93 protein-coding genes, 1 tRNA gene and 1 riboswitch (1 of these 95 running past the window's edge) are annotated in these 115,343 nt (G+C 43.9%); of the genes, 38 read left to right on the top strand and 56 right to left on the bottom strand.

From position 1 onward, the window contains the following. From GJV22_RS19385 to GJV22_RS19370, 4 genes are all read right to left on the bottom strand, one after another. Positions 1-155, bottom strand: partial view of a hypothetical protein gene (locus GJV22_RS19385; RefSeq protein WP_163717723.1) — the beginning only. 397 nt of this gene lie to the left of the window's left edge; only the first 155 of its 552 coding nucleotides appear in the window; its start codon is at positions 153-155; the stop codon falls past the left edge of the window. Positions 156-166: 11 nt separating this feature from the next. Beyond that, positions 167-721, bottom strand: coding sequence for a hypothetical protein (locus tag GJV22_RS19380; RefSeq protein WP_163717721.1), 555 nt, complete (start codon positions 719-721; stop codon positions 167-169). Positions 722-779: 58 nt separating this feature from the next. Next, a complete protein-coding gene (locus tag GJV22_RS19375; RefSeq protein WP_163717719.1) occupies positions 780-1,841 on the bottom strand; it encodes a hypothetical protein in 1,062 nt (353 codons plus the stop codon). A gap of 212 nt (positions 1,842-2,053) precedes the next feature. Further along, positions 2,054-2,278 carry a hypothetical protein gene (locus tag GJV22_RS19370; protein ID WP_163717717.1) on the bottom strand — a complete coding sequence of 75 codons (225 nt, stop codon included), beginning with the start codon at positions 2,276-2,278 and terminating at the stop codon, positions 2,054-2,056. Positions 2,279-2,436: 158 nt separating this feature from the next. Here GJV22_RS19370 and GJV22_RS19365 point away from each other — a divergent pair, with 158 nt between their 5' ends. Then, the gene (locus GJV22_RS19365; RefSeq protein ID WP_163717714.1) at positions 2,437-2,802 is read left to right on the top strand and encodes a hypothetical protein; all 366 of its coding nucleotides are present in this window, start codon (positions 2,437-2,439) and stop codon (positions 2,800-2,802) included. 118 nt (positions 2,803-2,920) lie between these two features. On the opposite strand, the gene GJV22_RS19360 is transcribed toward GJV22_RS19365, so the two are convergent. The 10 genes from GJV22_RS19360 to GJV22_RS19315 all read right to left on the bottom strand — a co-directional run bounded on the left by GJV22_RS19360 (position 2,921) and on the right by GJV22_RS19315 (position 12,647). Continuing rightward, on the bottom strand, positions 2,921-3,268 hold the full coding sequence (locus GJV22_RS19360) for a DUF3024 domain-containing protein (protein WP_163717713.1): 348 nt from the start codon (positions 3,266-3,268) through the stop codon (positions 2,921-2,923). 151 nt (positions 3,269-3,419) lie between these two features. Beyond that, on the bottom strand, positions 3,420-3,872 hold the full coding sequence (locus GJV22_RS19355; protein ID WP_163717711.1) for a hypothetical protein: 453 nt from the start codon (positions 3,870-3,872) through the stop codon (positions 3,420-3,422). A gap of 87 nt (positions 3,873-3,959) precedes the next feature. Then, on the bottom strand, positions 3,960-4,391 hold the full coding sequence (locus tag GJV22_RS19350; RefSeq protein ID WP_163717710.1) for an RDD family protein: 432 nt from the start codon (positions 4,389-4,391) through the stop codon (positions 3,960-3,962). A gap of 148 nt (positions 4,392-4,539) precedes the next feature. Continuing rightward, on the bottom strand, positions 4,540-5,148 hold the full coding sequence (locus tag GJV22_RS19345; protein ID WP_163717708.1) for an RDD family protein: 609 nt from the start codon (positions 5,146-5,148) through the stop codon (positions 4,540-4,542). Positions 5,149-5,271: 123 nt separating this feature from the next. Next, a complete protein-coding gene (locus GJV22_RS19340) occupies positions 5,272-5,733 on the bottom strand; it encodes a hypothetical protein (protein WP_163717706.1) in 462 nt (153 codons plus the stop codon). 281 nt (positions 5,734-6,014) lie between these two features. Further along, positions 6,015-8,381 carry an arylsulfatase gene (locus GJV22_RS19335; RefSeq protein ID WP_163717704.1) on the bottom strand — a complete coding sequence of 789 codons (2,367 nt, stop codon included), beginning with the start codon at positions 8,379-8,381 and terminating at the stop codon, positions 6,015-6,017. Between the two features lie 246 nt (positions 8,382-8,627). Beyond that, positions 8,628-8,984 (bottom strand): hypothetical protein, encoded by a 357-nt coding sequence (locus GJV22_RS19330; protein ID WP_163717702.1) that lies wholly within the window; start codon positions 8,982-8,984, stop codon positions 8,628-8,630. Between the two features lie 67 nt (positions 8,985-9,051). After that, positions 9,052-9,498, bottom strand: a complete 447-nt coding sequence (locus GJV22_RS19325; RefSeq protein ID WP_163717700.1) for a hypothetical protein — start codon at positions 9,496-9,498, stop codon at positions 9,052-9,054. 1,736 nt (positions 9,499-11,234) lie between these two features. Then, positions 11,235-11,654: a TOBE domain-containing protein gene (locus GJV22_RS19320; RefSeq protein ID WP_163717698.1), complete on the bottom strand. Its 420-nt coding sequence runs from the start codon at positions 11,652-11,654 to the stop codon at positions 11,235-11,237. Between the two features lie 276 nt (positions 11,655-11,930). Further along, a complete protein-coding gene (locus tag GJV22_RS19315; protein WP_163717696.1) occupies positions 11,931-12,647 on the bottom strand; it encodes a hypothetical protein in 717 nt (238 codons plus the stop codon). Between the two features lie 125 nt (positions 12,648-12,772). On the opposite strand from GJV22_RS19315, the gene GJV22_RS19310 reads away from it, so the two are divergent. Next, on the top strand, positions 12,773-13,255 hold the full coding sequence (locus GJV22_RS19310; protein ID WP_205461967.1) for a hypothetical protein: 483 nt from the start codon (positions 12,773-12,775) through the stop codon (positions 13,253-13,255). Between the two features lie 190 nt (positions 13,256-13,445). On the opposite strand, the gene GJV22_RS19305 is transcribed toward GJV22_RS19310, so the two are convergent. The 10 genes from GJV22_RS19305 to GJV22_RS19260 form a co-directional block, all read right to left on the bottom strand. After that, positions 13,446-14,774: a BNR repeat-containing protein gene (locus GJV22_RS19305; protein ID WP_163717693.1), complete on the bottom strand. Its 1,329-nt coding sequence runs from the start codon at positions 14,772-14,774 to the stop codon at positions 13,446-13,448. A 68-nt stretch (positions 14,775-14,842) separates the two neighbouring features. After that, positions 14,843-17,959 (bottom strand): glycoside hydrolase family 2 TIM barrel-domain containing protein, encoded by a 3,117-nt coding sequence (locus GJV22_RS19300; RefSeq protein ID WP_163717691.1) that lies wholly within the window; start codon positions 17,957-17,959, stop codon positions 14,843-14,845. Between the two features lie 40 nt (positions 17,960-17,999). Further along, complete coding sequence (locus GJV22_RS19295; protein ID WP_163717689.1) at positions 18,000-19,211, bottom strand: glycoside hydrolase family 88 protein; 1,212 nt, start codon at positions 19,209-19,211, stop codon at positions 18,000-18,002. A 42-nt stretch (positions 19,212-19,253) separates the two neighbouring features. Beyond that, the gene (locus GJV22_RS19290) at positions 19,254-21,134 is read right to left on the bottom strand and encodes a BNR repeat-containing protein (protein ID WP_205461966.1); all 1,881 of its coding nucleotides are present in this window, start codon (positions 21,132-21,134) and stop codon (positions 19,254-19,256) included. A 214-nt stretch (positions 21,135-21,348) separates the two neighbouring features. Continuing rightward, positions 21,349-22,221 carry a discoidin domain-containing protein gene (locus GJV22_RS19285; RefSeq protein ID WP_163717687.1) on the bottom strand — a complete coding sequence of 291 codons (873 nt, stop codon included), beginning with the start codon at positions 22,219-22,221 and terminating at the stop codon, positions 21,349-21,351. A gap of 24 nt (positions 22,222-22,245) precedes the next feature. Then, on the bottom strand, positions 22,246-23,928 hold the full coding sequence (locus GJV22_RS19280; RefSeq protein ID WP_163717685.1) for a RagB/SusD family nutrient uptake outer membrane protein: 1,683 nt from the start codon (positions 23,926-23,928) through the stop codon (positions 22,246-22,248). A gap of 30 nt (positions 23,929-23,958) precedes the next feature. Next, on the bottom strand, positions 23,959-26,961 hold the full coding sequence (locus tag GJV22_RS19275; RefSeq protein ID WP_205461965.1) for a SusC/RagA family TonB-linked outer membrane protein: 3,003 nt from the start codon (positions 26,959-26,961) through the stop codon (positions 23,959-23,961). 28 nt (positions 26,962-26,989) lie between these two features. After that, a complete protein-coding gene (locus tag GJV22_RS19270) occupies positions 26,990-28,879 on the bottom strand; it encodes a RagB/SusD family nutrient uptake outer membrane protein (RefSeq protein ID WP_163717683.1) in 1,890 nt (629 codons plus the stop codon). Between the two features lie 24 nt (positions 28,880-28,903). Further along, positions 28,904-31,990: a SusC/RagA family TonB-linked outer membrane protein gene (locus GJV22_RS19265; protein ID WP_205461964.1), complete on the bottom strand. Its 3,087-nt coding sequence runs from the start codon at positions 31,988-31,990 to the stop codon at positions 28,904-28,906. Positions 31,991-32,152: 162 nt separating this feature from the next. Next, a complete protein-coding gene (locus GJV22_RS19260) occupies positions 32,153-33,115 on the bottom strand; it encodes a glycoside hydrolase family 16 protein (protein ID WP_163717679.1) in 963 nt (320 codons plus the stop codon). A gap of 362 nt (positions 33,116-33,477) precedes the next feature. Between GJV22_RS19260 and GJV22_RS19255 the strand changes: the two genes are divergently transcribed. After that, positions 33,478-37,626 carry a two-component regulator propeller domain-containing protein gene (locus GJV22_RS19255; protein WP_163717677.1) on the top strand — a complete coding sequence of 1,383 codons (4,149 nt, stop codon included), beginning with the start codon at positions 33,478-33,480 and terminating at the stop codon, positions 37,624-37,626. Positions 37,627-37,857: 231 nt separating this feature from the next. After that, positions 37,858-39,027: a glycoside hydrolase family 43 protein gene (locus GJV22_RS19250; protein WP_163717675.1), complete on the top strand. Its 1,170-nt coding sequence runs from the start codon at positions 37,858-37,860 to the stop codon at positions 39,025-39,027. A 524-nt stretch (positions 39,028-39,551) separates the two neighbouring features. Here the strand turns inward: GJV22_RS19250 and GJV22_RS19245 are convergent. The 4 genes from GJV22_RS19245 to GJV22_RS19230 all read right to left on the bottom strand — a co-directional run bounded on the left by GJV22_RS19245 (position 39,552) and on the right by GJV22_RS19230 (position 46,497). Then, complete coding sequence (locus GJV22_RS19245; RefSeq protein WP_163717673.1) at positions 39,552-41,294, bottom strand: RagB/SusD family nutrient uptake outer membrane protein; 1,743 nt, start codon at positions 41,292-41,294, stop codon at positions 39,552-39,554. A 16-nt stretch (positions 41,295-41,310) separates the two neighbouring features. After that, on the bottom strand, positions 41,311-44,619 hold the full coding sequence (locus GJV22_RS19240) for a TonB-dependent receptor (protein WP_205461963.1): 3,309 nt from the start codon (positions 44,617-44,619) through the stop codon (positions 41,311-41,313). Between the two features lie 184 nt (positions 44,620-44,803). Then, the gene (locus GJV22_RS19235) at positions 44,804-45,820 is read right to left on the bottom strand and encodes a FecR family protein (RefSeq protein ID WP_163717671.1); all 1,017 of its coding nucleotides are present in this window, start codon (positions 45,818-45,820) and stop codon (positions 44,804-44,806) included. Positions 45,821-45,906: 86 nt separating this feature from the next. Then, a complete protein-coding gene (locus GJV22_RS19230; RefSeq protein WP_163717669.1) occupies positions 45,907-46,497 on the bottom strand; it encodes an RNA polymerase sigma-70 factor in 591 nt (196 codons plus the stop codon). Between the two features lie 243 nt (positions 46,498-46,740). On the opposite strand from GJV22_RS19230, the gene trhA reads away from it, so the two are divergent. The 3 genes from trhA to GJV22_RS19215 all read left to right on the top strand — a co-directional run bounded on the left by trhA (position 46,741) and on the right by GJV22_RS19215 (position 48,457). Beyond that, positions 46,741-47,388, top strand: coding sequence for a PAQR family membrane homeostasis protein TrhA (trhA, locus tag GJV22_RS19225; RefSeq protein WP_163717667.1), 648 nt, complete (start codon positions 46,741-46,743; stop codon positions 47,386-47,388). A gap of 133 nt (positions 47,389-47,521) precedes the next feature. Next, positions 47,522-47,890, top strand: a complete 369-nt coding sequence (locus tag GJV22_RS19220) for a methionine-R-sulfoxide reductase (protein WP_163717665.1) — start codon at positions 47,522-47,524, stop codon at positions 47,888-47,890. Between the two features lie 210 nt (positions 47,891-48,100). Further along, complete coding sequence (locus tag GJV22_RS19215; RefSeq protein WP_163717663.1) at positions 48,101-48,457, top strand: NifB/NifX family molybdenum-iron cluster-binding protein; 357 nt, start codon at positions 48,101-48,103, stop codon at positions 48,455-48,457. Here the strand turns inward: GJV22_RS19215 and GJV22_RS19210 are convergent. The 4 genes from GJV22_RS19210 to GJV22_RS19195 form a co-directional block, all read right to left on the bottom strand. Beyond that, on the bottom strand, positions 48,454-49,455 hold the full coding sequence (locus GJV22_RS19210; protein ID WP_163717661.1) for a tRNA dihydrouridine synthase: 1,002 nt from the start codon (positions 49,453-49,455) through the stop codon (positions 48,454-48,456). The genes GJV22_RS19215 and GJV22_RS19210 overlap by 4 nt on opposite strands. Beyond that, positions 49,448-50,497: an oxygen-dependent tRNA uridine(34) hydroxylase TrhO gene (gene trhO / locus GJV22_RS19205; RefSeq protein WP_163717659.1), complete on the bottom strand. Its 1,050-nt coding sequence runs from the start codon at positions 50,495-50,497 to the stop codon at positions 49,448-49,450. Before trhO ends, GJV22_RS19210 begins: the two co-directional genes overlap by 8 nt. 441 nt (positions 50,498-50,938) lie before the next feature. After that, entirely contained in the window at positions 50,939-52,279 is a 1,341-nt protein-coding gene (locus tag GJV22_RS19200; RefSeq protein WP_163717657.1) for an MATE family efflux transporter, read from the bottom strand. 90 nt (positions 52,280-52,369) lie between these two features. Beyond that, a complete protein-coding gene (locus GJV22_RS19195; protein WP_205461962.1) occupies positions 52,370-54,901 on the bottom strand; it encodes a DUF5916 domain-containing protein in 2,532 nt (843 codons plus the stop codon). Positions 54,902-55,188: 287 nt separating this feature from the next. Between GJV22_RS19195 and accC the strand changes: the two genes are divergently transcribed. From accC to GJV22_RS19175, 4 genes are all read left to right on the top strand, one after another. Continuing rightward, positions 55,189-56,703, top strand: a complete 1,515-nt coding sequence (gene accC, locus GJV22_RS19190; protein WP_163717654.1) for an acetyl-CoA carboxylase biotin carboxylase subunit — start codon at positions 55,189-55,191, stop codon at positions 56,701-56,703. Between the two features lie 11 nt (positions 56,704-56,714). Continuing rightward, complete coding sequence (locus GJV22_RS19185; protein WP_163717652.1) at positions 56,715-57,224, top strand: acetyl-CoA carboxylase biotin carboxyl carrier protein subunit; 510 nt, start codon at positions 56,715-56,717, stop codon at positions 57,222-57,224. A gap of 92 nt (positions 57,225-57,316) precedes the next feature. Beyond that, complete coding sequence (locus tag GJV22_RS19180; RefSeq protein ID WP_163717651.1) at positions 57,317-58,852, top strand: acyl-CoA carboxylase subunit beta; 1,536 nt, start codon at positions 57,317-57,319, stop codon at positions 58,850-58,852. Between the two features lie 162 nt (positions 58,853-59,014). Beyond that, positions 59,015-60,202 (top strand): serine hydrolase domain-containing protein, encoded by a 1,188-nt coding sequence (locus GJV22_RS19175; protein ID WP_163717649.1) that lies wholly within the window; start codon positions 59,015-59,017, stop codon positions 60,200-60,202. Positions 60,203-60,323: 121 nt separating this feature from the next. On the opposite strand, the gene glyA is transcribed toward GJV22_RS19175, so the two are convergent. Together glyA and GJV22_RS19165 are read right to left on the bottom strand one after the other, a co-directional pair. Beyond that, positions 60,324-61,604: a serine hydroxymethyltransferase gene (glyA, locus tag GJV22_RS19170; RefSeq protein WP_163717647.1), complete on the bottom strand. Its 1,281-nt coding sequence runs from the start codon at positions 61,602-61,604 to the stop codon at positions 60,324-60,326. A 180-nt stretch (positions 61,605-61,784) separates the two neighbouring features. After that, entirely contained in the window at positions 61,785-62,660 is an 876-nt protein-coding gene (locus GJV22_RS19165; RefSeq protein WP_163717645.1) for an AraC family transcriptional regulator, read from the bottom strand. Between the two features lie 200 nt (positions 62,661-62,860). On the opposite strand from GJV22_RS19165, the gene GJV22_RS19160 reads away from it, so the two are divergent. From GJV22_RS19160 to GJV22_RS19135, 6 genes are all read left to right on the top strand, one after another. After that, on the top strand, positions 62,861-63,754 hold the full coding sequence (locus tag GJV22_RS19160) for a dihydrodipicolinate synthase family protein (RefSeq protein ID WP_163717643.1): 894 nt from the start codon (positions 62,861-62,863) through the stop codon (positions 63,752-63,754). A gap of 32 nt (positions 63,755-63,786) precedes the next feature. Continuing rightward, on the top strand, positions 63,787-65,256 hold the full coding sequence (locus GJV22_RS19155; protein WP_163717641.1) for an aldehyde dehydrogenase (NADP(+)): 1,470 nt from the start codon (positions 63,787-63,789) through the stop codon (positions 65,254-65,256). Positions 65,257-65,353: 97 nt separating this feature from the next. After that, positions 65,354-66,370: a 4-hydroxyproline epimerase gene (locus GJV22_RS19150; protein WP_163717639.1), complete on the top strand. Its 1,017-nt coding sequence runs from the start codon at positions 65,354-65,356 to the stop codon at positions 66,368-66,370. Positions 66,371-66,375: 5 nt separating this feature from the next. Next, positions 66,376-67,629, top strand: a complete 1,254-nt coding sequence (locus tag GJV22_RS19145; RefSeq protein ID WP_163717637.1) for an NAD(P)/FAD-dependent oxidoreductase — start codon at positions 66,376-66,378, stop codon at positions 67,627-67,629. Positions 67,630-67,814: 185 nt separating this feature from the next. Continuing rightward, positions 67,815-68,288 carry an aminoacyl-tRNA deacylase gene (locus tag GJV22_RS19140; RefSeq protein ID WP_163717635.1) on the top strand — a complete coding sequence of 158 codons (474 nt, stop codon included), beginning with the start codon at positions 67,815-67,817 and terminating at the stop codon, positions 68,286-68,288. Positions 68,289-68,400: 112 nt separating this feature from the next. Next, the gene (locus GJV22_RS19135) at positions 68,401-68,796 is read left to right on the top strand and encodes a hypothetical protein (protein WP_163717634.1); all 396 of its coding nucleotides are present in this window, start codon (positions 68,401-68,403) and stop codon (positions 68,794-68,796) included. Positions 68,797-68,911: 115 nt separating this feature from the next. On the opposite strand, the gene GJV22_RS19130 is transcribed toward GJV22_RS19135, so the two are convergent. Genes GJV22_RS19130 through GJV22_RS19120 form a run of 3 tightly spaced genes read right to left on the bottom strand, consistent with a single transcriptional unit; the run spans position 68,912 to position 74,922 of the window. Continuing rightward, complete coding sequence (locus tag GJV22_RS19130) at positions 68,912-70,678, bottom strand: chloride channel protein (protein ID WP_205461961.1); 1,767 nt, start codon at positions 70,676-70,678, stop codon at positions 68,912-68,914. Between the two features lie 12 nt (positions 70,679-70,690). Further along, positions 70,691-72,469 carry a chloride channel protein gene (locus tag GJV22_RS19125; protein ID WP_163717630.1) on the bottom strand — a complete coding sequence of 593 codons (1,779 nt, stop codon included), beginning with the start codon at positions 72,467-72,469 and terminating at the stop codon, positions 70,691-70,693. Between the two features lie 44 nt (positions 72,470-72,513). Next, the gene (locus GJV22_RS19120; protein ID WP_163717628.1) at positions 72,514-74,922 is read right to left on the bottom strand and encodes a penicillin-binding protein 1A; all 2,409 of its coding nucleotides are present in this window, start codon (positions 74,920-74,922) and stop codon (positions 72,514-72,516) included. A gap of 190 nt (positions 74,923-75,112) precedes the next feature. On the opposite strand from GJV22_RS19120, the gene GJV22_RS19115 reads away from it, so the two are divergent. Next, positions 75,113-75,976 carry a TIGR01777 family oxidoreductase gene (locus GJV22_RS19115; RefSeq protein ID WP_163717627.1) on the top strand — a complete coding sequence of 288 codons (864 nt, stop codon included), beginning with the start codon at positions 75,113-75,115 and terminating at the stop codon, positions 75,974-75,976. Between the two features lie 49 nt (positions 75,977-76,025). Here the strand turns inward: GJV22_RS19115 and GJV22_RS19110 are convergent, their stop codons facing one another. Together GJV22_RS19110 and GJV22_RS19105 are read right to left on the bottom strand one after the other, a co-directional pair. Next, positions 76,026-76,235, bottom strand: coding sequence for a (2Fe-2S)-binding protein (locus GJV22_RS19110; protein ID WP_163717624.1), 210 nt, complete (start codon positions 76,233-76,235; stop codon positions 76,026-76,028). A 49-nt stretch (positions 76,236-76,284) separates the two neighbouring features. Beyond that, the gene (locus GJV22_RS19105; protein ID WP_163717622.1) at positions 76,285-77,073 is read right to left on the bottom strand and encodes an HD domain-containing protein; all 789 of its coding nucleotides are present in this window, start codon (positions 77,071-77,073) and stop codon (positions 76,285-76,287) included. Between the two features lie 162 nt (positions 77,074-77,235). Here GJV22_RS19105 and GJV22_RS19100 point away from each other — a divergent pair. Then, positions 77,236-77,307: transfer RNA gene (locus tag GJV22_RS19100), tRNA-Arg, on the top strand. 822 nt (positions 77,308-78,129) lie between these two features. On the opposite strand, the gene GJV22_RS19095 is transcribed toward GJV22_RS19100, so the two are convergent. The 14 genes from GJV22_RS19095 to GJV22_RS19030 all read right to left on the bottom strand — a co-directional run bounded on the left by GJV22_RS19095 (position 78,130) and on the right by GJV22_RS19030 (position 98,778). Beyond that, entirely contained in the window at positions 78,130-78,789 is a 660-nt protein-coding gene (locus tag GJV22_RS19095; protein ID WP_163717620.1) for a carbohydrate-binding family 9-like protein, read from the bottom strand. Positions 78,790-78,798: 9 nt separating this feature from the next. Further along, positions 78,799-79,905, bottom strand: coding sequence for a phosphotransferase enzyme family protein (locus GJV22_RS19090; RefSeq protein ID WP_163717618.1), 1,107 nt, complete (start codon positions 79,903-79,905; stop codon positions 78,799-78,801). 147 nt (positions 79,906-80,052) lie between these two features. Beyond that, positions 80,053-81,594 carry a beta-N-acetylhexosaminidase gene (locus tag GJV22_RS19085; RefSeq protein WP_163717616.1) on the bottom strand — a complete coding sequence of 514 codons (1,542 nt, stop codon included), beginning with the start codon at positions 81,592-81,594 and terminating at the stop codon, positions 80,053-80,055. 562 nt (positions 81,595-82,156) lie between these two features. Beyond that, positions 82,157-83,281 carry a glycoside hydrolase family 76 protein gene (locus tag GJV22_RS19080; RefSeq protein ID WP_163717615.1) on the bottom strand — a complete coding sequence of 375 codons (1,125 nt, stop codon included), beginning with the start codon at positions 83,279-83,281 and terminating at the stop codon, positions 82,157-82,159. Positions 83,282-83,323: 42 nt separating this feature from the next. Further along, positions 83,324-86,050 carry a glycoside hydrolase family 78 protein gene (locus GJV22_RS19075; protein WP_205461960.1) on the bottom strand — a complete coding sequence of 909 codons (2,727 nt, stop codon included), beginning with the start codon at positions 86,048-86,050 and terminating at the stop codon, positions 83,324-83,326. 151 nt (positions 86,051-86,201) lie between these two features. Next, positions 86,202-87,293 carry a glycoside hydrolase 5 family protein gene (locus tag GJV22_RS19070; RefSeq protein WP_205461959.1) on the bottom strand — a complete coding sequence of 364 codons (1,092 nt, stop codon included), beginning with the start codon at positions 87,291-87,293 and terminating at the stop codon, positions 86,202-86,204. 43 nt (positions 87,294-87,336) lie between these two features. Then, positions 87,337-89,109, bottom strand: a complete 1,773-nt coding sequence (locus GJV22_RS19065) for an exo-alpha-sialidase (protein ID WP_163717612.1) — start codon at positions 89,107-89,109, stop codon at positions 87,337-87,339. Positions 89,110-89,125: 16 nt separating this feature from the next. Next, positions 89,126-90,157 carry a glycoside hydrolase family 43 protein gene (locus GJV22_RS19060; RefSeq protein ID WP_163717610.1) on the bottom strand — a complete coding sequence of 344 codons (1,032 nt, stop codon included), beginning with the start codon at positions 90,155-90,157 and terminating at the stop codon, positions 89,126-89,128. Between the two features lie 31 nt (positions 90,158-90,188). Beyond that, positions 90,189-91,166: a glycoside hydrolase family 43 protein gene (locus tag GJV22_RS19055; protein ID WP_163717608.1), complete on the bottom strand. Its 978-nt coding sequence runs from the start codon at positions 91,164-91,166 to the stop codon at positions 90,189-90,191. Between the two features lie 209 nt (positions 91,167-91,375). After that, positions 91,376-92,926, bottom strand: a complete 1,551-nt coding sequence (locus tag GJV22_RS19050) for a RagB/SusD family nutrient uptake outer membrane protein (RefSeq protein WP_163717606.1) — start codon at positions 92,924-92,926, stop codon at positions 91,376-91,378. A gap of 12 nt (positions 92,927-92,938) precedes the next feature. After that, entirely contained in the window at positions 92,939-96,262 is a 3,324-nt protein-coding gene (locus GJV22_RS19045; RefSeq protein WP_163717604.1) for a TonB-dependent receptor, read from the bottom strand. A gap of 117 nt (positions 96,263-96,379) precedes the next feature. Continuing rightward, complete coding sequence (locus GJV22_RS19040) at positions 96,380-97,408, bottom strand: FecR family protein (RefSeq protein WP_163717602.1); 1,029 nt, start codon at positions 97,406-97,408, stop codon at positions 96,380-96,382. Positions 97,409-97,549: 141 nt separating this feature from the next. Beyond that, a complete protein-coding gene (locus GJV22_RS19035) occupies positions 97,550-98,128 on the bottom strand; it encodes an RNA polymerase sigma factor (RefSeq protein ID WP_163717601.1) in 579 nt (192 codons plus the stop codon). A gap of 395 nt (positions 98,129-98,523) precedes the next feature. Beyond that, positions 98,524-98,778 (bottom strand): hypothetical protein, encoded by a 255-nt coding sequence (locus GJV22_RS19030; protein ID WP_205461958.1) that lies wholly within the window; start codon positions 98,776-98,778, stop codon positions 98,524-98,526. A gap of 488 nt (positions 98,779-99,266) precedes the next feature. Between GJV22_RS19030 and GJV22_RS19025 the strand changes: the two genes are divergently transcribed. Further along, positions 99,267-99,434 (top strand): hypothetical protein, encoded by a 168-nt coding sequence (locus GJV22_RS19025; RefSeq protein ID WP_163717599.1) that lies wholly within the window; start codon positions 99,267-99,269, stop codon positions 99,432-99,434. A gap of 22 nt (positions 99,435-99,456) precedes the next feature. Here GJV22_RS19025 and GJV22_RS19020 read toward each other — a convergent pair whose 3' ends face one another. Both GJV22_RS19020 and GJV22_RS19015 read right to left on the bottom strand, forming a co-directional pair. After that, positions 99,457-99,945 (bottom strand): hypothetical protein, encoded by a 489-nt coding sequence (locus GJV22_RS19020; protein WP_163717598.1) that lies wholly within the window; start codon positions 99,943-99,945, stop codon positions 99,457-99,459. 11 nt (positions 99,946-99,956) lie between these two features. Further along, positions 99,957-100,115, bottom strand: a complete 159-nt coding sequence (locus GJV22_RS19015) for a hypothetical protein (protein ID WP_163717594.1) — start codon at positions 100,113-100,115, stop codon at positions 99,957-99,959. Positions 100,116-100,226: 111 nt separating this feature from the next. On the opposite strand from GJV22_RS19015, the gene GJV22_RS19010 reads away from it, so the two are divergent. The 18 genes from GJV22_RS19010 to cobA all read left to right on the top strand — a co-directional run bounded on the left by GJV22_RS19010 (position 100,227) and on the right by cobA (position 114,629). After that, a complete protein-coding gene (locus tag GJV22_RS19010; protein WP_163717592.1) occupies positions 100,227-100,607 on the top strand; it encodes a hypothetical protein in 381 nt (126 codons plus the stop codon). Between the two features lie 216 nt (positions 100,608-100,823). Next, positions 100,824-101,039: riboswitch (cobalamin riboswitch) on the top strand. 143 nt (positions 101,040-101,182) lie between these two features. Further along, complete coding sequence (locus GJV22_RS19005; RefSeq protein WP_163717590.1) at positions 101,183-101,551, top strand: sirohydrochlorin chelatase; 369 nt, start codon at positions 101,183-101,185, stop codon at positions 101,549-101,551. Next, positions 101,551-102,303, top strand: a complete 753-nt coding sequence (locus tag GJV22_RS19000; protein WP_163717588.1) for an energy-coupling factor ABC transporter permease — start codon at positions 101,551-101,553, stop codon at positions 102,301-102,303. The genes GJV22_RS19005 and GJV22_RS19000 overlap by 1 nt, the downstream gene beginning before the upstream one ends. Further along, the gene (locus tag GJV22_RS18995; RefSeq protein ID WP_163717586.1) at positions 102,272-102,547 is read left to right on the top strand and encodes an energy-coupling factor ABC transporter substrate-binding protein; all 276 of its coding nucleotides are present in this window, start codon (positions 102,272-102,274) and stop codon (positions 102,545-102,547) included. Before GJV22_RS19000 ends, GJV22_RS18995 begins: the two co-directional genes overlap by 32 nt. Then, a complete protein-coding gene (locus tag GJV22_RS18990; protein ID WP_163717585.1) occupies positions 102,547-103,317 on the top strand; it encodes an energy-coupling factor transporter transmembrane component T family protein in 771 nt (256 codons plus the stop codon). The genes GJV22_RS18995 and GJV22_RS18990 overlap by 1 nt, the downstream gene beginning before the upstream one ends. Beyond that, entirely contained in the window at positions 103,307-104,149 is an 843-nt protein-coding gene (locus GJV22_RS18985) for an energy-coupling factor ABC transporter ATP-binding protein (RefSeq protein WP_163717583.1), read from the top strand. Before GJV22_RS18990 ends, GJV22_RS18985 begins: the two co-directional genes overlap by 11 nt. Continuing rightward, on the top strand, positions 104,134-105,486 hold the full coding sequence (locus GJV22_RS18980; protein ID WP_163717582.1) for a cobyrinate a,c-diamide synthase: 1,353 nt from the start codon (positions 104,134-104,136) through the stop codon (positions 105,484-105,486). The genes GJV22_RS18985 and GJV22_RS18980 overlap by 16 nt, the downstream gene beginning before the upstream one ends. After that, complete coding sequence (locus GJV22_RS18975) at positions 105,459-106,100, top strand: precorrin-8X methylmutase (RefSeq protein WP_163717580.1); 642 nt, start codon at positions 105,459-105,461, stop codon at positions 106,098-106,100. The genes GJV22_RS18980 and GJV22_RS18975 overlap by 28 nt, the downstream gene beginning before the upstream one ends. A gap of 12 nt (positions 106,101-106,112) precedes the next feature. After that, positions 106,113-107,207: a cobalt-precorrin-5B (C(1))-methyltransferase CbiD gene (gene cbiD / locus GJV22_RS18970; RefSeq protein ID WP_163717578.1), complete on the top strand. Its 1,095-nt coding sequence runs from the start codon at positions 106,113-106,115 to the stop codon at positions 107,205-107,207. Next, entirely contained in the window at positions 107,200-107,856 is a 657-nt protein-coding gene (gene cbiE, locus GJV22_RS18965) for a precorrin-6y C5,15-methyltransferase (decarboxylating) subunit CbiE (RefSeq protein ID WP_163717577.1), read from the top strand. Before cbiD ends, cbiE begins: the two co-directional genes overlap by 8 nt. Beyond that, positions 107,853-108,419 (top strand): precorrin-6Y C5,15-methyltransferase (decarboxylating) subunit CbiT, encoded by a 567-nt coding sequence (gene cbiT / locus GJV22_RS18960; protein ID WP_163717575.1) that lies wholly within the window; start codon positions 107,853-107,855, stop codon positions 108,417-108,419. Before cbiE ends, cbiT begins: the two co-directional genes overlap by 4 nt. Then, entirely contained in the window at positions 108,416-109,129 is a 714-nt protein-coding gene (gene cobI / locus GJV22_RS18955) for a precorrin-2 C(20)-methyltransferase (protein ID WP_163717573.1), read from the top strand. The genes cbiT and cobI overlap by 4 nt, the downstream gene beginning before the upstream one ends. Further along, positions 109,117-109,890: a precorrin-4 C(11)-methyltransferase gene (cobM, locus tag GJV22_RS18950; RefSeq protein ID WP_163717571.1), complete on the top strand. Its 774-nt coding sequence runs from the start codon at positions 109,117-109,119 to the stop codon at positions 109,888-109,890. Before cobI ends, cobM begins: the two co-directional genes overlap by 13 nt. Positions 109,891-109,899: 9 nt before the next feature. After that, entirely contained in the window at positions 109,900-110,934 is a 1,035-nt protein-coding gene (cbiG, locus tag GJV22_RS18945) for a cobalt-precorrin 5A hydrolase (protein ID WP_163717569.1), read from the top strand. Further along, positions 110,919-111,653 carry a precorrin-3B C(17)-methyltransferase gene (gene cobJ, locus GJV22_RS18940; protein WP_163717567.1) on the top strand — a complete coding sequence of 245 codons (735 nt, stop codon included), beginning with the start codon at positions 110,919-110,921 and terminating at the stop codon, positions 111,651-111,653. Before cbiG ends, cobJ begins: the two co-directional genes overlap by 16 nt. Then, positions 111,650-112,408, top strand: coding sequence for a precorrin-6A reductase (gene cobK, locus GJV22_RS18935; RefSeq protein ID WP_163717566.1), 759 nt, complete (start codon positions 111,650-111,652; stop codon positions 112,406-112,408). Before cobJ ends, cobK begins: the two co-directional genes overlap by 4 nt. Beyond that, positions 112,405-113,454, top strand: a complete 1,050-nt coding sequence (locus tag GJV22_RS18930) for a threonine-phosphate decarboxylase (protein WP_163717564.1) — start codon at positions 112,405-112,407, stop codon at positions 113,452-113,454. Before cobK ends, GJV22_RS18930 begins: the two co-directional genes overlap by 4 nt. Continuing rightward, positions 113,430-114,629 (top strand): uroporphyrinogen-III C-methyltransferase, encoded by a 1,200-nt coding sequence (cobA, locus tag GJV22_RS18925; protein WP_163717562.1) that lies wholly within the window; start codon positions 113,430-113,432, stop codon positions 114,627-114,629. The genes GJV22_RS18930 and cobA overlap by 25 nt, the downstream gene beginning before the upstream one ends. A 358-nt stretch (positions 114,630-114,987) precedes the next feature. Here the strand turns inward: cobA and GJV22_RS22335 are convergent, their stop codons facing one another. Continuing rightward, a complete protein-coding gene (locus tag GJV22_RS22335) occupies positions 114,988-115,122 on the bottom strand; it encodes a hypothetical protein (RefSeq protein WP_262888230.1) in 135 nt (44 codons plus the stop codon). Positions 115,123-115,343: the final 221 nt, after the last annotated feature.

The following is a 115,343-nucleotide window of genomic DNA, read 5'->3' as shown; positions in this document are numbered from 1 at the left end:
TCTACCGAGATATCAGTTATCACTGTCACTCTTCCATAGAGCGAAGAACCAAAATAACCTGTTTTTGGATCTAACGTTTGGGGCTTTGATCTTATCAATAGACCACAGGAACCCAATAATAACGCTACGGATACGATATACATGTATTTTTTCATGAAGGCTCGAGTTACTGTTGCTTTCTTAAATAATCTAATAAACTATTGTATAACGGGAAATAGCTGTTTATTGGAGTTGGGGTTGATGGATCAAAAGGGCCCTCTCTCATTTCATTTTCAAAAATTACCTGCTCGTTAAGTGGGTCATACAAGCGAAAACCATTTCTTGAATTTAATCCAAATCCCGAGCCTACATGTTCCAATACAACAAAAGGTCTGAATAGGATAGCCGCCTGGTGTAGTCCTGTTCTGTTTCGGATCGATTTGATTTCATCAGCCAAACCCGCCTGAATAATGGCATCTTCAAATTGCTCAAAAGTCATTAGGTCATGGAAAAAATCTAAGTTCTTTGCAATTTCAAGATGCGATTCATTTGGAACTATCAGTAAATGCCTGATTGAATCGGCATGAACATCCAGATCAGTAATGACTGTTACCCGTTTTTTGTGATCATTAAAAACATTGGTATTAAAATAATTGGTTTTGGGATTCAAATTAGCACTGTATTGTGTCGCACACGAATTGAAAAGTAAAACGATTACCCCCAACAATAATTTTTTTCTCATACCTGTTCTGTTTAACGTCAAACCAATCGGGACACCTGTCCATCATTTAGACCCGGAGCTATAAACTTCTTTTGCCAAATTTATAAGCCAGGCCGAGTTGAATATCGATAGCATTGGCTTTGCCACTACCCCCTTCTTTATATTCCTGTTTCGATGAAAGGTACCCGGAACTGAAAGATCCAACCCACCGCTTCGACATATCATAGACCAAAGCCCCGGTAATATTAACAGCAAATCCACCACCGGTATAAATTTCCTCGTTGTCGGCGTACAGGCTTGCACTGGCAAAACCGATGGCAGGTGAAAAGTCAAAACGAAACTTTTCCGATAACGGCAGCGATAAAACCGGCCCGGCAGTAAAAGCATCTAAATTCCAGTACATATCTGCCTGATCATCGTCAACAGTTGCATATTGGTCAGCACGCATTGACAAACTGACACCTATTTGTTCCGTAATCCGATAACCCAGGATCGTTTTACTGCTAAATCCCGTCCGTTCCATACCTTTATAGTTGGCGAATGGAACATCGAATGCCAATTCATCCCTTGCAAACGATAATCCCGCACTAAACCCCATGTATACTTTATGTTCAAATTTGTGCCGGGCAACAATTTCTTCTTGTAAAAAGGAATAGTTCTGCAAGGGACTGCGGTATTTCTCCAGATTTTCAAAACTTCTGTTTAGCGGAAAACGATCTTTTATCGAACCTGCCACAATGCCAACAGCTCCCCCAAACACGGCAAATCCCAATCCCAAAGAAGCAGATATCGCACCCGTAAGAAGCCCGGCATCTCCGGCCAAAGCCAAACCCGTCACAACTCCGGTTCCGCCACCAATAACCGAACCAACAGCTGCTCCCCTGATGATACTTTTATCACGGCGCACCTTCAGCAAATCGATTTTACTAAAACGATATTCTCTCAGATCCGGATTCAATAGCGACCCGGCCACAAATAGTGACGAATCTCCGACTTCATAAAGGACACCTGTTACAATTTGGGAGCTATCATTCAGTTTAATCCAGGTCTTATATACTTTCGCCTTCCGATTCGCCTTTTCCTGTGCACGCACCCCATAGCCACAACAAACAAACAATCCAATTAGCATAAATATCTTCATACAATTCAATTTACCGGTATATTATTTTGAACCTATTCCAATGTTTATTAAGAATCATTCTTTCTAATAAGTTATGCATTATTCCTGATATTATACGCAAGCATGTTTCGTTTATTGAATCCGCAGAAAGGTGAAGGACTTCTGGGCTAATATCATGTACAAAGGAGATTCTAATTGGAAGTCGGAAAATGAGATCCCGGTGCAATCAAAAGCTATTTTCGAATTACCCGGATCAGGACAAAAAAGGAACCAGTGGATGAATCGTTGATCAGGGCATTAACGGACTTCAGCTCGCGAACGCTCCGCTCGTCTGCCGCAAGCTGATGGATTCCGACAGCCTGTCCCTGCACTGCCAGTAGTGCGCTTGGGGGAAGTCCCCACGCCTTTGCTTGTATCGTTACAACCGATGAACCACTTCGCCCTCGTTTCCGTTTCACTCAAACGAGGGAAAGATGGGGCTATTGATATCCAGTAAATATTGTGCTAACTTGAACAAACTTTGTTTACTGATAACCAAAGGAAGCACACACACAAAAAGGAAGCACCGGGACAGCTTGAGAGTCCTATAAAAGTAATGGATATAAACACAGAACCTATGAACCTAACAATTTTCAAAATACTGGATGGAATGCGCGGTAAAATCCAGCATCAAACATCCGATATGGCCCGATCTAAAGCCTTGCTGGATTTAGTATTGACAGAGGCACAAACAATAGAGGACAGATGCACAATACTGGGCGAGGAACCCGCGGGGCAAAAGGGAGTGCTGCAAGAATACATCGAATTAGCAGAAATTCACCAAACCTTAGCAGCTGTGGTTCACCTGCTGGATGGTTTCATACCCGTTGGAAACTGGAATTTTTCGTTGCCGGTATCTGTTACCGAAGAAGGAGGCGCATCAAATTATGCAGTGCTCAAGGAAAAACTAATGGAAATTGTTTGCTGTGAGAATGCCTGTTGATTAACTTCTACGGCAATCCAACAACCACAGCTTGAACTGAAGCTGTCGAATCGTAATAAAACGGCATAGTGTCTCCGCATGCACTCATTCGAGGGGTAGACCCGAAAGAAAATCAAGCTTATCCCCAAAAACATCCGTGCGAATCTTCATCCACAACTTTTAAAAACTCTTCAATTGTTTGTACTTCCGCCGCAGGCTGGTAGCTATGCCATTTCAAATCAGCCCGCAACCAATAGATCTTCCAGCACTGCCGGGCTTTCACCCAAGCAGCTTTAGCAATCTTGCTTTCAATCGTCACACCAGGCTTTTGCCAGTGCGGGCGCTCTTCAAACAGAATGATGCTCTGATCTTCAATCTTGTAATTCAAATCAATCTGATCCCGTAGATGCTCCGGTGGCCTGCGTTTAGCTAAAAAGTTCTCTAATGCAAGGATCGTATTGGCTGTTTTTACAATATCTAAAGCCATGTCTAATGAATGGTTAATCCACACAAAGTTACAATTTCCCCCCTTTGCCGCAATACAATAATATCGCCTGGTGGTTCCGGAGTCGCCTAAACCGAAGTTCGCTTAATCTTAATCCGTTAACTTACAACTAGCAATAGCTTATCAATTCGCCCTAAGGCGCATAGTGGCTAAACTGCTCACCGAGTATCTTCAATTGTTCTTTCGTGAGGTTATGGTCGAAGCCGACACAGTATCCTTCGGCATCCAGGTATACGTCCAGGTAGTTCGTCTGGATTTCATAATTGGCATCGTTGGGATGGTAAGTCAGCAGGCCCATAATAAAGAAAGAGGCCAGTTCTGTTCCCCTGCTATTTTCATCCAACAGAAAATTTTTTGATTCGATATCGCCGGGAAGCTCACGCACATGACTATAATATGCATAGATGAGATCTTTTTCGCCACTGGCATAAAAGATCACTTCTACCGGCACTCCCAGTCTGGCCTCGACCGTATACTCGTCTTGCCCAACCAGACCATTCCGCATGGCCTTATTGGCCAACCGCGTGGTAGTGGCACACGACATCAAACAAAGCGACAAAACAAGTAGCCACGAACAAGGTTTCACAGCTTGTTGATTTTAGGTTTTCTTACGGCCTTTTCTACGAAAAAAGAAATGGAAATGTTGGCCGGTTGGAATGAACTGTATGCGTTGTTAGCCTTCGTTTCCGCCGGTGCTCAGACGAGGTTCTGCAGCGTTAAAGCGTACCACCGAGCCAACCACCATATCGTGAATGGCTTTACCTTTTTTATTATACATGACCGTGAGTAGTGAAACCCAGCCCATGGCAACTTTTACCACGTAGCGGAGCAGTGCCAGCGGGAACAGCATATTGCGCTGCTGGTTGTTTTGCCGTTTCACCCGGATTCCGAACAGCAGGTGCCCGATGGTTCCACCGGCCAGGCTGGTCATCAACGGATCGTACAGAAACAGTGCGACAAAGGCAATCCCCCGCACATAACCGGGTGTGTTGTCGAAACTTTCGAGCAGGTAGGTGGCTGCCACAATCAGAATAACGATGACAATACTATCGCTCACGACAGCTTTTACGCGCAGCGACACACCGGGATAGTTGTTCTCTTCCATGCTTTTGGTTTTACTTTATTCAGTTATAGCTCATACGTCCACGTCGTCTCTGCCAACGCCCGGGCAAGGAGCAACCGGAGTGATCTCAAACGCTCCTACCCCTCGTCTCCACTTGCGTTCAGACGAGGGGTAGCAAGGCTGATGGCATTTAATCAATCGTAACCAGGTTATTTCGTATTGGCTCCTGGTATTTCGTTTTAATAATCACGGTCGATGCCATAAAATCATGTACCGCTCTTTTTCGCTTATTGGTTAACAGAACAATCAATTCGCCATAAACCCAGATGTTGCTCGACCAGGTATAAACCGAAAACAGGATTGGAGACAGACCTGCCAGGTATTGGGTCTTTTGAACCCAGCTCAGCGAGTCGTAATAGCCTGCGTCGCCTATGCCGATTGACCTCAAAGTGACATAAATGCTAAAGAGCGTGATTAGCGATAACACAAGATGCCTGAGGATCGCATGTTTCCAATTAACATCTTCGCCACTGGTTGTGACGATCTTAATGCCGGCGATTAGTTTGCCGGGCGTAGCTCCATACCGCTGAACCAGGTAAATGTTGTACCATAAGCCAAATAGAAAGCTTGGAATAACGGTATAGCTGTAATTATGGAGTCCTAAACTATTTACATAAACGATTATCCCCGTAAATGGGAGGATAAGCAGAAAATCCAGGAGCAGTGCTCCTAACCGTCTCCAGAATCCGGCATAAAGTGAATCCGAGATTCCTTCAATCTCTAAAGGGGTTTTAATCATTTTAGGGGTTTTAGTATCTGTATAATGGGTAATTTGGTTGTCGTTAAGGTGTATGGTTAAAAACATTTAGGCAATTAGGTCTTGTCTCTGCTGGTGCTTAGAGGATGGATAGATGGAATAAAATCAACCCTCTTTTTTGCTCGTAAGAATAACGATTAGCTGTCTGACAAAAGTTATTACGATTAATACTGCCCATCCGAAAGTTGAAAACGTGCCAATAATAGTCAGATAGGTAAAAAACGAACCTAAAGAACTATCACCAACTTCTCCGGGGTGGAAAGTCTCCACGAATGGTGCCGAGGCAATTACGACGGTAATCGGTAAAATAAGGATAGCGCTAATAATAACCGTCATACCGTTAAGTGTGGATTTACTATTTTTCCTTATAAAGTAGAGCAACAAGCCAATTATGGCCAAACTGAACGCGATGAAAAAAATAATATCTGAAGACAAAAGTTCATGGTCAAAATCTTTGAATCTGGCCCCTAAGTCTGTGTCAACAAGAGCATATTTTGTAACTATCGCGACCAGAGTAAGGATACTCGCGATTACGAAATAGATCGACTTACTAACTGCTATTTTCATTTCCTTTTTGGTATTCTATGTTTGTTTAAAAACAAACAGGATCTCATTGTTTAGTTTTCCTCCTGCCAACCAGGATGCGGTTTAGGCGACGCCTTTGTTTGTTCCAAGCTAGCACAGATTGCAAATCTGCGCTAGCAGGAGTAATCCTTACCTCTGCTACAGGCTGATAAGTCCACTTCAATTCTATCGAATTGCACACCGATTGCAAATCGGCACGAGCGAGGTTTTTAACACCACGCGAAAGGATTCGCGCGGTAGCGAGGTCTATTCGTAAATACTTTTTATTCTAAATACTTCGCCACAACCTTGTTTATTTTCCCGTTAAAAGTAAATGGAGCGCTGTCAAAATAGGCATCAGAAACCGGCGATCCTAAGTCCTGGCCGATATCAAAGCCATCGTTATAGGAAATAGTTGATGCAATGGAACGAGGTACTTTTCCTTTTGCTACCTCTTTCCCATTTACTTTTATGGTGATATTCAAAGCTGAGGCCGGCCCGTTTTCCAGCTCCGACAAAAGTTGAATATTTACTTTACCCTCAGGAAGTTTTTCACTGGCAACAATCCTGGTGCGATCCATCAGAAAAAAACAATATTCATAGTTCAGATATCCATCTTTTATAAAAAAGCTTACTCCGCCTGGATAACCACCCACAGCACACAATACCCCATTCGCGTTTTTGGGAACCGTAACATCAAAATCCATTTGGTTTGATGTGCTTCCAAATCGAGGCGAAGCAGCTTCGGGAATTCGTTTTATTGGCCCGGCGAAGTTCCATTCTGTCATTGGGCTCGCCGGAGCATCTTCTGGGTGCAAGGCTGCTGTTGACCAAAAAGTCCCGCCGATAGGCAATACATTGTTTCTGGCCGCCTCCACCAGGAAGGTACTCTTCATCTCGTCAAGTTTATCCGGGTTACTTTTTGCCAGGTCATTGGCTTGCGACCAGTCTTCTTCTAAATTGTACAATTCCCAGGGTTCTTTCATTGGATCCCACTTATCGAAGTCTGGAAGACCTTGTACCCACGGAGTTCGAACTCCAAACGCACAGGCAAACCAACCATCTTTATAGATCCCCCGACTTGTGTGGATTTCAAAATACTGGGCTCCCTTTCTACCTTCAGCAGTTGGGTCGTCAAATGTATATTTCATACTGGTCCCGTCAAGTTCCATTTGTTCTGCCCCATTTACAACTCTCGGAGGGGTGATATTGAGTATATCATATATTGTCGGAACAATATCATTGACATGGTGAAACTGAGACCGTGGTACGTTATCATGTTTAATTACCTTAGGCCATCTAACCGCCATTGGTTGACGGGTACCACCGAAGTAAGCTGCTACAAGCTTGGTTCCTTTGTAAGGAGAACTACCTCCCCATGCCCATCCTGCATGCATCATATTTTCCACTTTACTCCCTCCCAATTCATCCAAACCACCAATCTTATTGAGTGCTTCAATTTGCTGTTTTGTAGTTGTTTTTACACCATTTTGTGCCAGCAACTCTGCAAGGGTACCTTGTTGCCCTTCCGACGAGGCGCCATTGTCTCCCCATATATAGAAAACCAATGTATTGTCCTCATAGCCTAAATTGTCAAGTTCATCAATTACTTTACCTACTTGTGCATCCACATGCTCTGCATATCCTGCATACACTTCCATCAAACGCAGCTGGAATGCTCTTTCATCTTCAGGAATGTCATCCCAGGCTTGCATTGTCGACGCACGTGGAGTTAGTTTTGCGTTTTCAGGTATCCATCCCAGTTTTTTTGCCTTTTCATACACACGCTTTCTGTACTCATCCCAGCCATCATCAAATTTTCCTTTGTACTTATCAGCCCATTCTTTTGTTACGTGGTGTGGGCCGTGTACCGCACCACTCGACCAGTACATTAAAAAAGGCTTGTCGGGCTCTATTGCTTTGTGTTGACGCATCCAGTTGATAGCCTGGTCTGCCAAATCTTCACTCAGGTGATAGCCTTTTTTGTGAAAGTGTTCCTCGGGAACCAATGTTGTGTTCTCAAATAAGGTAGGTTCGTATTGCGAGGCATCGCCAGCCATGAAACCGTAGAAATATTCGAAGCCATAACCCGTAGGCCAGTGGTTGAAGGGACCGGCAGCACTTGACTCTTCAGGTGCAGTGTTGTGCCACTTCCCAAAAGCGGAGGTGGAATAGCCATAATTTTTTAGTACTTCTGCAACGGTTGCAGCACTTCTGGGAATCACTCCGGTATAACCATCCCAGTCGTTTGCGTATTCCGGAATCTGACCATTTCCTACTTTGTGGTGATTTCTCCCGGTTAGTAACGAAGCCCGGGTAGGCGAACACATAGCTGTAGAGTGAAATCGGTTGTAGGAAATTCCTTCTTCAGCAATCTTGCTTAAAGTAGGCGTGTTAAATTCGCCACCATAAGTACCGGCTTGTCCGGGACCTACATCGTCGATCAATATGATGACAATGTTGGGAGCGTCCTCGGGGAGGTGATTAACCGTTTGTCTTTTTTGGTGAGTTGACTCGGATAACGTTATTCCGGCCTTTGAAGCTGAAGGCGTTGGTGGAAATGGTAATATTTCCTGCCCATACGTTTTATTGGCAAAAGCAAGGGATATAACTACTACCAGAATAAAATAAGGAAGGTTCTTGGTTTTCATATCGTATGGTTTAAAAGACTAATTTCTATGTAAAATAGTGATTTTCCGGCACTTTATAATCATACAATACATGTTATGTGCATATTTCCCCAAGCTGGCGCGGATTTGCAATCCGTGCCATTGCCAAAGGCAATACTATTTAATAATACTATCCATTAGCTCTTTGTCGGTTATTAGTCCTATTAAAATCACAGTAAATTGCACTTTCCTGGTCTGTTTGACCAGAGCACAGATTACAAATCCGCGCTAGCGGTGTTTCATTCTAATCAATTGTCCGCTTTCATTTTTTAGTTTTATTGTGTCCTTTTCAATTGATAGAATTGTATGTTTGAAAGTCATCCCATTTGTGGTAACTATTAATTCTTGCTTATTATCACTAATTAAAAAAGTACCATTCATTTGACTTATAATTGAGTCTTGACCAGAAATCATTACCAATTTGTAAGTTCCATCTTTATTAAAGTCAACTTTATCTTTAATGTCTAAACCTGTATTGTCAATAATGTCTAAGGTTGTCCATGTGCCGTAAATATCTAACTGTTTAGTACGATTACAACTTATTAATATTGAAACAATAAAAACTATTTGAATTAAGGTTTTCATGATAATTAAAACATTTTTTCTTGTTTAGTTCTCACTGATTATAATTTGAATCCGAGGTTATTTTTAATCACTTTTTATTTGTAGTCATTTTAATTTGATTTAATAAATCTGCATTATCTTTTTCTAATGCTTCTATTTTATCATGCAGAATCCGATTGTCATCCATTAGATTATTATTTGAAATTCCTTGGTACATATTCCATGTCAATGATAATAGAGCAATTACCACAGCAATCCACTTTGCATAGTCAAATCTCGGTTTTAAAGATTTTTTGTAATCAAACCAATTTTTATAATCATTTGCAATCGTTAATCCTAAAGAAGATAACTTAACTGCATGGTCAGTGTGTTTTTCAAAAGGGGAAGACTTAAGAATTAAATATCGAATCTTTTGAAAATTATTATCATCCCAATCAAGTCCATTCATGAAGCTAAAATCCTTAAACATCAAATAAGGCTTATCACTTTTCTTAAGTTCCTGGATGGCAATATTTATTAATTCATCATTTGTCATTTTGATATATAAATTGCTCGTATTCAGTTTTTTTATAATAGTGCTAACGTCTGTCTATATGTACTGGTACATATATCCCCCTATTCTATTTTTAGTTTTCCGTTGCAAATTAATCCGGAACCAACTTCAAAACAGAATTTCCCAAGGTATGAAATACCGACCAACAAATAATTCATTTTGTAAGTCAGAATGAATCTAAAATACTGTTTAGTATCGATTCGATAGTTATCGATTTCTAAAATTATGCTCCAAAACATTAAATTAAGTACGCAACTGTACAGATGCGATTTGACTTTCGTACTTAACCGCTGTAATTTTATTTACGAATTGCACAGGACTTTGATTACCAATTTATTTCTACTCGTGAAAAACCAATCGACTGAACATACTAATACCTATTATGCCCGCAACGGAGCGAAACAAACCGGTTGCGCCGCTTGCCAAACAAAGGATGCCACCGGTCCATTCGACACCACTATCCAACCGGTTAATTACACCTTACGCCCAATGAAACGCACAACGGAACTGTACAGTTATGTCACGCAACTGTACAGTTCCGTTCCACAACAAAACAGATGCGTCATGCAAATGCACAGTTCCGTCACGCATCTGTACAAATGTGTGACATTGTTAACGCGTTCCGTCATGCAACTGGACTGTTTTGTGCCATTGCAAGCTTGTTCCGTGACGCATCTGTACTGTTTCATGACGTTGCAAGCTTGTTCCGTGACGCATCTGAACTGTTTCGTGACGTTGCAAGCTTGTTCCGTGACGCATCTGTACTGTTGCAACATGCCTAAAACAAGCAAAATAAACCCTATCGCGCTATATAACAATACTTTACACCAAATAATGAACTGCTTCGGCAAGCAACGGGCTTACCAATTGGCTGCCAAATTGGCAGTGTGCCTTGGGCTGCTTCAAAACGATGCTTATGCTTGCTTCGGCTTAGTTCCGTCAGTACAAAATTTGATAACACAAAAAAGGGGAATATGCTTTCCGGCTATCGCTATCGTCCGGATCAGCACCAACGATACAGAGCATCGCTGGCCCCTGCATTTATGAGTCCCCCAAGCTGGCGCGGATTTGCAATCCGTGCCAGTGCCAAAGGCAATACTATTTAATAATACTATCCATTAACTCTTTGTCGGTTATTAGCCATATTAAAATCACAGTAAATTGCACTTTCCAGGTCTGTTTGACCAGAGCACGGATTACAAATCCGCGCTAGCGGTGAGGGTTCGTTTTGACAAGATTTTTGGATACTTTTCATTGATTGGAAAAGTATCGGCCCGTCCGGCCTAAGGACAAAAAAGAAAATTGGTTCTACAAAACGACACCGAGATGCGGCGCATGCCAGCCAACCACACCAAACAACATGACCGGTGCGCCTGGAACAAGCCGTGCCTGTAACCCCCGGGTTGAAACCCGGGGCTACCAGGATTCCACCCCGGCGGGGTGGCCCGAGCGATGCGAACAGCAATACAAAAGCTGCAGATCGGAGTATCATCCGGCTTGAGGAGATGGCTTCGTCGGACCTCCACGCCAGGACGATACTGCGAGAATAAGAAAAGGAGAATAAGCTTTGCGGCTGTGCTGCAAAGCTTATTCTCCTTTTTTAACGTGAAAAACCGTCGTGGCTAGCCCGATTGTTCGGGCGAAGCAACCTCCGGCTCTATGCGGCGCATGCCGGCTCATGATTTCAACGACACAATCAGCCGACCTTGTAGCAGTGGCTATTCAACCCCCAGCAACACAGAGGATGCTTTAATAACGGCCGAAACTTCTTGTCCGACTGCCAATCCCAACCTGTCGGCCGATGATTTGGTTATAACAGCAGTTATTTCGCTACCACCTCCCAGGTCAAGCACCACTTTCGTATTGACAACACCATCGGTAATGGAGCTTATTTTTCCGGGCAGCACATTCCGTGCACTAACCTGAAGGTTCCCCACTCCGATCATGACATTCGACGCTTTTACAAAGGCAAAAACCTCGCCATCCCGTTCAAGTCCCAAGCTCTCAACCGCGCTATTGGTGACTACTGCAGCCATAAAGGTTCCGTTATCCAGTTCAATGTCAACTTCCGAGTTTACCATGCCTTCGGTAATGGCAGCAATAACACCGACAAACTGGTTTTGTGTACTTAATTTCATATTCTTTCTTTTAATTCGAGTGATTACCGTCCTTAATAATACGTCATCTCGCTCAATTCTTTACAATGTAATTTATATTTATAGAACAGGCTATAAAATAAGTTACCAACAGTAATAACTTAATAATTAGGATCAATGGGGATTAACGGTGCTTGATTGACACACGGAATTTAATGACTGCCAAATAGCTGTCTAACCATAGTTTTCACAGGTTAAACAGAGCAGACAATCAAAACCTGATCGGTATAATCTCAGTCATCCAACTGTCCGAATGACTTATTGCTGGATCTCAAAAACGTAACGGGTATTGGGATATTCTTTGGCCAGTTCTTTTTTGGTGAACCGTTCGATGTCTTTCAGTTGTTTCTGCAAGTCGTCGGTTGGTTTACCTCCGAAGCGACTGATATTCAAAATAAACTTGAAGTTCAGATTTTTATGATTTTGAACATTATTCAGGGTATCGAAAATAAGTCGTTGGACATCGTATACCAAACGGGGCTCATTCATATTACCAACAAAAAATACGATGCTTTTACCACCTTCTATTTGTTCGTCGGTTTCCATGGCATTTGCCGAGCTCTCTTCAAAATCAGGAGCAACATGTTTCAGGAAGATATTCTCTTCCATATTGCTGTATTGCAAGCGCCCTTTTTTAATCAGGCTTTGCTCTTCGATCGGCTGAAAATAAACCATCCCTTTCTCCAAACCCACATGATAAGCTTTGTACAACCAGTAGGTCAGTTTTTGATCTTTGACCATTGTAGCTGCCAAATCAGTCATGACAAAAGCATACGCTTCCGGATACTCCGCCAAAGTAGAAAGCACAAATTCATTGGAAAATTCCGCCATTTTTAATTCCACCAATGGCTTGTCGCTGAAAAAAAGAAACATGCTGTTTCGGTGTTCCAATACGGTGGATTCTTTTTGAGTCTGCAGGTGATTGACTTTCCGAATCAGTTGTTTTAATTCCAGGGCTGCTTTTAAGTAGTTCATTGCGATCGATCTTTGGCACGAAATTATTTAAAATTGACTTTTAGCGGTTCAATTTTAATCCCGGAAGACAAAATGAAAACCATGTTTTAACGTTGTACTATTTAGAAAAGCAAATGAGGACAACAATGCCGAGAGATAAACAGACAGAAAACTTACCGATTTTCAAGAAAGCTGAAGAGATTTATGAGTTGGTTTCCAAGATCGTAGATCTGATTCCGGAGGACAATAAAGAACTGCAGACCGTCAAAAAGGAAATTCTGAACGACGCGCTCCTGTTGATGGTGAAGGTTGCAGGAGCCGAAGCCGGAGAATTGTATGATATTAAAATGGAGGCGGCAACGATTATCCGCAAAGCCGCGCACAACCTTATTATTCAATATCACGCACTGGAGATGTTTGGCTTTGAAGAAGTGGAGTATTACAAGATCGTTCGCGATTTGGTTGAAGAATACCGCCTTCTTTTTATTGATTGGGTGAACTCGTTCGACAAGCAAAATTATGTGATCGACCGGTGGGGACTGTTTAATCCTCCCGGTGTAGGACCTTTTGATTTTGACCCGGATGATGACATCCCGTTTAACCCGGATGATTTCAATTTTGACGACTAAAAAAAGCTGATCGGAAAGTGCAATGAGTTTTACAGAAAAGTAAAACCGGATGTTGGTCAAAATCGATTTACCCCACCAAGCCTCTCCGGCAGCTGCCGGGAGGCTTTAGTCCCCTTTAGGGGATTTAGGGGTCAAAGGTTGGGAATCACGAACTGCATGTGCTAACCAACCTCTATTTTCAGAAAAGAAACTAGTTCATTTCCAGCTCGAGCACGCCAACGGGTTGCGGCGGCATAGCGACAGTTGTTTCGGCTTGCCCCTGAGCTACTTTTTGAAAGTATAAATTCAACTTATTCTGACTTTTCAATAACTCCGAGTCGTAAGAAGGTTCCCAGCGATCGACCGGGTAAGGACTAACAATTTGTGAGGTCCATTTCAACTCGTCGGCTAAGGCAGAGGTTGCCAACACAATGTTGTTGTCTTCTTCTTCATCGCGGTAAATCAACACCAGTTGCTGTTCTTCTCCCACTTTCAGTATCATCAGCTGCGGACGGCTGATTGGGATACTGCGGGAACCAACTCCACCCAGGTCAAAGTCGAGTGTGCGGCTGGTTGCTGCCGATGTTTGCCATTGCCCGTCCCGCCGGTAAATAATCTGAAACTGGGTGCATTGATCGCCTTTTCCCTTAAAATAAGTCGCAATGAAGGGGTTGCCTTCCTGATCGGTTGTCATCGACGTTTGGTTAATCAGGTTGCTCCCCTGCGGAATCGCCTGAACAACTTCGGCTGTCGATTCGGTAATTGGAATCAGGTACTTTTCGCCGGTTGATTTTTCCCAGCTTTTACCGCCGTCTTTCGAACACGCGTAAGACATATCGTGATTCGACCTGACATCAGGTGTTTCGCGCCAAACCCACGACACGTGAATCGTTCCTGCCCGGTCAACAAACAACTGCCAATACGCATTGCGTTGTCCTTCACCATCGATTAAACTGGTTTGCAAACGCGACCAGCTTTGTGTACCTAAGTCGTAACGATTCAGCACCAGGTTGCCATTGCCTGAACCACCATCGCGGTAAGCAAATAACAAGCCGCCATCGGCCATGGCATAAAACTCGGGGTAAGAAACAACCGTTTCATTTTCACCGGTCATTGGCATCATCTCGCCCAGCTCCAGGCCTTCGGGCTCCAGGCTCCGGCAATAGTGTAAGGGATTGTTATGGTGGTCCCAGCTTAAATGCAGGTATCCGTTGCCATCAACCATCAAACTAATGACATTGTGGGCATCGCGAATATTCCCGGTGTATGGTGTTTGGGAGATCTCCCATTTTTCGGATCCGTGTTTGCGACGGGCCAACACAACATGTGCCGTACTGTCGTAATAAGCCACAAATTGGTAATTGGCCGAAGAGACAACGGAGTTTTTGCGAAAGATCGTTGCATTAACACTGTTTTCAGCCCAGCCTTCACCAATGGTGACCAGCCTGGGGTTGAATACTACGTTTTCTTTTGCTGTGCGATGGCAGGATGTGAACATCAGCATCGCCAATACGATAACAAGACTTAGCTTAAATTTCATTGCGCCTATTTTTAAAACAAGAAACCGGTAATAGACTGTAAGAATATTACCGGTTTCGAAAATATCAATTATTTCACTGGTTTCAGAATGAAGCTGTACGAATACGCTTTTTCTTCGAGTCGGTATTGTTTGTGTGTCCAGGCTCCCCAACTGTCGTCTCCCCCAACGCCACATTGTTCCAAATCGATGTGCAGATAGACATCCGAACGCGGATGAACGTCAGCGGCATGTCGTTGCTTCTTGGTCAGCCCTGCATCAAAGTCGGCCGATTCAAAATGAAGGGCACTTCCGCTCAACGCTTGCAGGCCTTCAACCTTTAAACCGGTTCCTTCAGCATTGGTCAGACTCATCCAACGGATGTCGGTTTTGTAACCATTCTCCTGCGGACGAATGTACGGATAGTACTGGTCGGCCACATCGCTGTTGTAAATTCCCAGGAATGCACCTGAATTCCGGTCGTTGTAGTTTTCCCATGGCCCACGGCCGTAATAGCTAAACTGGTCGTAATCGCCCGACAAGCGGACAACCATTCCGAAGCGCGGCATATCGGGCAAATCATCCGATCCGGCCTTGTAGCTCACATCAACCTGTAAACTTCCGTCGCCATTCATGGTGTAAACCAACTGGTATTCCGAGTCGATGTCTTTCAGCAACAAATCAGCCGTTACAACAACAGTGTTTCCGGTTTCTTTAAACTGAATGTTTTTCAATGTCCGGTTAACTCCTGCGGTACGGTAAACATTGGTCCGCGATGGCATACCGTTCCCGAAATCATTGTCGGTTGGTGCACGCCAGAAGTCCGGCGTCAGTTCCGAACCGATCAACCATTTGCCGTCAGCAACCAATCGTCCCAACAAACCGGAACGTTTGCTGATGGCTGCCTGAACACCATTGGCTTCAATGGTAATTTGACGATCATCTTCTTTCACCGTCGGTTTTGAGCTTGATGCTACCGGAGCAACAAAATAATCATTGCTGTCGAACGCGATTTCATTGCCCGCCACTTCATGACCGGCAGGAACCAGGTTCGCTGCTTCTTTGGTATAAGCGCGAACATTCACGATATATTCAACCCCTTTTTCAGCGGTCAGCTCAGGCAATTCAATTTTCACCTGTTGCGTTTCACCAGGCTTGGCATTGCTGCTGAATGTTCCTTCAGCGGCTTTCTCACCGTTTTTTAGCAACACCCATTTAAAGTCGAATTGATCGAGGCTGATGAAAGAATATTCGTTGTAAACAGCCAGCTCTCCTTTGGAAAGATCGGCAGCGCTAACATGAATGCTTTGATATTGGTGTTTCACTTCCATTAAACCCGGGTGTGCTGTCCGATCAGGATTCACGAGTCCGTTGAGACAGAAGTTCTCATCGTTTGTGTATTTGTAACCACCAATATCGCCACCGTAGGCCCAAAAGTCAAGTCCCGATGAATTGGTAGCCGATAAGCCCTGATCAACCCAGTCCCAGATAAAGCCACCTTGCATGTGTGGTGTCGAGCGGATCAGATCCCAGTATTCTTTAAAGTTACCGTTACTGTTCCCCATGGCATGCGAGTATTCACACATGATAAACGGACGGCCGGGATTTTCTTTGGCAGCATATTCGTGCATGCTTTGCATGCGGGGATACATCGGGCAAACCACATCGGTGTTTTCGTTTTGTCCGGCTTGTTCAAACTGAACCAGGCGGGTATTGTCGCGCTCCTTGATCCATTTGTAAGCATCGTGAAAAACAGGACCGTTTCCACACTCATTCCCCAAACTCCACAAAATAACTGAAGGATGGTTTTTATCGCGTTCCACCAACCGATGAATACGGTCCATATGTGCGGCATGCCACGCAGGCAAATAGGCCGGATGTTTCGATTTGTCGAACCAACCTTGCCACTCTGCTCCCATCGCGTGGGTTTCAATATTGGCTTCATCAACCAGGTACAAACCGTATTGATCGCAAAGTGCAATCCACATCGGGCTGTGCGGATAGTGTGACGTGCGAACCGCATTGACGTTGTGCGCCTTCATCACTTCAATATCTTTCAGCATGGTCGCTTTATCGACATAATGACCTGTTTTCTCATTGTGTTCGTGCAGGTTGACCCCTTTCACCAACACTGCTTTTCCGTTCACCAAAAGCTGGCTGTTTTTCAATTCAACGGTACGGAAACCGATTTTTTGCGACGTCGATTCGATCAGGTTGCCATCAGCATCGTAAAGTGAAAGCAGCAGTTGGTAAAGGTTAGGCGTTTCGGCGCTCCATTGTTTGGCTTTTTTCACATATGTTGAAGCCGAAACCGTTGTTGTTGCTTCGGCACCGGCTTTCCAACTCTTTTTGGTTTTATAAACCGGCTTGCCTTCCGCATCCAGAATTTGCACGTGCAAAGAACCGGAAGCAGCTTCAGCTTTGTAATTCTTCACGGTCAAATCCAACGAGAAAGTGCCGTTTTTGTAAGCTTTATCCAGCCCGGCTTTTGCAAAGAAGTCGTCAACACGAACCTGATCGGTACTGGTCAGGTAAACATCGCGGTCGATACCGGAAAGACGCCAGAAATCCTGATCTTCCAAATACGAACCATCGCTCCAGCGGTACACTTCAACCGCCAAATCGTTGCTTCCTTTTTGCACATAGTCAGTAATGTCGAACTCAACCGGGCTTTTGGTTACCTGGCTGTAGCCCACTTTTTCACCATTCACCCAAACATACATGGCCGATGTTCCGGCATCGAAATGCAACACAACACGCCGGCCATCCCAGCTTGACGGAAGATCAAACGCGCGTTTATAAGAACCGACCGGATTGTGTTTGTGATCGATAAAAGGTGGATTCTTCGGAAACGGATAGGCAACATTGGTGTAGATCGGAGTTCCGTATCCTTTGAGTTCCCAGTTCGATGGAACGTCAATGTTGTCCCAGGCACTCACATCGTAGTTTTCCTTGTAGAAATCAACGGGACGCTCATCGGGGGTATACACCCAATTGAATTTCCAGGTACCGTTCAAATCCAGCACATAAGCCGATTGACTCTTGTCGTTTTTCAGAGCCGAGGCTTCATCCGCATAGGGAATGAAGTAGGCTCTCGGAGCTTCTTTGTTAATCCCGAAAACGGCCGGGTTCTCCCAGTCGTTGGTTGTTTGCGCACGCAAGTTCGCCGCAAACAGAACTAAAAAAAGATAGACTAAACTTTTCTTCATCGTTTTCTAAATCCTGTTAATTTGTTGTTCACTAATTGTTTTATTCTGTTTCCAGCAATTTTTTCATGCGCGTCAGCGCTTCCACATAGTAATAGTCGGCATAGCTTAGCGGTACATCAACCTCCGTACCGTTTGGCATGTGGCCCACACTGTGCTTGAGAATGAAGTTGCCGTTCTCACCCAAGCCCGCCCGATAAGCCGGCGAACTCAAACTACGCAATTGCGTTTCGGCAACGGCTAAGTATTCCTTCGATTTCTCCGCAGGCACATAACCGCTCAACTCAATCAGTGCCGAGCAAATCAATGCCCCCGCTGATGCGTCACGCTTGGCATTTGGAATATTCGGTGCGTCGAAGTCCCAGTATGGAATTTTGTCTTCCGGCAGGTTGGGATGATTGATGATGAAACCGGCGATACCTTCGGCTTGTTCCAGGTAAGCTTTGTTACCGGTTGCGCGGTACATCATGGTGTAACCATACAAGGCCCAGCCCTGACCACGCGCCCAGGCTGAATCGTCGGAATACCCCTGAGCGGTATTTTTCTTCTCTACCTGACCGGTTATCGTATCATACGAAATGACATGATAGCTGCTGAAATCGTCACGGAAATGATTCTTCATCGTTGTGTTGGCATGACTTTCGGCAATATGGCTGTACACCGTATCATCGAAGGCTTTGGATGACCATTCAAGCATTTCCAGGTTCATCATGTTGTCGATGATCACCGGGTATTGCCACTGTGCACTCCATGAGGCATAATCCCATGAACGAATGCAACCAATCGTTGGGTTGAAGCGGGTGATCAACGAGTTGGAAGCGGTATGAATGACTTCTTTATAGGCAGAATCACCGGTTAACCGATAGGCATTTCCAAAGCTGCAAAAGATCATGAAACCAACATCGTGGTTATCGGTGGTGTATTGCTGATCTTCCACGCGCAAGGTGTAATTGATCGCCCAATCTTTCAGGGAATCGGTTGGCGTATTTTCATACAGATACCAAAGTACGCCGGGAAAGAAACCACTCACCCACCAGGAGGAACCACAGGTAACCAGCTTACCTTCTTTATCAATTGTTTGGGGAAGCCTGTCGGGTTGATCTTTCAAAGACGCAGCCATCAACAAGCTTTGTTGGGTCGCAAAATCGAGCGACTCGTTGATAACCTGCCCAAGGGGCTTTTCTTTTTTCTCAGGTGCTGTGCAGCCAAAAACGATGGCTAGCACCAACAAAAAGGGGATAATTTGTTTATGCATGATTTAATTTTAGTTGTACTATCTGTTCGTTTAATATTGACCTTACTCTCCGGCCAACAGGCTGATTTCTGTATAATTCAATGGACGGTTGTAGATTTTGCAAAGCGTCATCTCCCGGGCCAAAGCGCCCAGTTCAAATTCGGGCGATTTGAAGTCCTTCAAAGACACCACCTGGTCGACAAGACCGTTCACGTAAGTGGTTAACTCGCCGTTGTGATATACAACCGTCAATAGCACCGAAGTATATTTCACGGGAGCATACCAGGCACCATTGGTCGAACGCGGTTCTTCTTGCCAACGATCGGAATTGCCAAGCACATTGTTGCTTTTGTAGGTCTGGTCACCCAACTGAATGTATGGTTTCAGGGTTTCAGCATCGACACCATAGGTCAGATTAGCCAATGAGAGCAACACACCACCGGAAGCCACCGTATCCAATTCCAAATCCAAAAAGATGGAAAACTCATTGGGTTCGGGCAGGTAAAATCGCCTGTTCTTGATTCCCTTTACCGGGTTGGCTTCTTCATGAGTTAATCCCGCGTCCAGATCGGCAACTTCACGTTTCAACTTATAATCGGTGTAGATTGCCGTACTGAATCCCATTGGGCGTTCTTTGCTTACAATCCAGTCGTAGTAGTTGCCATACATCCAGGTCAGCTTTAACGGCGATTTTTTCCGGTTAGGGACAATATACGGGCGCACATTATTCAGTTCCGAATCTTTTGTCAGCGTATCCGTGCGACTAAGTTCTCCCTGTTCATCCATCGTATATTTGACAAGCTCGTAAACCGTGCCATATTTCCCGGAAACCGGAACCGAACAATAAACTTCGTTGGTATTTTGATCGTCGACAGCCATTCCGGCACTGTAACATTTCTCGATATCGGCTGACTGGTGGAAATGCCCTCCTGCATTGGTCAGAAAGGTCTTTTGCCACCCGGAACCGGTCCAACGGGCGTAATAGTAATCGTGCGAGCTCTTATCCTCGTTGATGCGCACCATAGCAATGACCGGCTTTTCATTGCGATCGATAGCCACCTGCCACAGCCAGTCACGCAACCCGGTATCATCAACCACAGCGTTCGCATGATGCTGTTTATATTCCTGCGTAGCCGCAACATGATGCAGCTCCTCTCCGACCTTCGAGATTACTTCGCCTGTTACATCTTTCAACTCCATCGAATGAATATCAATGTAATTCAAATATAAATAATTGGGCATGGTCGGATCGGGATGGCCGGTTGTATAAGCCATGTAAATTTTGTCCTTGCCATTGCTGGCATATTTGGCGTAAGGCCTTGATGCAGTCGATTGCACAATTTGGTTGGGTCCCCATACCATTTCAACTTTCCCTTCTTCGTCAGGTAACGACAGTTTGGCGATCGTCGGATGCCAGCTGATTCCCCGCCAGCACAAATAGAAATGGTCGGGATCGTCCGACAAAATAAAAGGGGAAGGATAGGTTGTATTCCGTTGCGTCGGTATTTTGAACTCCGGCCCCAAATCTTTGATGTCTCCGGGCTTTTCCGAAACCCGGTAATAAAAACACGGCTCATCCGTGTGTCGCGAATACAAAATCATGACCCGTTCATCGGGCAGAACCAGGAAGGTGGGATTGTCATGATCATCGGGCTGAAACCAGGACCGGACCATAACCTCCTGTGTTTCCCCTGTTTTAAAATCATATTGGCTGGCCTTTATATTTCCATGAGTGTCGATGTAGCCAATGTACGTTTTGTTGATTGTTCCTTTCCTGTTTTCGTAGTGAATCGCCCGGGGATCGGCAAACCAGCACCAGGCACCTTCTTTGGCAAGCTCGTAACGCGCTGTCAGTTGACTCTCGTCCTTATCTTTGGTTCCGGTACAACTTATTAAGCCCAAAATACAGACGAACAAGCCCAAAATGTTTTTAGTCATTTTCATGATTAATTATTTATAAGAATAGACAAAGCCATTGGGTCCACAATTATACTGGCCATTTGATTAGTTTGAGTTTATTAAAACCGTTTACTTAATGACGTGTAAAAGGTTGTTTTCCCCCAAAAGCAAACCATATTTTCAGAAAATGGCTTAAAAAGAAATGGGAGAATGGCCAATGCGGTCTTCTCCCATTCTTTTAAAAGCGATCTAAATTGTCCTATAATTCCGGATCATATGTATCAATTGTTACGTCATATAAACTAAACTCCGCCATGTTGAAATAATTCCTGCTTCCGTAGGTTTGAACCACATTGTATCGGAAATGCGTAAATGTGTGATCCATGCGGAAAATTTGTGATGTATAATCAGCGTAACCAGCAGATGGCAATCCGGCACTAATTGTTTGAACGGTTTCCCAGGTTTCGCCATCATTGCTAACCTGAACTTCAACAATCTCAGCCCCAACCTGTGACCAGGCGCGGTTCACAAAGTAAAACTGAAAATCATCGATCGGCTCATTCAAATCAATCTGAATATACTGAGGCATCGGAATCTGGGGAGAGCTCCAACGCGTATGGAAGAAGCTGTAAATATCGCCATCAAGCAAGTTGGCAATCGGTCCTTCAGAAGGTTCCTGGTTGTTTGTGCTAAGCTGATCGGCCGTTAAAGCAATCTTAGTCGTTGTAATGGTTTCGGTTGCCGGAGCAATACCAGACTTCGCTTTGATTGTTGTGGCTGCACTTGCTTCATTATTGCGGTTAAACGTCTGGAAAGTAAATTCATACTCACCGAATTTGGCACGTGTTTCATCAATCAACAACGAGTCTTCGTAAACCGAAGCGACTTTATAAACTTCCGTTTCCGCCAGGTAATCGTAATAATTGATTTTTAAAAGGTAGTAATTGGAATCGACCGGTACCTCCCAATGCAATACAATCTGGCCTGGTAACGAATCAGCCGTAATTGATTCAACCGGCGAGGGCGTTCCGGCAGTCATGCCGGAATCCTCGATCACTTCAAAGTTTTCGTCGCAACTTACAGCGGCAATTGTTACTATTGCCACGGCTGCATATATCAATAAACGTTTCATAAATTCAATTTTTAAGTTTACCAATTACCATCCTGTATTTTGAGTCAGGTTCGGATTTTTACGTATCTCGCTGTCCGGGATTGGGAAGAAATACATTTTATCATTCCATGATCTCGGCATCTCCACACGTGTGTAACTATAAGAATCATCACCGGTTTTCTCGATTTTCATGCTGGTGATGCTGCTAAATTTCGATCCTTCTTTCCATCGTCTGACATCCCAGAAACGGTGTCCTTCAAAGGCCAATTCCACCATCCGCTCGTTTTCGTATTTCGCAGCAAAATCCGTGTTGCTCAATCCTGTTGCCAGGGCCGGCATGCCTACGCCGGAACGTTGACGGATGACATTCACAGCTTCTGTTGCTGACATCGGGAAGTCGGCGCTTGTCGCATCGGCAGACCCCAGGTAGTTGAACACTGCTTCCGCATAGTTCAGGTAAAATTCACCCAAGCGATAGGTAATCCATGAGTGCCGTTTGGTGTTTGAAACGTTCGGACGTAAATCCACTGAAGAATCCATGTATTTTTTCAGATAGTAACCGGTTTGTGTTGCTCCTGAAAGCGGTGCACCATTCAGTCCACCAACGAAAGTTTGCAATTCATTCGTGTTGTATCCGGGCCATCCCAAGTCGCCGTTTCTGGCAATTGTCATCTCGAAACGCGGATCACGACCTTCATACGGATTAGCTGGATCATAACCGCTGCCGGTTTCGTTCCATGCCAAACCGGTTGCTTTCATTTCGTAAGCATCTACCAAGTTCTGAGTTGGACAGTTTCCTGAATTTCCACCTTCAACCCCAACCGGGAAGTTATTCGATTCCAAATAGTTCAAGTCACCTACCCGACGAACAAAAATCATTTCAGAAGCATAATAGTTCTCTGTTCCCCATAGATCGGTATACGCACCTAAGCTAATACCATATTCTGCACAGGAATCAAGCACTGCCTTGTTTGCCAAAGCTGCTTCTTTCCACAATTCACTGCTATTTGCGGTATTAAATAACGGACTCGCCTGGTACAGCAAAGTGCGGGCTTTCAATGCCAATACCGCTGCGCGATTAGCACGTCCTGTTTCGGTATAAGCTAAATCATCATAGGAAGGAGGCAAACTATTTACGATATCATCACATTCTGACACAATGAAATCAAACACTTCGTCAGCAGATGTTCTTGAGATCGTATTCGCTTCTTCTTCAGTTAATACATCGGTAGTAAACGGAACATCACCATATTGACGAACCAGGTTGAAATAGAAGTAAGCTCTTAAAAAGCGTACTTCATCCTGGTAGCGGCTAAAGCGCTCCATTTGTTCATTGTAATCTTTGTTGTATTTAAAGTCAACAAATGTTTGTCCCTGGGATGCTTCCAGGAAAAAGTTAGCAGCACGAATGCCGGCATACATACTTGACCAAAGATCCGATTTTGGATTACTGGCACTCCACGCTCCATTATAAAAGTCGTGGATACTTGACGAGGTCCACACATAATCAGCTTCATCAGTTGCCGAGGCCAACATGGCACCACCAAAATTTCCGAAATCGTAGTCCAAATAACTGTAAACATTGGTTACAAAGTTCCTTGTCCGATCAAAGCTCGAAAATACCTGCTCCTGATTGTAGCTAACAAATTCATTGTAATTCATGTCATCCTTACAAGCGGAAACCGCTAAAAGAAGAAATGAGCCTATTATTATATTCTTTATTTTCATGATTCTGTAGAAGTTAAATTTAAGAATTCATCAAAATCCAAATGCAAAACCAACATTCAGTGAGCGGGTCATTGGATATGCCACGCCGATTGATTCAGGATCGGATATATCGATATTGTCGAAGCTTAGCAAGTCAACACCTCTAACATACACTTTACCGGATTTCATTTTGATTTTCGAAAGGAAATTAACCGGCAGTTTGTAGTACACTTCGCAGTTGCGAAGCTTCAGGTATGACGCATCAGCCAACCACACTGAACTTGTTTTCGTGTTATTCGCGTTACTTTCAGTTGTCAGGCGCGGGAATCTTGAAAATGGTGTTTCCTGAGTCCAACGATTGTCGTAGTAGTATTCTGAAATGTTCGTGTTATTAATCAGTGGACGATAAATACTTTGCGTATTCAAGATAGCCGTATAGTTGCTTGCTCCCTGGAACAAAGCGCTTACGCCAAATCCCTTCCACTCCAATCCAAGGTTGAATGAGTAGTAAATTTCAGGAACAACATTGTTGTAGCCTAAGGCAATCTCATCGTACTCATTAATAATACCATCACCGTTTTGATCTTTATACTTGATATCGCCGGGTTGTACTTCGCTAAACTGTTGTGCCGGACTGTTGGCAATATCAGCTTCATCGATAAAGAAACCTAAAGCCTGGTATCCGAAAATTTGACTAACAGACTGTCCGGTGCGACGAAGATAGTCGTAAGCACGTGGCTCTTCCAGCATCTCTTCGATTTCATTTTTCGACAGGGTGAATTTACCTCCCAGAGAAATGGCTAAATCACCAATTTGTTTGTTGTAGTCCAAACCGGTTTCAAGCCCCCAGCTATTTACAATTCCGCCGTTCGCATAGGGTGAAGACGCTCCAAGAACTGCTGAGTTAGCACCTCCGGCTGACACCCAAATGTCTTTACGTTTTTCGTAATAAGTATCAACAGTGACATTCAATCCTTTAAACATCGAAGCATCAACACCGAAGTTATATTTGAATGCCTTTTCGTTAGTCGAGTTCATGCTGGCCAACTGACCTTCCATGGTTCCGCCGTACCAATCGTAGTTACCACCTAAATAGTAACCACCGCCGTCGCTAAAACTTTGTTCCCAATAGTCTTCGGCCGGAATATTATCGGAGTTGATAATACCAAATGAAGCACGGAGTTTTAAGAAATCAATGAAATTTGCAGAAGACATGAAATCTTCTTTCGACATAACCCATGCGGCTGATACCGTTGGAGAATAGTTCCATTTTTGGCCCGGAGCGAGTTTGTTCGATCCGCTGGCAACGAGTGTTAAATCAGCAATGTATTTGCTGTTGTACACATAGTGCGCATATGCAGCCACGTTTTGGCGGTAGTAGGTATTATTCTGATTGTTCAGTACATGATTTTCGTACGAGTAGATCAACGAAGTAAGCAGTTTGCTCTTTTCAAATGATGTCTCGTAATCAACACTTCCAATGAAATTCATGTGACGATCCTGCCAATCCAGCTTGTCACCATAACCCAGCTCACTGTCAGCACCGGCGCTGTAGCGGCTAATCTCCGCAGGCTCGCCATTCTCCCATGATGTAACAACATCACTGGCATAAGCATAGTCGCGATTGTGTCCTTCCCAGTAAGCAGCAATGTTATCGTAGCCCAAACGCAATGAAGCACTCAATCCTTCAGTAATAACATCCAGTTTTTGACTCAGTTTAAAGTCGGCATATAACGAACGGGTATGACCGGTTGAGTAACCTCTGGCCTGCGTTAAAGCAACAGGGTTCATATTCGCGCCCCAGGTTTCATTTCCACCCCAGATACCATCGCTGGTTTTGATTGGAAAGGCAGCTGAAGGAACGGTATATAATTTCCCCATCAAGCTATCGGACGAAAGGCCTGGTCTGGAAAACTCATTCAAAACGCCCATCAGGTTAATTTCCGCGGTTGTTGTTGAAGTCACATCAATATCCAGGTTTGTCCGGATATTGGCTTTTGAATATTTTTCCTGTGTTGAATAGCCTTCATTCATCTCCGAATTCCGAATGAATCCTTGATTGCCCTGCAGGTTAAACATGGTAAAGTAGCGCATTTTCTCACCACCACCACGGAAATTGACGTTGTAGATATTGGAAGAACCGTGATCGCGGAAAACTTCGTCAACCCAATCAACATTCGGATATAAATACGGATAATCACCGCTTTCAAATCCGTTTAGGTCATCCTGCGAATAACGGGTATCCTGACCATCGTTTGTCAACGCTTCATTGATCGCTTTCGCATAGGTAAAACCATCAACAAACTTAGGCTTGCGCGTTTGCCAGTTGATCGCGTGATCGTAACTTACATTGATTTCACTGGTTTTGTATTTCCCACGCTTGGTCGTAACCGAAAGAATTCCGTTAATCCCTTTATAACCGTACAAAGCAACTGCAGCGGCATCACGAAGAACAGACACTGAAGCAACTTCTTCGGGAACGATATACCTGATATCCCGTTCGATACCGTCAACCAAAACCAGGATACTATTACTACTTGTTGTTTGCAATCCGCGAATATACATTGTTGCAGCAGCGTCCCAAACGGCACCACTGTTTTGCAATGCGGTCAAGCCCAGAACGTTTCCAAACAACGAATTAGCCGTGCTAAAAGAAGATCGTTTGTTGACATCTTCAGACGATGTGTAGGAAATTGCACCGGTTGATTCGGATAATGGTTGATCGAAACCAAAACCCATATCACGTCTTTGAGAAGCGAAATCCATCAAAACAGTCACAGCTTCTTCCGATGAATCCAACTGAATTGTTTTCACTCCATCATCCACTGTTTCAATTTTCAGGGAATTTTCAACAGAAGTAAAAATTTGAAATGTTCCATCCGTATCGGTGTAAGCTTTCAGTTCCGGATGATCAACAACGGATACCAAAGCTCCGGAAACAGGTTCTCCTTTGTGGTTGATAACCGTTCCCTTTATCTCTTTGTTTTGAGACCAGCCACTTATGCAGAATAGCATAAACAGGGCCAAAACTGATATTTTATGTATGATATGCATAGTAATCTTTTTAAATGTTGTTAGCCTGTTACCATCCAGGATTTTGAGTTAATCCATATCCTTTGTTTACCTCAACCGGAGGAAAAGCTGACAGATACCATTTCGAATCAAAACTTGTCCACCAGGTCCTGGAGGCATTTGTCAGGTTGAAGATTTCGTAGGTAAATTCAGTTGGGCGGTCACCTCTTGTTGATGGATCCTGATCTGACCATGAACCTTCAACGCCGTCAGCACGGTAAATCCGTAAGCCATGAAGTTGTTTGTGGAAAAGATCAGCTCTTTTATTCCGAATCAAGTCGAAAAAGCGAACATCTTCCATTCCGAGTTCACAAGCACGTTCTCTCAGGATCTCTTCCATCAGCACGTCTTCATCCAACATGTTTTTATCCGGATTACTTTCAACCAATCCTGCTAAACCAACGCGAGCGCGAACCGCATCAACCTGAGCAATCGCATCGGTCATGCGTCCTGTTTTCATTAACGCTTCAGCATAAATCAGGTAAATCTCCGAAATACGCAGGTAAGGCCACAAGGTCGGCTGGTTAAGGTTTGCTGACCGATCGAGGATATATTTGTAAATTCCGTATCCTGTAGCAAACTGCCCTGATTCCAGTGCCGGGTTTTGTTGTGCTTCACGTCCGCCAACCCAAAGTTCGGCTTGACGTCCCTGGTAACTGGCATTATTCACCAAAACAGTTTCGTATAAACGAGGGTCACGATCGCTAAACATCTTGCTCACATCATCCGGATCATTCCAATCAAAGGGAGTACCATCGGCCATCGGGAACATTTCAACATATTCCTGAGTCGGTGTGAAAGCACCATTTGCAACTGACTGCGGGAAATAGTAGTCCCATTGTCCGTTGTAACTATAGGTGTAACGAACACGTGTCGAGATCAGCAGTTCTGTGTTACTACCACCACTACCCCGCGTAAAGTATGCTTTTCGGAAAGCATCGCGATAGTCGCTAACAGTTGTTCCGCTGGCCTGAACCAAACCATAAACACCATTTGAATTCAAGGCAGTGAAAAAGTCCTCACATGCTTTTAGGCATTCGTCCCAAAGCTCCGACTTGTAGCCACCGTACCAAACCTGAAGGTTTGTTACCGCTTCCTGAGGGCTGGAAGTACTGTATGGTTCACTGTCGTTAAACAGTGGGCTGGCTGCAAACAATAAGATTTTACATTTCAAACCCATGGCTGCCGCTTTTGTAAAACGTCCATCCCAGTTTGAGATATCAGCTGCACTGAGTGACCATGGTAAAGCAGCAGAAGCTTCATCCAGCAGGCCAGTCATAAATTTTACGGTAGCATCGACGGTTCCGCGTTCAGTGTAATACGCATCAGCGTCGTTACTCACTTCAAATGCATGATCAACAATTGGCACACCACCAAAGTGACGGAAAAGGTCGAAATAACGCGAAGCGATAATGACTTTTGCCTCAGCTTTCAAACGTTCCTTTTCGCTGTCATCCATATCCGGAACACGATCTACGTTTTCAACAAAAATCCATGCCTGGCGAACCGCTTCCCAAACTTCTTCTTTGGTATAGTTAAATTTGGTCGCGTCTGATGATTCCTCCGTCCCCGCGCTGTAACTACCTGAATAGTAAGAACGGTTAACACCATCCCAGCTCAAGTGGCTGTGCCAGGTGTCTGAAAGTGTTTCGAATACCCCCATGTTCATGCGGTTATCGATACTGTTCCAATAAACAGGAAGTCCGTAGTACAGCTTGCTGTAATTGTTCCATAAAAAGCGGCGGGCATAGTCAGCATTGTTGAAAATGGTATCCTGCGTTACATCTACGCCCGGCTGTTTTTCCAGAAAGTTGTCGCCAACGGCAATATCATCCACACAAGAAGTCCAAACGGCACCTCCTATTAGCAGTGATAAGATATATATTTTTAAATTTTTCATAATTAATCGATTCTTTGAATTAGATTAAAATCCCACCTTCAGTCCTAAGTTAAATACTCTGGTGAGTGGATACTGAGGACGAGAACTGGTTCTTGATTCAGGATCACCATATTTAAAGCCCGTAAACGTCAACAGGTTATATCCGCTTAAATAGACGCGACAATTTTCAACTCCAATGCTGCTGAACACAGGGAATTTCAAGTTGTAACCAACTTCGACATTCTTTAAACGCAAATAGCTGGCGTCGGCTAAGAACAAGTCAGAGGATTTATAATTGTTGGTTTTGTGAGCTAATGTTGCCCGTGGCAATGATGCAGAAGCAGCCGTTTCCGGGGTCCATCTGTCTTCGAACTGATAGAGCAACAAGCTATTGGTGTTTGTTTCTCCCATCGGTACACGGAAAGTTTCATCCAACAAGCGTGAAGTGTTCCAGGCACCGGTCCATTGCATACTAAAATCAAGATTTTTCCACGAGAAGCCCATGTTCGCACCGACAACATATTCAGGCGTGTCTGTAAAACCTAATTTCGTAATGTCGTCGTTGTCGATAACTCCGTCGTTATTCAAATCGACATAAACGACATCACCAGGCTCTAAGCCACCGGCATGTTCTGCAATATCCTGACCATACTGTGCATAGTATCTGTCGTTAGCTGTCTCGTCGTAAAAACCCCAAAAGTTATTGATGATTCTGGAACCAATCGGACGACCGGTTTCCCACATATAAGCCTCGTTTGGAGCAACCTCTCCTTTTTCGATAATCTTGTTGCGGGCAAAAGAGAAGTTTCCTTTCACCCAGTAACGAAACTGATCGTTCAATTTCTCGTTCCACTCAACGGTGAATTCATAACCATGGTTATCAACAACCCCTAAGTTAATGACGGGCAATGTTGCCCCTACAATAGCCGGAATAGTTTCCGATTGAACCAAAATGTCTTCACGATGCTCCTTGAAAACATCAACCGACACTTTGAAACGCTCTTTCAGGAAAGCAAAATCAGCACCGTAGTTTTGCTTATAGGCTTTTTCCCAGGTTACATCGGGGTTTGATTTTGCCGCTTCGTAAGCTCCGGCCTGATTTGATCCGACATTGGTACCGAAGTTATAACCGGAACCACCCAATACATAGGAGTCTGGCAAATATAAGAAACGGGAACTGCCGTATTTGTCATTACCGACAACTCCATAAGAAGCTCTCAATTTCATGTAATTAACCACATTCTTCACGCTTTCCATGAACGGCTCTTCTGAAACAATCCATCCTAAAGATCCTGCAGGAAAGAAACCATATCTTTTCCCGGGAGCAAAGTTTTCAGAACCGTTGTAACCAACGTTAAACTCGGCCATGTAACGTGTTTTGTAGTCATAAGTAACACGTCCAACCATTCCAACATAACCTGAAGGGATATCGGAATATGCTGATGGGTAATAAGTTTTTGACTGTGTATAAAGTGCTAAACCACCAATAGTATGATCGCCAAATTCGCGGCTGTAGTTAAAGCTTGCTTCAGCGTACCAGTTACGACCTTTACCATAACTTTCACCGTATCCAAGCTGGGCGTCATCACCACTTTTTTGATATTCGATGGCACCAGAGCTGGTTGCGATAGGTGTGTAATAAGGTAAAGTCGAACTTCTTGTTTTTGTATGACTATAGCTACTATTGTATGAACCTTTGACTTTGAATGACAATCCTTTGGTTACAAAATCAAGTTTTTGATTCAAAATCAGGTCAAGATTCAACACGTTGGTTGACCGGGAGTTGAAACCTTTTCCGTAATAAGGGTAAAGTCCGTCGTATCCGGGATCCGGGATGTAATCAGGGTTTGTTACAACACGTTTTCCATCAATAATACCGGCTCCACCGAATGGAGTAGCCCAGTATAACTGGCGAAACAACTGGTTTTGATCTTCATTTGAGATCGGTGTATTCTTAGCCTCGATACGGCCACCAAGATTTACCGAGAGTAAGGTTGATTTAGAGATATCAAAATCAAGATTCGAACGGTAGTTGTAACGATTATAGTTAAAGTTGAAATCGTAACCGGTATCGAAAGTTTTAAAAAGTCCTTCCTGCGTATAAGCGCCCAAAGAAACAAAATACCTGATTTTCTCAACACCTCCGGAGATGTTCACGTTGTGCTGCGTTTGCATAGCACCGTTTTTCAACAGGTAGTCCATCCAATCCATATCCGGATATAAAATCGGATCTGAATGTGTACGGAAAGCTTCTACGACATCGGGCTGGAATTTATAACTTGATGGGTCAACACCATCATTAGCCTGAGCTTCATTATAATAAGTTGCATATTGGTAGCTGTCGGCGAACTCTAACAGTTTCGTCGGCACCTGTACACCAAAAGAAGTTGAGAACGAAATTTTGGCTTGACCTTCTTTACCACGTTTGGTTGTAATCAAAATTACACCGTTCGCACCACGAACCCCAAAAACCGCAGTAGCAGAAGCATCTTTCAATACCGTGATACTTTCAATTTCGTTAGGGTCAATTTGTGTGAAGTCACGTTCAACACCATCAACCTGAATCAACGGAGCTGAATTGTTCAGTGTCGCAATACCACGGATAAACAAGTCGGCGGCATCTGCTCCCGGCTCACCGGAATACTGAACGGATGACAAACCGGTAACGGCTCCCGATAAGGCATTCGAGATAGATCCTGTCGGAGTCTTCAACAATTCGTCGCCACCAATGGATGAAATAGCTCCGGTTACGGTTACTTTTTTCTGTGCCCCATAGGCAACAGCAACAACCTCACCCAAACCAATTGATGATTCTTCAAGAACCACATTAATCACTGTCTGGCCGCTAATCGAAACTTCTTTCGTTCCTAATCCGACAAACGAAAACACCAATGTTTCCGCATCTTCCGGAACAGCAATGGTGTAATTTCCGTCGATATCGGTCACTGTTCCCATATTGGCTCCTTTAACCACGATTGTTGCTCCGGGAATTCCCATATCCGTTTGATCGGTTACCTTTCCTTTTACAACTTTTTTCTGCTGGGTTAGCGCTGATTCAGCATTTAGTGGCTGAGCCACGACTTGACTATTGGGAGAATCACCTATCGCCCAGGATGTTACCAGATTACTCATGACCAATAGGCAAAGTAAAGTCATGCGTAATAAGGACTTTGCAAAGCTTTCCGACGGAAAGCATTTCCTTGTGCATCTTTCTTTCATAAATTAGAAAAGTTTACTTGAGAGTTTACAATATTCACAGATTAAGGCCTGTAAGTAAACCACTTACGATTTCTGTTATTTAAGCTTGTTTTTGACAACTTGATACACCCGGGCATAATCGATTTCAAATGTGATGGGAAACTCGGGGTCATCCGGTATTCCGCCATTTGAACCAATCGCCAGGTTTAAGAGGAGATAAAACTTTTGCGAACCAACGAATGGGTTTCGTTCATCGGCATTTCGTGTTTTACTGAGGTCTACTTCGTTTAATAGATCGCCATCAAGGTAAAGGCGTATATAGTTATTATCCCACATCATTGACCAGGTATGAAATTTACTGGCCCAATCGGGATCTTTAGAGGTAAAATCTGTATACAATTTTTTTGTACTGTCCCAGGCTGCTTTATATTTCTGTGCTGTTCCCCAGGCTACATTTGCTAATAGGTGTGGTTCATCGTTCATTCGATAAAACTCCATCATATCAATCTCTCCATTATCCGGCCAGGATCCGTCGGTTCCTAACAACCAAATGGCTGGCCAGGCCCCTTTCGTAACATCAATGCGTGCCCGAACCTCATAGTAACCACCGGCAGGCCACTCCTGCAGCCCTCGTGTGATTAAACAAGATGATGTGTAAGCAGCCGATTCCCGGATATTCCGCCAGTCAGAGCTAACCGGACTGTAATTGGGGTTGTCAACCGTTTCGCGCTTTCCCTCAATAACCAAGACTCCATTTTTACAGATGGCATTTTGAGATTGGTACCACTGTAATTCCTGGTTGCGAACAAACCCGTATTCATAATTCCAATTGGCAGGGTCAGGTGCACCGTCCTTATTAAACTCATCACTCCAAACCAACACCATACCATCTTTCATGGCAGAATCTGTTTGGTCAGCTTTAATGCGAACAGGCTCCTCAACCGGATTGGCAGATGACGGATTCATATTAAACAAGAAAACTAAAATGAATACCGGTAAGCATACATTTACCGGGAAAGGCATTTTCGGGCAACGAAATCGATGAATGACTTTTTTCATACTACAGATGGTTTGGATAAGCAATTGAGCCGTTTCTTTTTATTTGAAAGGCACCATACAAATGTGACGGACTTAAGCCGGACGGACTTGAACAAATTCGAGCTAAACTGTTAAAAAATCAAAAGCAGTAGTACGGATTCGATATTTAGTAGTACAAAATCGATATCTAAAGATTGGCGTCGAAAAAGGAAGCCATTGAGATTCGCCACACATCATTGCAAATCAGTTAAATAAAACACCTCTAAGGTTAAAAAACTGTAAAATACAATACCTGGGCCACTAGAGGATGCATATAGAATTTCAGAAAGGATTTGTTACTTTGAAATCAGATTAGATAATCTATCCATGAAAATGTTTTAACAATGCGCCTTAAATACCTGTCTATAATTCTACTGTCCATACTCCCCTTTCTGTCACATGCACAAAATGAAATTCATTTTTCGCACCTGGGAATGGAGGAAGGTTTTACCAACAGTAAAGCGAACACAATTATACAAGACATAAAAGGCTTTATTTGGGTCGGAACGTGGAATGGGCTGAATCGGTACGATGGATACAACTGTAGTACTTTTCAACCGAATTTTCACGACTCCACCTCTATCTCTAACCGGGAGATTGTTGAGTTGATGGAAGATTCAAAAGGAAACATTTGGATTGGTACATCAAACGGTTTGAATTGTCTGAATCCGGAAACAGGACAATTGAAAAGTTATCCCTTTAAAAACCGGATTCTATCACTTTTTGAGGATCCTGACAATACGATTTGGATTGGAACGTGGAATGGGGGGCTATTCAACTTAAACCCCACGACCTGTGAAACAACACACTACCTGGCAAGCGACATCGTTAGCGATGTACATGTCGATTCACGAAACATTTTGTGGGCGGCTACTTACTACGGTCTAATGAAGTTCAACCGTGAAAATGGGACTTTCTTCCGCTATTTACCTGAATCAGAACCGAATTCGCTTAGTAATTCCACCATCACACAAATCACAGAGTCTTCTTCCGGGCAACTTTGGGTAGGCACCTGGGGTGGCGGGCTGAACAAGTTAGATGTTTCTGATGATGGGCAGAACCTGCATTTTACCCGTTACCAGTCACGGGCAGGAGAAGGTAGTATTGATGCCAATGTCATTTCAAAACTTTATTACGATCAGTTTAACAACCTATGGATTGGCACGTGGAACGATGGATTACGCTTATTGAAAGCTGACCAACAAAACATAGCTCCCAAACAGGCTCATTTCATTAAATACATGGAAGAGCCGGACAACCCGGCCAGTTTATCGGGAAATGGTGTTTCATCCATCTTTGTAGACCGAAGTGGAATTCTCTGGGTGGGAGCTGCATCCATCGACCGAACGCCGATTGTCGAAAGTGGGATTAGCCGTTACTCGCTTCCGAAAGATCAAGATGATCCGTCAAAGAAATTATATATCAAAACGTTTGCCGAATTCGGCAACCAACTATGGATTGGCGCCAACAACAAGCTTTTTCAGTATGAATTGGCGAAGGGGAAGTATGTTCTCCGGAAACAATACGGTCGCCCGGAATATAAAATGGGGGAAACTGTTTATTCGTCCAATTCCATTCTTGACTTGGCCGCTGACTCTACCGGTTTGTGGGTAGGGACAGAAGATGCCGGTCTGCTTCACTATAGTTACACCGCTGACTATCTGCTTAATCAAAATAAAAAGCTGATTTTCAACCAACAGACAACACCCTCCATTCCCGGCAACAAAGTGAGCAGCATAACAATTTCGGACAAATATCCGGGAGTCGTCTGGGTGGGAACACTGCAAAATGGTTTTGCCAAACTATTTCAAAATGCGGATGGAAGCTATGGTACGGATAGCTACAATTCAGGGAACTCTGCAGAATACAGTACCGACAACAATGTTCGTACGATTTTCGAAGACCATGCGGGCAAAGTTTGGATTGGAACACAACACGGCCTCAACTGTTTTGACCCGAAAACCAGTTTGTTCGAACACTATTTTTATTCGTCTTCAAACCCCAATTCCATTAACGACAATGTAATTAATACCATCAGTCAGGACAGCTTTGGCAATCTATGGGTGGGAACCAATTCCGGACTCAACAAAAAGGTATCGATTACAACCGAGAACGGACAACAAGCGACCGTATTTAAAGGGTATCCGGATGTTAACTATTTAAGTAATGAGATTGTTACAAACCTGCTCGAGGACGAATCCGGCCATCTATGGGTTCGGTTATACCGCGGGTTTGTAAAATTCAATATTGAAAACGATAGTATTGCCGGAGAGTATTTCACAAAAGACTACGAAAACATTCGTTTTGAGCGAAACACCGCCTTGGAATTCAACGATGGTCAATTTATCCTTGGCGACCAAACCGGATTCCTGACCTTCTATCCGGACAGCATGTTTAAAAAGTCTGTAGCCCCTCAAGTGGTGATTACCGACTTTCAGATCTTCAACGAAAGTATCGGCAATAGCCCCGATGTCCTGGCAAAGAATAACCTGACAAAAACTGTCCCCTTTTCCGATCAACTGAACTTATCTTACAAAGACAAAATGATAACCTTTGTCTTTTCGGCGATGGATTATAAAAACCCGAACAAGAATGCCTATTTCTATAAACTGGAAGGCTTTGATAACCAGTGGAACAATATCGGCGCACACAATTCGGCAACCTATACAAACATTCCTCACGGGAGCTACACCTTCAAGGTTAAAGCCCGAAATAGCGACGGTTTTTGGAGCGAAAAGGATGCACAACTCCAAATAGCCATTTCTCCGCCATGGTGGGAAACCATTTGGGCATACATTTTCTATGGACTCTTCGTTGCCGGCTTACTTTATTTCTTCAACAAGTTCTCTTTGATAAAGGCACAGGAAAAAGGTAAACTCAAATTTGAGAAAATGAAAACGGAAGAGATGATGCGCCTAAACGAACTGAAGTCATTTTTCTTCACCGACATTACTCATGAGCTAAAAACTCCGTTAACCCTCATATTAGGACCCGCCAGGGAATTATCATCGGACAAACATTTGAGCGCTTATGCCGCCAAACAAGCTGAATTAATAGAGAACAGCGCAAACAAGTTACTTCGACTGGTTAATCAACTGATGGAATTCCGGAAAATTGAAAAAGGCGTTTTGGATGAGCTTTTTGCGCAGCGCTGCAATATCAGCCAAATGTTGCAGGACACCTATCGTTTCTTTATCCCCATGTCCGAATCGCGGAAAATCGACTTCACCATTCAGCTCGATAAAGAAGCAATTATTGCTTATGTCGATCCCGACAAACTGGAAAAGGTCATTTTCAATCTCATTTCGAATGCCTTTAAATACAGCCGCGACAACAGTTTCATTGCGGTAAAGGCAAGATTGGAGAACGACGATTCCGGTAAATCGGTCATTATTGAAGTCGAAGACAGCGGAATTGGCATTGCTGATGAACACCGGGAAAAAATCTTCGAGCGCTTCTACCAAGTCAATCAGATTCGAACGCAGAGCACCGGCGGGATTGGCCTGTTTATGGCAAAAGCATTGGTTGAGCAACATGGAGGTACCATTTCTGTTGAAAGTGAAATGGGCAAAGGCAGTTGCTTTAGAATTTCGATCCCGGTGAACCCGAAGCTTGTTAAAAATCACCTGGAGATTTCACAGCCAGCAGACGCAGAAAGCCGGGTTAACGAATCAACCTCTGCAGACATCCCAACGCCGGACACCGCAACTGTTGCTGCGAATAGCAAGAAGCCTGTCATCCTGATTGTGGAGGACGATGGTGATCTCAATGATTTCCTGGTCTCGGGCCTCGACTCCGAATTTCGTGTCATACGTGCATTCAATGGAAAAGAAGCTTTAGAGCTGGCGAAAAAGGAAATACCTGATTTGATTCTGACAGATATTATGATGCCGGAAATGGATGGATTTGAATTCTGCCGCATTACCAGAAAAGACATTACAATTTCACACATTCCCGTTGTTTTCCTGACGGCAAAAACCATGCAGGAGGATGAAATAAAAGGACTGAAACTGGGTGCTGTCGATTACATCTACAAACCCTTCAACTTAGTATCGTTAAAACTGAAAATTCAGAACATACTGGCAACACAAAAGCAAATACAGGACCGTATTCGGACAGAGCATATCCTTCAACCCGAAACAATTGAGTTATCCTCGCTGGATGAGATTTTCCTGAAGAATGCGGTGGAATCGGTGCAAAACAACCTGGATAACCCTAATTTCGACGTCGAAGCATTCAGCAACGAACTCAAAATAAGCCCGAACCAGGTTTACCGGAAAATAAAAGCACTGACCGGCCAAACGGCGAAGGAATTCATTCGCAATCAGCGACTTAGAATAGCGGCCGATATGCTGGTACAACGCAAGCGATCTATTTCGGAAGTTATTTACATGGTAGGCTTTACCAGTCCTTCCTATTTTACCCGGTGCTTTAAAGAATTCTACGGTTGTACTCCCAAAGAATATATTGACAAAAACTCCGACGCGGATTAACATTTCGACACCAAAGTCAGCATCCCATAAATAAAAAGAAGTTTTTCCGGTCCGGAGAAGCTTTTTTTGTTTAACAATCGAATTTGTGCAAGCAAGTTTCAAATTTCTGCAAGACCAGGTTCCGCATTTGACGCTATGTTTGTCCTCATACAACAGGAAGAAGCAGATCGACAGAAAGGAAATCGTATGAAGCAAGACTCTTCCTTAAGTCAACCATAAAAAGCAAAAAAGATGAAGGTAAAACCGACAATAGCGTCAAAAACGTTCCCGGTACTGCTGGCCCTATTGGCCATCGTTGCCCTGATTAGTTGCAGCCCAAAAGAACAGGTTGCGAAATATAATCACAGTTTTAAACCCGGCGAGATTTGGGTTGACACAGACAGCGTCCATATCAACGCACATGGCGGAGGTATTTTATATTACAACAACACCTATTACTGGTTTGGCGAGTTTAAAACGGCCGGAAAAGGAGGCAATTCAGCCCAGGTCGGAGTGAGCTGTTATTCGTCGACCGATCTTTATAACTGGAAAAATGAAGGCATTGCCCTCCCGGTTTCAAATGAGGCAGGTTCCGACATTGAAAAAGGTGCCGTGATCGAACGTCCCAAAGTGATTTACAATGAAATGACAGGCAAATTTGTGATGTGGTTCCACCTGGAATTAAAAGGTCAGGGTTACGGTGCTGCCAGAACAGCTCTGGCCGTGAGCGATAAAGCAACCGGACCCTATACATTCGTCAAATCACTGCGTCCGAATGCGCAGGAATGGCCGGTAGATTATTCGGAAGAACTGAAAACAAAGGAGTATGACCCGGAATTGAAATGGTGGACTCCCGATTGGTACAAAGCGATCGATGAAGGCATGTTTTTGCAACGGGAATTTGAAGGTGGCCAAATGGCACGCGATATGCAGCTTTTTGTCGACGATGATGGCAAAGCATATCACATTCATGCTTCGGAAGATAACCTGACTCTGCACATCTCGGAGTTAACGGACGATTACCAGGATTTCACGGGGAAATATATTCGCATTTTTCCGGCCGGACACAACGAGGCTCCTGCCCTTTTCAAGAAGGACGGCACCTATTACCTGATGGCTTCCGGATGTACCGGTTGGGATCCGAATGCAGCCCGCCTGTTCGAAGCCAAATCAATTTGGGGACCTTGGGAGTCGATGGGCAATCCGTGTGTTGGCGAGGATGCTGACTTGACTTTCCATTCGCAAAGCACCTATATTTTACCTGTTCAGGGTAAAGAAGACGCTTTCATTTACATGGGTGACCGCTGGACACCGAAGAATCCGATTGACGGCCGTTACATTTGGCTCCCTATTCAGTTTGTAGCTGGAAAACCAACGATCAAATGGGCCGAAGACTGGGACCTGTCCGTCTTCGACAATTAAAGACTGAAAGTTTTAGTTAGATTTTTACATACATTGATGGAGAGCTCTCACATTCGCAAGAATTTGGGAGCTTCTTTTTTGACACCATTTGGTAAGCATTACCATTGGACACGCTCAAAAGCTTCAAATTGCCCCCTTCTTTTGACTGAAAGCGTGACGGGTTCAGTCAATTGCGTCATTCTTTGCGTTGAAACCAGGACGGTTTCAGCATGTTGCGTTGTTCTTTACGCTGAAAGGATGACGGTTTCAGCATGCAGCGTTGTTCTTTGCGCTGAAAGCATGACGGGTTCTGTCTAAAGCGTCGTGCTTTTGAACGCGGGAACGACGCATTCTGACCAGAAACAGGCGGAATCATGTCTATTTTTGTAGTTCAATCGACTTATTATACCCCTAACAAAACAGAAAGGCTGCCCGAATTTCTTCGAACAGCCTTTCATTTCAATGAATAAAATCGATAGTTGATCTGCAATTCCATTAATCCTTGTGAATAGAAAGAGAGCGGATCAATCTAATTTCGTTGTCTTTTACCAACCTGTATTTTGTTCCAGTTCTACATCCAGGTTCGCATCAATGGTTGATTGTGGAATTGGAAATAAGCTCCATCCACCTGGTACTGCACTGGTACCTTGGAAATAGGAACTTTCGGAACCTGCATAATACGAGTATTTTGAGATACGCTCAATGGCTACATTGTCACCCATCCTTAACAAGGTACACCATCTCCGTTCTTCGGAAAATAATTCGCGTGTACGCTCATCCAGAATAAAATCGATTGAAATATCAGCTGATGTCGCCATATACGTACATTGTGCACGAGCTCTTAACACATTGATGTCGGCTGCAGCCAGGTCACTACTTCCTTTTCTAAAATAGGCTTCAGCCCGCAACAAATAAGTTTCTGCCAAACGGCAAGCATATTCGTCGCGATACATGTTGGAGCGGTTACCTCCATCTGACAGGTCTTCGTAACCCCAATCGTCAACGGGTGCTAACTTAGTCCAGATTGGATATAAGCGTTCCAGGGTTGTCTGATCCAACATATCCAAGCTGACGGTATCTCCATAATAAGACGACGTCGGATCCATACACATGAATTCACGTCTAATATTTGTGCCGGAGTTCCGGATGTCTTCTGCAAAATCACCCTGCCAAACATCATTCACAACATATTCTGTCGGTCTGATACTGGATACACCGCGACCACCAACATAAGCGTCGATCAACGACAACCATGGACTGGCATTTTGTTCCTTATGGTCAGCGTCCCAAAAAGCATTCCGCAATACCGGTGAAAATTCACGAGGATAGGCCAGATAATTGTTTCCGCCATAGGCTAAATAAACATCGTAGTCATTCTCAAGGGTCCAAAGCGCTTCGGTATTTCCTTCTTCATAGTCCAAATTACCACGTTGGAAAAGATCAAAAAACACATCACCATCTTCGTAATAAGCTTCAACGCCATTCATCGCAGCTCCTCCGTTAGGATTTGATCTCGATCCGAAACGACTGGTCATTAAACTATGCAAATTAATCGCTTCGCTGGCATAGTAAATTGATGAATCAAGATAGGCCGTATTATCATCCAATTCGTTGGCCAATCCAAGATAGGCTTCCGACAGATAGTGACATGTTGCACCTTTAGCTACACGCCCTGCTTCACTTGGATAATCAGGCATGCCATCTAAAGCTGCCAGCAGATCGTTAATTGCAAAATGATATGTTTCCTCGCGTGAGGAACGAACAAAGTCATATTTGGGTGTTGTGTAAAACTCATCAACAAGAGGAACTCCTCCGTACAACTCGGCCAATGTCATATATGCAAAACCCCGGAAAAACTTAGATTGGGCAATAACATAGTTGTAGTCATCCAGATTATCCCATGTAAAATTACTCGACTCAGCTCCTTCAAGTGTTTGATTGGCATAACTTACAAGCTGGTAGAAAGCATTCCAGACATCTCTTACCGATCCGTACTCAGAACTCCATGAACTAAAATTTGAGTAACCGTTTCCACTACATCTCCAGTATGGAGTATCCAGCAAGTCTGTTCCCTGCCCTTTCATGAAGTAATTATTTTGAAACCAATACCGAATGTGTACATACATATTGGTGACACTTGCATCTACTTGTGATGCTGTATTATAAGAGTTTTCGGTCGTATAAAAGGTTTCTGGCTCTTCAGTTAAGAAGTCCTCATCGTTACATGCATTAATAAAGAGCAACAATAAAAGCCCTAAACTAAGCTGGAAAAATATCTTTGTTTTCATTATGATCTTCTTTTAATTAAAACGTTAAACTTAATCCGAAAGAATAGGTAGATGACAACGGATAACCATAGGAATATCCACTTCCTAAAGTCTGTCCTGTTTCAGGATCTCCGCCTTCCCATCCAGTGATTGTGAATAAATTTGTTGCTGAAGCGTAAACTCTGAAATTGCTTAAGTTTAATGCCTTCACCCACAACTGATCAAACGTATAAGACAGACTCACGTTCTGTAAGCGAACAAACCCGCGCGATTGCAATGGATTGTAGCGTCCGTCAGTATAACCAATGCGAGGATATTTATCGCTCTTATTTTCCGCAGTCCACCAGCCATGATTAAAGTTATTATCGAATACCACATCACTTGCAGTCCGGTAAGCATAGATATTTGATGACTGATAGTATCCGTTTCCTCCAAACACACCTGATAACAATGCATAAAGCTCGAAGCCTTTGTATCTGACAGTATTGGCAAACGACATTCTGAAATTATCTTTATTATACCCCAGAATGACACGGTCGTTGGCATCAATTCCGTCGCCTTCTCTATCGTAAAATTTCACATCGCCGGGAACAGCTCCCGTAATATTCATGTATTCTGCATCATCTTCCTGAACAATGCCAATTGGTTTGTAACCATAAATTGCGCCAAGTGATTCTCCTAAGAACAGGCTATTTGAAATATCGTCATTCCCGTCTCCGTATAACTCTTTTAGTTTATTTCGATTCAAATAGTACGTTAACGAAGAAGTCCATTCGATCTTGGAATTTTTCACATTTGTAGTCGTCAACGTTGCTTCAAGCCCCCAGTTATTTACCTGTCCTAAGGTTGCATCAATTGAGGTAATACCATTTCCCATTACCGGGATATTCCGTTCAAAAATTTGATTGGTCGTTTGGGAAACATAGAAATCGGTATTCAAGCTGATCTTATTTTTAAACATCGTTAGCTCGAAACCAGTATTAATAGCTGAAGTTTTCTCCCAACCTAAATCAGTATTTCCAAGTGCAGCAATACGCTGTCCCCATGATACCTCTGAGGTGTTTCCGAAAGGATAGCTATACCCACCTGCTTGTCCCAAAGTCAATGTTGAAAGTGTTTGATAAGGACTTAACGACTGATTACCATTCTGTCCCCATGAAAGTTTTAGCTTTAAGTAATCAACTTTATCCACATCTTCCATAAACCCTTCATTGGTAACTGTCCATCCCAGTCCTAACGAATAGAAGGTCCCCCATTTCGAATTTTCACCGAAAACAGAAGATCCGTCCCTTCTTACAGAAGTCGTTAAGTGATATTTGTCGGCGTAGTTATAATTGATACGGGCCAAATAGCCAATATTCGTTTTCAGGGTATTATTGAATGAGTTAATCGTTTGTGTTTTCGCGTAAGTCAGACCGTTGTACCCTAATTCGGTATTACCTAAATCGGAGAAATCAGAGCCGTCTACGCGTTTATATTTATAATCATACGAGTCGCGTGTATATACGCCTGTGAAATTAATGTAGTGTTTTCCAAAGGCTTGCTTATAATTAATGATGTTATCCCATACCCAACCGACACTTTTTGTTCGGGCACTATAACCGTTTGCACTGGTTAAAAAGTTAGATAAGCTAGATGCCGAATACCGATCATCTGAGGTACCTTCCAAAACGTAGTATCCTTCATGCGTAAAATAATCGCGTTCTACATTTTTAAGGGTATAAGAATAATTCATTCTGTAGCTCAACCCTTTTATCCATGGAATATCAACCAACATATGCCCGTCTAAAACGGTCGTATAATACATATCATTGTCGTCGATCATATTACTTTCCACAGACCACAAAGGATTCGTCCGGTAGATTCCTTCAGTAGCGGGGAATTTCTCTAACAATCCGTTTTCTTCGTCCCGGTAAGCACGTCCATATGGGGTCAGTCTGATCGACTGATAAATATTGTAATTTGTTGGTCCTGAATAATCGTTAACGCTGAAATTAATATTACCGCCCACTTCCAGCCAATCTGTGATATTGGTGTTTAACCTGGAAGTTAACGCGATGCGAGAATAGTCGTCGCCAATAAGAACACCCTCTGTATTATTGTACGACGCAGCCATATAATAATTAGACTTCTCATTAGCTCCGGATACTGAAAGAGCATAATTTTGTGTTACGCCGGTACGTGAAACGTAGTCTTGCCAATCAATTGTTTTACCCTGAGCATAATTCTCGGCTTCAAACTGAGACATCCAGCTAGTAGGATCAGCATCTTCATCTAATCCCTGCAACAGGTTAACTTTACGAACCCAATTTTCCGGGCTTAAAACATCGGCTTTATTAATTACCTGAGAAATACCAACTGAACTATTAAAGTTAATAACCGGCTTTCCCTTTTTCCCTGATTTGGTAGTTATAACAACCACTCCATTAGCTGCCCGTGAACCATAAGCCGCCACTGAGGTCGCATCCTTTAACACTGTAATATCTTCAATTGTTGACGGGTCAATATCTCTCATATCTCCCATGAAAATAACGCCATCCAACACGATTAAAGGAGACGTAGCACTCGAATTAATCGACTTTTGTCCCCTTACCAGAATGGAAGGTGATTGTCCTGCCCCTTGCTGCTGTGAAACTGTCATACCAGGCACTACAGCTCTCAACGCATCTGATACATCGGTACGTGGGGTTAATGCTAAAGGAGAATTTTCCATATCGACTCTGGAAACAGATCCGGTAAAATCTTTTCTGGAAGTTGTACCATAACCGATTACAACAACCTCGTCAACGCCTACCGTTTCTTCCTCTAAGACAATGGCAAATGTGGACTGAGTTCCAACCGGTATCTCCTGAGAAACCATACCGATGAAACTGAACACCAAAACATCAGAAGAACTGACATCTTTCAAACTGAAATTACCATCAAAATCAGTGATCGTTCCAATGTTTGTCCCTTTAATAACAATGGTAACACCCGGTAGCGGTTCGCCGGTTGCCGAAACGACCGTCCCTGTAACATTGCTTGCTTGCCTCATTACTTTTGGACTATCCTGAGTCACCAACATAATATGTCGATCAATGACTTTGTAAGTCACGTTAGTTCCTTCAAAAATGTTCATTAGTACTTCGTCAAGGCTTTCTCCTTGAACGTCCAGACTCACATGTCGCTCAACGTCAACCTGTTTGTTGTCGTACATAAATGAGTAATTAGATTGATTCTCAATCTCGTTCAAAACATCTTTGATTTGACGATTCTGAATTTTCAGATTCAATTTTGAGTTTTGAGCAAAACTCCCTCCAAACACGGACAGTGTTGTGAGCAAAGTTAAAAGTACTGTAAGCTTCATAGATAAAAGCATTTTTCTTGTACACAGATTACTCCGGCACGAATTCAATCGTTTTTTTTTCATAGTTTTACAAGATCAGTTATGAATCGGAATTACATTCATATTTAGCGGTATGCGAGATAATTCAGATTCGATTTAACAATTGATGATATGCAGGAAAGGTGGCCGCCTTTCCTGTTTTATTTTAAGACTCTTCTTTCGAATTTATAAATACATGTTCTCCTTCAATTTTATACTGAATGGGCGTAATCACCGAAATTAAGTCCAACACTTCGTGTAAACTTTCAGTTTTTACTTTAAAAGTATAGTGATGATTTTGATACAGAGCCTGCTGTAAGTGAATTGTAACTCCATACCAACTTTCCAGGTAATCAACGACATCACCAAATGGCATATCATTGAAATTCAAAACGCCGTTGGTCCATGAAATCGAGGCCAAAGGATTCTGTATCCTCTTTACTTGAAAGGCATGATCCTTAAAAAGTAATTTCTCCCCGGGCGCTAAATATGTTAGCGATTTATTTTCGGACGTAAGGACTTGTACTTTTCCTTCAACTAACACAACCTCCGAACTTGCATCTGAACGGCCCTCTTTCACATTGAAATGAGTTCCGAATACTTTCACATTGATATCCTTCGCATGTACAACAAAAGGGGAAGTTTTACTTTTCGTAACTTCAAAATAACATTCTCCCGATATAAATACATCTCTATTCTGAGTATTGAAGTCAGACGCATATTTTAATTCCGAGCCGGAATTAAGCCAAACCTTTGTTCCATCAGGCAAAACAGCATGAGTACGTTGTCCTGGTTCTGTCATGACGGTAGAATAAGCCATTTGATTCACAGATGAGGAAACACTGCTTGTCGTGAAATACCATTTGCCGCTAAAAAAAGCGAATACAATAGCGGCTGCAACTGCCACATATTTCAAAATATGAAGTGATATTTTTTTCGGACTTTCTTTTTGTGATTCGGGTTGAATGCGTGTCATCAACTCCCCCCATAGTTTATCATTGTCGGGTTGGTAAAACTCCCGAGTTTGTTGTGAAATGAGTCGGGTGTCGATAATCTCCTTCAATAGCTGGATATTATCTGAAGACTCATTTAACCATGCTTTAATGGTGGCTTCGCTGTCTTTATCCGACTTATCATTCAGATAAGCTCCGATCGCATCCCATGGTGTTTGAGTTTCTTTCATAATCGTTCTGTTGCTGATATGACGTCGTTGAAGAAAAATTCCCTCAATCTATTTCGAAAAAAATGTGAAATTATTTTCCGGATCAGTTAAAAGACTGTAATCCAGAGCATGAAAATATGCTTATAGTGTGGCTGTAATTGGGTACGCAGTTTTCGGAGAGCAATTCCGACATGATTTTCAACTGTTTTAGGACTTAATCCCAGTTGTTGGGCGATCTCTTTGTGGGAAAGATTTTCCTCCCATGCCATTTGATAAATTTTGCGACTCTGCTCGGGCAACGCTGCGACAGCCTCTTCAATAATTTGCCGAAGCTCTTTGTTTTCAAGGAATACTTGAGAGTCGGAATCTGCTAAAGCTGCTTGATCTTCAATTTCCAAACTGGTAAAAATGTGCTGTTTCGTTCGACGAAAAATACTGATTGCGCGATTCTTGGCTGCAGTAAATAAATAAGCCTTTACACTTGAACGGATTTCGATCTGTCCTCTTTTCTCCCAAAGAACAGTGAATATTTCAAGAGCTACTTCTTCGGCAAAAGCTCTATTTCGCAAGTAAATAAGCAAGAAATTACAAAGATCCGGGAAATAGGTATCGAATAAATACCGATAGGCTTTTAAGTCACCATTCGCTATTTTACCAAGAATCTCCTGGTCGTTTTGATATATCGATTTTACGCTCAAGATTCGAAATCTCTATTTTATTTAGTGATAAACCTAACAAATCCACTCTCTGATACCCCCGCAAACTTAATGCATTTTCCCCAAACGAATAAAGCCTTTCAAGAAGATATCCGTCAACAATGATTATCAAACTACAAATCAAACAGATAGAGTAAAGTACTAAATATTAGTTTTCCACAGAAGATCAAAAACTGTTGCTGATTCACTATTTTTGGAACCACAACCGGGAAAAGAAATGCAACAATGAGATACAAAAAGTTAAAGTTGAAGAAGATCGAAGAAATTGCCAATAGCATTTCTCACGGGTTTGGCGTTGCCCTTGCAATTGTCGGAGTGGTGTTGCTGAATGTTTTTGGAGCGATTTATGGAAATATCTGGCACATCATTAGTTTCTCTGTTTTTGGTGTCAGTATGATCCTGCTTTATCTTGCATCGACGCTTTACCACGGGGTGAAAAAACCCCGGCTGAAAGAAAAACTGAATAAATTCGACCACTCAGCAATTTATATTCTAATTGCCGGTTCGTATACTCCAATCACCTTAACATCCTTACGTGGTTGGGTAGGCTGGACACTTTTCGGACTGATTTGGTCGCTCGCTATCGCCGGAATCGTATTTAAAATGTGGTTTTACAAACCTCGCTGGAGAAATATCTCAACACTCTTGTATATTATTATGGGCTGGCTGGTCGTTGTTGCTGCGGCTCCCATGATTCACAGTGTACCTAAAACCTCGCTCTGGTTTTTACTGGCTGGAGGTTTAAGTTATACGACCGGCGCCATTTTTTACCTGTTCCCGAAAGTGCCATTCTTCCACTTGGTCTTTCACTTTTTCATTCTCGGAGGCTCCGTATGTCATTTCTTCGCCTTTCTTTACCTCCTCCCCATTTAAAAAAAGGTTCTTCTCAAACAAAAAGCTTCACCAGTTTGTCCTATGAATAAGCGCGACGAGACAGTCGCTCTTTTCCTGTCCGTAGCTTTTAGTCTATCAGCCTGCGCACACGAACAAATATAAAAAAGACAATATGGAATACAATCAGTTAAATGATTTTGAACGCTATGTAATTCAAAGTAAAGGCACAGAAAGACCTTTTACCGGCAAATATTACAACTTTCACGAAGATGGAACCTACACATGTAAACAATGTGATGCTCCACTTTATAAATCAAACGACAAGTTTGATTCCGGCTGCGGTTGGCCAAGCTTTGACGACGAAATTCCAGGAGCCGTAAAAAAGACTGTTGATGCTGATGGCCGGAGAACAGAAATTACCTGTGCCAATTGCGGCGGCCATTTAGGACATGTTTTTTATGGTGAACGATTGACGGAAAAAAACACCCGCCATTGTGTGAATTCGGTTTCGCTGAACTTTGAACCCAAAAAGGAGAAATAAAAGAAAACACTGCTACATCTCACAAACGATCCAAAAACAAAGCATCCATTCAAAATTGGGTGCTTTGGTTTTGGATTGCAATTCTTTCTTCAATCTAACCACTCCGTTAAATTTAGTCATTTTCAGTTCTAAACACTATTTTTTGAACTTTAGTTCTTTATATTTGCATCATAAATACTGAACTTTAGTTCTAAATAAACACGAATTGACATGAAAATAGCAATCCCGACAAGAGAGAACCAAGTAGACAATCATTTTGGCCACTGTGAGTATTTTACCATTTACGAGTTGAGTGAAAAGAATGAAATTGTTGCTACCAGCAAGCTCACCACTTCGAAAGAATGTGGTTGCAAATCGAATTTAGCAGAAGAATTAGCGACGCACAACGTAAACGTCATGCTGGCTTCTGGCATTGGCGAAGGTGCCATCCGCAAGCTTAAGTTTCAAAATATTGAAGTAATCGCAGGATTTAAATGCTCTGTTGAAGAGGCATTGGACAAATACATCCGCAAAGACTATTTATCCAACTTCACGATTTGTACAGAGCATGACGAGTGCTCTCATTAGTTATATACCGAACAATCTACATGAGCGCCGACGAGTTGATAAACCTCATCATAACCGTTGGCGTTCATTAGCTCAGCTCGCATTTTTGATGCTCCCGGAAAACCACTGGTGTATATCTTATAGAAACGCTTCAGGATATTGAAATTCCTTTTTCCGCTCCAATTCCGTTCGAACAAACGGGTATGGAGAATTAACTGTTGCAACTTCTCTTCTTTTGAATACGCTCGTTCTTCCGGGTTGAAAAACCAAGGATTGTGGAAGATCCCACGCCCAATCATTACCCCATCCAAACCATATTCTTTGGTGTAGTCACAAGCTTGCTGGTACGATAAAACATCTCCATTACCCAAGAAAGGAATCTCCGGAGCTAATTCATCGCGCAAACGGGCACCTTTGGCAATTTCATTCCAATCGGCCAAACCATCTGATTGTTGTTTTTGAATACGACCATGCAAAGTGATTGCCGCCGGTTTTGTCTCGAGTACTTGCGAAATCCAACGGTCAGTATCGTGTTGTCTGATCCCTGTCCGGGTTTTAACAGATACGGGCAAATGGGTCGCTTCTTTTGTGGCTAAGATGATTTCCTGGGCTAAGGTAGGCTGATCAATCAATGCACTGCAAGATCCTTGTTTCACGACATTTTTTACCGGACACCCCATATTAAGGTCTATACCGTCGAAATCATATTCTTCGGTAATTTCGCAGGCAACCTTATGAAAGACTTCCGGCTTATTACCCCAAATCTGTGCAACCAGTTTAATTCCTTTTTCAGCCAATATTTTACGTTCCGACTCACTTACTATTAGCCGTTCCGACACGCGCTCCTTCCCCACCGGGTGATTCATGCCGTCAACAGCAGTAAACTCAGTAAAGAGAATATGCAGGCATTGCGGATCTGAAATCCTGGCAACCAATTCACGAAAGGAAGTGTCTGTTACATCTTCCATTGGGGCAAGCGCCAAAATGGGCTTTTTTATGTCGTTCCAAAAACTACTCATAGCGTAAATCAAACTGTTCAATCTTCTGGGCTAATCCTTTACGGAATGCTTTTCGGTTGCCAAACTTACGCTGAAATGCTTGAACATACAAATCACGTTCTTCGGCTGGCGCGTGCATAGCTGTTTTACATTCATCACTACAGCACCCCTCATACTGCGCCGCACATTCAGGGCACTGGATAAATAGAATGTGGCATAAATTATTTGTACAGTTGGTATGGGTATCACATTTTCGCCCACATTGGTGACAATGCGCAATAACCTCTCCGGAAATTGATTCACCAAGGCGATCATCAAAAACAAAGTTCTTTCCTACAAATTTCGACTTTAAGTTTAGCCTCTTAATTTGCTGTGCGTATTCAATAATACCACCGTGCAATTGGTTCACATCCTGAAAACCGTGGTGCTTTAGATAAGCGCTGGCTTTTTCGCAACGGACACCACCGGTACAGTAAAGTAATATTTTGCGTTCCTTCTCTTCTTTAAGCTGGTCAACAACCATATCAATTTCTTCGCGAAAAGTATCCGCTTCCGGGCAAATGGCCCCTTCAAAATGCCCAATCTCACTTTCGTAATGGTTGCGCATGTCGACTACCAAAATCTCCGGATTGCCGATTTGCTCGTGAAATTCGGTGGCCGACAAATGACGACCAACATTGGTCACATCGAATGCCTGATCGTCCAAGCCATCAGCTACAATCTTCGGCCGTACTTTAATCGTTAGTTTATAAAATGATTTGCCATTGTCTTCAACAGCATATTTGATTGGCATTTCCTGTAACTCGGGGCGATTGTTCATACACTGAAGAAAGTTTCCCAAATGTTGAGAAGGAACACTCATTTGTGCATTAATCCCTTCTCGGGCAACATAAATCCGACCGAAGCAATTCGATTGAAACCATTCCTGATACAGTTCATCCCGAAAACTTTGAGGATCATCAATTCGGACATAACGATAAAAAGAAATTGTTGTCCGCTCAAATGTCTCCTCGTGCAACCGTTTGATTAACTCTTCTTTATTGTACTTATTATACAATTGCATAATTCCTCTTTTTGATGGCAAAGATAATTTTTTCAGTTTAAAGAATATAAGATCATTATATCTGCTCTTGATAAAATTTAACAAATACCATCATTTTTCGCGTTCCCATGTGTCAATTCAACATAAAACAGTCAATAATAGAGTCAAATCAATCATATATTCTACAACATGTTTCTCATTTGTAACATTTGAATCCCAATGTTTTACAAAGCGAAAAATAGCTAACCATTACCACTTATTAAGAAATTTTAAGGATTTTTTAACGCAACTCAGAAAATGTTGCTATATTAGCAAGGCATTTGAGAAATCAATGGCTTATGAATAAATCATTTATCTGATACCTTTTCTCTTTAAACCAATATCTATTTTCTGATCTAACTAAACTAAATTATGGACAACGGGTTATCATGACGATGGTAACCCGCCTTTTTTTTTATCCCCTCAAGATTCCAGTTTAAGCAATAATTTTCGAAGACGGTAAGCAAATAAAGAAGCTGCCGCAGCCAATCCGAATAAAAAGCCGATCCACACTCCTATAGATCCGAATCCAAATTGAAAAGCACATAAATAGCTTATGGGCAGACCGATAACGGAATACGACAAAAATGCTAAGAACATGGGCATTTTAACATCTGACAATCCCCGAAGAACGGATAACAAGGCAACCTGAATACCATCGAAAATTTGGAAAAGAGCAGCGATTATCAGCAAATTCGCAGCAACTTCAATTACTGCCTTATCCTCAGTAAACATCCATGGAAGTTCGCTTCTGAATAAAATAAACAGTATGCCCATTGTCGACATGAACAGCACAATGAGGTGTAATGCGGCTGATATTAACCGGCGAATTAATTTAAAATTATTAACACCAAATTCGTGACTAACATGGATGGTTGTTGAAGCCCCCACCCCTAAACTTATCATGTACGTGAAGGATGCCATGCCAATGGCAACCTGGTGAGCAGCTAACTGTTCTTTCCCAATCCATCCCATCATTACGGCCCCAACACTAAAGGTTAGCACCTCAACAACGATTTGCGTTCCAATTGGAAATCCAATATTCAAGAGCTCCCGTAACTTTGCTACTTCAACTTTCGCTTGACGGGCAATCCTCGAAATCCTTCGAAATGAAGGATGATGCCACATAAAAGCAAAAATCATAAATGGCATCATCAAACGTGCAATAAAGGTTGCAATGCCAGCCCCCAATAGCCCCAATTCGGGGAATCCGAATTTACCAAAAATCAGGAAGTAGTTCAACACGACATTTACCAGGTTGGTGCTTAAAGTAATCACCATAGCGACTTTTGTATTGCCCATCCCTTCCAAAAACTGTTTGCACGAGTAAAATATAAGAAGCGGAAAAATAGAAGCGACCAAAACAAGGAAATATGGAAAAGCCATATCTGCCACCTCTTGGGGTTGTCCCATTCGGCCCAGCAAAAAAGCTACGCCAACCATAATCATAAGCAAAATAACAGCTGTGATGGCATGAAGAATCAAACCGTTTTTCAAATAGCTGGCTACCTGCGATTCATCTTTCTTGTTGAAAAAACGACCTACCATTGGTGTGACCCCCATCGCCATTCCCATCCCCATCAACATACCAAGTATAAATATACTGTTGGAAAAAGACGCTGCTGCAAGCTCCGTAGTACCGGAATGCCCAACCATCATATTATCGACTAGCGAAACAGTTACCTGACCTACCTGAGACAGAATAACAGGAATCGCAAGTGTTAGATTCTTCCTGTAAATCGGGAAGTATGCTTTTAAATTCACTGAGATATTTTTTCAGAAATTAAGACAATCAGAATGTTTCAATGCACTCATGGCAATGAATTTGGTGCAAAAGTAAACTAGTTGAAGTTCTTATAAAGCAAACCAGTAAGTAAATTTCAACATAAAGACATTTTGCGAATCGGCTCCAAAAATATCGCTAAATACGTTGCCAAGCGAGGGATCATAACCGCGTTGATAATCAGAGATGGTATTATTCCAAACGAAGTAAAAAGTTGAACCTGCACGGAATTCCCAGCGGGCCACTAAATTGGAATTAAACTCTTTGAAGGTAAAATCGGGATTGTACATCCGGTACGAGCCATTATTTTCCTCTGTGAAAGTATAAATATCATCATCTAAACTGCCGGCCAAATTGATATATCGTTCATTCAAATCACGGCTACTTCCAATATTAACCCGCCGAAAATCTTTATACTTCCCAATCGATGCATAGGGAGATGCATAATATTGCAACGAAAATTCCGGAGTAATAAAATACTCAAGCCTCAAAGTCGATTCCAGCGTTTTCTGATCAACTTGACCAACAATATACCCAGGATTACCATCCGGCAATTTAACTCTTCCTGCATATTGATGATAGTCGGTGTTGGTTTGATAAACGGTCTTCGATGACAAACTCAAGTTTTCACCCAAACGCCACAAAAGGTAGAAGGTATTTATATTTCGTAATGAAATTTTATCGTCGCCCCAAATAAACCTGGTACCGCCAGCAGCAAATAAATCCTTCGATGGATTCGATTGAATAAAAATCTCACTGTCCCAAGTTGGCTCTTTATATAGTATTGGTCCACCACGTAACTCTCGGGTATCGAAAATATCGTAGTCACGTTCCAAATTTAGATGAATGCTCCACAAATTTTTAAAGCGCATGTAGGCGTGCGAGCCAATTTCCTGCTTCGTCTGCTCTCCTCCGTAACTCCAGTTCGCACTTTGCGTCAACCGAAGCCAATAGTTCCTCATGATTCCTTTGGGTTTATTAACCAGGTAACGCAGTTCAACTGATTCTTCCAGATAATCGGCCTGGTACATGTAGCCAATATCATTGAGATCGATCCCCGGTGAACGCCAGCTAAAAGAACCAATTGCCCGAAATTTACCACTGCGCTTTCCGCCTCTCACTTCACCCCCATGTCCCGAAAGCTGCTTCCGCGTATCATCATATTCCAGGTGATCTGCATCGGGCCGCTGATAATAATGCTGCGAAGACTGCTGCAAATCACTGATCGCTTCTTCAGAACCTTTCACCTGGCTAAAAAAGCTTTTCATATCTATAAAATACTTCCGCTTCCTCCAGTTGTGCACAAAATCAAGTCCTCCGGTTAGCGATGAATTCGGCAAGAATGACAATAAACTATCGTTGATGTTGCGATTAACGGAGGTAATCATTCCACCCAAAACCGTGTTCCCGTCATTAAAATCCTGCTTTATCCGGCCAACGGTGTAATTTGTCAGCGGCTCCACTGCATAATCAGTAACGCTATCAGTATTATATACCGAGGCGGTTTCTTTGCCTGTCAAACTATGCAGAAAACCGACTGACAAGCCATCTTTGCTTTTACCGGTAAGCTTAATCGCACTCAATATCGAGGTATTGTCCGGAATCGATAAGGTTTCGCCGTCAACCACACTTGGCTCCAAACTGGGCGCATGTCCGATCCGACGGGAGTAAAACAGAAGATCGCGACCCGATGAATAATTCAGAACATTGTTCCCTTCTAAAAAGAATGGTCTTTTTTCATCGTAAAAAACTTCATAGGTATTCAGTGATAAAATTGAGGGGTCTGCTTCCACCTGTCCGAAGTCCGGGTTAATCGTAAAATCCATGGTAAAGTCAGAAGACAAACCAATTTTACCATCCAAACCAGCCCCAAACTTCCATTTTTCCTTTAAATCTGTATTTGGCGAATACTTGACATTGCCATAAGGCAGCAACTCAATTTTTCGCTTCTGCCCGATATTTTTGACCCCATTAAGTTCACCAAACAAATATACCGTGGCCGGAGCATCAACCGGGATCAGTTTCCAATGAATCTCTTCCCCCGAACGATCGATGTATCGCCAAATATGCATCCCCCAAGTCTGCTCATCAGATTTCGCAAAGCGAAGTTGGCTAAACGGGATCCGTATTTCTGCCGTCCACAAACTATCTTGTATGTTTGTTTTGGCATCCCAAATAGCATCCCAATTATAATCGGCCTCTTGAGCACCTAAGTGCATCAGATCTATTTTCTGTCCTGCAGCAGTCACATCAAATTCAAAGGCAGTTCGGTTATCTGCGTAAGTATCCAACGCAATTCCAATCATGTCTCCGCTATATTCGTCTCGTCTGCTTAAAATAGATCGGATTCCCTTCGAATCATTGTCAAAACACCTGATGCCGACATACAAATTGTCCTCATCGTAGCACAAAGCTACTTCTGTTTTTTGTGAAGGTTGTTTAGCTTGTAAGGGTTGTTGCTGAACAAAACTGTCATCCCAGCGAGCAACTGACCAACATAATTCGTCTAAGTCACCGTCAATCTTAATCCGATCATCAATTTTGAAGGTCGAATAGGTTTTTTTCTCACTAGCGTAGCGATTAACCAAGGAATCAGTTGACAACTTATACGTTATCTGATCCTGGCTAAAACAATTGGTAAAAGTTAGGAAAAAAGCAACAGTGCTTACCAAACAACCACGCACAAACATAATTTTAGTTTAGAATATTCACAAATATAAATAATTTAACAAATGCATCAACTATTCGATAAAATAATTTACACTCAGATAGTTGATAAATCGAATTAACCGGAATAAACTTTTTTAAACAAACATGGTTTAATGTTGTACAATTTAAATAGCTTTATTATTTTTTAATATCTAGATATTTATAGTATTAAAACCAAGTTATGGGAAAAATCAACAAAATCCTGGTGGCTAACCGGGGTGAAATAGCAGTCAGAATCATGCGCACCTGCCGTGAGATGGATATTGCTACTGTAGCTGTTTTTTCTGATGCCGACCGTACTTCGATGCATGTGCGCTATGCAGACGAAGCCTATTACATCGGACCAGCTCCATCAAAAGAAAGTTACCTAAGAGCCGATAAAATTATCGAGGTAGCGTTGAAGTCAAAAGCCGATGCCATTCATCCTGGTTACGGCTTTTTATCTGAAAATTCGGAATTTGCCCGATTATGCTCTGAAAACAACATTATTTTCATTGGTCCCTCTCCTGAGGTAATTATCAAAATGGGGGATAAAATTCAGGCTCGTAAGGCCATGATTGCAGCGAGCGTTCCGGTCGTTCCGGGAACAACTGAAGCAATTTCATCGGAAGACGAAGCATTGAAAACCATCGGAAAAATCGGGTTACCGGTTATGATCAAAGCATCCGCCGGTGGTGGTGGTAAAGGGATGCGCCTAGTTAAAGAAGAAAGTGAAATTCTTTCCTCTGTGCAAGCTGCTCGTTCTGAAGCATTAGCTGCTTTTGGAGACGATGCCGTTTACATTGAAAAGTATGTGAGTTCGCCCCACCACATCGAATTCCAGGTATTGGGTGATGAACACGGAAACGTTATTCATTTATTTGAGCGCGAGTGTTCCATTCAACGCCGCCACCAAAAAATGGTTGAAGAAACTCCTTCCCCATTGATGACTCCGGAATTGCGAGAGAAAATGGGAAGGGATGCTGTAAACGCAGCAAAAGCAGTTAATTATATGGGCGCCGGTACTATTGAGTTCTTGGTTGATAACAACCTGAACTACTATTTTCTGGAGATGAACACCCGTCTTCAGGTAGAACATCCGATTACAGAACGTGTTACCGGAGTAGACCTTGTAAAGCAACAAATCTTTGTTGCAGAAGGACGGGAACTGCTGTTAAAACAGGACGATCTCCGTCAGAAAGGACATGCTATTGAGTGCCGGATTTATGCCGAAGATTCTGATAACAACTTCATGCCGAGTGCCGGACGTATCCACAACATTACAGAACCACTAGGGCTTGGCGTTCGTACCGACGGTTATGTTTACGAAGGGTATGAAATCCCAATCCACTACGACCCTATGATTTCCAAGTTAATTATTTGGGCAAACAACCGGGAAGAGGCCATACAGCGTATGCGGCGTGCTTTGTACGAATACAAAATTACCGGTGTAAAAACATCGATCAAGTTTTTGGAGCGTATTATGGATTCCGAAGATTTTAGGAACGGAGATTACGATACCAACTACATTGAAAAAAACAGAGAAAAGTTGTTGGATAGCGGCGCTTGTGATATCGTGTCGCAAGACATGGTAATCATTGCAACCTACATTGATTACATCAACCGCTTAAACAAAGTCATCCCAACTAAACAGTTGAATCCGGTTGAAAACCGTTGGAAAAAATACAGCTATCAAAAGAATTTCGACAGACTTTAAAAAGACCTATTATGCCAATTGATGTAAAATTAGATGATCGTATTGCGAAAGTCAAAGTACTGAACCAAAACGAAAATCTACTTGAAATTATGGTAGACGATCGAGTCTACCTGGTTGATTTGATGCACAATGATGAAGGGACTTTTTCTATTTTGGAAAACAACCGCTCCCACAACATTACCCTCGTGCCGTCGACCAAAAAGAAGGCCTACACAGCCTATACGCTTTACGACACATTCGACCTCGAAGTAATTGATGCTGAAGCCCGTTACATTCGCAACCGCGGTGATGGTGTAATGGTCCAAAGTGAAAAGAAAATTACAGCTCCTATGCCCGGAAAGATCGTGAAGGTTCTGGTTGAAGCCGGACAGGAAGTTGCCAAAGGACAAACTGCAGTCATTATTTCTGCCATGAAAATGGAAAGTGAATACAAAGCTGCTTTGGACGGGGTCGTAAAAAAAGTGAACGTAAAAGCCGGAGACACCGTCGATTCAAACCAAGTGCTCATTGAAATTGATTAAAGGCACAATCATTTTTCGATAAACACATCTTCCGAGGCACGGAAGAGCAACAAACATTACATGAATAGTTTCTGTAACAAATTAAAAGAACTATGGACTTAAAAGCAAAATTTGATTTTTTTGAAACAATAAATAAACAAGCGGAAATTGGCGGAGGCCAGGAACGTATTGACAAACAACATGCCGGCGGTAAAAAGACGGCCCGTGAACGAATCCTGGAATTGCTTGACCCGGGAACATTCAACGAAATTGACAAACTGGTCACTCACCGCGCGACCGATTTTGGGATGGACAAATCCAAGATTCCGGGCGATGGTGTCGTAACTGGCTATGGCAAAATTAACGGTCGTCTGGTTTATGTTTTCGCTCAGGATTTCACGGTTTTTGGCGGAAGTATGAGCCGAACCAATGCCGATAAAATTGTAAAAATTCAGGAATTGGCTGTAAAAATGGGTAAACCGCTGATCGGATTGAACGACTCAGGTGGCGCCCGTATCCAGGAAGGTGTTCAATCGTTGGCTGGTTATGCCGATATTTTTTACAACAATGTACTTTCGAGTGGGGTCATTCCTCAAATCAGTGTTGTTTTGGGACCCTGCGCCGGTGGTGCCGTATACTCACCTGCGTTGACTGACTTTATTTTCATGGTCAATGAAACCAGCCACATGTTCGTTACCGGACCGGAAGTCATTAAAACAGTAACTCACGAAGACGTGAGTAAGGAAGAACTCGGAGGAGCGGTTACGCACACCAGCAAAAGTGGGGTTGCTCACTTTAACGGAGAAAACGAAGAGCAAACCCTAATGATGGTTCGCGAACTAATGAGCTTTCTTCCGTTGAACAACATGGAGGAACCGGAAGAAATTCCGTGTACCGACCCGATCGATCGCGAAGAAGAAGAACTGAATACAATTGTTCCGGTCGATCCGAACAGACCGTACGACATGAAAGACATCGTTTATAAGATCGTAGATGATGAACATTTCCTGGAGGTTCAACCACATTACGCGACAAACATCATTATTGGATTTGCCCGTTTTGGTGGACGTTCGGTAGGTATCGTCGCCAATCAGCCAGCCAGCCTTGCCGGAGTACTCGATATTAACTCATCGGCAAAAGCAGCGCGTTTTGTTCGCTTCTGCGATGCCTTCAATATTCCTATTGTCACCTTAGTTGATGTTCCAGGATTCTTACCTGGCACAACACAGGAATTCGGTGGAATCATCAAGCATGGTGCCAAGTTACTTTATGCTTTTGCTGAAGCAACAGTACCAAAAATCACTTTGATCACGCGCAAAGCTTATGGTGGTGCTTACGATGTGATGTCTAGCAAGCACATTGGGGCCGATGTAAATTATGCTTATCCAACCGCCGAGATTGCGGTAATGGGGCCGGAAGGAGCCATTAATATCCTGAGAAGAGATATCAAATCGGCTGAAGAAAAAACAAAAGCTGTTGAAGAATATCGAGACGCTTTTGCCAACCCATACCGAGCTGCTTCTTTAGGTTATATCGACGAGATTATCTACCCGAAAGATACCCGGAAGAAAATTATCAGTGCACTGGATATGACGCACAACAAACGGAAGTCGAACCTTCCCCGAAAACACGGAAACATTCCTTTATAAATATCCAAAAGCCTCTTCATCGCAAGAGGCTTTTTTTATTTCCTGCCGAAGCTTCCTGTTAAGCATTTTTAAGGCTTCTGTTAAGGTCACTTGCTTACAATTTATTATTTTCGGCATCGCAATTAAAATAACCTGATTCTACAATCACCAATTAAAAGTGTAATGAAAATAAAACATCTGAAGTTGACCGCAAAGACCGTCAAATCATTTTTGCCTGCCGTTTTAATTTTATTCAGTTTTTATTCCTGTAAAAAAAAGTCTCACGATCCGCGAATTGTACTGGACCATACCTATAAAAAAGAGATCATCGCCGGCCGTGAAGCTATGAGAGTATACCTGGTTGGAAACACCTCCGGAGTATCTGTTTCTGTTTCCATTGGCGGGAAAACAGTTTGGTCTGAAGGGCTTGGCTATGCGAATGTGGAATTGAAGTCGCCTGCACGTCCTGAAACCAAATACCGAATTGGTAGAAGCTCTCAAATGTTTGCAGCCATGCTGATTGCCAAACTACAGGAAGAAGGAAAACTAAATGTTAACGATTCGTTTCGTAAGTACATTCCCGACTATCCTGAAAAACAGTTTGATTTCAACATCTATAATCTGGGCACACACTCAGCCGGATTCCCTGAAAACAATGAGAACGTTGTTTTGAATAAAGGAAATTTGAAAAGCTTGAAAGAGTATATCAAAGCATCGGAAAATGACACACTGGTCTATCCGCCAAATGCCTATTTCGCCGTAAATGACTATGGCCCATGTTTGCTCGGTATTTTAGCTGAAACGATCGAAAAAACAAGTTATTCCAAACTTGTTAAAGAGATGCTGCTTGACTCGCTTGGGATGGACGAAACAATCCTGGACAACCCATCATACATAACTTTGAATCGAGCGACTCCATACGATCGCAACTTTGTTGCACAGCTCGTCAATGCCCCCGCAATTGATTCCCGATTCATTGCACCGGCCTATGGCTATTTGTCGACGGCCGATGACCTGAACAAATTGGGCCAAATCATCCTCAAAAAGGAATTCTTTTCAGAAGAAAGTTACAAACTGTTCTTCACTCGAAATAAGTTGGACAATGGCTTTGAATCAAACTTTGGATTTGGTTGGAATATCTACACCGACAATCAAGGCCGAAAGGTGTATATCCAACAAGGCAATACAATTGGCGGAAGTTCATTCCTTGCCATCTTCCCTGATCAAAAACTGGTGATCAGTTTATGTGCCAATATGCAGGATAATTCAGAAAGCTTACCTTCCGGTAAAATTGCACAAATCTTCCTTGACAAGATAGATCCGGTTAAGGAACAAGAGCCAATGAAGGAAAAAGACAAAGCTTCAGAATAGTCAACTGAGAAATTCTATCATTAACGATAAAAAAGGAAACCGGTTCACAGCCGGTTTTTTTGTGCACAAAAAAGGAGGCATCCAAATCGGTGCCTCCTTTGAAAATATTGTCGAAACCGGATTACCAGGCAAATAATGGCAAACCTTTCATCATTTCGTTTACACGCTTGCGAACTGAAGCAATAACTTCTTCGCTGTCCGGATTAGACAATACCTCGTCGATCAATTCAACGATAACAGGCATCGCGTCTTCTTTCAAACCACGGGTTGTAACCGCAGGCGTTCCAACGCGCAGACCTGATGTTGTAAAAGGTGAACGGCTATCGAAAGGAACCATATTCTTGTTGATGGTGATATCTGCCAAAACCAAGGTGTTTTCAGCTTTCTTACCAGTCAATTCGGGGAATTTGGTACGCAGGTCAATCAACATACTGTGATTGTCTGTTCCGCCTGAAATAACTTTATAACCTTTATCGATGAAAGCCTGAGCCATCACCGCAGCATTCTTTTGCACCTGCGCCTGATACACTTTGTATGAAGGATCTAAGGCTTCACCAAAAGCAATCGCTTTCGATGCAATTACGTGCTCCAGTGGTCCGCCTTGTTGTCCGGGGAAAACAGCGAAATCCAATACAGCCGACATCATTTTAGTTTCACCTTTTGGTGTTTTGAAACCAAATGGATTGACAAAATCTTTGCCCAACAGGATGATACCACCACGAGGTCCACGCAATGTTTTATGAGTTGTTGAAGTAACAACGTGAGCATGTTTAACCGGGTTTTCCAGCAAACCGGCCGCAATTAGTCCGGCAGGATGCGCCATATCAACCATAAGCATAGCTCCAACTGAATCAGCGATTTTACGCATACGGGCATAATCCCATTCACGAGAATAAGCAGAAGCTCCACCAATAATCAGTTTTGGCTGGTGTTCTTTGGCCAGAGCTTCCATTTCGTCATAATCAACCATTCCGGTATCTTCTTTCACATGATACGCGATTGGTGAATACAATATACCTGAAGAGTTCACCGGAGAACCGTGAGACAAGTGACCACCATGAGCCAAATCAAGTCCTAGGAATTTATCACCGGGTTTTAAAATTACGCTAAGCACAGCAGCATTGGCCTGAGCCCCCGAGTGTGGTTGAACGTTGGCATATTCTGCACCGAAAAGTTCTTTGATACGGTCGATGGCCAATTGCTCAGTCATATCCACAATTTGACAACCGCCATAATAGCGCTTGCCCGGATAGCCTTCAGCATATTTATTAGTCATAACAGAACCCATTGCCTCCATAACCTGCTCGCTAACAAAGTTTTCAGAAGCAATTAGTTCGATTCCGCTTAGCTGACGCTCGCGTTCTTTTTCAATAATGTCAAATACTAATTGATCTCTTTTCATTTGGTATATGTTCAAATTTTGAATATTCTGAATGTTCACAATCCGCCGCAACGGATAACGTCTTTAAAACGAGTGACGTTTAAGCCGCAAAGGTAAACTTTTTTAGCAGTAGCTGAAAAGAATAGAAATCAACAATCATCAAAATTTATAAACCTTCTCGATTCCTTTACACTGAATTTTCTAACCGATATGCTGGCCAAACTTTTTCCGGTATTGTAAGGGCGAAAGTCCGGTGACTCGTTTAAATTGACGGTTGAAGTACGAAATGCTGTTGAAGCCGCTTTCCACTGCAATATTCCCAAAACTGTGATGGCTTCCTGCAATTTGCTTCCCGGCATATTCTACACGCATTTCATTCAGAAACACCGAATAGGACTTTCCTGTACGCTGTTTGAAATAGCGACAAAACGCATTAGGCGTCATACTGGCAATCGACGAAATCTGGTCAAGGCTAATGTCCGATTTAAAGTTTGTGGAAAGGAAATTGAAAATCACATTGATGCGTTCATTATCGGCTTCCTTCGACGGAGTGATGTACCGCACCGAGGACAAAGTCTTCGTATTTTCCGATTTGGCAAAAATATTCAGGATACTCATCAGGTTCTGAAAACGCTGAAATCCATCCTGTTCCCGACTCGCTTCAATCAACTTTGCAATCTGCTCCCGATCGTCACCAAAAACTTTTACACCCATCGAGGCTTGCTCAAGCAGTCGCTTTATGTGTGCCATTTCAGGAATTTCGAAGAACTGCGAACCAAAAGTTTCATCTTTAAAAAATAAGGAGATGCTGAAAACGTCCAGGTCAAGATCACCCTGATAATAGACACCATCACATTTTGAAACATGCGGTACGTTCTTTCCAATCAGATATACATCGCCCGGCACAAAACGCTCCACATGATTTCCGATAAAACTGGTTCCTTCCCCTTTTATTATAAAGGTAATTTGGTGCTCCGGATGATAATGAATCGTATCGTAAAAATGAGGTCCGTCGTCTAATTGGACGCGAAAAGAGTTTCCCCCTGTCTTTGGTATAACAAACCGTACTGCCTTCATCCGATAATTTCCTTTTTTATAAAACAAAAATAGAGAACACCTCTTTAAAATCATTCTAACATTGATCAATATTACCCTATTTTCTATTAATAAAACTAAACATTGATAAAATAGTTCAAAATATGGCTAAAATAGGCAAAACCAGAGACGTATTTGTCCGATATCTTTGTCGTAGAATAATTTTTAAAACGTAATACAATATGAAACCAACATGGACAGGTGTTTACCCAGCGGTAACAACAAAATTTAAAGAAAACGGAGAACTGGATGTTCCAGGATTCATTAAAAATATTGAATTTCAAATTGAATCCGGAGTATCCGGAATTATCATCGGCGGTTCGTTAGGCGAATCGAGCACCTTAAGTGCCGAAGAAAAATTGCAACTGGTTGAAGCCCTCCAACCTTATCGCGAAAAAGTACCGGTAATTATGAATATTGCCGAGTCGAGCACGGTGCGTGCCATTGAGGCGGCCAAAGCTGCAGAAGCAAATGGTGCAGACGGTCTGATGCTTTTACCACCGCTGTTATACAAAGCCGATGCTGACGAAACAGTTGAATACTTTAAAGCTGTGGCTGCTGCAACCTCATTGCCAATTTTGCTTTACAACAACCCGGTTGATTACAAAATTGAAATCACCATCCCGATGTTTGAAAAATTGGTTGATGTAAAAAACATCGAAGCAGTAAAAGAATCGACTCGCGATTTGACAAACATCACTCGCATGCGCAATGCATTTGCAGACCGCTTCAAAATCCTAGGTGGTGTTGATACGCTTAGTCTTGAGCCTCTTTTACTTGGCGCTGATGGTTTGGTTGCCGGGTTGGTTTGTGCCTTCCCTAAAGAAACTGTTATTATGTACCAATTGGCAAAAGCCGGCAAAATTGATGAAGCTGTAAAACTTTATCGTTGGTTCATGCCTTTATTGGAAATGGACATCCACCCCAAATTGGTTCAGTACATCAAACTGTGCGAAGTATATACCGGAATCGGAACAGAATATGTTCGTGCGCCAAGAAAAATTCTTTCTGGCGACGAACGCGCAAAAGCGATTAGCACAATTGAATCAGCACTGAGCACCCGTCCTGTTTTTTAAGCATTTAAAAAATTAAGAGACTTATGTCAGACATGAAAACAAGAGTCAATCAAGCGATGGAAAGTGCCTTGTCAGCTTTCGCCACTTATAAAAAAGTGTCGGGAAAAGAACGGGCCGCTTTCCTTCGTTTGATCGGCGAAGAAATTAAAAACTTAGGTGATGAGCTAGTTCAAACAGTTGTTGCCGAAAGTAATTTGCCTGAAGGCCGCATCCTTGGTGAGCGTGGCCGAACAATCGATCAGTTAAACAAATTTGCCGATTTGGTAGAAGAAGGCTCCTGGTTGGAAGCAACAATTGATGTGGGCGCCCCGAGCCGTCAACCGCTTCCCAAACCCGACCTTCGCCGCTTAATGGTACCCATCGGACCGGTAGTTGTTTTTGGTGCCGGTAATTTCCCGTTGGCCTTTTCTGTAGCCGGAGGAGACACGGCCTCAGCTTTGGCTGGCGGGAACCCAGTGGTTGTCAAAGGTCACCCCGCTCACCCTAAAACCGGAGAACTAGTCGGTAAAGCCATTGAAAAAGCAGTAAAAGCATCTTCTTTGCCCGAAGGTACTTTCAGCTTCATTCAGGATTCTGGATACGAATCCGGTCAGTTGTTAGTTCAACATCCGGTTACCAAAGCAGTCGGATTCACCGGTTCGTATGGTGGTGGAATGGCCTTGGTTAAATTGGCTTCGGAACGTGAAGAACCGATTCCTGTGTTTGCCGAAATGGGGAGCATCAACCCGGTCGTCATTTTAAAGGAAGCGCTTGCAACAGAATATGCATCCATTGCAGCCAAGTTAGTCGCTTCTGTAAACATGGGAGCAGGTCAGTTCTGCACTAACCCGGGATTGGTGATTACCACAAAAACAGCAGGTTTTGAATCTTTTGTCGAGGAACTGGCAAAACAGGTAAAAGCTACTGCTGGATCGAAAATGTTCAGCGAAAGTGTTTTGCGCAACTACAAATTGAACTCGGAGAAAATGTTTGCCCATTCCGAAGTTATCCTGGTAGCGCAAGGAGAAGAAGCCGCGGATTCCGGCCAGGTATCACCTGCAATTGCAACTGTATCGGCCAGCGATTTTATTCAAAAGCCAACACTGCACGAAGAGGTTTTCGGTCCATTCAGTTTGCTGGTTGTTTGCGACAGCGAAGAACAGGTTTTGGAAGTCGTAAAAAGCCTGAAAGGACAATTAACAGCCACCATTCACGGGTTGGAAAGCGAACTGCCAGAACAACAGGAATTGGTTGATAACCTGATCGAAAAATGTGGCCGTTTATTATTGAACGGCGTTCCGACCGGCGTTGAAGTTTGCGCTGCCATGCAACACGGAGGTCCCTTCCCTGCTGCCAGCGACTCTCGTTTTACATCGGTTGGCGTATCAGCCATCAAACGTTTTGTTCGTCCGGTTAGCTATCAGGATTTTCCGGAGGTAATGCTTCCGGCAGAGCTGCAAAACAGTAACCCATTGAATATTTGGCGTACGGTTGATAACCAATGGACAAAGGATTCAATCTAAAGAATTAGAACAGGATTTGCCCGAAAAACAGTTTTTACCGCTTTCGGAAATCGAGCATGACACAATAATAACTTTTTCACTTTAAAAAGGTCATTCTATGGCACGGAGATCATTTTTTTGTATTGACGGACACACCTGCGGAAATCCGGTGCGTGTTGTCGCCGGGGGAATCCCCAAACTGAAAGGCAAAAGCATTTTCGAAAAACGTGAACACTTTTTAGCCGAATTCGACTGGATTCGCACCGGTCTGATGTTCGAGCCGCGCGGACACGAACAGATGTCGGGTAGTTTTATTTTTCCGCCCGAAAATCCGCAAAACGACGCTGGAATCCTGTTTATCGAAACCAGTGGCTGTTTGCCCATGTGTGGACACGGTACTATTGGGACAGTGACGATTGCAATTGAAGAAGGTCTGATCATTCCGGAAACACCGGGAATCATCCGCCTGGAAACACCGGCAGGATTGGTGATTGCACATTACAAACAGAATGAGCGGGGCAAAGTAACCTCTGTAAAGATCATCAATGTTCCGTCATTCCTGTATAAAAAAGGGTTGACCGTTGAGAGTCCACACCTCGGAGAATTAACCGTCGATGTTGCCTACGGCGGAAACTTTTACGCGATTGTGGATGAGCAAAAAAACTTCTCGGGAATGCATCATTTCACGGCTGACGAACTGGTTTCTTACAGCGGTGAAATCCGGAAGCGATTGAATGAAAAGTATGAATTCATCCATCCTCAAAATGAAAAAATTTGCGGATTAAGCCATGTCCTGTGGACCGGAAATACCATGACCGAAGAAGCCGATGCCCGAAACGCTGTTTTTTATGGCGAAAAAGCGATTGACCGCTGCCCTTGCGGAACAGGAACGTCGGCCCGAATGGCGCAGTGGTTTTCCTTGGGTAAATTGGAAGTTGGCTCAAGCTTCCTGCACGAAAGTGTGATCGGCAGCCAGTTTATTGGTACAGTCGAAGAAAAGCTAAAGATCGGCGATTTCGATGCGATTATTCCAGGTATCGAAGGCTGGGCCAAAGTTACCGGCTACAACCACATTATTATTGACGATGAAGACGATCCGTATGCCCACGGATTTCGTGTGGTCGGAAAACTTTAACAGCCATGAAAAAGAAAGTAACCATCATCGGAGCAGGCACAATCGGATTGCATTGTGCCTGGTTTCTACTTCAAAAAGGGTATGAAGTAGAAGTTATTGAAGCGCAGGCTGAAAATGATGAAAGTGGCTGTTCGTATGGAAACTGTGGTTTTATTGTTCCCAGTCATTTTATTCCGCTGGCATCGCCCGAGATGCTGAAGTCAGGGATGAAGATGCTGTTTGACCGTAAAAGTCCGGTTTATTTGCCTCTAGGTAAAAACATCAAACAAATTCCCTGGTTTCTAAAATTCATGGCTTCAGCCAACAAAACACAAGTTGGCAAAGTCATCCCTACGCTCTACCAGTTAAACGATGAAAGCCGGAAGCTTTACGAAATGCTCAGCAAAGAATCGGACAATCAAACAGAATATGAGCACAAAGGTTTGCTGATGGCCTCAACCACTGCCGAAGGCTTCCACGAAGAGGCGGAAATTGCGAAAATCGCCAATTCACTAGGCATTGCCACTCAAAAGCTGGATCAGCTGGGATTGAAAGAACTGGAGCCTGACGTAAACTTTAGTTTAAAAGGAGCCATTCTTTACAAAAGCGACGGTCATATTAATCCAACATCGCATCTGCGCTGGCTAAAAGAACAGCTCAAAAACAAAGGAGTTGACTTTCATTACAACTCCCCGGTTGTAAAAATAATGCTGTTGAAAGGAAAAGTGCAGGAGGTAATTACACAAAAAGGAAGACACAAAGCCGACGAATTTGTGTTGGCAGCAGGAGCTTATTCCTGCCAAATTGCAGCCAAAGCGGGTATCTCGCTTCCTGTTATTTCAGGCAAAGGGTACAGCATTGATTTTGCCAAATCGGAACTGCAGCTGAAAACACCGATAATTCTAACCGAAGCAAAAGTGGCTTTGACGCCACTCCAAAACAATATTCGACTGGGAAGTGGCATGGAGTTTAACGGTGCCGTCGGTGAAGTGCGCCTAAACCGTGTTCAGGCAATACTTGATCGCACCCATCAGGCTATTCCTTCATTTAAAAAGCAAACCGCTTCTGAATTAAAGATTTGGGAAGGCTTAAGGCCTGTCACTCCTGATGGCGTCCCATTCATCGGCCGCACCAAACAAGCAACTAATTTACTGGTAGCAGCCGGCCATGCAATGATGGGAGCCAGTTTAGGACCGATTACCGGTAAGATTATCAGTGAACTGGCGGCTAACGAAGAAACAGGTTACGATCTGAATATTCTTCACCCAAATCGCTTTTAAAATGAAAATCAAGTCGAAAAAAATTTTATAAAACACGTATTTACGGCATTTTTCAAATAATCTTTTATAAAAAATCCACGTACACAAAGTTATCCTCTCTACATATTTAGCCTTCACATTCCATATGGTTGAATAGAATTTAGCGATGTGTACGACATCTTTTTTTAACTGAAAATTTGAAAAACATGCCAATAAAAAAACTAAAAGAATTCTTGGACCGGAATAAAATTGAATACATCACGATCAGACATTCACTGGCATACAACGCACAACGAATAGCTGCGACAACTCATATTCCGGGCAAAGAGATTGCAAAAACAGTTATTGTAAAAGTTAACGGTCAAATGGCCATGGCTGTACTACCGGCATCTTACATGATTAACTTACGCTTGCTCCGCGAAACGACTGGAGCAAGGAACGTTGGTTTAGCAAGCGAAATGGAATTTAAAAATCGCTTCCCCGATTGTGAATTAGGCGCAATGCCTCCTTTCGGAAATCTGTATGACATGGAAGTTTATGTAGCCGAAAGTCTGACCGAAGATGAAGAAATTTGCTTCAATGCGGGCACACATGTGGAGCTGATCCGCATGGCTTATGCTGATTTTGAACGACTGGTTGAACCTGTTGTTCTTAGATTTTCAAAAGCTTTATCAGCCTAACTATTGGTGTAAATAATTAAGGGTAACAATTCTTCTTCAGGAAACCTCCAAGCTTCATTTGGAGGTTTCTTTTTTTTATATGACTTTAGCAAGAAACAAAACTGAATACCGAATGAATACCCAAAAACGCCCTTTGCTTTTAAGTTCCGCATTAACATTAAGTACCATCGGTAGCAGTATTGCAACAATCTCGTATTTGGGTACTTTCATTTTTTACAAGCAGGCCCTTCCCTACATCGAAAAATTCACCAACACCCTGACTCCGGAACTGATTAGCCGATTTTACATTCTGGCTTTAGCTGTCATCTGCTTGGTATCACTTCTGGGAGTCGTGAAAATGTGGAAAAGCCAAAAAGCAGGTTTCTTTATCTATTTGATCGCTCAATTGTGCTTATTTGCCTTACCTCTCCTTTACATTGGCTCGCACGCATTTTCGAGTACCAATGCGATTTTCACCTTGTTGTTTGTCACGATTTACGGTGTTTTCTACAAATCCTTCCGGCAGTAATGCATCGGTATCTCAAATGAAGAAATACAGCCGAAAAATCATTATCTTCCTTCGGTTGTCAGGTACTTTGTCTACTCCAACAAAATGAAATCCTCTTCCTGTTAAGCCGACTTGCTTAATCGTGCGACAAGGTTCGGACGAAATTCCGGTAGTTCGAGAACACTTTTGCCCGGGAAATGAAGCCCAAATATTTGCCATCATCCAAAACAGCCAGGTTGAAGCGCCCACTACTTTCAAACTTTCCGGCAACCTTCAACATGGTATCGCGCGGTGAGATATAATGTTCGGGCATGTACATCAAGTCCTTCACATAAACCTGATCATACAAGTCGTGATTAAAAATGAGTTCGCGAATATCATCCATCTTTATCATTCCCTTCATCATACCAGCCTCGTCAACAACCGGAAAAAGATTCCGTTTCGACTTCGCAATTACTTTGGTTAAATCGCCCAAAGTTGCATCAGGTGACACAACCGCAAAATCAGTTTCAATCAACTCTTTCACCGCCATAAAGTGCAGCACTGCCTTATCCTTATGGTGCGTAACCAACTCTCCTTTGCGTGCCAATGCTTTGGTATAAATTGAATAGGGTTCAAACGCCATAATTGTGACGTAAGATGCTATTGCCGCTATAATTAACGGAAAGAACAGCTGATAACCGCCGGTAATTTCTGCCGTGAGGAAAATCCCCAGCAAAGGCGCATGCATCACACCGGCCATCATCGCCCCCATTCCCGCCAAGGCAAAATTATCGATCGGCAAATTCAACCCAAGAATTAAATTGAAAAAGCTGGCGACAAAATAGCCGCCTATCGCACCAACAAAAAGGGTTGGTGCAAATATACCACCAACACCACCACCTGCAGTAGTGGCAGTCATGGCTATTACTTTGACGAAAACCAATAACAACAGGAAAATCACGATAAACCATTGCGAATCTTTCAAATTGAAAAACAATGAATTATCCAGCAAATCGGGTCCTAAACCATTAAATATCTTATCAATGCTATGATATCCTTCCCCCCATAACGGTGGAAAAAGGAAGATACACAATCCAAGAATTGAACCTCCAACCAAGATCTTGTAAAGCGGTTTCTTCAATAGCTTGAAACGCCGCTCCAAATACATGGTCATACGGGTAAAATATAGGGAGATAAATCCCGAGAATACACCCAGAATGAGGTAAAAAGGCACATTCGTTGCGTCGAACGAATTGACCAGTTCAAACTTGAAAAGCACCTCATCACCCATGAAGTAGTAGGCCAGCACTGCTGCCGAGATCCCGGAAATCAACAATGGAATCAGGGATGCCATGGTCAAATCGAGCATCAATACTTCGAGGGTAAACACAATACCAGCCAAAGGCGCTTTGAAAATCCCGGCGATTGCTCCGGTAGCACCACAACCAAGCATAAGCATGGTTTGCGCATGGCTAAGGTTTAAAAGACGCGCCAAATTCGAACCAATTGCCGAACCGGTTAAAACAACAGGGGCCTCTGCTCCGACAGATCCACCAAAACCAATGGTAAATGTACTGGTAATCATACTCGAAAAAGTATGATGCCCCTTCAATTTTCCTTTATTTAAACTGATGGCACCCAATACTTTCGACACACCGTGCCCCAAATCATCTTTAATCAGTAATTTGACAATCAACACCGTGATGGCGATACCAATCAACGGAAACGCTAAGAACAAGTAACTTTCGTCCGAGCTTCTTAAATTACCAACGAGGGTTTCGCCCAACAGGTGAATCAGATTTTTCAACAATAAAGCTGCCGTCCCACACACAACTCCAATCAACAAACTTAACCAGTAAACTTTTTTCGAATCGGCCATTCGGTTAAACATGGTCAATAATTTTGTCTTCAGTTCCATCATATTTACAAAAGCTTATTCATACGAAAAGTGACTCATTTTTTTTCGGTAAGAAGAGAATACCTTCGCACGGGAAATAAACCCGATATACTTCCCTTCATCTATAACTGCAATATTATATCGTCCTGTGGCTTCAAATTTTTCAACAACCTGTTCCATCACATCTTTTGTCGAAATAAAATCCTCGGGCAAATACATGAGATCACCAACTTTGACCGAGTCGTACAGTTCTTGTCTAAAAATCAAATGTCGAATGTCATCCATTTTGACCATACCTTTGAGATAACCTTCATCGTCGATCACCGGAAAGAGATTTCGGTGTGCGGTGGAAATTGCCTCCGTTAAGTCGCGGAGAGTGGCATCGGGGTGCAAAGTAACAAAATCCGTTTCAACTAATTTCTTGACTTCCATCATCTGCAACACATTCTTGTCCTTATCATGGGTCATCAGCTCTCGTCGTTGCGCCAATTGTGAGTGGTAAACTGACTTTGGTGCAAAAGTCTTAACCGTTATAAATGAAAAAGTTGCCGTGATCATCAACGGAACAAACAAGAGATATCCACCGGATATATCAGCAATAAGGAAGATACCTGTAAGCGGAGCGTGCAACACCCCGGCAATGAGTCCTGCCATACCAATCAGTGCGAAATTGTTCTTGTCAATTTGCTGGGTCCCAAAGCGATCAACAATGACAGCGAACACCGCTCCAACGTTAACTCCGGTAAAAAGAGTGGGTGCAAAAATTCCGCCAACACCTCCGCTGCCCAGAGCCAGAGACGTCGCCACAACTTTCAGTAAACTAATTGATAACAGCAATACAACCATCAAAAAATAGTGATCTTTCAGGTAGAAGAATATCGAGTTATTGTACAGATAACTATAATCACCAGCCAGGCATGCATTGATCGCCAGATAGCCTTCTCCATATAGTGAAGGGAACAAAAAGATCAGTAAACCAAGCAGTAATCCACCGTACAAGAGACGTGTCCAAATACCGGGAATTCGTTCAAAACGATTTGTTATAAAAATGTTAATCTTTGTGAAATAAGCTGAAACCAATCCGGTGAGAATCCCCAGTGCAATGTAGTAAGGCAAGTCTTTGACCACAAAGGTGCTTTTCACGGCAAAGGGATACAGAACATCATGACCCATAAAAAAGTAAGAAGTCATTACCGCGGCCGACGATGAGAGCAATAAGGGTACCAGCGAGAAAGTCGTCAGGTCGATCATGATCACCTCAACAGCAAATACAATGGCAGCAATTGGCGCCTTGAAAATAGCAGCCATAGCAGCTGCCGACGAACAGGCCAGCATCAAAATTGTGGTTCGGTAATCGAGATGAAACAAGCGGGAAAGCACCGAACTGTAGGCCGCTCCCGAGACCACCGTTGGTCCCTCCAACCCGACCGATCCGCCAAAACCAACGGTCAATGCACTGGTCACCATCGAGCTGTAAAGATTGTGTTTGCTCAATTCTCCTTTTCGCTGCGAAATACTGTGCAGCACATTCGGTATTCCCGGACGAACCGGTTTTCGAACAATGAACCGGACAATCAGCACGGTCAACAATATCCCGACAATCGGCAGAATGAAATAAATGGAGTTGGCTTCGTTTTTCTGAGTGATGAGGCTGACGAAGTCCTGCAACTTCCAGACGAAGTTCTTCAGCAAGGTGGCCAAAATGCCTACAATTATACCAATGACGACACTCAACAGAACAATAAATTTGCGTTCACTTAAGTGTCGAAGCCTCCAACGGTGGAAACGTGCTGCATAAGAGAGCTTGCCTGGCATCTTTTCTAAATTTAACCAATCGGAAAAGATGATAAGTTAAGAATCTATTTCTTCTTTTTAAAGATATCTTTGATCGATTCCCAAACTTTTTTCTTACCCGTTTTCTCTTTTTCCTGCTTTTCCTCGTCCTTCCTGTCCCGATCTTTCTTCTTAAAAATATTACCGATTACATCGCCGATCGACTCAGGCGCTAGCTCCTCTACGTAAGGCGGTACCGATAATTTAGCCAATAACTTAGGCGAAGGTTGACGGAACGATGCATATTGAAGTCGTTTGTAGCGATTGTCGGAGTATAACTTGCTGTAGAACTTTCCAACAATCGGCAGAGCCATATAAGCCCCTTGTCCGTAGGTTCCTGTCCGGAAATGAATAGCAGGATCGTCAGCACCAACCCAACAACCTGTGACCAGTTGTGGGTTCATCCCCATAAACCAGCCGTCAGCATGATCTTGTGTCGTTCCGGTTTTGCCGGCAAAATCACCATTTACATGATAAACGGACCGAATACCAACACCAGTTCCTGCGGAAATCACAGATTCCATCATGCGAACAACCATCCGGCAATTCTCAGGACCCAGATCTGTTTTGATCGGGGTTGGTTTTTCAAACTTAGTCAGCACATTGCCTTGTGGATCTTCAATTGAAACCAGGTAATGAGGCTCAATGTACACGCCATCGTTCAGGATTGCCGCATAAGCAGCAACCATTTCTTTCAAACTAATCGAAGCGACTCCGAGAGCCAGCGAAGGGAACTCCGGCAACTTAGCTTTAACGCCCAGTTCGCGGGCCGTTTCAATCACTTCATCAATACCGGTTTCCATCAGCACCTCAACAGCTACCGTATTGATAGATTTAGCCAACGCTCCCTGCATGGAATAATAACCTTCGTAATCCGGATGTGAGTTCTGCGGCGACCAATCCTGGTAGTCGTGGTAAACCTTCCTTTCGTTCGAGAAGTAGTCGTCGGGCTCCAGACCGTTTTCCAGTGCTGCCAGGTAAACAAAGGGTTTGAAAGTTGATCCCACCTGCCGGCTTGAGTTAACATGATCGTATTTAAAATAGCGGAAATCAATTCCACCAACCCAGGCCTTTACTTCACCGGTTGAAGGTTCAACTCCCAGAAAACCTGCATTTAATAAACGCAGGCAATGTTTTAGCGAATCCAGTGGGGTTGTCACAACCTGTTTATCACCGCCCCAGTCGAACAGAACCATCTCTCGTTTCTTATTGAAAGCGGCTTTAATTTCCTCGTCCGATTTGCCTGCAGCGTTCATTTTCCGGTAGCGATCCGACTGTTTCATGGCCCGCTCCAAAATTGCCGTTTTTTTAGACCATGGCGACGAACCTTTCCAGTGGTTGTTGAATACGTTTTGCAGGTTCTTCATGTATTCTTTCACCGACTGCTCAGCAAAATACTGATAGTCGAAATTGACCGTTGTCTTTACTTTCAGACCATCGGTATATAAGTTGTACGGATCTCCATTCGCCTTTTTATTATCCTTACACCATTCCACCAATTCGGGTTTCAGCATTTCAAGGAAGTACGGCGCCGGCCCTTCGTTATACGAAATACGTTTGTAGTGAATGACCAAAGGCTTTTGCTGAAATACATCCCCTTGTTTCTCTGTCAGGAACTCGTTTCTCACCATCTGTGCGATCACCACATTACGGCGTTCTTTCGATCGCTCCGGGTGCAAACGCGGATTATAATAATTGTTCGCCTTCAGCATCCCCACCAAAACGGCAGCTTCATCAACGGTCAGGCTTTTGGGGTTTTTGTTGAAAAAGCGTTCAGCAGCCACTTCTATCCCATATATATTTTCACCAAAAGGAACCGTATTCAAGTAAAGTGTCAGAATCTCTTCTTTGGTATAAATACGCTCCAACCGATAGGCGATAATCGACTCGCGCAGTTTATTAACCGGCATTGAAAAAACGCCCATATCGTTACGAGGAAACAAGTTCTTGGCAATTTGCTGGCTTAGCGTACTTCCCCCACCCGCATTTCTGTTTTGCAGCAGAATTGATTTGACAAAAACACGCATCAAAGCAACCTCATCCACGCCGCGATGCTCGTAAAAGCGTGAATCTTCGGTTGCCACCAAAGCGTGAATCACATTGGGCGAAATCTCATCATAGCTCACATTACTGCGATTTTCGACATAGTAACGCCCCAGTAACCGACCGTCCTCAGAGAATACTTCAGAAGCCTGTGGATTTTTAATGTCGTGCAACTGCGATGTACTTGGAACATAACCCAGAAATCCCAAATAAACGAGGGTGAAGAACAAGGCAAAAAGTACGATTCCAATACCGGCAACTTTGAGCATAAACAGCATGAAACGTTTGCCCGATGAAGAGCTTTTTCGGGATTTTTTCCTTCGCCCGGTACTGGCTTTTTTGCGAGATTTTGCTTTTGGTGTCGTTTTTCGAGTTGTTTTCTTCGGAGGCATATGAGTATTTTTCCCTTTTTCTGTTTATTAACAACGCTTTTCGTCGTTTCTTACAGTCATTACTTAGTCTGCATTCTTATCAGACCAAAACTATATAAATAAGCTCAAACGACTTCACTATTTTTTGATGATGTAAAAAACTTTTCAAAAATATAATTGTACTTATTGACACAGAGTAAACTCAAAAGCAATGAAAATATGTATCACGGGAGCTTCCGGATTTATTGGTCAATCATTGATTCAATCGTTTAAAGAAAAAGGCTACGAATGTGTCTACGTTAAACGCAAGTTGCTTTACGAAGCCGACAACGAACTGACCGAAATATTAAGTGGAAGCGATGCGGTAATTAACCTGGCAGGCGCTCCAATTATGCAACGATGGACCGAGGCCAATAAGAAAACCATCTACAGTAGCCGGGTCGACACAACCGCTAACCTGACTGAAGCGATTCGAAAAATAGCAACTGACAAACGTCCCAAAATATTTATCTCGGCATCCGCTGTTGGCATCTACCGGGCTGGAGATACACACGATGAAACCAGTACACGCGTCGATCCTGGTTTTGTGGGGCAAGTGGTCACCGATTGGGAAAAAGCATCGAAAGAGCTTCCGAAATCTGTTCGGCGTGTCATTTTTCGGATCGGTGTTGTTTTGGGCAAAGATTCGCAAACGATGAAGAAACTGCTTCCCCTTTTTCGTTTGGGATTGGGCGGTAAAATAGGTTCCGGCAAACAGGCTTTCTCCTTCATTCATATTCACGACCTTGTTGCTGCTTTTAACGAAGCACTTTCAAACTCCAAATTTGAGGGAACTTACAACCTGGTCGCCCCCGATCTGATTAGCTATGCCGACTTTACCCGCGCTTTATCCAAAAGCTTAAAACGACCAGCATTTTTTCCTGTTCCGGCTTTTGCAATCCGGCTTATTTTCGGCAAAACTTCTGAATTGATTTTGGAAGGACCAACCGTAATCCCCAAAAGATTACAGGAAGAAAATTTCAAATATCGCTACCCAACCCTATTAGCGGCAATGGAGGAAATCGCTAAAAACTAAAAAAGCCCTGAAAAACAGAGCTCTTGAAACTATCCAGATGTAAATCAATTTAAAAATCCAATTTCCCCTGCGGATCGTTTGGCTGTGTGAGTTGATACTCTTCAATGATCTGATCAATCGTCATCAAACATTTTCCACAACTTGTTCCGGCACGGGTGGCATATTGAATATCGGAGGCATCCAATGCACCTTTTTTTAACTCATTGATGATTTCCTGCTCCGAAACCATATTACAAATACAAACCAAACGGTTACTCATGCTCAAATCTACTTTTTCTGTTACTTTCTAAAGCCACCCCAATTGAAGGCTATTTTTCAGTCAGTCTGTTTTCAATATGCAGGCGAATTTTCCGGTAAGCATCAATAACGCGATCTCCTTTGGTCATCGAATCATAAATCTTTTTAATCAATTGCCGGTCGGTCACCCAAACGAAACTGGCTTTAAAATTTAGATCATAAACCATAGACATGAGGAAAAGTTTAAAATCAGCCAAAGATTGGAGGTCCTTTTTCAATACCGGCTTTTCCGCTAACAAGCTCTTCAACACAGCTTCGCTTGCAGCAGGCAATTTCGGAAGGTTATAGCTGATATTTGGCAACGTGAATGTTCCATCGCGTTTCAACAAGGAAACAGCCAGCTCCCAGTTATCCATTTTATCGGCATCGCGCAAGATTTGAGCAAATTGCGAGACCCGCTTGTCTTTAGACGAAAAGTTGAATTTGTTATGTCCGCCAATCACCTCAACCACCAGCTTTTGAGATTCTTCATCCATGTTGATGAAAAATTGCTGTTCCGAAATCATCTGAACACTTAAAAGAGCGTGATCTTCAGACTTGGAATCGTCAAAGTGCTGATATTTTTCAAATTGAATAAACCGGCCAACATCGTGGAATAGTCCAATTAGTTCAATCAAATCCTGATCGGCTGCATCCATTTCCAGCGCTTCGGCCAAATGCAAACAAATGGCAGCCACCCTTACAGAATGATCTTTTTTCATCTGTAAGTTCTCAGCAACAGCAAAGTCGGATGCTTTAATGAACTTTTTAGCTATCTCTCCGAAGTACTTCTTCCCCTCTTCAATTGTATGTTGATCCATATATAGTTTTCGCAATAAGTGCCAAAAGTAGCTTATTTCCTTCATTTGAACCGGAAAGCAGGCGTCAATTTATCAACAACCACTTGCTTATATCCCCCGAACTTAAGTTTTTAAAATTTTATGCCGGGGAAAAGAATGTTTTACTATTTTTGCATCGCTTTTGGTCCCATAGTTCAATGGATAGAATACAAGATTCCGGTTCTTGCGATCTGAGTTCGAGTCTCGGTGGGATCACTAAAAGTCGCTATTTTAGCGACTTTTGTTATTTATGGGAAACGAATTAGGGAACACAGTTCTATAATTTTGCTTCTAACTTTTACTACTTTGTTTCCATTTACCCCCGCCGACCGGGAACACCCAATATGTACCTTGTCGGAATTCCGCCAAGCTCTACCAAGAAAACCACTGGATATACAACACATGGCATGGCGCGGTTTCTGGAAATGACCTATGTGAAATCGAACTGGAATAACTGAATCAAATACGATTGGGCATTTTGTACCTTTTTCTTGATCTGTGATAACCGAATGCTTTCGAATACAAGGTAAAACGACATCAGTGAACTAACACTTTCCAACCTAACCGTGCTATTTCTTCATGGATCTGTCCAACGTTCTATTTTGCCTGTGTCTGTATATATATAATTCTCAATTACTATTGAAAGATCGTTTACAATCTTCGGGTGGAAATAAAAAAGAATAAATTAATCACTTGGCTTAAAAAAAGTAGTTGATATGTCACTATTTCCTCTTAACTCGCCCAGCTTCAATATAATTTCAGCACCCAACAAGTTCATATACTCTTTGATTCTCAGTGACAGCGCCACAAAAGCAAGTTTATTTCTCATCAATCCCAACTCGCCATATTAAATAGATGCTTCTATATTTTCTTTTGCAAACTCAATCGTATCCACGATGATCTTCTCCACGGCCATCAAGTTTTTCTGCTAATTGGAGTGATCCCAAAATCCACTTACTACATCAATAAGATTCAAAACAGAATGTTCCCGGTTTAGAGTTTCTCCAATCAATGAATTGTATTGCGAGGAAACTCCGCCTATTGAAACATTAGCTTCCCAAAAAATTCCGGCAAATGAAAGTCAGGCTCTGCCTTTTGCACCGGGTTCCAGGTGAGGTAATGCGGGTTTGATGTATCATCGGCAATCTTATAGAAGTTGGCATTCCAGACAACACCGCTTCGAGGCTGCTCTAATTCGGCATAACGCGCGATTAAATCCAGCGGCAAACGGTATTCGAGCGTCCATTGAACCGGTTCTGTCATTTCCTCTTCAATGCACTTGGGAAGAGAATGCGCGATTTCCAACTTTGTCAAGTGTTCGACGTCGACAACGGTAAAATCTTTGCGCGGAACCACGTTGTAAAACATAAGCGGAGTCCCACCACAATTAATTTCCAGGTTGAAATAGCGTTCCGGAGCCGTCAGATTTGGAGCGAAAAAGAACTCTACGCAGGAATCAGTCCAAACTGTGCCGTTGAGCTCGGTTGTCCTGCACTTCACAAACTGATCATCCACCTTGAAGATCACATACAAACTCGTTGAGTCGTACAACAGTTTTGCCTCCACTGTTGGCCTAAACTTGAGGATATCACCCATATGATAATTGAGCGACAGGCTTTCAGTTTGTTGCCAAACATCTTTATTCCAATCACCATCAACCGTTAGCGGGCTGTGTATTTTTTTGACATTGTATTCCATATCTCGGTCTTAAATGGTCGAACAACTTTCCTTAACGATCGCATTCATCGCATCCATCTGCGCTTCAATACTCTGTAACAAATGGTATTGCGCTCGAGTCCGCACCAGGTTATGATCCTCGTATGTCACTTTATAATAGTTGTCGCCGTCAATGTAATCCATTAAAAACCGCAACACCTGCTCGTAGGTAATAAACTTTGCAGAAAACGCCAGGTACCGTTTTTCAGACTCCGTTAGAAAAGCCTTTGCCTCCGACACGTAACCTTTGGTAAAGCCCTCAAAAATTTGCATGTCCATGCTAACTTTCGACAAGTCGGGATCATCTTCCAGCCCCGTATTGGTGTATGAGCGGATAGCATCGCCAAAATCATTCAACACCGTGCTCGACAAAACCGTGTCCAGATCGATGACGCAAAGCACATCGCCTTTTTGATCGAAAAGAATGTTGTTAATCTTCGTGTCGTTGTGCGTCACCCTAGTCGGAATTTCTCCCGACTCGACGAGCTTCCAGAAACCCATCATCTCGCCTCTCCGGCTTTCAATCCAATCAATTTCTGCCGAAAGCTCTTTTTTACGTCCAACCGGATCTTTCCGAACAACCTCATCCCACTGTTGAAAACGGTAGCGAATGTTGTGGAAGCCCGGCAGAATATCCGTCAGTTCCCCTTCCATATCCGAAAGCATGCGCTGAAACTTACCAATCCCTTTTCCTCCGGCGTAAGCCGCTTCGGGCGTATCAGCACTTTCGTAGGTTTGTGTGTCTGCAATAAACAGGTACAAGGTCCAGAAATTTCCTTGTTCGTCTTTGTAAAAGGGTACCCCCGATTTCGATTCGATGACCGTCATCGCTTCCCGCTCCGGATCGCCACCGGCCTGCTCTACTTTAGATTTGATGTGAGCCGTCACCCTTTTGATGTTGCTCATCATGCCGGGAATGTCTTTAAAAATATTCGTATTCTTATTTTGAAGGATGTAGTTAGGATTGCTACTTCCCTTGGTCTCTACGAAATAGGTTTGATTAATCAAACCATCTCCAAATTGTTCGATCTTATTGACTTCACCGGTAATCTTAAAATTTGCTATAATCTCCCCCAACGTAACTTCATCTTTTGACATAGTTGTATCTCAATTTCGTAAATATAGTGTTTGCTCTGAATACCGTAAAAAACATGTAGAGATCCGAAAGGTTTCACCTTGTAGAAATCCGCACACGCTGCAAAAGGCTTCTCATTTCAAAGCAAGCCTTTTAATAAAGTGTCGCAACTATTCTTCCCACGGAACCAAAGGCGAGCGGTAAAAGTTAACTCCCTGCGCTTCGAATCGCTTACCAAACTTACTCAATCGAACCTTGTATTCGTCCCAATTGCGGTCTTCGTTTTTGGTCCAGCCAATTTCGGCATATCCAGGGAGTCGAGGGAAAACCATGTATTCCAGTTCATTCAGATTGGTAATTGTTTCGCTCCACAGCGGGGCTTCAACACCCAATACTTGTTCTTTTGTAAGTTTCGCCACAACCGTGTCGGGCTGCCAATCATAGGCATGATCCACTTCAATGGTTCCAGCCCATTTCAGCCCCAGTACGGTTGTTGTGTCGTATTTCATATCCATGTAAGCCCGACTTGCCGGCGACACCAACACTTTTGCGCCTTTTTCCAATCCCAGTGAAGTGTTCTCAGCATCAGCCCAAAACTGAACTGCAGCACCTTTAACCATATCCGCATTGGCAATTTCGTCCCAACCAATAATTTGCTTTCCGTATTTTTGTACAATACCTTGAACCCGATTCACAAAATACACGTAGTCATCGTGCTTCGTTGCATGCGACTCATCGCCACCAAGGTGAAAGTAAGGGCCAGGCGAAAGAGCAGACACCTCGCGAACCACATCGTCGATGAACTTGTAAGTAACTTCTTTATGCGCATCGAACGTGCTGAAACCGACATCAATCCCGGTATAGAGATCTCTGGCCTTTCCATCCGCATTCAACTCCGCATATGAAGCCAACGCTGCATTGGTATGCCCGGGCATATCCACCTCCGGGACAATGGTGATAAAGTGTTCCGCTGCATAAGCCACAATATCTTTATATTGTTCCTGCGTATAAAAACCGCCTTTGCCTCCACCTACTTCGGTACTACCACCTACTTCGATCAGCTTTGGCCACGATTTGATTTCTATTCTCCAGCCCTGATCATCAGTCAAGTGCATGTGGAGCGTATTCATTTTGTATTCTGCCAGAAAATCGATAAACCGCTTAACATCTTTAACAGAGAAGAAATGACGAGCCACATCAAGCATCACGCCACGGTAACTGTACACCGGGGCATCGCTGACTGCACCGGTTGGAACAATTAACTTTTCTCCGGGAGTAATCGTTGCAGGCAGGGTTTGCAGCAAGGTTTGAATTCCGTAAAAACAACCCGCTTCATCACCTCCCTCAATCGAAATTAATTTTTCACCGATCGAGAGCTTGTAGCCTTCAGCCGGGATTTTATCGTCAGCAGTCAGCGAAAGATAGATCCCCTTTGCAGGTGCATCAGAAACTGTTTCGACTGCTACAGAAGAACCGGTTAAATGACCAATTGCATCAGCAAGGAACTTTGCAGAATTCACCAGGTGATCTGCTCCCTCATGAACGAAAACGGTCGATGAACTATTTATATCAAACGCGCGACCAGTTGCCGTAACACTAACGGGTTTCGGAATAAAAGCTGTTTTGGCAAGGTCGGTCTGGACTTTTTCAGTACAGGCTCCAAACATTAATAAAAATACTCCCAGGAGCATAAACTGTGATCTCAATCTCATATAAAAAAATTTAATAAATGTATTTTGCCAGCAATCTATAATTACATCCTAAAGTTTAAAATCTTTTGCAGTACAAAAAAAAAACAGAACGCCTCAGAAATATGTTCCGATTAACAAGGCTTCCCTTGGCTACTCCGAGAAGCGATAAATAACTGATAATTTGAGTATCGCAGGCGCTGTAGTTTTTTGAGTACGAAAAGCGTTTAAAATAGATCAAACATTGGAAAATTCAAAATCTGAATGTGGAATTCGAATCACATGTTAATTGAGAGTTGAGAGCCCCACTAAAACAAGACATGAGAAAGATTTACAGATTAGCCTTGCGTCAACAAATGACTGCAGCGTTGTTACCATTTCCCATTTGCGCCCCTACATCCATTTGACTCGAAGCGATCTTTACATTAATGGTGATTAACTGACAGCTGGCGGTCGAATAGAGTTCGACAAAGCCGATTTCTTCGTCTGTGAAAATCCGTTGATTGTTAACAGGATGAGAAGCATCCACGAAAATGATATTTTTGTCATTTTTTCTAATTATGAACTAATAATTTTCAAACAGTCTCTATTTCGCAGGAGCAAGAACCTGCATCAGTGCCGGACAAGCACTCGCGTCATAAACTTCAATTGCCCCTGTTGGACACGGATTGCCGAAATCCTTAAAAGTGAGATTTCGCGCCTTATCACGATTCTGCCAGCCGTGGTTGATGTTCTTTCGCATCCAATCCAAATATTGCGGCTGATCGCAATCAATCAGTTCGGAGATGTACTGCGCAAAAATTGCCGCATACACACCTTGCTCGATCCCGTTTTCGAAAGGCAGAAAACCGTGCTCATCGCACATTTCGTTTTTCACATAGTCGGCAGCTAGTTTTGCATTATCCAAGAAGGAACTTTCTCCGCTGATTTTATACAGAATAACTCCCGACCCGATAGAAGTTGCCTGGTTGTACAAATGCATTTTCCAGTGTGGCTCGCCGTCGCCATGCTTCGAATCAGCCACAGCCCCGTTCGATTTATTGAGCAAATTTTCATTCGCCCAAGTGTAAATCTCTTTCGCCTTGTCCAGGTAATCTTCCTTCTGCGTGATCTGGTACAAAAGCCCCGCTGCAATTACCGTGGGATAATTAATACAAGACATCTTGCCTTTCCACTCATCCCGTTTCCAGCCCCATCGCATTCCGCCTTGCTCTTTGTCATACGATCCACGCTCATCAACGCCCTCTGAACCGTACCAAACCCGGTCGAAACCGGATACCGCGAGTTCCAGATAATGCTCATCTCCAGTTATAACATGCGCCCGGCATAGCGAAATAATCCACCACATAATGTCGTCGTATATAAACCATTCCGTTGTATTGTTCCAGTTAAAGTTATCGTACTGCCCACAAGCTCCCTGGTAAATTTCCTGCATCAACTTTGAATAGTGGGGATCTTTTGTACGCTTATAGGCATTCATAATCATATCCCAATAAATCGCCTGGGTCCAAATGGCAGCACGACCTGGTCTGTCCGACAGGGCGTTGTAAACTCTAGTGTCTTTGTTGTAAAATACCTGATTGAAAGCATCCAGTGCAGCTGTTGCGTTCCGGGATGTGACCCCCTTTACCTTTTTCCTGCTGTCTTTGCTTCCCGCATATACCGGACTTAATGAAACACAGAAGATCAGCAATACAAACATGTACTTCATGAATTCAAATTATAAATACTATTTAAAGCAACTGTCCTAAAACTACTCTGAAACAGGATACCGAAACAAATAACTACCTGATCCCAATTGAATTTGTAGCTGATCATTTTGCGGCTCAATCCTGGTTCGAAACTTGTCGTCCACCGGCTTCGAGTTTACAAGCAACTGCTCTGATTTGGCGTCAGGCAGAACGACGGTTGCTGTTGTGTTAGCGGGAATTGAAACAGCGTAAACCAGATCCTGACCTTCGATTCTCCATGCTGATTTGATTTTACCATACATCGAATCATATTCGGCCGAAGCTTTTGTCAACTCCCCTCCCACATGCGGGCTAAAAATAATATGCTTGTAGCCGGGATTTTGCGGGTCGACATTGATACCCGCCACATAGCTGTAAAGCCACTCGCCAATGGCTCCGTAGGCATAATGGTTAAAGCTGTTCATCCCAACATCCTGAAAAGTTCCGTCAGTCTTTTGACCGTCCCAACGTTCCCAGATAGTGGTCGCCCCCTGCGTAACCGGGTACAACCACGACGGGTATTCTTTTCGGTTCAGCAACATAAAAGCCAGATCGGGATACCCATTATCCGACAACGATTTGCAAAGCAGTGGTGTACCTACGAAACCGGTTGTCAGGTGCCCAAAATTCTTGATATCCTGCGCCAAATAAGCGGCCGCTTTCGGAATTAATTCATCTGGTAAAAGATCGAAGGACAGCGCCAAAGAATAAGCGGTCTGAGTATGCGAAACCAAACGTCCGTGCGGAGTCACGTATTCCTGTACAAAAGCTGATTTTATATCATCTGACAGTTTTTGATATTTTGCAGCATCTTCATCCTTTCCAAGAATTCGTGCTGCCTTTGCCAACATTCCCGACGAATAAGAATAGTAAGCTGTCGCAATAAGGTCTTTCTCTGTAGTGGCTCCGGGGTAGTCTGAATTTGTTGTGGCGAAAGCCAGCCAATCGCCAAAATGCCAGCTCTCTGTCCACAAATTATCGCCACCAGCCATCTTGTGCATATAATCAACCCAAGCCTTCATGCTCGCGTACTGTCTTTTCAGAATTCGCTTGTCGCCGTAAACCAAATACATGTTCCAGGGAATCACGGTTGACACATCCGCCCAAGCAGTTGAGCCTCCCTCCCCGTTCAAAACATCCGGAATCACATGCGGAACCGCTCCAGTAGGAAGCTGATCAGCTGCAACATCGCCCAACCATTTCGTGAAGAAAGAGGCCACATTGTAGTTAAAGGCAGCGGTCATACTAAAAACCTGCGCATCGCCGGTCCAGCCCAATCGCTCATCACGCTGCGGGCAATCGGTCGGCACATCCAGAAAATTACCTTTTTGCCCCCATTGAATGTTGTGCTGCAATTGGTCAATCAGCGGGTTGGAGCAACTAAATGAACCGCTTGATTTCATGTCTGAATGAATGACTTTGCCGGTTATCATGCTCAATTCAGGCTCTTTCTTGTAACCAATCAGCTGCACGTAACGAAAACCGTGAAAGGTAAAATGCGGCTCAAAGCTTTCCTCCCCTTCACCTTTCAAAATAAATTTATCCGTGGCTTTCGCTGCCCTTAGGTTTTCAGTGTAAAAGTTACCGTCCTTGTCCAACACTTCGGCAAATTTCAAGGTAATCGTATCGCCTTTCGCACCTTCTGCTTTCAATTGCACCCAGCCGACCAGATTCTGTCCCATATCAAAAACAAGCTCTCCTTTTGGAGTCGTAATCAGCTTTTGAGGAGTTATTTCGTCGCAAACCGTCACCGGCTCACCTTGCGGTGCTATTAAAGTTTCCTTGGTGTGTTCCAATACCGCTGCTTGTTTCCATTTTGTATCGTCATATTCGGAACTTGCCCAACCAGACATTTCCAAACCTGCATCATAAATTTCGCCGTTATAGATATCCGATAAAACGATCGGACCTGTAGCCACTTTCCAGCTATCATCCGATTTTACGATCTCACTCGTCCCATCAGTGTATTCAATACGCAGTTCGCACAAAAGGCCAAGCTGATCGCCAAAATAGTTATTCCCTTTCCAGGCAATGTTGCCCCGGTACCATCCGTCTCCCAAAATCGCCCCTATTGCATTCTGCACTTGAAGCAAGTCGGTTACATCATAGGTCTGATATTGCAGCCGTTTGTTATAACTGGTCCATCCGGGAGTGAAAAGATCGGCGCTCACTTTTTGCCCGTTCAGATATAGTTCGTATAAGCCTAATGCGGTAACATATACTCGTGCCGATTTGACCTTTTTCGCTGCCGCAAATTCCTTGCGCAGATATGGACTTGGCCTTTCGACAGCATCCCCTTTATCCTTCGCATCCGTAATCCAGGACGCCATCCACTCTGCGGGAGATAACAACCCCATCTCCCAGAAAGCCGCATTACTCCACGAGCTTGCTTTTCCTTTTTGGTCCCAGACCCGAACCTGCCAGTAAATGCGCTGGGTCGATTTTAATTCAGGTCCTTCATAAACAAGGTTGACCGATTGATCGGAATTAACTTTTCCCGAGGTCCATAGCAGACTGCCTTTCGCACTGCCGTCGGTTACCCGAATCTCATAAGCTGTTTGCATCACATCTGTATCGTCTGACTGGAGTTGCCAGCTCAAGCGCGGTTTCTGAACATCGAGGCCAATTGGGGTGTTGTGGTATTCACAAACCAGGCCCGAAACTTCTGTTTTTGCCATTGCTGGTATGGCGAATCCGGCAAGCAGGAGGACGAGGAGGTATTGCATCGTCCAAAGTTTGGTAATTTTCATTTGGCTGTATTTGATTTTGTTTTTGAATGTATGAAGGCAGTTGTTCTCAGCTAAAAAACTGCATGTACTTCACCTTTCACATCCGGCGAGATACATGCAGCAACAGAGGTTTTAAAGCACGTTTCAGTGCGATACTCTATTTTTTTCAATATTATTCTCCAAGTGTAAGACTCTTAATTAAATCAACTTCCTCTTGTTTGTATGTCGTACCGTCCGGGTGGAAAATTTCATGAAACCAAAGTGGTGGTTCTGATCCATCCGGAATTGGCTCATCCCAAGCATATTTAGTGTTGGACTTCCCAGCTACCAATCCCCAGTTAATGGCGCCAATATGCTCTTTCTTCAGAATAGGCATAATGTTGGTGAATAAGCTGTTGTTGCGGCGAGCCATGTACTCGGTACACACCAGCGGACGACCGTATAACTTCAACGTATCGATTGCTGCCTTGTGTTTTTCCGGCTCTTCGTAGTTGTGATATGTTATGATGTCAGAATTCTCCACCTGGAATTTATTCAAATCAGACAAAGAGAGATTCCAAACGCCAGCAGACAAGGGTTGAGACGGACGCACTTCCCATCCCCATTCGAACACTTTTTTCAACAACGGCATTGAACGGTTTCCATAGTGCGAGTTGCCCGGCTCGTTGTACAAATCCCAAAGCGCGATACGTTTGTCGTCTTTGAAGGTAGTCAGGATATCCTTCACATAAACTTCCAACTCGTCTACCAAAGTAGAATCTTCGTAAAGCAAATCGCCCGGATCACGAACCCAGCCGGAGTTGTGCACGCCTGGCTTAGGATCGGGTTGTTTGCCGGCGTGGTAAGTTGCATTCCAGCAATCGTCGAAAAACACAAAAATGGTTTTGACACCATGACTATCAGCAATATCCATATATTTATTCATCCGCCCTTTGAAGCCATCCTTGTCAACCTCCCAGGCAACGTGATGGAGGTAAACACGCATGCAGTTCATACCAATGTTCTCAGCCCAGCCTAACTCGCGATTGATCGTCGCAGTGTCAAAAGTTTCAGCTTGCCAAGTTTCCAACTGGTTAATGGCGGTACTGGGATTGAAGTTAGAACCGCGAAGCCAGCCATTTTCATCTTGCCAGGCTTGAGCCTGTTCTTTGGTCCAGATTTTTGTCACTGGTTCCGCTTCCTCCTGTGTCTTCTTTGGTGAATTTTGGCAAGCCGTAAAAGCCATCATTAGTACGACTATACCTAGGTAGATTTTTTTATTCATGTTGTTCATGTGCATTAGGTAAATATTTTGTTACACTCAAATTTTAAAATATTAGAGGGCTCCAACTATATGGTTTTCCAGGTTCGTCTGTTGCCATCGATTCCTGAATTAGGGAACCGCTTTTCGATCTATAATTTAGCTGAAAGTTGATCCCCATATTCTTGCCAGTCGTGAATTCAGAGTGAAATACACTCAAGGGGATTGCCAATTCCAGGAAATAGCTGCTGCCGGATTGAGCCACTTTATAATCAACACCAGAAACACTCTCGATCGACTTCCATTCGCCGAACGATCCTTCCTCGATCGAAATAGCTCCGTCAGTCGGGCAATGTATCGCAAAAATTCCCTGGTGAGGCTTTTCATAGCCCTTCCGTTCGGTATCAATATGGAGAACAATCTCATTTGTACCCGATGAAGCAAAGTCGGCTTCTTCAATCCGACCCGCCAAATACAGGTTCGTTTGATCCTTACTTAATGTAGCGTACATTCGGGAAACACCTTTATGCCCCTCAAAGTACGGCCATTCGCCATACCAACAAGCATCATCCAACTGACCGTCCACTGTTGCCGTTCCCTGCTGAATTGTATACTCAGGAATGACATGCCCTTTGATCATCCAAACCTGAACAGAATTGGTAGACCAGGCATCGGTAGACGTTATGGCGACCGGCGTATTACTGTCGATTACCGCAAGCGAATTCCACAGTCCTCTCCGGGTAATGAGAACATCGAATGGGATGGTTCTGTTGCCAAAGAGCAAACCGCTCTCATCTCCTATTTCCACCGCCATTGAAGACAAATCCCATTGATTGCTCCGGTTTTGTGTGGTTTGATAGGAAAGCAACACTTCTCCCGTTTCCAGGCGAGCCAAATATGGAGCGCCAGCATAGATGTGATCAGAAAGACGATCGCTCAACGGGTGATACGATCTGCGCGAATCATCAGCAGAAATGAATCCATCACTCCAATTGTTCGCCACCTTCTCCCTATAAATCGCAGGCTTGAATTCGCCAACTTTATTGTCTTCGACTGCAATCAGTATTTCACTTTTATCTTCTAAAAGAAGAGGCACAGGCATTCCGTCACGTCGTCCTTGCCGAAATCCGACCACAACAGGTTCTGCAGTCCAACTGTCACCGTTATCGAGTGATCGAAACATTGAAATATTTTGCTCCGAGCTGCTGGTAAAAACACCTTCGTTTGCAAAGAATAGCTGGACTTCGCCACTCGGCAGCTGCACGAACGAAGGTTCCCAACATCCATCTTCAAAAATCGACTGTGCCTGGTAAATCTCTTGTTCCTCAGTCCAAGTTTCACCGCCATCCGGACTTTTGCGTACTTTGATTCCAAATTTCCGGTCATCCGAATACGGTTGTCGCGGACGCGGATTACAAGCGACCAACAACGAATGATCGCTCAACTCAATCAGATCGGGCACGGCCATGGCAATGTTATTTTCGTTAGCAAACACAGTCTGGCGCTGGCCCCAACTGGCTCCTTTGTCGTCGCTGATGACCAGCTCGATATTACCAAACGATGTTTCGTATACACAGGCCAAGCGACCGTCGTGTAATTCTCTCATCCTCGCGTATCCGTAATAACCGGGTGATTGATCGCTGGCCGGTGCAATTTTCACCCTCGAACTGTAATCCCAGGCAATTCGGATACCATCGATATTTTCTTGGAAGGCTGGTTCCGATTTTGGCACAGAATCATCACCGCCACCGGACGAACAAGAGGACGACAGGCTGACAAAGCAGCCGAGCAGCACCGTCAACAATCTCGTTTTATGTTTTTTATATCCTGTTTGAATCATTTAATTGTCAATTGCATTAATCCTCTTCTTCTATTCCGAAATGCTCGACCAACTTGTCATACTCAGTCCTCGAGATCGTAATCATACAACCGTGACGCACTTTCTCCGGCAAACTGTACTTATCCCAATCGCTGTAGAACGTGTAGCCAGAAGCCTGGAACCACGGGCCGTTCATATTGTCAGCAATAGAAAGCCCGTAGGAAACTCCCGGGTACTGCTCGTAGTACATGTACCAAATCTTTCCGTCGGGAGATGGTATGAGCATGGGAGCTTCGCGAAAATTCGGACTGATCGAAGGTCCCGGTTCGGAATACGGTCCGAGCAAGGAAGGCGCTTTCGCAATGCGGATGGTCTTCCCGGTCGTCCAGTAAAGCGTCGGGTAAGTTTCATCTTTCAGAATTGCATAGTAGCTCTCCCCTATCTTGCGGATAAAGACATCAATCGTTCCCATGTCCCAATCGAATAAACGGGTTGGGTGGTCGGAAAATGTTTTCAAATCCTTGGACAGAACATACAAGGTACGTTGGCTGGCCCAATACGTCTCGCCTCCTTCTTTATGCGGCGTGTGCCAGGTGAGCACGTATTGTTTTGAGTCTTCGTCGAAATAAAGCTTGGGGGCCCCAATTCGCTGCAGTGCATACGAATAGTCAGGAGTACTCCTCAAATCCGGGGTAAACGTGTTGTACAGTTCCCAACTGATCAGATCATCGGAAACCCAGATGTTGATATCCGGTGAAGCGTCGCTTCTGTTACCAACAATATAATATCTTCCATCGTGGCCTTTGCAAATATCCGGGTGCCCTTTGTAGTCCTCAAACACCCGCTTCATGTTGTTGAGTGCGTGCCAGTGCAAACCATCCAGACTTACCGTGTAATACAACCGCCCGTAGTCTTCATGGATCATGTGTGCAAAAAGGTAGGCCTGGTTCACTGCCTCCTCCGGATTATCCACTTGTCCCGGCGGATCGGGTTGCTGTGCCCGCACCCTGGAATAAGCAAACAGCAGTAAAGCTGCGTAAAGGAATATTTTGATTTTATTAGATTTCATTGGTGTTGGTTTGTTAGTTTATGCGGAAAGTTTAGTCTTCCAAGACTGGATCAATCCTCGGAGCAACGATTTCCAGAATATCCGGACCGCCATTCGGATTGGTCACAAAACGACATTGGTTGATGTGTACCAAACGGGGTTGTACGCTGGTCTTGCTATAATGGGAATGGTACACCACATTCAGGTTTCCTTCCAAATCGGTGAAAAAGGCACAATGCCCGGTTCCTACAATATCACTATCTGATGCAACAATCGGATTTCCCTCATATTTCGTCCACGGTCCGGTTGGCGAAGGTGCCGTTGCGTAGCCAATACCGTAGTCGGGGCTGGCAAAATGGTTAGCCGAATAAACAAGGTAGTAAAGTCCGTTGTGTTTCAGGATATATGGACCTTCCGTTACTTTAGCAACCGGCTCTTTCTGACTGTTTTCCCAAGGCTGACTAACACCAAAACATTCCTGAATTGTATTTTCCTTGATCGACAAATAGTCGTCATTCATTTCGCACATCCAGATCACATTACCATTAGTAAAGGCAACGTAGTAAAGGTATTTACGACCATCGTCGTCGACGAACAAATGAGTATCGATAGCTTTCGTTGCAAGCAGCGGTGTTTTGTTTTCCTGAACAAACGGCCCTAGCGGACTGTCGCTAACAGCAACTGCAATGTGTTCCTGCACCGAGAAAAACATGTAAAAACGGTTATCTAATTCATAAATTTCAGGTGCCCAAAAGCCATAGTTACCCCAAACGTCGTCGCGGTAAAGTGCATAACCATATCGTTCTCCGGCTGGTCCACTCCAATGTTTCAAATCAGTAGATTGGAAAACTTGAATTCCGATTTCAGCATTCGATGTTCCATACATGTAAAAGGTTCCGTCATGCTCCAGAATGAAAGGATCACCAAAGGTCACGGGATTCGGCTTGTCATCGACAATTGCTCCATCGTCCGAAGACTTGCTGCAGGCGAAAATCGAAAGAAACAGGGCTATCTGAAGAAATAGATGCATGGGTCTATGGGTTATAAGATTTGTCATTTTACAGTAATACCATTTAACCGACAAAAACACACACTCATTTGAGCAGAAATCGACTGCTTTTGTCTTGATTTTAGTTTTAAAGGCTGTACTGCAGCCTCAATGTATTCCAGATCAACTCAATGGTCATCCCAGGAATTCATCGCATATGTACAGCACAGCCTTTGATATAGAAATAACAACTAGTACATCGGATTTTGATCCAGGTTCGGGTTGTTATCCACTTCAGACTGAGGAATAGGCAATCTACTTGATTTACCAACAACAAAATTGCTGAAGTCAGGGTCGCGTCCAATCAATTCGTTCAATCCTTGGGGTGTTTCCCAGAGGTTCCAACGCTTCAGGTCAGCCCAGCGAACGCCTTCCAAACAAAGTTCCAGCGAACGCTCCATTTGCAGACGTTTCAGGAACGCGTCTTTCGATGTAACAGTTGAAGCGTACAACGTACTGTTCTCCAATTTTGGCAGGTTGACACGCTCTCTCACGCGATCGACACATTCAACAGCGAATGCCGGAGGAGTACCGCTGGCAAGTTCGGTCAAACATTCAGCATAAAGTAACAGCACATCGGCATAACGAATCACGCGGAAGTTGATCGGCGAATAGTAGTCCTCGTGGTCTCGATAATAGTCGCCCTGGTATTTGCGGAAGAAGCAATCGGTTCCCCAACCGGCTTGCCAGTCGCGTCCGTAGATTTTTTCATCCGAGTAGTCTGTTTGAATTTCAGGATAGAAAAGACTTGCTCTCAATCGCGGATCGATTTCGCCATCGACAGTAGCTTCTTTTTTATACTCGTCAACAAGCCATCTGCGAGGTTGACCATCGCACCAGCCGATACCGCGCGGAGCGAAAAACTGTGCCCGGTTCGATCCCACATTCTGATTTGGTTCATCACCATCACCAGAAGGATTCACATCTGAAAACTGAATTTCGAAAACCGATTCTACATTATTCTCGGTGGTATGCTTAAAATTGTCCTTGTAATTTGGCACCAAATCATAGTAACCGGCACCAGCTCCTTCAACCAACCACGAAAGCGCATCTTTAGCCGCCTGCCACTCGTGCAGTTGCATATGTACTTTTCCCAATAATGCCAAGGCAGCTCCTTTGGTCGGACGTCCAAAGTTGTTCGAATCCCATTGGTCAGGCAGAGAAGCGACGGCATCTTGCAAGTCAAGTTTAATTTGCGCAAATACCTCTGCTTCGGTTTTTTGTTCAGGTGTGTCATCCGGGTTTGAAGCATTCAGTACCAGCGGCACATTATCGAACATCAACGCCAGATTATAATAGTAAAACGCGCGCAGAAATTTTGCCTGTGCCAAAATTCGATCCTTATCCGTTTGATTGTCGAACTCAATTTCCGGAACAAAATCCAATACCTGGTTACAACGGAAAATAGCTTTGTAGTGATCGCGCCACATCCAGGCATTACCTTCCCAAAAATTATAATTGAAATAAATAAATCGAGTCCATTCTTTCAACTCGTTCCAGGGACTTTGGCTGTAGCCTTCGTCAGAGGTCAGATCGTAGCGGAAATAAATCCAGCGCGTCCAGCTTCCGGGCTTGTAGAACATGGTGTAAACAGCATCCAGGCCGAGCTGCGCATCATCAGGTGATTTCCAAAAGGTATCGGTTGTTGGAAAGTTTGGGTTCGGAATATCGATTAGATCCTCGTTACAGGAGGCCAGTGAGAGTATCACCGCCAATAAACTATATATTAATATCTTTTTCATAATGATCCGGGTTTAGAATTGAAATGAAAGTGAGAATACAACAGACTTTGGTGACGGATAGGCTGCATCGTCCTGTCCTTTAACCCAAATATCCGGTGATTTAAACTCGGGATCGAGTCCACTGTAGTTCGTAAATGTAACCAGGTTTTGTCCCGTTACAGAGACACGCAGGTTATCGAAAACTTGTTTCAACTTCGGAATATCAAACGTGTATCCTAAAGTCATCTGTCTGATTTTAAAGTAAGAACCTTTCTCAATCCAGCGATCCTGATCGCCGCGGGCATTGCGGTTATCGGCGTAAATTACACGCGGGTTGCTCGTGTTCGGATTTTCGGCTGTCCACCCTCTGTAACCAGACAAGTGGTTGGTGTTATCTGAGAATCCGCCCATCCAGCTGGCAGCTCCGTTGAACACGTCTTGTCCGAAAGAACCAAATCCGGCAAAGCTGAAATCGAAATTTTTGTAAGACACTTGTCCGTTCAGGCCAATTTCGAATTTAGGCCATGGATTACCTGTGATCGTGCGGTCTTCATTATTAATTTGGCCGTCGTCGTTCACATCCACATAGCGAATATCGCCAGGCTTTGCATTGGGCTGAATAACTGTTCCGGCAGAATTGGTGTGTGCCAACACTTCTTCCTGACTTTGGAAAAGTCCGTCTGTTTTAATCGTGTAAAACATAGCCAGCGGCTCACCGATCTCTGTTTTTGTAATCCAGGTGTATTGTTCAACTTTACCGTATCCGAATTCCAGCACTTCGTTTCTCAAGCGGGTAAATGTACCGCCAATCGAATACGACACATCACCTTTTTTATCTCTCCATTGTCCTGTTAACTCGATACCTTTATTACGAAGACTGGCTGCATTTACTGGCGGATTTCCACCGTCGTTACCGGTCGTCATCAAAATCTGCATGGGTGTTAACACATCCTTCGTTGTCGAAACAAAGTATTCAGCGCTGAATTGCAGTTTGTTGTCGAGCACTGCGATGTCAAGACCAAAGTTCTCCTGTGTCTGTTCTTCCCATTTCAAGTCGCGGTTCACCAGTTTTATTTGGGTCATCCCCGGATTTAAATGCTGGTCTTGCCCAAATACGGCGATCGGGAACGAATTCATAACAGCAACATAGTCCCAGTTACCAATATTGACGTTACCTAATGTACCGTGGCTGTAGCGCAACTTTAAATCATTGATCCATGAAACATTAAAGAAGTTCTCTTTACTAATTCTCCAACCAGCTGAGACTGAAGGGAAGAATCCCCACTTATTTCCCGGAGCAAATTTTGAGGAACCGTCCTCGCGAAAAGTTGCGCTCAGCAAATACTTTTCATCGAAAGTATAATTCAAACGCCCAAAATAAGAGATCAAGGAAGACTCTCCGATATTTCCCCAGGCATTCGGGTCGGTTGTTCCGGCGTCAATCACATCGAAATAGTGATCGCCCACCTGCACCAGGTTTTTCTTTTGAGCGCCTATCATTTCGTAGTAGGTATTTTGATAGGAATTACCGACCACGGTGTTGATATCATGTTTGCCAAACTGTTTTTGGTAGGTCAGCGTATTTTCAATCAACTTATTCTCGTACTTGGCCTTATTCTCATAACGCGTTGATGGCTCGTAAGGTTGGTTCAGCGTAAAGTTACCGACCTTGCGCAACCACTTGTGATTGTCGCGACTCGTTTCGTAGCCCAAATTCACTTTGTACTGCAAGCCGTCAATAATGTCCAGCGTTGCATAAAGATTGCCTCGCAAGCGCAGGTTTTCATCGCTGTTGTACATCAAATCTTCCGTAGCAATTGGGTTCGAGCCGAAGGTTCTTGCCGTTGCTTCATCACCATATCCGTAACCACCGGGGTTATTTTCGTTGTAAATCGGGATAATCGGCAACATCCGCAACACATCGATATGCTTGGAGAAGACGGAGTTCTGATTTTCAACAAAGGTGTTGCTCACCGCCAGGTTTTCTCCGATCGTGAAAATACCTTTCTTGCCTTCCGTGTTTACGCGGAAGCTGTATCGCTCCATTGATGTTCCGTAAACCGTACCGGGGTTGTCGTAATAGTTGGTCGAAACCAGGTACTTGCCATCTTTGCTACCGCCCGAGAACGACAGGTTGTGATCCTGAACAATTGCAGTTTGAAATACCGCGTCGTTCCAGTCGGTATTGCCATCCATCCAGTTCGGAACAGCATGCACATCAGGAACACCATCAGCAATTGCTGTTTCGTAGGCTTGTGTTGTAATGTCGATCCATTCATCCCGGCCCATTAAATCCATCATCGGCAAATTGTCGATACTGATTTTGCCGGTGTAGTTTACCTTCATCTCACCTGCCGAACCTTTTTTAGTCTCGATAATAATCACACCGTTCGCTGCACGCGAACCGTAGATTGCAGCAGCAGAAGCATCTTTCAGTACTTGAATAGACTCAATATCGTTGACGTTGAAGTCGCGGTTACCTGAAGTTGGTAAACCGTCGATAATGTAAAGTGGATTGTTGTTCGTGAAGTTACCTAAACCGCGAATTTCCACCGTTGGTTCACTTCCGACGCCACCACTTGAACGAATATTTACACCGGCAACCAAACCTTGAATTGCATCACCGACGTTTAAGGCTGTTACGTTTTTAAAATCGTCCGCTTTTACAACTGATACCGCACCTGTCAGGTCTGCCTTTTTCACTGTTCCATAACCAATGGCAACAACTTCTTCCAGCCCAATAGCACTTTCCTTCATAACAATATTAAATACGGTTTCGGAACCGACAAGTACTTCCTGCGACTCCATGCCGACGAATGAAAAAACCAACGTCGTTTCGGGACTAACACCACCAAGTGTAAAATTTCCATCGGCATCAGTAATCGTTCCTCTGGTTGTTCCTTTTACGGCAATAGTCACCCCCGTGATCGGATCCCCTTCAGAATTTTTAACCGATCCCTTCACATCCTTATTCGCCTGAATTTCATAAACATCTTTGGGAGACAAAACGATTTTCCGATCAACAACCTGGTAATCGACATTCGTATCATCAAATATATGATTAAGAATCGTTTGAATATCCTGATCTTTCGCACTGATACTGACCTTCCGATCAACATCTATCAGTTTTTCATTAAAAAGGAAGTAGAAATCTGTTTGATTTTCAATCTCATCGAGAACGCGCAGCAACTCGGTATGGTTTAGTTCAAGTGAGAGCTTTGTTCTTTGTGAGTAAGAGTCGACTGCCAGGAGCTGCCCTATACTCAGAAATAGGATAAACAAAAAGACCTTCATAATCTTGAAGCATTTTTTTAGGGCATAGCCTTCCCATGCCCGGGATTCTGACTTTTTTTTCATAAATTTAGACCGTTAAATTATTAACTACAGTGATATTTAACACGTTTAAACAGGTGTGCGGTGGAGCGCCCGCCTGTTTTTTTCTGTTAAGGGCTTTTGCAATTTTTATGCATATTGCTAGTTGTTATTTTTAGTTATTATTACTCGTTTTCGGCTAAAACTTCCGTCTGTTTTTGGGTGCCTGTCTACTATCCGGTAATTAATAGGTGAGGTTAACTTAAGCAATCGTAAAACCTCTTCCAACGAATCATTTTCAAACACGCCCCGGAATACATATGCTTCCAAACCTTGATCAGCGACCTGAACATCAACATTATACCATCTTGATATACGACGGGCAAGCTCGCTCATTGAGTCGTTCCGAAACACGAGCTTACCATCTTTCCATGCCGTGTACTTCCAGGTTTCAACTTTTGACTGTTCAACCCCGCGATTGGAGCACACAAGTCTTTGCCCAGGAATGATATCTATCGACTTGTTTGAATGGGATGGCGTAAACAAAACTTTTCCCTCCTCCAAAACCAGCTCAGTTACCTTGTCCTCAGGATAAGCAGATAAGGAGAATTTTGTCCCGACTACTTTAACCTCATTGTCGTTGGCGGATATGGTAAATGGATGGTTTTTGTCCTTCGCTACATCAAAATAGGCTTCACCGGAAAGAACAACATTGCGATTGTTTGAAAACGATGGGGAGTAGCTCAAACTTGACATAGAGTTTAATGTACCACAAGTACCATCAGGAAGTTGAAAGGTGATTCGCGCTCCCTTTGGTGCAACAATTTCGACCAATGCATCCCCGTCAATATGACTCCCGGAATTGAACCACTGGTAAACAGCAAGCAACAAAACCGGGATGAACAGGACAGCAGCGACTTTGGAAATGACCTGATAAAACAGATGAACCTTTTTTGCGTTTTCCGCTGATTGGTTTATATTGATGCGATGATGAATCTCGGATAAAACATTACTCAAGTCTTCTATTTCCTCTTCTGAGTTTTCAAAATGATCATGAATATCATTACTTAAAAGATGACCAGCTTCCTGATCAAGGTGATCTGCTAACCTCCTCGACAACCGTAGTTCTTCTTTCAGTGCAATTCTACCGGTTTGGTATTTCTGTAATAATCTTTTTAAATCGTCATCCATATAATCCTGTGTTTTTAGGATATTCTTGTTCTCCCATTCTATATGTTATATCCGTGAGGTAGAAAAATCTCATGGGTCAAATTGAAAAAAAATAAAAAAGAAAACCAAAAAGCTCATTATCAACAAAAAGAGCTATTTTTTTTATAGGAATAAGGCCAAAAATAAAAGAAGGACCAAATCTTCTTTTTTAAGCACCTCACGAATGATCTTCAACGATTCCGAAATTTGATTGTCGACTGCACCAGCCGTGATTTCCAATTCGGCCGCTATTTCTTTCGAAGATTTACCTTCTTTTCTGCTTTTTTGGAAGATCAGCTTTTTGCGCTCCGGAAATCCGTCGACGATTTCATCTACCCTTTTCAAAAGAGAAGCATAATCGATTGAATCCACCGTCTTGTTCGATTCAAAATCTTCACCGCTGAGCTGATTGAGGTAATTTAGAGTGATTGCGCGTTTATTGAAGTATTTTCGGATCTGGTTCAAGGCAATTGTGAAGAGGTAAGATTTGAACGACAGGTCTGTTTTCAAAGCTTTCCGATTTTCCCATATTTTCACAAAAACCACCTGTACCAATTCTTCCGACTCGCTTTCTGATCTCAGGTATTTCAATGCAAACGAATATAATTTGGGCCCATAAATCTTAAAAAGGGTATCAAAAGCAATTGCATCGCCCCTCTTCAGTCGATCGATTAGTCGGTTTTCGTTTAGATTCGTCTGCATAATTTTCGGTCTGGAACCAAATCAGCGCTAATTTAAAGAAATAATGAGAAGAACAATTTTACTTAAATTATCAGAAGCGTAATTAAGTGCCACTTCCGAACTCGGAAATGGCACTGGATATGCAACAAAAAATTGTGCAGCTAGAGAGTCATGCCGCAATCCTAAGATTTAGCGTTGACTTCTAAAAGTGATCGTCCTGTAACAGTACCAAGAGCTCCCCTTTCGAATAGAATCTCCATAAATTGTTCTGGTTGGCAAACACTAAAGCAGCCTGCGATGGACTATAAAATCTCACAACAGGCTGTTTACCATTTGTTCCAATACAAAAATAGAATAAAAATATCTAAAATAGGAAAAGGGCTTTTCGGGCCTATCTGTCAGGAAGCTTTCTCTTTTTAGGAGTTCTTCGTTTTCGAAGTCTTCTGAGGGACTTCTGCTGCCTCCTCTTCTCTGGACTGGTAATAACAGGTGTGGGTCTTCCCGTATTTGTCGGGTTGTTGCATACGAGCCACTTCAAAAGTGACGTAAGTTTCGCCTTCGTACTCGTGGGAGCACTTGTCCAGTTCCGATTTCTTTACCGAGATCCTCACGATGTCGAAGTTTTCAACTTGAGTTCCTTTACCGATGTAATTTTTCTTGAACGTTTTCATAATGATTGAATTTGAAGTTAAAAAAATGATAGGCTGGTACAGCACCCGCAAAATGCAATTGCAAGGAGCAACTGGAATAACGCAGAGTTCCAATTTGTTGGAATGAGTATATGCCGGGAAAATCCTTTCAATCGCCAGGCAGTGCAAATTTTGAGGATGCACCTTGCGTATGATTTTTGCGAACGGTCAATCAGCTGAGAACAGGAAAAAATTCAGGAAAGAACCAGTTCCAAACAAGACTCAATAAGACTTCACGTAATCATAAATGCTCACACGAGAGAGGCGGATTCTACGGTGCCGGCAACCAATACAAAGCAGCCCCCACCCTGAACATGCCAGGATGAGGGCTGCAGAACAATTCTCCCCAAAAAGGGAAGCTGAGCAGAAGACGAAAGGGCCTCATAGTTAACCTTAATTATATATATTAATACACAGATATCCAACACAAATACATTACACAAAACCCCAATAAACAGTAACTTACATATATGAAATTACTTGTCTTTTGCAGATTAATGTGGGTCTCTTTTATCGAGATTATGACCGCCATGGGAACCCATACCTTTAAAGGCTATTTTATAGCAATCGGCTTGTGTATCTGGTATTTTTGGTGGGTAATTGGCCCGGACAAGGGAGATCCACGAATCAGACGCTAAAATCACCTGAACCAGCCACATCTTAAAAATCCTCATTACTCACAATAACTGTCAGGTAACTGAAGCCACCCGGCTCGAATGACGCGGATTCCATTTTAATCAGTTCACCATCAACATAAATCCTTGCTGTTACCGTTAAGGGCGCCAGGCTTTCTGCATCATCCCGCAGTTCTGCGGTTCCGTTTAGGGTAACTGCTGACACTTTATCAATGGTTTTCAACTGATACTGCCCGGAGTTTATAACGTCATCTGTCACTGTTAACCAGCTTGCAAATTCTTCCGGCCGGGTATTCTCATCCCAGTTATGCCCCGAAAGGGAGACATTGTTACTGCTGGAAACAAGCTGGAAGCCCATCGTCCAGGAATAGGATGCATAATTCTCAGAGAAGGCGAGCTCAACTTGAACAATGCCCTCTTTACCATTCGTTTCTGTTTCTTCTTTTGAACATCCGCCTAAAAGAAGAAGTACAAAACTGACAATCAAAATGTCGTTGAAATACTGTTTTTTCATCGCTTAAAATGTTAATTGATTTCGAAAATTCGATTCTTTAATCGCGCCTGCACGATCAGATCCCGGAGTAATTCCAGCAAATCCGATTTAGGCAGGGCTTCCAGCGTCACCAAATCATTGGTCAGGTCAGTCGTGAATAAGGTCACGTTCATCACACCCAAAAGGCGCATGGCAAAACTTCTTCGAATCCGGCATTCAAGAATATTGAATTTTAAGTAGACTCGGAAACTGCAGACACAGTATACCTGAACATAGATGAAATAAAAACCATTCTGCGATTAATGATTATTTCTCATCGCAATCTGCTCAACAAAGAAACTATTGGACGAATAATTACGGAAATTAACGCGATCCCCTTTTTACGAGAAGACTATTTTGTCCTGATCGACATTCGAAAGGCAATAATTGAACTGGATTCTGATGAAATCGCAGATCTGAGCAATTTTGTTTACGATCAATTGGACCACAGACTACAGAAATTCGCAATCCTTTCACCGAATGCACATTTAAGCAAAACCGTTCAATTTGTTCGAAATTACAAACACTCCTCCAAATACCAGGTTTTCACTACGCTTGAACCGTTGCTAAACTGGCTAAAGGTACCCCAATCACGAAAATACCAGATTCAAATCAAGTTGGACTATTTTAACCAATCTTCTTAAAAAGGGGAAAGGCTACACAGGTTAATAGATGATATTTAACCTACCGCCCAATCAATTGCAGTTTCAGGTACCTACATCCTAATTGATTAGAATATGTATTAGACAACTGATTGTTTCGTTTAATTATCAATTAAATAGTAGCTATTTTAGATATCCGCATCTTATTATAAACAATAAAATAATTGCATTAATACACGTTGCCAACCCGTTTTTTATATAGATTTGTCTCCAATTGGTGGATTTCTTCCTCTACAGGAGAAACCTTAATATGGGAATCCGGTGCTTCAATTATTGAAAATTCCGGAGCTGTGCCCGCAGCTGTAAGTCCAAAAACAGTTTTCGAGAACACTTTTGCCACTGTCCGACAATAAAGGATGGGAAGGCCTCGAAAAACGGACGAGCCAGAAGACCTGCCAAGTAGTATTACAATGCTTTCGGGAATAAAAGCAAATGGCACCCATTCGTTGGATTTCATTTTGTTTCGTTGTATATAGCCATGCAGGATCGCAGGCGCTTTATCCGGTTTCCCCAAGCATTGCTTTTGATGAGTTTCTCAAATTTAAATCGATCAAAAAATGCAAAAGCAAGCGGTTATTATCCTCGGACACGGTAGTAAATCAACTCAGGCAGTTGAAGATTTCAATTACATTGTAGCCTTGTTGAAAGAAAAAATGGATGGGCAAAACGTTTTTGGTGCTCATATGGAGCTGGCTGCTCCATCATTGGAAGAAGTTGTTGCAGAAATCGCTCAATCCGATGTCAACCGGGTCGTTGTTATCCCCTACTTCCTCTTAAACGGGAATCACATTAAAGAAGATATTCCTGAAATTCTGACGCAGCTGAAAGTAAAATACCCACAACTGGATTTTCACTTTGGCAAGCCCATTGGCCGTGAGCCGCTGATGGCTGAAATCATGTACCGAAAAGTGCAGGAGATTGCCTGATGAGTAAGAAAAAACAGGCCTATCTAGGGCTCGGTCTTTTATTGCCGGGAGTGGCCAACAGCATGCATATTGCTGAAGGCTTTCTTCCTGCTTCGTGGTGCATTGCCTGGTGGGCCGTTTACCTGGCGGTTCTCATCGCCGGCTTTTCCAGGCTCAAGCAAACCATTAGCGAATACCCCAACGCCAAGTTGCTTTTTGCAGCAATAGCTGCCTATGTTTTTATTTTGAGCTCGCTGAAGTTGCCATCGGTCGCCGGAAGCAGTTCACATTTAACCGGTATTGCGCTGGGTGCCCTGCTATTTGGAGCGTCAAGCATGTCGGTCGTTGCCTTAATCGTGTTGCTGTTTCAAGCCCTGCTTCTCGCTCATGGCGGATTGACTACGCTTGGAGCAAATGGTTTCTCAATGGCCGTTTGTGGCGCTTTTTCGGCGGTGTGGGCTTTCCGTTTTCTGAAAGTTATAAAAGCTCCGCAATGGCTTGCTGTTGGTGGGGCCTCATTCGTATCAAACCTGGTTATTTACAGCTGCACGTCGGCCCAACTGGCGGTCGCATTTGCTGAATCAACGGCAGCATTTAGTAGCAACCTGATCAAGTTTCTATCCATTTTTGCCGTAACCCAATTACCGTTAGCTGTTATTGAAGCCGTTTTTACGGTACTGGCCTTTCAGTACATACAACGAACAAATAAAGCAGAAATTCAAGAACTCAATCCGAATCTTTATGAGACGAAAAACAGTCATATACCTGCTTAGCGGTTGTCTGCTGGTTATGCTAATCCAATTTTTAGCAACTGATCTGTTCCCCAATTTCGCGGGAACCGACGATCGTTCTGTTGAACTGATTCAGCAAATAGCCCCCCAGTATCAGCCATGGGCGAAGCACTTAATTGAGTTTAAACAACCATGGGCTGAGCCTGTATTGTTTGCTCTTCAGGCTATAATCGGACTCAGTGTTGTTGCTTATTTCGTTTGGAAGCAAAGCAAAAAGAAAGCTTAATGTGGATTACAGAAATCTATAAACACAATCATCGCTTGCAGCAGCTGTCGCCTGCCGTCCGGGCTCTTTATTGGGCTCCGGCAATGGTTTTGGCCTTGGTATCCAGCTCTGTCTATTTCAATTGGGCAATGTTTGCGTTAGTCAATATCTGTCTGTTAGAGATTAGTCGTGTCGGTATGTCAAACTTAACTCGCCTGTACCGGATTCCTGTCGCATTCATCCTAATTGGATGTTTCGTGATTGTACTGGAAATTCCTGCTCAGAAAGCGTTCATCACTATCGCGCAATTGCCAATTGGCCTTTCAACGGACGGATTACAACTGGCAAGCTTGCTACTCAGTCGAAGTTTAGCCCTCATCAGTATTCTATATTTCATTTTACTGACGAACACGATTTCAGAAATAGCAGAACTGATGAGAAAGTGCCGGATTCCGGCTTTGTTCATCGATTTATTCGTGATCACATTCAAGTTTATAGAAAACCTTCGCCATACGAGTTTCGAGATGTATCGGGCTCAAAAATGCCGTTTGGGCTATTCCGGAAATGGGAAACGGATTCCGCTTTTTGCTGGCTTAATGGCTGCTGTATTTCATCAGTCGATGCAGAACGCCAAACTGCTTGAAACGGCTATGCAAGCACGTTGTGCCGGAGAAAATTATTGCTTTCTGCAAAATGAAAGACAGTTTGTTCCGTCACAGTTGATAATACCGGCAAGCTTTGTTTCTGCTGCAACCTTGCTCCTTCTTATTTGCTGCAATTATGGCTGGTAATCTAATTGAATTAAAAGCAGTAAGCTATCGCTATCCGACAGGAAAGCAAGCGTTAACCGAAGTTGACCTGGCGCTTCCCGAGGGTAGAAAAATTGCGTTGATGGGTGCCAATGGCGCAGGAAAATCAACGCTTCTGCTTTTGTTGAATGGAATTTACAAACCCACGAATGGTGAACTCCACTATCGGGGAAAACAATACCGATACAACCGGAAAGCTTTGCAGGAGTTGCGGCAAAACGTGGGCATTGTATTTCAGGAAAGCGATAACCAGTTGGTGGCTCCATCGGTTTACGAGGAAGTCGCCTTTGGGCTCAGCAATTTGCATACAGATAAAAAGTGGATTCGTGAGCAGGTTGAAAATTACCTGGATTACTTCGATTTGCAGGAGCTGAAGCATCATTCGCCACATCAACTGAGCTCAGGACAAAAGAAACGGATTTGCCTGGCCTCGATCTTATCCATGGAGCCGGAGCTGATTGTTTGCGATGAACCGGCCTCGAACCTCGATCCGCAAAATGCCCGCTTGACTTTTGAGCTGTTGGAAGCCCAAAACAAAAATGGTAAAACACTGCTCATTTCAACCCATGATGTGAATCAGGCATACGCCTGGGCCGATCTGGTTGTTCTACTCAAAGAAGGTCGGGTACTCGACATGGGCTCGCCCAAACAGGTGTTCGGCAATGCCGAAGCGCTGGCCGAAGCAGGTTTGGAACAGCCATTACTGGTTAAGCTGGCCCGAATGTACCAACCTGCATTGGCAGCAGATGAGCTTCCCGGAAACGAAACAGAATTAGTAAACAGACTAACAAAAAAATTATGCACGGATTTATAGTAGCTGGCACAAACAGTGGATGCGGAAAGACAACAGTCACCATTGGACTGATGGCTTTACTGCAATCGAAAGGAATGCAAGTTGCGCCATTTAAAACCGGTCCCGACTATATCGATCCGGCCTTTCACCGACGCGTAACCGGAGTGCCATCGTACAACCTCGATAGCTTTTTATTGAATGACCAAAGCCTGCAGCACCTTTTTCAAAAACACTCGGCCGATAGCGACATTGCTGTGGTTGAAGGTGTCATGGGCATGTACGATGGGTTGGGAAAAGAGGGTTCAGGTTCGACCTGGGAAATGGCGCAAAAGCTGAATTTGCCGGTTGTGCTTGTTGTCAATTGCAAAGGGCTTTACCAGTCAGTCATCGCCATTATCAAAGGATTTGCCGAGCTTAAAAATCCGTCGAACGTACGCGGGGTGATTTTGAATCACGTGTCCTCCGAAATGCAATTTGAATTCCTTCAAACATTGATTGAAGAGGAAACCGGCCTAACCTGCATTGGCTACCTGCCAACCCGTAAGGAAATTGGACTCAAAAGCCGCCACCTGGGATTGATCCAGGCTGATGAGGTAGACACGCTTCCGGATAAAATCGAGCTTCTCCGGCAAACGCTGGAAGAAACCATCGATATTCAGGCGCTGTTAAAAGCGACTGAAATTGAGCAACCTTCACTTGCTCCAATTGAACTTCCGGATCTTGATTTGTCTGATCTGCACATCGGAGTGGCCAGGGACAAAGCCTTCAGTTTTTATTACCAGGACAACCTGGAATTACTGGAAAAACTGGGAGCCACGCTGCATTATTTCAGCCCGCTAAATGATCCCTGTTTGCCCGCCGCCTGTAATTGTTTATACCTGGGCGGTGGCTATCCGGAAGTATTCACGACAGAATTGCAGCAGAACAAAGTGCTGATGCAGGAGATCAAGCAAAAAATAGATTCGGGCATGCCGGTTTATGCAGAGTGCGGCGGACTAATGTACTTGACCGACAGCATTATTTCACTGGAAAATGAGGAGACGCCCATGTGTGGTGTTTTCAATGTTTCGGTGCAAATGACCACCCGGTTGCAACGATTTGGCTATGCGCAAATCAACTACGCCGACACCATAACCCCCTGCCATGAGTTTCACCGATCGCAACTTGTACAAAAAGAATCCCCAAAGAACTACATGGAAACATACCATATACGGAAACCAAAGCGATCGAACGAATGGGAATGTGGCCTGCAACGCGAAAATTGCCTGGCGGCCTATGCCCACGTGCACTTTTACTCCAATTTCGAATTTCTAAACGCCATTTGTACGCTATGGAAAAAAGCAACTACGTCAATTTAAACCCCATGGGAATTGAAAGCGACAGCATGGAAATTATTTCGCGCGAGCTTTCGCACCTCCATATCCCGGAGCAGTACGCTTCCATTGTGAAGCGGGTCATTCACACCACGGCCGATTTTGAATACGCGCACCTGTTCGAAGCCCATCCTGATGCGGTCGAACTGGCAAAAAACGCCTTGCAGCAATCGTGTCGCATTTATGCTGACACCAGCATGATTGTGGCCGGAGTGAGCAAACCTTCTTTGCGAAAGCTGGGCTGCGAACTGCACTGTTTTGTGCACGACGAGGGGGTTGTTGCAGAAGCCAAAGCCCGGGGAATTACCCGCTCTATTTGTGGAATTAACAAGGCGGCACAGGACGAACGCTTTCGCATTTTTGTGATCGGCAATGCACCAACAGCGCTTGTTCGTTTGTGCGAGTTGTATGCTGAAGGGCTCATCGAACCCGACCTCGTGATTGGTGTTCCGGTGGGCTTTGTTGGCGCAGCCGAATCGAAGCAAATGTTGAAGGAATCAGGACTTCCCTACCTCTTGATTCGTGGCCGGAAAGGCGGCAGTACCGTGGGGATAGCCATGTTGAATGCCCTCTTGTACGAACTGACTAAACGAAATTAGCGAAAGCCGGAGATGCCAGAACAACGAACACTGCGAAACGGATTAACCACGGGAACTTGCGCGGCGGCGGTAGCAAAAGCTGCTGCCTGGATGCTGGTGCATCAGCAAAGCCTGCACGAAGTTGGGGTGAAATTGCCCAACGAGGACGAAGTTTGGCTCGAAATCGAGAAAGCTTCGTTTTCGCCCGGACAAGGATTCGCGACGACAATTAAAGATGCCGGAGATGATCCGGACATTACCCATGGTGCGGAGATCGTGGCGCGGATTTGGTCGGGCACTCACCAAGGCGTTAAAATTATCGGAGGAAACGGAGTCGGTCGGGTAACCAAACCGGGACTGGCCATTGCTCCCGGCGAAGCAGCCATCAACCCCGTGCCCTTAAAAATGATCCGAGAGTCGGTGGCCGATGTGCTGCCTCCCAACCTGGCAGTTACCGTAGAAATCAGCATTCCAAAAGGGGAAGAACTGGCCCGGAAAACCTTCAACCCAAGTTTTGGAATTGTTGGTGGGTTATCGGTTTTGGGCACAACGGGTATTGTCCGGCCCATGTCCGAAGAGGCTTTGAAAGACTCGCTGGTTCTGAAGCTGGATCAACTGAAAGCATTGGGCTGGAACAAGGCTATTTTCAGTCCGGGAAATTACAGCACCGCCTTTTCGAGTGCGAATCTGCCGGTAAATGAAGCACAGGTTGTGGTTACCAGCAATTACATCGGTTTTATGCTCGAACAGGCCGTTGCCCGTGATTTTAAGCAGCTGGTATTGATAGGCCACCTTGGCAAATTGGTGAAGATAGCTGGCGGTATTTTCCAGACGCACAGCAAGGTAGCCGACGCCCGTAATGAGATCCTGGCAGCGCACTATTTTCGGTTCAGCCAAAGTCCCGAAGCCTTTTCAAAGATTATGCAAGCCAACACCACCGAGGAGGCGCTCGATTTTATCGATGATCCGGAATTTTGGACCGTATTTTCGGAACGAATCAAAGCCCGGACGGAGCAACGTGTATTCGGCGAGCTGGCGGTCGAAGTCATTTTGCTATCGCAAAAGCAAGGCCTGTTGGGCTGTACGCAAAAAGCAATGAAAAAATTAAAACAGTGGAAAAATGAGTAACATGAAGGAACTTTGCATTTGCGGAATTGGCCCGGGGCATCCTGATTACATTCTCCGAGCTGTTCACCTGGAAGTGAAAGCAGCAGATCTGCTTGTTGGGGCACGCCGCCAACTGGAAACCTTTCGAAGTTATGCCAAAGCCGAGTTGCTGTTCACGGGAAAACTGGAGCAGCTCAAACAGGATTTGGCTCATCGCCAGGAAGAAAAAATCGTTGTGCTGGTTTCAGGTGACACTGGTTTCCACTCGCTCCGTCGGTTTTTGCAGCAAGCAATCACCAACCGGACTATTCGCTGCATCCCCGGCATCAGTTCCTTTCAATATTTATATGCCAAGCTTGGCTTGGGCTACGAGAATGCCTTTAAAGCATCCCTGCACGGCACAACAACGCAATTCCTGAGCAAGCTAACCGAATACGAATCGGTATTCCTGCTAACCGATCGTCAGAATAACTGGAAAACAATTGCCGGAATACTGGTCGACAGTGGTCACAGCCAGGCAACGATGCACATTGGCAACCGCCTCTCCTATCCCAACGAGCAAATTATAACGGCAACGGCAGAGCAAGTGCTCCAACAAGATTTCTCTTTCTCGCTGTGTGCCGTCATTATTGAAGGAGTAACAAATACAAAACCGATCCAACACCCATGAAAGATTCTGCATTCATACGGAGCTCCGTGCCCATGACCAAGGAAGAAGTGAGGACACTAGTTTTAAGCAAACTGGAGCTGCAGCCCAATGATCGCTTGATGGATGTTGGTGCCGGCACCGGTTCTGTTTCCATTGAAGCGGCGCTCCGACTAAGCGAAGGGCAAGTAATTGCTTTGGAACGAAAGTCCGAAGCGGTTGAGCTGATCAAACTGAATGCCGAGAAACACGGTGTTTCCAATCTCGAAATAATTGAATCTGAAGCTCCACTTGGCATGGAAAAGCTGGAAACCATCAACAAATATTTTATTGGTGGCAGCGGTGGCCAGGTGGAACAGATTCTCGATTTAATCGATACAAATGCTCCGGCAAACAGCGTCGTCGTTTTAACAGCAATTGTGATCGACACCATGCTGCGGGCGTATACCTATTTCAAAAGCAAAGGATGGTCCTTTGAGCTGAGCCAGGTTGCCATTAGCAAAGTCGATACGCAATCGGCCGTAGCGATGTTGAAAGCTCAAAATCCGATCTTCCTGTTTGCAGCGACAAAATCAAAATCAAAATGAATACAACCAACGGAACTCTTTACGGAATTGGCTTGGGGCCGGGCGATCCGGATTTGTTGACCCTGAAAGCAGTGAAAGTATTGCAGAATGCCGACCTGATTTGTGTGCCCAATTCGAAAGGCCAGTCCAGTACAGCGCTGGAAATCGTCAGGCCACACCTGTCGACCAAAGCCAGCACCGTGGCCATGGGCTTTTCCATGTCTCCGGATCTGGAAACACGCCGGGTAGCGCGCCGCGAAAATGCGGAGCTCATCCAGGGGCACCTGCGCAAAGGGCAAAATGTGGCTTTTCTCACGCTGGGCGACCCCATGCTTTACAGTACCTACAGCTACATTCTGGATTATTTACCCCACGAGTTTCGGGTGGAAACTGTGCCGGGCATCTACTCCTTTTCAGCCATCAGCAGTTTGCTTTCGCAGCCACTGGTGAAGGGCGAAGATAAATTAGCCGTGATTTGCTCTTTTGATGAGGCTGCTAAAACAATCATGCAGACGGCAGAAGCGGTGGTTTGCATGAAAGTTTCAGCCTATCACCAGGAGCTTTTCAACTACTTGTCCGAGCAAACCGACTACCAATTTACGCTGATGACCGATGCCGGGAAACCCAGTCAGAAATGCTACACCGACATCTCGATACTACAGGAGAAGGTCCCCTATTTTTCAACGGCCATTCTACTTAAAAACGCAAACGAAAAACAATGTCAGAAGTAATTTTTATAGGTGCAGGGCCGGGCGATCCGGAACTCATCACCATTAAAGGACAAAAAGCAGTGCGCCATGCCGATGTGATTATATACGCCGGCTCGCTGGTACCCGAAGCTGTAATTAAAGATCGTAGAGCCGATGCCAAAGTGTACAACAGCGCCACGATGGACCTGAAAAGCATCATCGATACCATGCGAGAAGCCACTGAAAAAGGCCAAACGGTTGCCCGGGTCCATACCGGCGATCCATCGATCTACGGAAGTATTCGCGAGCAAATTGAAGAACTCGACAAGCTGGGCATTCCGCATCGGGTAATTCCCGGCGTTAGCTCGTTTGTGGCTTCGGCTGCTGCCCTGCAACGCGAATTTACGGTTCCCGGCATTTCGCAAACCGTTATTTGCACCCGCATGGAAGGTCGCACGCCGGTGCCCGATCTCGAGAAAATCGAGTTACTGGCCAGCCATCGTGCTTCGATGTCGATTTTTCTGTCGGTCGGCATGATTTCGAAATTGGTGGAAAAACTAACCAAGCACTATCCACTACATACGCCTGTGGCAGTCATTCAGCGTGCCAGTTGGCCCGACCAGAAGATTGTAAAAGGGATGCTGGCCGATATTGCACAAAAGGTAAAGGACGAAAACATCACCAAAACGGCTATGATTTTGGTGGGCGATTTCCTGGGCGATGAGTTTGAGAACTCACTACTCTATGCCTCGCATTTCACGCACGAGTACCGCAAAGGGAATAACGAACATCCTTCGAATTAAAGTTCGGCTATGAAGCAGTCTGTCGCCATCATCTCCATCAGTTTACAGGGCAATCAACTGGCTCGGGAAATCAAACAGCATTTTCCGGAAGCCGATTGCTTTACCCTGGCCAAATGGAAAGCCGAGGGGTTTCGTCCGATTGAAGGAAAGCTTAGCCAGTTATGCCAACAACTGTTTCTGAACTACGACAGCCTGATCTTCATTATGGCTGCCGGAATTGTGGTGCGCAGCATTGCACCCTGGATTCAGGACAAGACGAGCGATCCGGCGGTGGTTGTGCTCGACGATGCCGGCAAACACGCCATTAGCCTGCTAAGCGGGCACCTGGGTGGAGCAAATGCATTAACCAACCGACTCGCCAACTTAATTGGAGCCAATCCGGTAATCACCACCGCTTCGGATGTCAACCAATTGCCATCGGTAGATTTGTTGGCGCAACAGGGCGGGCTGGTCATTTCTTCCATGGAAGATGCCAAAGTGGTGACCGCTTCCCTGGTGAACCGCCAAGCGGTTGAGCTTTGCGATCCGGACAACTGGCTGGGAGCAGTCGAACTTCCGAAAATTTCGGACAAGCCAGCAGCACGGATTATCGTCTCCAACCGAACGACTGTTCCGGCTGATTTACCCGCAGTTCAACTCATTCCCCGAAACATCTATTTGGGCATTGGCTGCAAAAAGGACAGCTCGCCCGAGGAGCTTTGGGCTTTCATAGAACAACAATTGGAGCAGTTGCAACTGGACAAACGCAGTGTTGCTGCTGTTTGCTCCATCGGCCTGAAAAGTTCGGAACCGGCTATTCTGGAAGCGGCTATGAAACTGAACTGCGACACAAAATTTTACGAGGCCCAGGTGCTGCAAACAGTCGAGCATTTGTTTGAAGGCTCCGACTTTGTCAAAAAGATTACCGGCGTTCGGTCGGTTAGCAGCCCGACCGCCTACCTGGCTGGCGGAAAAGAAGGAAGCTTTCTGCTTCAAAAAGCCCGGCAAACAGGAATGACATTATCTGTATTTGAAACAAAACAACACCAATGCAAGGAAAAATAATACTAGTGGGCACCGGCCCCGGCGATAAGGACTACATTTGTCCGCGAGCCCTGCAGGCGCTTGAACAGAGCGACATTATTGCAGGCTATAAAACGTACATCGAGTTGACTAAAACGCTTTTTCCCGAGAAACAATTTGCTTCGTCGGGCATGAAAAAAGAGGTGGATCGGTGCGTAGAAGTGCTGGAACTGTCCGAAGCCGGAAATGTGGTGAGCCTGATCAGCAGTGGCGACGCCGGGATTTACGGAATGGCCGGAATTATGCTCGAGATTGTCGCCGAACGCCAATCCGAAGTACCGGTCGACATCATTCCGGGGATCAGTGCAGCTACCTCAGCAGCATCCCTGCTCGGAGCACCGCTGATGAACGATTTTGTCACTCTCAGCCTAAGTGACCTGCTAACGCCCTGGGAACTGATCATGAAGCGAATCCGGGCGGCAGGAGAAGGCGACTTTGCCGTTGCCCTGTACAACCCGCGCAGCAAAACCCGTATTAAACAGCTGGATACAGCCGTTGACATTTTGCTGCAATACCAGAAGCCGGAAACACCGGTGGGAATCGTAAAACAAGCCATGCGCGAAGGCCAACAGGTGGTTCTGACCACATTGGGCAAACTCAAAAATGCCGATGTGGACATGCTGACCACCGTAATTATCGGGAACTCACAAACGCAGGTCATCAACGGAAAAATGGTGACCATTCGGGGATATCGCTTATGATTTGGATTATCGGAGGAACAAGCGATGCCAACAAGCTTGCAGAACAGTTTCGGCGCGAGGGCCATCGGGTGCTGATTAGTACCACCACAGCCTACGGCTCGCAATTGGCGCCGCTGCAAAATTGTGAGGTCATTGAACAACAGCTGAGCGAAAGCGACATGGAGCAACTACTGACCGACAAAGTCATTTCGGTGGTCGTTGATGCCAGTCACCCTTTTGCTGAACTTGTTTCAGTCCAGGCCATGGCGGTTTGTGCGCGTTTGAAACGCCCTTACCTGCGTTTTGAACGGGGACAAGTTCAAATACCCGGCGCCCGTTATTATCCCGATTACGACCAGCTGATTGAAGCGCTAAAGCAAACCAGCGGCAACATTCTGCTCACCATTGGGTCCAAGAATGTGCATCGCTTTTGCCCGGATCTACGCGAGCGAATCATTGCCCGAGTATTGGCCGTAAGCAAAAGTCTAGACGAGTGCCAAGCTGCCGGACTACTGGCTCACCAGCTCATTGCCATGAAAGGGCGCATGCGCCTGGAAACCAACCGGGCCTTGATGGAAGAATACGAAATTACCCAGCTGGTAAGCAAAGAATCGGGCGAAGCCGGCGGGCTGCTCGAGAAATGCCAGGCAGCACAGGAATTGGGCATCGCGGTACACATTGTATCTCGTCCCCGACTCCATTACCCGCTTGTTTTTTCTGATCCGGAGGCGCTTGTACAACAACTGAATGAAACAATGAAAGCATTACGAACATGATAAACGGACACGGTAACAACCTACAAGGAATACAACACTTGCTGAAAGCTGATTTCAGCACCAATGTGTTCGATAATCCGCAAACCGACGGCTTGCTGGACTATCTGCAAACGCAGCTACCGGCCATTCGCAATTACCCGGATCCCGAGTGCCGGCTCTTGCGCGAGAAACTGGCAGCCACATTCAATATAAGCCCGGAACATGTGCTGGTTACCAACGGCTCAACGGAGGCCTTTTACCTGCTGGCCCATTCCTTTCAGCAGCAATGCTCGGCTATTCGCACACCGGCTTTTGCCGAATACGAAGATGCCTGCACGCTCTACCAACATCAATTGGTATTTGTGGACGAGCTGAATGCACTCAACAGCAACACACTGGCAGATCTGGTGTGGATAGGCAACCCGAATAATCCCGATGGTCGTTATCGCAGTCCGCAAGAGTTGATTGCTTTCCTGGAACAAAACCCCCAACGCTTGCTGGTGGTTGACGAGGCTTACATCGACCTTTATGAGGGTGCCAAAAGTGTGGCTCCCTTGGTTAGTCGGTATCCCAACCTCGTGGTGATTAAATCCTTCACCAAGCTGTTTGCCATTCCCGGCATCCGAATTGGTTACCTGCTGGCGCATCCTTCTATTATTCAACGGCTTCAGGCCTGTCACATGCCTTGGGCAGTGAATGCCCTGGCCATAGAAGCAGGTGAGTATATTCTGGATTTGCCCGAAAAGCCAACCGCTGCACTTCGCCAGCGCTTAAACGAGTCCAAACGCCTGCAAGCGGAGCTGGCGCAGGTTCCCGGATTAAGGGTATTCCCCTCGCTCACCAATTATTTTCTGTGCGAATTGCAGCAGGCAACGGCAGCCGAGTTGAAAACAGAGTTGCTGGAAAAGCACGGCTTCCTGATCCGCGATGCCTCAAATTTCCGCGGACTCGGGCCCGGCCATTTCCGGATTGCTGCCCAAAACGAAACTATAAACAACGAATTTATCCCTGCCCTCAAAGCGGGCATTAATGTCCTACAACCATGTCTTTCTTACCCATCTCATTAAACCTGGCCGGTAAACAAATTGGCCTGATTGGCGGTGGCCAGGTAGCTGCTCAAAAATTGAAAAGCCTGGTGCGCTACAGTTCTAACATTCGCGTGATAGCTCCTGAAATAGCTGCTGAAATTGAATCAAACCCGACTGTTCAGTGCCTGCACGAAGCCTATCAGCCCCAACACATCGAAGGCTTATTCCTGGTATTTGCCTGCACCGATTCGCCCGAAATAAATGCCCAGATTCAGGCTGATTGCGAATCGCGTGGTATCTTGTGTAACCGTACCGATGATGCGGCGGTGTCCGACTTTCATTCGTCAGCTTTAGTTGAAACCGACGACTTTGTAGTAGCCCTGAATTCGAAACGCAAGGAGGTGAAGAAAACGGTGCTGATGGCGCAGGAAATCGAACATTTTGTGCGCGAGCGCGAGCAACTGCTGCAACTGAAAGAACAGTTGACAGGTAAAGTCTTCCTGGTTGGCTTTGGCCCCGGAAACCCGAACCTGCTGAGCCGCCGCGGCGAGCAATTGCTGTTTCAGGCCGACATTATTTTTTACGACGACCTGCTCGATCACGAATTCCTAGCACGCTATCGGGGCGAAAAACATTACGTAGGCAAGCGTCGTGGCAACCACAGCAAAGAACAGGACGAAATTAACGAGCTGATTTACCAGGCGGCTCAAAGCGGGCAACAGGTGGTACGCCTCAAAGGTGGCGACCCGCTTATTTTTGGGCGAGGCAGCGAAGAGCGTTTCTACCTGGAAGAGCGAGGTGTTGCGGTGGAGTTTGTACCTGGCATCAGTTCGGCCATTGCGGCTGCGTCACTAGGCGATATACCGCTCACCCATCGCGGCATTGCCTCGTCGGTAAGCTTTGGAACGGCGCACGGTAAAAACAGCTACGAAATACCCAATTCCGACACGGCCGTTTACTACATGGGCGCATCGCACATGCACGAAATTGCCACCAACTTCCTGAAGCAAGGCTACCCTGACGATTATCCGGTTGGACTGGTGTACAAAGCCAGCTTTCATGACCAGCAGGTAACCCGCACCACCATTGGGCAACTTAGCCGCAGAGAGATCGCACCCAAAAGCCCGGTTATCGGTATCTTCGGGAATACGGTTAACTACCGGAAGATTTTAAACTCAAAAATTGAGCAAGTTAGACAATCTAAGATTGATTAGTTTATTCAAATTATTAAACAAAAAAAATTGCTCACCTTCATCCTTTACGAAAAATATATCCACTAGTATGAATGATGAATTGGTCAACAACGATAAAACCAAAAGAAATTTTAGCCAATTCTTAGAGATTAGATCTATTACACTCTCCATAGTTTGCCTTAGCACTCGACAGAGTATCATTGGGTAAAGACAGATCTGTTAATTCGCGAAAAAAGATTTCACTATCTGCTCCGGATAGAGTAAAAGACTCATTTTCAAAATATAAATCAAAATAAGTTATTGTGGCTATATTGTGAATAAGTCCTTAAGAGTCGCAGCCAGATTCTTACATATTTTACATATTAGATCTAATAAACTCTTAATACTTTTCTTTCGCACACAAGAGAGCATCATTGGGCAAAGATGGATTTGCCAATTCACGGATGAAGATTTCGCCATCTACGTCAGACAGAATAAAAATCTCATTTTCAGAATACGAATCAAAATCACTCATTGTATGCTACAATTTTAAAAACTCCTATTCGGGGTACGATTAAAAACAAAAAAACGACTGCATTCACCTGAATTCCAATCGCTTAATCATATTTATTATGACACAGTACCCCGGACTGGGGTTTTATTTTACAATACAAATGTTCTTTTTATCCTGTATAACAACCGATTAATATGCCTTTTCAGATTTCTTCATCATAAATTAATTACTTAAACAGTCAA

The sequence above is a fragment of the Mangrovibacterium lignilyticum genome (genome assembly GCF_010882175.1).
Lineage (GTDB): Bacteria > Bacteroidota > Bacteroidia > Bacteroidales > Prolixibacteraceae > Mangrovibacterium > Mangrovibacterium lignilyticum.
The sequence above is the reverse complement of the archived record's forward strand: the minus strand, read 5'-3'. Positions and strand labels throughout refer to the sequence as shown.

What these genes read in the sequence shown, in the direction of transcription:
- GJV22_RS19110 (WP_163717624.1), bottom strand. Translation starts at nt 76,235, where the DNA reads ATGAGTAACCGTTTGGTTTGTATTTGTAATATGGTTTCGGAGCAGGAA.
- GJV22_RS19040 (WP_163717602.1), bottom strand. Translation starts at nt 97,408, where the DNA reads ATGGATGACGATTTAAAAAGATTATTACAGAAATACCAAACCGGTAGA.
- GJV22_RS19365 (WP_163717714.1), top strand. Translation starts at nt 2,437, where the DNA reads ATGAACCTAACAATTTTCAAAATACTGGATGGAATGCGCGGTAAAATC.
- GJV22_RS19130 (WP_205461961.1), bottom strand. Translation starts at nt 70,678, where the DNA reads ATGATGGAACTGAAGACAAAATTATTGACCATGTTTAACCGAATGGCC.
- GJV22_RS19105 (WP_163717622.1), bottom strand. Translation starts at nt 77,073, where the DNA reads ATGGATCAACATACAATTGAAGAGGGGAAGAAGTACTTCGGAGAGATA.
- GJV22_RS19125 (WP_163717630.1), bottom strand. Translation starts at nt 72,469, where the DNA reads ATGCCAGGCAAGCTCTCTTATGCAGCACGTTTCCACCGTTGGAGGCTT.
- GJV22_RS19250 (WP_163717675.1), top strand. Translation starts at nt 37,858, where the DNA reads ATGAAGGTAAAACCGACAATAGCGTCAAAAACGTTCCCGGTACTGCTG.
- GJV22_RS19155 (WP_163717641.1), top strand. Translation starts at nt 63,787, where the DNA reads ATGAAAACAAGAGTCAATCAAGCGATGGAAAGTGCCTTGTCAGCTTTC.
- cobK (WP_163717566.1), top strand. Translation starts at nt 111,650, where the DNA reads ATGATTTGGATTATCGGAGGAACAAGCGATGCCAACAAGCTTGCAGAA.
- GJV22_RS19060 (WP_163717610.1), bottom strand. Translation starts at nt 90,157, where the DNA reads ATGAAATCTAATAAAATCAAAATATTCCTTTACGCAGCTTTACTGCTG.
- GJV22_RS19005 (WP_163717590.1), top strand. Translation starts at nt 101,183, where the DNA reads ATGCAAAAGCAAGCGGTTATTATCCTCGGACACGGTAGTAAATCAACT.
- GJV22_RS19075 (WP_205461960.1), bottom strand. Translation starts at nt 86,050, where the DNA reads ATGAAAATTACCAAACTTTGGACGATGCAATACCTCCTCGTCCTCCTG.
- GJV22_RS19015 (WP_163717594.1), bottom strand. Translation starts at nt 100,115, where the DNA reads ATGCGCCTTTTGGGTGTGATGAACGTGACCTTATTCACGACTGACCTG.
- cobA (WP_163717562.1), top strand. Translation starts at nt 113,430, where the DNA reads ATGTCTTTCTTACCCATCTCATTAAACCTGGCCGGTAAACAAATTGGC.
- GJV22_RS19145 (WP_163717637.1), top strand. Translation starts at nt 66,376, where the DNA reads ATGAAAAAGAAAGTAACCATCATCGGAGCAGGCACAATCGGATTGCAT.
- GJV22_RS19080 (WP_163717615.1), bottom strand. Translation starts at nt 83,281, where the DNA reads ATGAAGTACATGTTTGTATTGCTGATCTTCTGTGTTTCATTAAGTCCG.
- GJV22_RS19210 (WP_163717661.1), bottom strand. Translation starts at nt 49,455, where the DNA reads ATGAGTAGTTTTTGGAACGACATAAAAAAGCCCATTTTGGCGCTTGCC.
- GJV22_RS19345 (WP_163717708.1), bottom strand. Translation starts at nt 5,148, where the DNA reads ATGATTAAAACCCCTTTAGAGATTGAAGGAATCTCGGATTCACTTTAT.
- GJV22_RS18990 (WP_163717585.1), top strand. Translation starts at nt 102,547, where the DNA reads ATGTGGATTACAGAAATCTATAAACACAATCATCGCTTGCAGCAGCTG.
- cobJ (WP_163717567.1), top strand. Translation starts at nt 110,919, where the DNA reads ATGCAAGGAAAAATAATACTAGTGGGCACCGGCCCCGGCGATAAGGAC.
- GJV22_RS19095 (WP_163717620.1), bottom strand. Translation starts at nt 78,789, where the DNA reads ATGGAATACAATGTCAAAAAAATACACAGCCCGCTAACGGTTGATGGT.
- GJV22_RS19255 (WP_163717677.1), top strand. Translation starts at nt 33,478, where the DNA reads ATGCGCCTTAAATACCTGTCTATAATTCTACTGTCCATACTCCCCTTT.
- GJV22_RS19340 (WP_163717706.1), bottom strand. Translation starts at nt 5,733, where the DNA reads ATGAAAATAGCAGTTAGTAAGTCGATCTATTTCGTAATCGCGAGTATC.
- GJV22_RS19240 (WP_205461963.1), bottom strand. Translation starts at nt 44,619, where the DNA reads ATGAAGCTTACAGTACTTTTAACTTTGCTCACAACACTGTCCGTGTTT.
- GJV22_RS19310 (WP_205461967.1), top strand. Translation starts at nt 12,773, where the DNA reads ATGCCGAGAGATAAACAGACAGAAAACTTACCGATTTTCAAGAAAGCT.
- cbiT (WP_163717575.1), top strand. Translation starts at nt 107,853, where the DNA reads ATGAAAGATTCTGCATTCATACGGAGCTCCGTGCCCATGACCAAGGAA.
- GJV22_RS19140 (WP_163717635.1), top strand. Translation starts at nt 67,815, where the DNA reads ATGCCAATAAAAAAACTAAAAGAATTCTTGGACCGGAATAAAATTGAA.
- GJV22_RS19160 (WP_163717643.1), top strand. Translation starts at nt 62,861, where the DNA reads ATGAAACCAACATGGACAGGTGTTTACCCAGCGGTAACAACAAAATTT.
- GJV22_RS19245 (WP_163717673.1), bottom strand. Translation starts at nt 41,294, where the DNA reads ATGAAAACAAAGATATTTTTCCAGCTTAGTTTAGGGCTTTTATTGTTG.
- cobM (WP_163717571.1), top strand. Translation starts at nt 109,117, where the DNA reads ATGTCAGAAGTAATTTTTATAGGTGCAGGGCCGGGCGATCCGGAACTC.
- GJV22_RS18985 (WP_163717583.1), top strand. Translation starts at nt 103,307, where the DNA reads ATGGCTGGTAATCTAATTGAATTAAAAGCAGTAAGCTATCGCTATCCG.
- GJV22_RS19325 (WP_163717700.1), bottom strand. Translation starts at nt 9,498, where the DNA reads ATGACAAATGATGAATTAATAAATATTGCCATCCAGGAACTTAAGAAA.
- GJV22_RS19300 (WP_163717691.1), bottom strand. Translation starts at nt 17,959, where the DNA reads ATGAAGAAAAGTTTAGTCTATCTTTTTTTAGTTCTGTTTGCGGCGAAC.
- GJV22_RS19295 (WP_163717689.1), bottom strand. Translation starts at nt 19,211, where the DNA reads ATGCATAAACAAATTATCCCCTTTTTGTTGGTGCTAGCCATCGTTTTT.
- GJV22_RS19320 (WP_163717698.1), bottom strand. Translation starts at nt 11,654, where the DNA reads ATGAAATTAAGTACACAAAACCAGTTTGTCGGTGTTATTGCTGCCATT.
- GJV22_RS19150 (WP_163717639.1), top strand. Translation starts at nt 65,354, where the DNA reads ATGGCACGGAGATCATTTTTTTGTATTGACGGACACACCTGCGGAAAT.
- cbiG (WP_163717569.1), top strand. Translation starts at nt 109,900, where the DNA reads ATGAAGCAGTCTGTCGCCATCATCTCCATCAGTTTACAGGGCAATCAA.
- GJV22_RS19175 (WP_163717649.1), top strand. Translation starts at nt 59,015, where the DNA reads ATGAAAATAAAACATCTGAAGTTGACCGCAAAGACCGTCAAATCATTT.
- GJV22_RS19350 (WP_163717710.1), bottom strand. Translation starts at nt 4,391, where the DNA reads ATGGAAGAGAACAACTATCCCGGTGTGTCGCTGCGCGTAAAAGCTGTC.
- GJV22_RS19270 (WP_163717683.1), bottom strand. Translation starts at nt 28,879, where the DNA reads ATGAAAAATTTAAAAATATATATCTTATCACTGCTAATAGGAGGTGCC.
- glyA (WP_163717647.1), bottom strand. Translation starts at nt 61,604, where the DNA reads ATGAAAAGAGATCAATTAGTATTTGACATTATTGAAAAAGAACGCGAG.
- GJV22_RS19135 (WP_163717634.1), top strand. Translation starts at nt 68,401, where the DNA reads ATGAATACCCAAAAACGCCCTTTGCTTTTAAGTTCCGCATTAACATTA.
- GJV22_RS19065 (WP_163717612.1), bottom strand. Translation starts at nt 89,109, where the DNA reads ATGATTCAAACAGGATATAAAAAACATAAAACGAGATTGTTGACGGTG.
- accC (WP_163717654.1), top strand. Translation starts at nt 55,189, where the DNA reads ATGGGAAAAATCAACAAAATCCTGGTGGCTAACCGGGGTGAAATAGCA.
- GJV22_RS19050 (WP_163717606.1), bottom strand. Translation starts at nt 92,926, where the DNA reads ATGAAAAAGATATTAATATATAGTTTATTGGCGGTGATACTCTCACTG.
- GJV22_RS19265 (WP_205461964.1), bottom strand. Translation starts at nt 31,990, where the DNA reads ATGAGTAATCTGGTAACATCCTGGGCGATAGGTGATTCTCCCAATAGT.
- GJV22_RS19045 (WP_163717604.1), bottom strand. Translation starts at nt 96,262, where the DNA reads ATGAAAAAAAAGTCAGAATCCCGGGCATGGGAAGGCTATGCCCTAAAA.
- GJV22_RS19000 (WP_163717588.1), top strand. Translation starts at nt 101,551, where the DNA reads ATGAGTAAGAAAAAACAGGCCTATCTAGGGCTCGGTCTTTTATTGCCG.
- GJV22_RS18995 (WP_163717586.1), top strand. Translation starts at nt 102,272, where the DNA reads ATGAGACGAAAAACAGTCATATACCTGCTTAGCGGTTGTCTGCTGGTT.
- GJV22_RS19360 (WP_163717713.1), bottom strand. Translation starts at nt 3,268, where the DNA reads ATGGCTTTAGATATTGTAAAAACAGCCAATACGATCCTTGCATTAGAG.
- cbiD (WP_163717578.1), top strand. Translation starts at nt 106,113, where the DNA reads ATGCCAGAACAACGAACACTGCGAAACGGATTAACCACGGGAACTTGC.
- GJV22_RS19085 (WP_163717616.1), bottom strand. Translation starts at nt 81,594, where the DNA reads ATGAGATTGAGATCACAGTTTATGCTCCTGGGAGTATTTTTATTAATG.
- GJV22_RS19335 (WP_163717704.1), bottom strand. Translation starts at nt 8,381, where the DNA reads ATGAAAACCAAGAACCTTCCTTATTTTATTCTGGTAGTAGTTATATCC.
- GJV22_RS19180 (WP_163717651.1), top strand. Translation starts at nt 57,317, where the DNA reads ATGGACTTAAAAGCAAAATTTGATTTTTTTGAAACAATAAATAAACAA.
- GJV22_RS18930 (WP_163717564.1), top strand. Translation starts at nt 112,405, where the DNA reads ATGATAAACGGACACGGTAACAACCTACAAGGAATACAACACTTGCTG.
- GJV22_RS19235 (WP_163717671.1), bottom strand. Translation starts at nt 45,820, where the DNA reads ATGAAAGAAACTCAAACACCATGGGATGCGATCGGAGCTTATCTGAAT.
- GJV22_RS19120 (WP_163717628.1), bottom strand. Translation starts at nt 74,922, where the DNA reads ATGCCTCCGAAGAAAACAACTCGAAAAACGACACCAAAAGCAAAATCT.
- GJV22_RS19090 (WP_163717618.1), bottom strand. Translation starts at nt 79,905, where the DNA reads ATGTCAAAAGATGAAGTTACGTTGGGGGAGATTATAGCAAATTTTAAG.
- GJV22_RS19260 (WP_163717679.1), bottom strand. Translation starts at nt 33,115, where the DNA reads ATGAAAAAAGTCATTCATCGATTTCGTTGCCCGAAAATGCCTTTCCCG.
- GJV22_RS19285 (WP_163717687.1), bottom strand. Translation starts at nt 22,221, where the DNA reads ATGAAACGTTTATTGATATATGCAGCCGTGGCAATAGTAACAATTGCC.
- cobI (WP_163717573.1), top strand. Translation starts at nt 108,416, where the DNA reads ATGAATACAACCAACGGAACTCTTTACGGAATTGGCTTGGGGCCGGGC.
- GJV22_RS19375 (WP_163717719.1), bottom strand. Translation starts at nt 1,841, where the DNA reads ATGAAGATATTTATGCTAATTGGATTGTTTGTTTGTTGTGGCTATGGG.
- GJV22_RS22335 (WP_262888230.1), bottom strand. Translation starts at nt 115,122, where the DNA reads ATGAGTGATTTTGATTCGTATTCTGAAAATGAGATTTTTATTCTGTCT.
- GJV22_RS19070 (WP_205461959.1), bottom strand. Translation starts at nt 87,293, where the DNA reads ATGAATAAAAAAATCTACCTAGGTATAGTCGTACTAATGATGGCTTTT.
- GJV22_RS19115 (WP_163717627.1), top strand. Translation starts at nt 75,113, where the DNA reads ATGAAAATATGTATCACGGGAGCTTCCGGATTTATTGGTCAATCATTG.
- GJV22_RS19315 (WP_163717696.1), bottom strand. Translation starts at nt 12,647, where the DNA reads ATGAACTACTTAAAAGCAGCCCTGGAATTAAAACAACTGATTCGGAAA.
- GJV22_RS19030 (WP_205461958.1), bottom strand. Translation starts at nt 98,778, where the DNA reads ATGAAAACGTTCAAGAAAAATTACATCGGTAAAGGAACTCAAGTTGAA.
- GJV22_RS19220 (WP_163717665.1), top strand. Translation starts at nt 47,522, where the DNA reads ATGGAATACAATCAGTTAAATGATTTTGAACGCTATGTAATTCAAAGT.
- GJV22_RS19020 (WP_163717598.1), bottom strand. Translation starts at nt 99,945, where the DNA reads ATGAAAAAACAGTATTTCAACGACATTTTGATTGTCAGTTTTGTACTT.
- GJV22_RS19185 (WP_163717652.1), top strand. Translation starts at nt 56,715, where the DNA reads ATGCCAATTGATGTAAAATTAGATGATCGTATTGCGAAAGTCAAAGTA.
- GJV22_RS19305 (WP_163717693.1), bottom strand. Translation starts at nt 14,774, where the DNA reads ATGAAATTTAAGCTAAGTCTTGTTATCGTATTGGCGATGCTGATGTTC.
- GJV22_RS19280 (WP_163717685.1), bottom strand. Translation starts at nt 23,928, where the DNA reads ATGAAAATAAAGAATATAATAATAGGCTCATTTCTTCTTTTAGCGGTT.
- GJV22_RS19275 (WP_205461965.1), bottom strand. Translation starts at nt 26,961, where the DNA reads ATGCATATCATACATAAAATATCAGTTTTGGCCCTGTTTATGCTATTC.
- GJV22_RS19380 (WP_163717721.1), bottom strand. Translation starts at nt 721, where the DNA reads ATGAGAAAAAAATTATTGTTGGGGGTAATCGTTTTACTTTTCAATTCG.
- trhA (WP_163717667.1), top strand. Translation starts at nt 46,741, where the DNA reads ATGAGATACAAAAAGTTAAAGTTGAAGAAGATCGAAGAAATTGCCAAT.
- GJV22_RS19010 (WP_163717592.1), top strand. Translation starts at nt 100,227, where the DNA reads ATGATTATTTCTCATCGCAATCTGCTCAACAAAGAAACTATTGGACGA.
- GJV22_RS18980 (WP_163717582.1), top strand. Translation starts at nt 104,134, where the DNA reads ATGCACGGATTTATAGTAGCTGGCACAAACAGTGGATGCGGAAAGACA.
- GJV22_RS18975 (WP_163717580.1), top strand. Translation starts at nt 105,459, where the DNA reads ATGGAAAAAAGCAACTACGTCAATTTAAACCCCATGGGAATTGAAAGC.
- trhO (WP_163717659.1), bottom strand. Translation starts at nt 50,497, where the DNA reads ATGCAATTGTATAATAAGTACAATAAAGAAGAGTTAATCAAACGGTTG.
- GJV22_RS19025 (WP_163717599.1), top strand. Translation starts at nt 99,267, where the DNA reads ATGAAATTACTTGTCTTTTGCAGATTAATGTGGGTCTCTTTTATCGAG.
- GJV22_RS19215 (WP_163717663.1), top strand. Translation starts at nt 48,101, where the DNA reads ATGAAAATAGCAATCCCGACAAGAGAGAACCAAGTAGACAATCATTTT.
- GJV22_RS19165 (WP_163717645.1), bottom strand. Translation starts at nt 62,660, where the DNA reads ATGAAGGCAGTACGGTTTGTTATACCAAAGACAGGGGGAAACTCTTTT.
- cbiE (WP_163717577.1), top strand. Translation starts at nt 107,200, where the DNA reads ATGAGTAACATGAAGGAACTTTGCATTTGCGGAATTGGCCCGGGGCAT.
- GJV22_RS19035 (WP_163717601.1), bottom strand. Translation starts at nt 98,128, where the DNA reads ATGCAGACGAATCTAAACGAAAACCGACTAATCGATCGACTGAAGAGG.
- GJV22_RS19330 (WP_163717702.1), bottom strand. Translation starts at nt 8,984, where the DNA reads ATGAAAACCTTAATTCAAATAGTTTTTATTGTTTCAATATTAATAAGT.
- GJV22_RS19290 (WP_205461966.1), bottom strand. Translation starts at nt 21,134, where the DNA reads ATGAAAATGACTAAAAACATTTTGGGCTTGTTCGTCTGTATTTTGGGC.
- GJV22_RS19055 (WP_163717608.1), bottom strand. Translation starts at nt 91,166, where the DNA reads ATGCATCTATTTCTTCAGATAGCCCTGTTTCTTTCGATTTTCGCCTGC.